This is a genomic window from Gilliamella sp. Choc6-1, assembly GCF_001690385.1.
Taxonomy (GTDB): Bacteria; Pseudomonadota; Gammaproteobacteria; order Enterobacterales; family Orbaceae; genus Gilliamella; species Gilliamella apicola_A.
Window position 1 is genome coordinate 1 of record NZ_LZHI01000046.1, and the last position, 105607, is coordinate 105607.

The following is a 105607-nucleotide window of genomic DNA, read 5'->3' on the forward strand; positions in this document are numbered from 1 at the left end:
CCATGCCGAACTCAGAAGTGAAACGCCGTAGTGCCGATGGTAGTGTGGGTATTACCCATGTGAGAGTAGGGTGCCGCCAGACTTTTTAAATTATAGAGAGCCCAGCAGAGATGCTGGGCTTTTTTACGTCTATTAAATAAATTATATAAATGTATGTTAAATAGAATTTATTTAATGTGTAATATGATAAAATCAGTATAGGAATATAATGAAAACATTAATAGCTTTTAATAAACCGTTTAATGTTGTCACTCAATTTTCGCCTCATGAAAAATATCAGACACTAAAAGACTTTATTCCTTTACCACAAGTTTACCCGGCAGGTAGGTTGGACACCGATAGCGAAGGGCTACTTTTATTAACTAATGATGGTAAGTTACAAGCTAAAATCAGCTCACCAAAATTTAAGTTACCAAAAACTTATTGGGTTCAAGTAGATGGATTAATTAGTCAACAGGCTATAGATAAATTAAAGCAAGGAGTCCAACTAAAAGAATTTTATACAGCATCGGCGGCAGCGACTATTTTAGAAGAGCCTATAAATTTATGGCAAAGAATACCACCTATTAGGGAACGTAAAACTATTTTTACCTCATGGTTAAGCATCACTATAACTGAAGGGAAAAATCGTCAAGTACGAAGAATGTGTGCTGCTGTTGGCTTTCCATGCTTGCGTTTAATTAGAGTTCAAATTGGAGGATATAATTTATTTACTCATCACTTACCTTTAGGTCAATGGAAAATAATAAAATTAGATGAACTTTATTGATCATAAATACCAATATTTGTATAAGGGAAATGATTTTTTATTTTTTGCTGTTCTATTGTAGGGAATATTTATACTGCTGTATTTAGTTATTTTTATGGAGAAAAATCTAGGCAAATTTTCAAAAATTCATCCATTTTTCCACTTTTTTAGCAACTGAATAAGCAATATTTTTTATAGAAATATTGCTTATTAGCTTTATTATTAACCTAAAAGTAATGCATCATCAGAGACTTTCTCGCCACGAGTTTTTTCAAACATATCTAATAAATCAGTAACTGTTAATTTATTTCGTTGTTCTCCAGATACATCAAGTACAACTTGGCCTTGATGAAGCATAATTGTTCTATTACCGTATTCTAAAGCTTGTTTCATCGAATGAGTAACCATCATAGTCGTTAAATGATTTTGGGAAACGATATCATTAGTTAGATCTAGAATAAACTGTGCTGTTTTAGGATCAAGAGCGGCTGTGTGTTCATCCAGTAAAAGTATTTTTGAAGGCTGTAAGGTTGACATTAATAAACTTATAGCTTGTCTTTGTCCCCCAGAAAGTAATCCGATCATATCCGATAACCGATTTTCAAGCCCTAAATTTAAAGTCGCAAGCTTTTGTTCGAAAGTTTTTCTAAGTTTACGGTTGAGGGCTGGCAATAATGTAAAACGATGCCCGCGGTTATAAGCAATTGCTAGATTTTCTTCAATGGTTAAGTTTTTACAAGTACCAACCATTGGATCTTGAAATACCCTAGCAACCATACCAGATCTTTTCCATGCTGGATGGCAAGTTACATTTTTTCCATCAATGATTATATCTCCTGAATTGCCAAATAGATCTCCACTAATCACATTAAGTAAAGAGCTTTTTCCGGCTCCATTGCTACCAATAATAGTAACAAATTCTCCTTCATTAATATTCAAGTTAAGACCACGTAATACGTAATTTTCTATTGGTGTGCCTTGATTAAAGGTTAATTGCAATTGCTCAACTTTAAGCATATTTATTTCCTCTTTTTTTCGAGTATTTTTTAAGTTGCTTAGGTAGTACAAGTGCAAGTACAACCAATATTGCTGTAATAAGGTTTAGATCTTCTGTTCCAACCCCTATTTCTTGAAGAAATTCATTACTTAGTGCAAAAGCAATAAATAAGCGATAAAGGATTGAACCCAAAATAACGGCAAGCATAATAGCCCATATACGTTTAGTTGGAAATATACTTTCACCAATGATTATGGAGGCAAGACCAATAACAATTGTTCCAACACCAATAGTTATATCAGCACTACCTTGAGTTTGCACAAATAAAGAACCTCCAAGAGCTATTAAACCATTTGATATCGCCATTCCAAGAATGGTAATCCTACCAGTTGGAATGCCTTGAGATTTTGCCATTCTTTGATTGGTCCCAGTTGCTCTTAAAGCTAATCCTATTTGTGTATTAAGAAATAAATTTAGCAACATCCAAAATACAATAACAAATCCGAAAATCATAAGAGGTTGTACGATGTACTGATTGCTATAATCTTCTGTTATAAACGGTGAGAAAATCGTGTTGGCATCAAGTAATGATAAATTAGGCGAGCCGGCCATTTTGGGTGTTTCATCCATAATATAAGGAGCTAATCCTAATATTCTCAAATTGATAGAATAAAGCCCTATCATAACAATAATACTTGATAATAATTGTAATATATTCAGTTTAACATATAGTAATCCAGTCATTGCACCAGCAATACAACCCGCACACATACCAAGTAATGTGGCAATCCAAGGATCAATACCAATATATATACATAAACCACAGATTGCTCCACCAAGAGGGAAACTAGCATCAGCAGTTAAATCTGGGAAATCCAGTAAACGAAAGGAAATAAATACACCTAAACTAACTAGCGCATAAATGAGTCCAATCCCGATTGAGCCTAATAAAAATTCAAACGACATGAAAATATCCAATAATAGTTGTCGCCTAATAGGCGGTTTAGTTATAAAGAATAAAATTATTTTTCAATAATTTTTGTGGCTGATTTTAATACATCTTCAGATAAAGTAATATTTTGGCGCTCAGCTATTTTCTTGTTAATAGTTAACTGAACGACATTTCCTATCTGTGGCGGAATATTACCTGGCTTTTCACCATTAAGTATACGTATAACGATTTTACCAGCTTGGCGACCAAGATCATAATAGCTCATTCCTAAAGCTGCAATTGCGCCTCGTTCTGCTGAATCAGGATCGGAAGCGATAAGAGGAATTTTACTTTCATTAGCTACTTTAGCTAATGCTTCATAAGCAGAAATAACATTATTATCTGTTGTAGTATAAATTAAATCGACTTTACCTTTTAAGCTTCTTGCTGCTGTTGAAATGTCAGAAGTACGTTGAGCAGGAACAGCTATAATTTTCATATCGCGTTTTTCAAGCGAAACCTGTAGTTGTTTTAATATGATAGTTGAATTAATTTCACTTGGACTATAAACATAACCAATATTTTTAGCATCAGGCTTTATTTTTAATATCATATCAATTTGTGAATCTAATGATAAAGCATCAGAAACACCTGTGACGTTGGTTTTTGATGCTTCCCAACTTGGTGTTAATTTTGCTGCGACAGGATCTGTGACAGCAGTGAAAATAATAGGTATAATCTTTGTTGTTGCGACTAAAGCTTGCGAGCTTGGTGTTGCTATACCAATAATGACATCTGGTTTATTAGCGACAAATTGTTTAGCTATTTGAGCGGCATTAGCGCTGCTACCTTGTGCACTTGAAAATTGTAATTTCAAGTTTTTTCCAGCTATATAGCCATTATCTTTAAGTTCATCTTCAACTCCTTTACGAACATTATCTAATGCAGGATGTTCAACAATTGCAGTAATTGCAACATATTTTTGCTTTGTTTGAAAATCCGCTGATGATGAAAAGGCTATAATCGAGAAAAGCAGCATGATAAATTTCAGAATTGGATGGCGCATTTAGGTACCTATGTAATATTTATTTTACAGCAAAATTGAATATTCATTTAATATAAATCTAATTATAATATTTTTCTAGAGTGAAAAACAAGTTGATTGTAAATTTTTAATTACAACCTGTTAATTATACTTATATAAAGAAGATTAGTTTTATAAATTTTAATCTATTAGTTTACTGTTATATGAAATTATGAAGGAAAGAAAGCATAAAGGAATTTGAATTTTCTATTATAATTTATAATATGTTTTGCTATATCTAAATAGCGCACAAAGCGCCTTTAGATAAAAAGCCATTTACTTTTTGGGGAACAAATACAATAATTATTGACCAATAACCTTATAAGCTGAGCTGATAATTTGTGGTGATAAATTTATACCTTGCTTTTGTGCGGCATCAAGATTGATGACAAGGCGCAATGCTTGACCTATTTCTGGTGTAATGCTTCCTGTTTTTTCACCTTTCAATATTCGAACCACTAATTTTCCTGATTGCCGACCAACATCATAATAACTCATACCATAAGCCGCGACAGCTCCATGTTCAACGGCGTCTGGAAATGATGCTAAAAGTGGGATTTTATTTTCATTAGCAAATTTTACTAATGATTCATAAGCTGAAACCACGTTATTATCTGTTGTAGTATAGATTAAATCTACTTTACCTTTTAATGTATTTGTTGCTGTTGATATGTCAGCAGTTCGTTGTGCAGGGACGGCAACTAATAAAATATTTTGTTTACTTAAATAGGTTTTTAGATTTTTTAAAACCACTGTAGAGTTTATTTCGCTTGGACTGTAAATGTATCCAACTGATTTAACATTGGGTACGATTTTTTTCATAAATTCGATTTGTGGAATAATTTCTTGATAATCGGAAACACCAGTAATATTCGAACCTGTTGGTTTCCAGTCTTTAATTAACTTAGCTGCGATAGGATCAGTAATTCCAGCGAACACAATTGGGATTTTCCTAGTAGCTGCCGCGGTTGCTTGAGCACTAGGTGTGGCAATTGCTACGATAACATCAGGTTTAGCAGAGATAAATTGCCTTGCAATTTGAGCTGCTGTTGCACTACTTCCTTGTGCACTTTTATATTGTACATTTAGATTTTTATTTAATATAAAGCCATTTTCTACTAATTCATCTTTAACTCCATCACGAATTTGGTTTAAGGAGGGATGTTCAATAATTGCTGTAATGGCGACGTTTTTAACGATATCAGCAAAGCTAAAAGATGGCATTGCTAACAGTATAACTATCAATGATAAATAACGGTTCATTTAGATAAACTCATAAACTAGTACAGTGATTCATTTTAGCTTTATTAAGCAAAAATGTTAAGTTGTATTTGACTATTAAGCATGATCACTGTTTTAGTATAAATATGAACAAAGTATTGCAGTATATAGAAACTAGCGTGTTTTTATATGGATAAAAATATTTCTATCAAAGAAAATTTTATTTTAAAATTGATTAATATGACAGCTAGAATGAACTAATATTAGTTACTTTGGAAATACAAATGGATTGATCCCACTTTTTGCAAAGCCTTCTTCTTCTGTTTTTATATCTAACATAAGAGAACCAATATCATCTGCGACTACTTCAATATATGGGTCTTTATCTTGATCAAATATTTTTAAATAGCTTTGGCAAACACCACAACATTCTGTTTTGATCGCAGATAATTCGTTATTTAGCGAAAAATATTCAATATCTTTTAGATTATCACAGCATGTGCATTTAACACGTGGTACATACCATTCACTTTCACATAAACTACAATGTAAGTATCGCAGCCCATTATTACTGCCAAGCTGAATAACGCTAGCTACAGGCATACAATTACAAACAGGGCATAACCAGTGCTGGTGGCTATTTTCTGCTACAGCTTTACCTTTGATTTGACTAGCAAGTTGACTGTAATGAATTGATAATGCCGACCATATAAATACAGCTTCATTACCATCTACATGATTGTACTCTTTATTAAGTAAATGAAATGCTTTATGTTGTAATTGCTCAGTATCATTTTTTTTTAATTGTTGAATAACGAATGCAACTTGTTCTGTTGTATTAGAAAGTAAATGCAATAGCGTTTTTAAATAATCTTGCCAAACATAAGTAAGCGGCAAATTTTCTAAAGTTAATGGTGGTTTGTCATTGTTTAATAGATGAGATAGATCGGTATTAATGGGATTATTTTTAATTATTTCAGCTTGTTGTTCAACAATTGTGGAACAAAAAATCAAATAGCTAGACAGTGGACTTTCTTTAGCAAGCGCTTTCAAACGTTTTGCTCTACGCATATACAATGTATTCGGGGACGGATAAAAAAGTAATGGAATTTGTCTAATAACAGAATTTATATTATGTTGTTCAAGTTGCTCTTGTTGGATGATTTTAATGCTCATTATCGCTTACCATTCATGACTATTTTATCTAAAATTAAATTATTAATTTAGATAACTCCGCTGATTACTACCAGCGGATAATATCTATTAAAATTAATAATGATTATTAAGTGTTTTTTTGTTCTGCTTTTGCTTTTTGAATAATACTTGATTGTTCATTCGCTTGTAGTTCTTGTTGATAAATTTTTTTCATTTCTTCTTCATACCATAATGAGTGATTTTTATGCGCCCACGCACGTGAAACATAACCCGTAATCATTCCTTTTATTGAACCTTTGACCCAAAACGCCATATAAGCATGACCAATAGCAAGCAAAATTAGACAAATAGCAGCAAATGAATGGAAAAATATTGCAATGCGAACAATTTCAATTGAAAAGTAATCCGAAATGTATCTACGCCACATAATCATTCCTGTAACAAATAACACAGAAATTAAACCCATAATACACCAGAATAAAAATTTCTGACCGACATTGTATTTGCCAATAGGGATACCTTCTTCTTTACCCATAATGACGAATTTAAAGTTTTTTAACCACATAATATCATTTTTATTCGGGATATTGTGATGAGCAAGTTTTAAGAACATAAACATTAATAAAACAAATACAAAACAACCAATAATTGGGTGTAATACCCTAACTAATTGTGGTGTACCTAGTACTAATCCAAATAGTTTAATTGATGGAAAAAACAGCGATAAACCAGATAATGTAGTTAATATAAACAGGAAAACCATACACCAATGACAAAAACGAACTATAAGTGGTGTTCTTAATATCATTCCTTTCTTATTCATGATGATCCTCTTGATATAATGGATTATTCTTACTTCTAAAAGTAGGTAGTCCTAAACGCTTTCTTGCTTGTTTATCTGCTTCTTTCTCATGTTCTATATCTTCTTTATCGACTTCAATAGCTCCAACTCCCATGTAATGGAAAAGAAGTCCACTAAAAGTTGCAATAAACGCTGCAGCTGATAGCGGTTTCCAAGCTCCTTTCCAGAATTTAACTAGTTCGCTAATTTGCGGTTCATTTGGTAGGCCATGGTAAAGCTCCGGTTGATCAGAATGGTGCAAAACATACATAACGTGAGTACCACCGACAGCTTGAGGATTATAAAGCCCAGCATGTTCGAAACCACGTTTTTTTAGATCTTCAATGCGATGCTCAGCATGGCGAATCATATCTTGTTTTGTTCCAAAATGAATAGCACCAGTAGGGCAGGTTTTAACGCAAGCTGGCTCTTGTCCAACTGCCACCCGATCAACACATAAAGTACATTTATAAGAACGATTGTCTTCTTTGCTTACTCTTGGTATGTTGAATGGACACCCTACAACGCAGTAACCACAACCTATACAATGCTCTGATTGAAAATCTACAATACCATTAGCATATTGGATAATTGCACCTTCAGAAGGGCAGGATTTTAAACAACCAGGATCAGAACAGTGCATACAGCCATCTTTACGGATAAGCCATTCGAATTTTCCGTTAATTTCAACTTCTGAGTAACGCATAACTGTCCAAGCTTTAGGCTCTAAATCAGCTGGATTATCGTATACCCCAACAGTATTACCAATTTCTGCACGGAGATCATTCCACTCACTACAGGCAACTTGGCATGCTTTACAACCAATACAAGTGGTTACATCAATTAATTTTGCTACTTCTTGCTGATAATCTCTTGCTCGTGGAGCAGGGGTCAAATCATTAGTTGCTGAGCGGCGGATGATATCTTGAGTTTGTAATGACATATTTATTCTCCCATCTTATGCCACTGTGGTAACTTTTTCGATATTGACTAGGAATGACTTATATTCAGGTGTTTGTGAATTTGCATCTCCCCAATGTGGTGTCAATTCGTTGACTAGAAAACCTTTTTTAGTTTGCCCGGTGAAGCCCCAGACAATTGGTATTCCAATAGTTTCGATCTCTTTACCATCTACTGTCAAAGTTGGTAAGCGTTTTGTCACAACTGCTTTCGCTTTAATATAGCCGCGATTAGATGTTATCTTTACTGTATCACCAAGTTTTATTTCCTTTTTATTGGCAAGATTTTCACTTAATTCAATGAATTGCTCTGGTTGTGTAATTGACGCTAACCTTGTATGTTGTGTCCAAAAATGGAAGTGCTCAGTAATACTATAAGTTGTACCAACATAAGGGAATTCATTAGCATTACCTAATCTTTCTAAATCTTCTTTAAATGCTCGAACAACTGGGTTATTTATCTGATTTGGATGTAAAGGGTTATTTGAAATAGGCGTTTCAAATGGTTCATAATGCTCAGGAAAAGGACCATCAACCAATCTATTTAAGCAAAATAATCCACCCAAACCATCATTATTCATAATAAATGCGCCAGCACCAGAGCTTGGTGACAATGTTGTGGTGAAATCAGCCACATCATTACCATCCCAGCTTGAACCATTCCATTTTACTAATACTCGTTTAGGATCCCATGGCTTACCATTTTCATCAGCAGAAGCGCGATTATAAAGGATTCTTCGATTCATTGGCCAAGCCCATGCCCAACCGGCATGAATTCCTTTACCTGATGGATCACTTGGATCTCGTCTAGCCATTTGATTACCTTGCTCTGTCCATGAGCCACAGAAAATCCAAATACCTGATGACGTTGTGCCATCGGCTTTTAATTGTGAAAAGCCACTAAGTAACTGCCCTTTTTTGAGAATAAGGTTATCATTATCATCGATTAAATCAGCAAGTGCACGACCATTGCATTCTTTAGCTAACTCTTCCGCAGCAGGTCCTCTAGGATCTTGGTAATCCCATGTTAATTTATTAATAGGCTCATGATATGCACCACCTTCTTCGGCATAGAGTTCTTTAATTCTTAAAAAGATACGAGCGATGATTTCAGGATCATATAATGATTCATAAGGAGGTCTGGCTGCAGCCCAATGCCACTGTAATAAACGAGAAGAGTTAACAATGGTCCCGTTTTCTTCGGCAAAACAATTGGAGGGAAGTCTGAAAACTTCAGTTTGAATCTTACTTGGATCAACATCATTTGACTCGCCGTGGTTTTTCCAAAACTCGGCTGTTTCTGTTGGTAATGGATCAATATTAACTAAGAATTTTAAATTTGATAAACCTTCGCGAATACTATTTTTATCAGGTAGAGCAGCAAGAGGATTAAATCCTTGGCAAATAAATCCATTAGCCTCACCATCGCGCATCATTTTACTAAATCTTAAAATATCGTAAGTTTTATCCCATTTAGGTAGCCAATCAAATCCCCAATTATTGTCTTTAGTCGAATTATTTCCATACATAGACTTCATAAAACTAACAAAGAATTTAGAGTAATTACCCCAAAAATTAACCTCAGTTGGACCAAGTGGTTTTGGTGTTTTTTCTTCTAAATATTGCTCTAATGAAACTTGAGAATCTTTCGGTAACTCGAGATAAGCAGGTAATCGATTAGATAATAAACCCACATCGGTTAATCCTTGAATATTTGAATGTCCACGTAGCGCATTAATACCTCCTCCCATTATACCAATATTGCCAAGAATTAGTTGAATCATGGCGGCAGCACGAATAATCTGTGTGCCATAAGTATGTTGAGTCCAACCTAATGCATATAAAAAAGTAGCGGCTCTATCATTAGTTTTAGTGCTGGCTAGGGAACGACAAACATGTAAAAAGCTTTCAATAGGACTACCTGTTATCTGATTGACTATTTCGGGAGTGTAACGGCTAACGTGTTGCTTAAGTAGATTCCAAACACAGCGGGGATGCTTTAGCGTTTTATCTCGTAGGGCATAGCCATTTACATCTTTTTGATATGCCCAGCTGGTTTGATCATATTGTTTATTTGAGGCATCATAGCCACTAAAAAGCCCATTATTTACATTAAAATTAAAGTCATCTCGAATAATCAGAGCAGCATTACTATGGGTGATTAAATAATCGTAATTCACTTCATTATGGGTAATAAGGTAATTAACAATACCTAATAAAAATGCAATATCTGATCCTGCACGGATTGGTACGTAATGATCAGCAACAGATGCGGTTCGATGAAAACGTGGATCAATAGCAATTATTTCTGCTCCATTAGTAATCTTAGCTTCAATAGCCCATTTAAAGCCTACAGGATGAGCCTCGGCAGCATTTCCTCCCATTACGATGATTACATTAGCATTTTTTATATCATTCCAGTTGTTAGTCATTGCGCCTCGACCATAAGTTGCTGCTAAGCTTGATACTGATGGTCCATGGCAAACTCTTGCTTGTGTTTCAAGACTTAACATGCCTAATGATCGGGCTATTTTAAATGCTAACCAACCTGTTTCATTGCTTGCGGCTGAGGTGACAAGCCAACCAGTGGTTGTCCAACGGTTGACAGTTGTACCTTTTTTATTTTTTTCAATAAAATTTTTATCACGGTCATCTTTCATTAGGCGTGCAATACGATCAATGGCCTCATCCCAACTAATACGCTGCCATTTATCTGATCCTGGAGCTCGATATTCAGGGTATTTAATACGTTGTTCACTTTTGATATAGTCGAGCACGCCTGCACCTTTCGGACAAAGTGAACCGCGGCTAACAGGGTGATCAGGATCTCCTTCTACATGGAATATGGATGATTCGGCATTTTTTGCGCCATCTCCACGGCTATAAAGTAACATTCCACATCCTACAGAGCAATAGGTACAGTTGTTACGGGTTTCCTTTGATTTCAATAATTTAAATTGGCGAGTTTGTGCAAGTGCTACATTTGGAGCAAATCCCAATGTAGCTACCGTTGTTCCAGCCATACCACCAGCACAGATCTTGAAGAACTGTCTACGGTTAAATAGCATAAGGACTCCTTAAAAAGCTGACATTACATTATTTGGTTTATTATATTGAAGGTAATAAACATCCTTACTATTCGTAATGATAATATTTAATGAAATGGAAATAAAGGAAAAAACAGGAATGAATGCATTAAATTTGATGTGAGTCAAAAAATAGATAAAATAACAGTATTATTTTAAGTAATTACTATAAAAACCATAAAATTTATTTTGAGAAGATGGTAAGAAGAAATTGGTAATAATTTATGAGGCTAAAAAAATATAAATTGCATGTTTATCGTGGTACTTTTTCCTTCATTAAATTACAACTTAAGTATTGCTTGCCTATCAGCAAGGCAAGCATAAATAATTTATTTAGGATTAATTTCTTCAATTGTTTGCATCACTCGTGTTGTTATAAGCGGTTTGAGTATAGTATTCATTTGTTCAATCTTTAAGACGTTAGTCCCGTTTTGGTCATCTAAATAACCTTGTTCACGTAATGCAATAACCAAAGTTGAAAATACGCCTTTATCAAAAAATTCAGGGGCATTAATACCGTGTAATACTGATAATCTTTCAGCAATTAACCGAGCTTCTTTTTCTAAAGAAGATCGGCTGATAGTTGGATCTTTTTGTAATAATGAAAAAGCAATAGTATAACGTTGTAGCATATCTTTAGATGATGATGCAAGTAACTGCAAATCAGATATTTTAAGGTAATTTAAAGTTAGTTTATCTGGTGAATAATCAATTAGATTTAATTCAGCGTAAGTTGCGATGATTTGAGATACATATTTAGTTAGTTGCTCATCATTATGGTAAAGAAATAACTTTGATTTGATTAACGGGAATAGCAATTTTATCTGTTCAATAACTGCACCTGGTGAAATTCGGTTATATTTTAGTAAAATGCGAGCCACTATAGCAGGAATAATTAATAAATGCTGAATATTATTGCGATAATAAGTCATCAATACTGTTTGTTCTGCCGTTAAGCCTACAATTTCACCAACTTCATCTGTTGTGATAACAAATTTTCCCATTCCTTTAGCGTGTTTGAATAGCTCTTCTGCCGTTTGATCTGGAATGGTAATTAAATTCGAATAGGGAACATTTTTCATTAATTTTAAAAGATAATCAATGTGCTCTAAAAGTTTCGCTTTGGTTAATGCATGCTGATCGGCAGCTAATAATATTGAACTACACAGATTCATGGCGTTAATTGCTGCTGATGAATTAATACATTCCATTATTTGTTTGGCAAGCAAATTGGTTGTCGGTGTTAACCAGTTAGGGCGCTGTATGCCCATTGGTTCAATAGCATCTCGCCAATTAGAAACCTGTTGATTTAAAAATTGGTTAAGGGGTATTGGTTGTCCAAAATTAACATAGCCAAAGCCTAACCTTTTTAATTTAAAAAAAGCTTTAATTGTGCGCCACAAACTCTCTTTTTCTTTTTTAGCGCCACGTAGCTCATTTGCATAGGTTGCTACTTCTAATATATGCTCATAACCGATATAGACAGGTACTATAGTAATTGGTCTGGCATCGCCTCGTAATAGGGTTTGAATGGTCATCATCAGCATACCTGTTTTAGGGGCAAGAAGCCTACCAGTACGTGAACGCCCACCTTCAATAAAATATTCAACTGAATAACCTCGGATGAATAGCTCAGCTAGATATTCACGAAAGACGGCTGTATAGAGTTTATTTCCTCTAAATGAACGGCGAATAAAAAATGCACCTAATCGCCTAAAAATAGGACCTGCTGGCCAAAAGTTCAAATTAATGCCAGCAGCAATATGAGGAGGTACTAGCCCTTGGCGATAAAGAACATAAGATAATAGTAAATAGTCCATATGGCTGCGGTGACAAGGTGCATAAACAATTTCATGACCATTTTGCGCAAGCTCTCGAATTGGATCAGCATTTGTCACTTTAAGCCCTTGATAAAGCCGGTGCCAAGCCCAAGTTAAGGCAAAATCAGTAATTCTAAGCATACGATAAGAAAAATTAGCAGCAATTTCATTTAGCATTGCTAATGCATCTTGTTTAGCTTGATTAAGGCTAATATTTTTACTTTTTGCTTCTTCTTGGATTATTTCTGAAAGACTAGGATTATTTAATAATTTATTCAGCATTTCTTGGCGAATGGGTAGCTTTGGACCTACTGATGCTGTTCTTTGTTTAGCAAAATGAATACGTGCAACACGTGCTAATTTGTGCGCTAAAATAGAAACATCTTGATTATTATCATATTCGATGGCTTTTAATGAAACAGCTCTTGAAAAACGTGTATAACAGTCTCGTCCTGAAGTGATTATTTTATATAATTTATACGTTGCACCAAACACTTGAAGAGATGGTTTTTTTTTGCCTTCTTTATCTGGACTGCGTCCAAACATTACCGATACAGGTAACATTTGAATATCTAATTGTTGATTTTGTTGATGAGCTAAAAGATAATTTCTTAAAATTATTATAGATTTATACTGTTGTTTGTTTGATGCAAAAATACCTGGCCCTTTATCAATATAAATAAAAGCAGAAACCATTTTGCCATTAATATCAATACGTTTTAATGGATCTGGTAAATTATGATGCAGACAAAGGGAACGAACGACCATTAAGTCTATTTTCGAATGATATGGCAATACATAGAGGATTGGTCTGTTTGTATCAATATCTAATTCAGCAATGGGATCAGTAGGAATAGGTTTGCTTTTAACAAAAAGTTTAATTAGGAGTTGGATAAGTGAAAAATAAGCTTTAGTCCACCAAGAAAACATAAAAATAAACCTCATACTTTTGCGTAAATTATATACATTAAATCATGCCAGGTTGTTAACCAATCAACCAAACAAAAATTGAGTGTTTAGGTTGTAAAGCTAAATAATTCTTTTTTTTAATTAAAAAAAGAGGACTTGATTAAGTATATACTTGTTATCACTTAAAAGTTAGTAAAATTGCATAATCTTTTAGCTAATAACTATATTTGCTATTAATGGTTATAGTAATATATAAGCGTATTATAAAGGTTTATTAATATCAACTTCAACGAATCTCTTTGGATTATAAGGAATGATCTAAGTGCACCGGAATAATTTCTTTAATAAATTTATTAAACTAGTATATATAAAACCTGTTATAAAAGAAGTTAGTATCGTTATTTATATTTTTGTATGTAATTAACAAACCATATGATTTATCTATGCATTATTAAAAAATATAATAGTTAGCCTTTTAAAAAGGATAGGTCATTGGTTAAAATTGCTTTTTATTTAATTTATTTAATTTATTTAATTTATTTAATTAGGTTTTATTTAAAAACGTTTCGAACTTTAAAAATGAATAGTATATTTGTTATTGTTAAATCGTCGAGCTTTCGCTAAAAATAAATGTTTTAGGATTATTAATGTCTGCACTCAGATTATGATGAATACATCTTATTTTTTAATTGGCAAACAATACTTTTGGTATTCGCTCATAATTTCCGATTTTATATTATAAATTTTAATGATATTTGATTTATTTATTGTTGCTTCTAATGCTCTTTTCATTTATTTTTTTCTTTCGATTAAACTATAGTTTATCTTCAGGTTAAACTGAATTATAAGTAACTTGGAGAAAAATAGTATGTTGTTTAACCGAAAATTGATGTGGCTTCAGCTAGAAGTTGGTACTAAATCACTTAATATTACTTTGATACTATCAAACCCCAGTTTTGCCTCATTCGAATAATCATAATGTTTACCGACTAGATATGACACAAATATTTGCAATATAGATCGTTCCACTAATGTGGCGGTTTGCTATCATATGTGTATAGTATTATTCAATTTATTAATTTTAATATATTATTTGATAAAGATATTTTAAAATAGTGTAAACAAACAGTATCACTTAAACGTCCCCAATTTTGACTAATAAAAACTTCTATTAATTAAACTTTTCAACTTTATAATTTATACTTTTTGATATTTCCTTAATTAAATGTTTTAACGAAAATCAGCAATTAATTATTTTACTAAAAATAAGTTTTATTAAATTAATTTTTATTTCGATACAATATATCTAAAATATAACGTAACTCTTTAATCTCTAATTGACCGGGTGCCGAAGCGTTTTTGGCTGCACCAAAAGTCATTGCTGAACCAAACGTTGCACTAGCAATACGGCTCACGACGCCAAGCTCTGCCATAGACATGGTAATGATAGGTTTGGTTGCATATTTCTGGTTCATTTCAGTGGTGGCAGCAAGTAATGTTAATACATCATCTGTTGTTTGTGGCATAACAGCAATTTTGGGAATGTCTGCGCCAAGTTCTTGCATTTTTTTTAGTCGATAGATAATATCTCTTTTAGATGGCGTTTTTTCAAAATCATGATTTGATACCACAACAAATACCTGATGTTTGTGTGCAACATCAATAATATCTTTTACATAGTTATCACCAATAAACATCTCAACATCAATCAGATCGATAAACCCGCTACAAGCCATTTCTTTATTTAATTGAATATAAGATGTTAATGGCCATGGCTTAGCTCCACCTTCGTTTGCGGTTCTAAAAGTGAATAAAATAGGTTTATTTGGTAGTAAATCTGTTATTTTTTTAGCGACTAACTTTACAGTATTAAGATTATCAACGTGGATAAAGTGATCAACACGCCACTCTAAAACGTCAAAATCAATTGATTGTAAAAATTGTACTTCATCAATTAATTCTGCTTCAGTTTTACCGATAATTGGCACAATAATTTTGGGTGCGCCTGAACCGATTTCAAGTTTTTTGATGGTAAGTGTTTTCATTTTGTATCCTGTTAACTAAAAAATTCCGTTAATAGACCATAATTTTATCTGGTTTTAATTTTGTATTAAATAAAACAATAGAATGAAGTCATTAGCGTAAAAATTATTTATCAATCATTAAACCCCATTTGCTCTTTCACATATTCAATAGGGACATCTTCGCCTGTCCAAATTTTTATTTGAGCTGCACCTTGCCATAACATCATGCTAATACCATTTAATATTTTACAACCTTGTTGCTCAGCTATTTCAAGTAGTTTTGTTTTACGCGGACTATAAATACAATCTGTAACAACAAGATCGGGGGGTAACATTGTTGGATCTGTAATTAAGCTTTTTCCTTCTAACGGTTTCATTCCGACACCTGTTGCATTGCAAAGTACAACACTATCTGAAATTTCTTTGCGTAGCTTATCTTTATCGGCCAGATCGATAATGTGTACATGACATTGAGTATTTTGATTTAATTTTTTTGCAATGGCCTCTATTTTTGTATAGCACTCATCTTTTTGATTAAAGACAGTGATCTCTTTTACGCCATCAAGAGCAGCTTGTACAACAATGGCCGTTGCAGCCCCTCCAGCACCTAGAATGGTTATTTTTTTGCCTATCACATCAATGTTGGCTTCTTTGAGCATGCGCATATAGCCCATTCCATCTGTGTTATAGCCTGTTAAAACACCATTATCATTTGAAATAGTATTACACGCACCACTCATTTCCACAGCAGGTGTTAACTTATCAAGGTATTGGCAGACTAGTTGTTTGTTGGGCATAGACACGGCACTGCCACGTAATCCTAATGCTCGTATTCCTTTAATTGCGTCAGGGAGTTTTTTTTGGTCAACTTCAAATGCTAAATAAACATAAGGTACCTTTAGTTTAGAATAAATGGTATTTTGCATTTGAGGGGATAAGCTATGGCGAATAGGGTAAGCCATTAAACCAATCAGTAAAAAATGTCCGTCGATATTATTTCTCATTAACAACTCTCCACAATAGCCCTACATTTTAGTTAAAGGCTATTTTTAGAATTTTTTATTAACACATTTTTAATTTTATATATATTTATATATAGATGAAAGAGTGAGTATACACTATCGATTGCACTTTCAACATCTATGGCCTAGAATAATAAGTTTTCTTCTTAAATAAGAATTTATTTTATGAATACAGTGCTTGATTTGTTTTCTTCAATAAATGCGGTTGTCGTTGCGGTAATTTGCATGTTAATTTTATCTCTTTGCCGTGTTCATGTCGTTATTAGCTTAATAATTGGCGCATTTGTTGGTGGACTATTTAGCCATTTATCGTTAAAAGAAACTATTGATGCATTTAATACTGGGATCAGCAATGGAGCTAATATTGCGCTTTCTTATGCTATGTTAGGAGCGTTTGCAGTTGCAATATCAAAATCTGGCTTACCCGAATTATTGGCTGATAAAGCTATTAAGCAACTTACATCAAGCGATGCAAAAAAACGTATCAAGTGGATTTTGATTGTTATTATTGGGTTAGTAAGTATTTCATCGCAAAATGTTATTCCTATTCATATTGCTTTTATTCCGCTTTTAATTCCACCACTTTTATACGTAATGTCCCGTTTACAGCTTGATAGAAGAATGGTTGCTTGTATTATGACATTTGGATTAATTACGCCTTATATGTTTTTACCGGTAGGATTTGGAAATATCTTTTTGAATCAAATTTTATTAAAAAACATTACTGCATCAGGAATGGATGTTAGCCATGTAAATGTAATGCATGCAATGGCAATTCCTGCATTAGGTATGTTTGTTGGTTTATTATGGGCTATTTTTATCAGTTATCGTAAACCTAGAGAATATAAAATTATTCATAAAGAGGCGAATCAAGAAGCTTTAAAAGATGTGAATAAGCGTTCACTTATTGTTTCATTATTGGCGATTGTTCTATCTTTTACTATTCAACTTTATACTGGTTCAATGATTTTAGGTGCCTTAATTGGTTTTATTTGCTTTATTGTATCGGGTTCGATTAAATGGGGTGAAGCTGATGGCGTTTTTACGGACGGCATCAAAATGATGGCTATGATCGGGTTTGTGATGATTTCAGCACAAGGTTTTGCCGAAGTGTTAAAACAGACTCACGAAATAGAACCTTTGGTTATCAACAGTGCAGCATTATTTGCTGGTAATAAAGTGATTGCCGCTTTTGTGATGATGCTAATTGGTCTGGTTATTACATTAGGTATTGGATCTTCATTTTCGACAGTCCCTATCATTGCCGCAGTATATGTACCACTTTGTGTACAACTCGGTTTTTCACCAATTGCCACCGTATGCTTAATTGGTGCATCAGGTGCGATAGGTGATGCGGGATCGCCACCATCAGATACTATTTTAGCGACCTCTTCTGGGCTAAATAGTGATGGGCAACATGATCATATTCGTGATAGTGTTATTCCAACATTTACCCATTTTAATATTCCATTATTTATTGCTGGTTGGATTGGCTCGTTAATTTTATAAGTTAATCCAATTAAATGAATTAAGGTCGTTATTCATTATGAATAAAAAATCATCCCAAAATATTAGAGCCATTTGTGCGCAAGCTATTTTTAATGTGCTAGAAGAAGGACAGTCATTAAGCGCTACATTGACAACTTTAAACCACAAAATAGCCGATAAAGATAAGGCGTTAGTACAAGAAATCTGTTTTGGTGTGATGCGAGTGTTACCAGAACTCAACTTTTATATTCATACCTTGATGAGTAAAGTATTAACGGGTAAAAATAGAATTTTACATGACCTATTGTTAGTGGGTATTTACCAAATTCTCTATACCCGTATTCCAGCACATGCAGCAGTTGGTGAGACAGTTAATGCGGTCAATACTCTCAAAAAAACACAGCTTAAAGGGGTTGTAAATGGTGTATTGCGTGAGTTTTTGCGCCAACAAACATCATTACAACAACAATTTACACAAGACAGCAAGCAACAAAACCAGCAGACATTACACCCAAGTTGGTTGTTAACACGCCTTAAGCAAGCCTATCCAGAGCAGTGGCAAGCCATTGTTCATGCTAATAATCAAAAGCCACCAATGTGGTTGCGAGTTAATCTTAACCAATATTCAGTAAGTGATTACCAACAATTACTTGCTGAACAACAAATTGAGTCTGATAGCTTTCCAGAGTTACCTAGTGCTCTGCGATTATTGTCGCCTGTCAATGTAAATAAATTACCCTATTTTGATGAGGGTGCTGTTACGGTACAAGATCTGTCTGCGCAATATGCCGCTTATTTGTTAGCACCGCAAAATGGCGAGCTCATTTTGGATATGTGCGCAGCACCTGGTGGTAAAACCACACATATTTTAGAAGTTGCTCCAAAAGCACAAGTTTTAGCGGTGGATATTGAGCCTAACCGAGTGAAGCGCATTCACGAAAATTTAACTCGATTAAACTTATATGCCGAAGTTAAAGTTGGTGATGGATTAACCCCAGAACGATGGTGTAAAGGGCAACAATTTAATCGCATTTTACTTGATGCGCCTTGCTCAGCAACAGGCGTTATCCGCCGTCATCCAGATATAAAATGGTTACGCCGAGATAGTGACATCATGCAGTTGACTGAATTACAATACGCCATTTTAACTAAAATCTGGGCTTATTTAAAAACTGATGGTACTTTGGTTTATGCCACTTGTTCAATCCTACCAGACGAAAATAAATTACAAATTGAGCGTTTTTTACAAGAAAACACCAGCGCCAAATTACAAGGTGAACTTAAACAATTTTTACCTACTGAAAATGGTGGTGATGGTTTCTTTTATGCAGTATTAAAGAAAGTATAATTTGACTTTTTACTTTTATTAAAAACTTTCCGGTTACTATGTGTTTGAGTATAAAAAACTAAAAAAATCACACAATCCTGATTTGGACAATCTTTAGTAGTTGTGATAAATTTTGGAGTTATTTTATCTTATAAAGATGTTCAGATATGGCTTATACTCTCACCTACAATGATTTACCTGAAAATATCCAACATTGGCAAGGTTTACCGCTGTCATTAAATGGCTGTGAAGTGGTTCCTTTAGATTATAATGCAGGTAAAACAGGCTGGATTATTTATGGTAAAAAGTTAAATAAAACAGTCTTATCAAAATTCCAAGATCAACTTGCTATGCCAATGGTGATTGTTTCATCATGGAAAATCAAAACTTATCAGATTGTTCGTATTGCCGGGGTGATACCTAAAAAAGCCAAATCAATTTCATTAGCATTAGGTATTGATGTTGCCCCAATCGATAATTTACCCACGCTACGCTCCCCGGGGTTACTTGTTATGGACATGGATTCGACAGCGATTGGCATTGAATGTATTGATGAACTGGCCAAATTGCATGGTGTAGGGCAGCAAGTTGCAGCGGTAACTGAACAAGCGATGCGAGGTGAACTTGATTTTGCCACGAGTTTGCGAAAACGTGTGGCAACCTTAAAAGGCGCACATCAAGCTATTTTAGATCAAGTTAAAGATAATTTACCACTTACTCCTGGGCTTACTTATTTAGTAAAAGAACTGCATAAAAAAAATTGGCATGTTGCTATTGCCTCAGGCGGTTTTACCTATTTTGCTGATCATTTAAAGCAAAAGTTAAAATTAGTTGACGTTTATGCTAATGAATTAGAAATCAAACATGGTAAATTAACTGGTAAAGTTTCTGGTCAAATTGTTGATGCAAAATATAAAGCAAGGACATTACAACAACTAGCAGCATCGTTGGAAATTCCCATTGAACAAACTGTCGCAATTGGTGATGGAGCCAATGATTTGATGATGATTCGTATTGCTGGTCTAGGTGTTGCTTATCATGGTAAACCTAAAGTTGTCGAAAAAGCACGAATTAGTATTAATTATGCTGATTTAACGGGTTTATGGTGTATTTTATCCACTAGTTTATTAAGTGAAGGTTAGGAGATTAAATTGGCAAAAGCAGTAAAACGTGCTTATGTTTGTAATGATTGTGGAGCAGATTACCCACGTTGGCAAGGGCAATGTAGCTCATGCCATGCTTGGAACACCATTACCGAAGTTAGGCTTGCAAGCACCTCTTCACGTAACGACAGATTAACGGGTTATGCAGGTAGCGGGATTGGGCAAGCCAAAATTCAAAAATTGTCCGAAATCAGTTTAGAGGCACTGCCAAGATTTTCAACCGGTTTTTCAGAATTTGATCGTGTGCTTGGTGGTGGTGTTGTACCAGGGAGTGCCATTCTCATAGGAGGGAATCCCGGAGCAGGTAAAAGTACGTTATTACTGCAAACCATGAGTAAGCTCTCATCACAAATGAATACACTTTATGTTACTGGTGAAGAATCACTCCAACAAGTTGCAATGCGTGCCCATCGATTAGGTTTACCTGCGGATAATATTAATATGTTGTCCGAAACCAGTATTGAGCAAATCTGTTTATTGGCTGAGCAGTCCAAGCCTAAATTAATGGTGATTGACTCTATCCAAGTGATGCACCTTACTGATATCCAATCTTCGCCTGGTAGTGTTGCACAAGTACGCGAAACAGCTGCTTATTTAACTCGTTTTGCCAAAACAAAAGGCATTGCCATTATCATGGTGGGGCATGTTACTAAAGATGGCTCTCTTGCTGGTCCAAAAGTACTTGAGCACTGTATTGACTGCTCAATTTTATTAGATGGCGATGCCGACTCACGTTTTAGAACTCTACGTAGTCATAAAAACCGTTTTGGAGCAGTAAATGAGCTGGGTGTATTTGCTATGACCGAACAAGGTTTAAAAGAGGTTAGCAACCCATCAGCAATCTTTTTAAGCCGTGGAGATGAAATGCTACCGGGTAGTTCGGTAATGGTATTGTGGGAAGGTACTCGCCCATTATTGGTCGAAATCCAAGCGCTAGTCGATCACTCGATGTATGGTAATCCAAGACGTGTGACTGTAGGATTAGATCAAAATCGGCTTGCATTATTGCTTGCAGTATTGCATAGGCATGGGGGATTGCAAATGGCCGATCAAGATATTTTTGTTAATGTTGTTGGTGGTGTAAAAGTTACCGAAACAAGTGCGGATTTAGCATTGATTGCAGCACTTGTATCAAGTTTTCGCAATCGTCCGTTGCCACAAGATATCGTTATTTTTGGTGAAATTGGTCTTGGTGGCGAAATTCGACCAGTACCGAGCGGACAAGAACGTATCTCTGAAGCGGCTAAACATGGTTTTAAAAAAGCAATTGTACCTATTGCCAATATGCCGAAGAAGAAGCCCGAAAATATGCAGATTTTTGCAGTTAAAAAAGTGTCAGAAGCACTAGATATTTTAGGTGATTTTTAAAAACCATATAAAATAGTAATAGTTAAAATTAATCCGCCAATAAGATTATCGGCGGATTAAAGCTGGATTCAATTTTATTAAATGGGTTAATATTATTGTTTAATAACAAATTTCATAACAAGGTTGATAAGCGCTTCCTCCTGGCAATTTCATTCGGTTTTGTTTAACAAAACTACGCAATAAATTATCAAGTTGCTGCATAATTTCAATATCACCTTGTAATTTGTATCGACCATTTTCGGCAATTTGCTTCATACCAAATTCTTTAACATTTCCTGCAACAATACCAGAAAACGCACGACGCAAATCAGCGGCTAACAGCTCGACAGGTTGCTCACGATGAAGATTTAATGAGGCCATATTAGCGTGAGTAGGTTCGAAAGTATGTTGTAATGATTCATCGATTTTTAATAGCCAATTAAACCCATAAGCATCGCCTGTTTTTAAGCGTGAAGCTTTAACATGCTTAACACCCTCTTTCATAATACGAGCTACTTGTTCAGGTGAGTCGATAATAATTTGATAAAGTTTAGTTGCCTCATCGCCTAATGTGCTACGAATAAAGCTGTCGATAGAAGCAAAATAGGACTCGCACTCTTTAGGACCCGTTAAAATTAGAGGTAATGTTTGATGTTTATTTGCAGGGTTTAATAAAATACCCAGAATATAAAGCAATTCCTCGGCGGTTCCCGGTCCACCAGGGAAGATAATAATGCCATGAGCCATTCGTACAAATGCTTCAAGGCGTTTTTCGATATCGGGCATAATAATCAATTCATTGACTAATGCATTAGGTGGTTCAGCTGCAATAATTGATGGTTCTGTCATACCAATAAAACGGCTTTCTTTATAACGCTGTTGCGCATGACCAACAGCAGCGCCTTTCATTGGAGCTTCCATAACACCTGGACCACAACCAGTACAAATGTTAAGTTCGCGCAAACCAAGTTGCATACCTACTTGACGAGCATAATAGTATTCATTTTCGTTAATCGAATGTCCACCCCAGCAAACAACCAAATTTGGCTCTTCACCCACATGGAGCGCATTGGCATTGCGTAAAATAGAAAAAACAAGATTTGTAATATAAAACGATTGATCCCTTTCAAATTTGAAATCGGAAATAAGCTCTTTAACTGCACTGATTTGACTATTTAAAAAAAGGATATCGCGTAGTACAGCAAAAAGGTTAGCTTGAATTGAGCGAATAATTTTACCATCAACAAAAGCACTTTTTGGTGCATTAACCAATTCCAACTTGACACCACGCTCTTTGCTAATCACATTAATTTCGAAAGACTGGAATCTATCTAACAGATCTTTAGTATTATCAGTCTTACTGCCTGCATTTAGTGTCGCTAAAGAGCAATTTCTATATAATTTATAAAGCTCACTATTGGCGGATTTTTTTAAAATATCGACTTCTGCTTGAGCAAGTAAATCCATTGATCCTAATGGGCTAATATGGGTGATCATTGCAACCTCGATTTATCGGTTTCATCTAAAAAAGTTATTATATACCTAAACAGATGGAATAGATAACTTGGTAAAATAACATTTTATTTTGTTATACCTTTAAGAGTGAGGTCGCATTTTTTCGATAATTTGGTTACTGTACTGTTGAATTGCTAATAGTCAAAAAATAAAGTCTATGTTAGACTTAGTTAAACTCTGAAGCTCTTTTACTAAAGTGTTTTTTATTGATTTTATATGTTAGGTGAGCTGTGGTATAGCACAAAAATTGCTATGCTCTTGGATTTGGATAAGGTGTTTAAACTTATATGCAATTAGTTGATAATTATCAGCGTCGATTTCAATATCTGCGTTTGTCGATTACCGAGCTGTGTAATTTTCAGTGTCAGTACTGTTTACCACGTGGTTATCAGCCTAACAAGAAACATAAATTTTTGTCGCTCAATGAAATTAATCATGTTGTGGCAACATTTACTGATCTCGGTGTACGCAAAATTCGATTAACTGGTGGCGAGCCTACCTTGCGTCGCGATTTTATTGATATCTTATCGCTCATATCTTCCTATCCCAGCGTGAAGGAACTCGCTATTACGACCAATGGTTCACGTTTATTAAAAAATATTCACCATTGGCATCAAGCTGGTTTAAATGCGATTAATATTAGTATTGATAGTTTTTCTCCCCATTTATTTAAATTAATTACTGGTCAAAATAAGCTTAAAGAATTACTGCAGTGTGTTGATAAATCGTTAGAAGTAGGTATAAAAAAAGTCAAAATTAACACTGTTTTGATGAAAAACATGAATGATAATTTAAATGATTATTTGTTATGGATTAAAGATATTCCAGTAGAGTTGCGCTTTATTGAACTTATGGAAACAGGCGAAAGCAATGATGTATTTAATCGTTATCACTTGTCTGGTAGTTTTATTGAAACACAATTAATTGCGCAGGGGTGGGAGTTACAACCCAAAAAACCTTTATCAGGTCCTGCTAAGATTTATGTGCACAGCGACTATCAAGGAAAAATTGGTTTGATTATGCCCTATTCAAAAGATTTTTGTAAAAGTTGCAATCGATTACGTGTATCATCTATCGGTAAATTACATTACTGCCTATTTGGCGATGCGGCGGTTGATTTACGTGATTTGTTGGAAAGCTCAGAACAGAAACAACAATTAAAAGCAAGAATTCTTGCTTCATTAATGATTAAACCAGAAAAGCATTTGTTACATGATCATCATGTAGGACTCACCCCTAATTTATCTTATATCGGTGGATAATTGGCTGTTCTGTTTTGGAACTTTGTCAATTTGCCAATGTTGTATAGCCCAATCTAGTAACTGTTTTTGAGTGGCGTCTTGCCAATTTTCTGGCACACATTGCCCTAGAAACTGTAAAGCCTGGACGGTTAACGCTTTAAAATTGTTTAAATCAATCGGGCTAGCATGATTTTGTTTTGATAGTTTATTGCCATTTTTATCTAATACTAGTGGTAAATGGCAGTAACTTGGCACAGAAAAACCAAGCAGTTGATATAGTGAGATTTGTTTTGCAGTAACAGGTAAAAGATCTGCGCCACGAACAATTTCGGTAATTCCTTGTTCATGATCGTCTAATACTACCACTAAGTTATAGGCAAATAAGCCGCCTTTTCGGTGAATAATAAAATCTTCTTGCGCGCTTGCTTTTTCAACTGTTTGTAAGCCACGAATCTGATCTTTAAATTGAAAAATAGGATGATTTTGTTTTAAACGTATAGCAACTTGTTGTTTATTATTGATAGATAAATGTCGTTTACGACAAAAGTTATCGTAAATACCATTTGTTAGGTTTTGAATTCGTTGTCTAGTACAGTCACAATAATAAGCTTCTTGTTTGTCTATTAGTGTTTTTAAAATAGTGCGGTAACGCTCACAGCAAGATGATTGATACAAGACCGTATCATCCCAATATAGATTAAGTGCTTCAAGCGTTTTTAATATAAGTGATGATGCCCCTTTGACTTCTCGTGGTGGGTCGATATCTTCGATACGGACAAGCCATTTACCACGACAAGATTTAGCTTGGAGATAACTACCAAGAGCTGTTACCAACGAACCGAAATGTAACGGTCCTGATGGTGAAGGGGCAAAACGACCGATATAATACATAGGTCTTATTTAAGATTAATAGACAAAACTAGGATTACATTCCCATTTGTTTTTCACGAAGTTCAGCAAGAGTTTTACAATCGATACATAAATCGGCTGTAGGTCTTGCTTCTAAACGACGTATACCGATTTCAATACCACAAGATTCACAAAAACCAAAATCATCAGTTTCAATCTTTTTTAATGTTTTTTCAATTTTTTTAATAAGTTTACGTTCTCTATCACGTGCTCTTAATTCTAGGCTAAACTCCTCTTCTTGAGTTGCTCTATCAGCAGGATCTGGAAAATTTGCTGCTTCATCTTGCATATGTGAAACAGTTTTACCCATTTCTCCTTGTAGCTGAGTAAGCCATGCTTCCAAGATAAGCTTAAAATGTTTCAATTGCTTAGAATTCATATACTCCTCATCTTTTGCCTCTTTATAAGGTTCAAGCCCAGCAATTGAAAGCAGGCTAAGAGAAGATGTATTTAATTTTTGTTCCTTTTTCACTGCAATCCCCTTAGATACAGATTATTCGCAAGCGCTAAACTATAGCAATAAATTAGCTATTGGCAAAATTTTTTTATGTTTTTTTTTAAGTAAACTATGTAGATTAATATAACTGCGTGTTATAAATAAATTTTATTATCAATTCCACTGTTTCATGCCATTTATAGGGCATTTAACGACTAAGTCATGTAAGTTATCATTATCAGGTAATATCAATTCCGGAGCGATATCAAAAAGAGGGTAGAGTACAAATTCCCTATGTTTCATATGGTAATGTGGTATAGTAAGCCTTTCACTATTAATAATTAAATTATCATACAATAAAATATCTAAATCTAGGGTTCTAGCACTCCAACGGTTATCTTTGCGTACGCGTCCTTGTGCTTTTTCAATAGCTTGTAGTTCATCAAGCAATGCTATAGGCGATAAGCTTGTCGTCAGTTTAATTACTGCATTAAGATAATCATTTTGATCTTGTGGTCCTAAGGGCTTACTTCGGTAAAATGGTGAAATATCTACCACTTTTGTGCTAGGCAAACAGCGTAATGATTCAATAGCACGATTAGCTTGTGCAAACGGATCTTCAAGGTTGCTCCCTAAAGCAACATAACAAATTGACATAATTAGACTTATTTTTTGTGATATTAAATATAATTGAATGGCAATATCTTAGCACATAAAACAATTGCCAAGAATGATTATATAAATAGATTCATGCTTATGACTTTGTGTTATAAAAATATAACCATATAATCTTTAACTTTTTATCTATTTTTCATTATGTTACCTATGGTAAAGCAAATTACTTTATTAAATGGTTATTTTTATTAGTTATTGTATTTATTGAGAATATAAAATGAATTTAGGTCAACAATTAAGTTTTTTAATAAAAAATACTTCAATAATCAGTGATCCTCAAGTTATTGATTGTGCTATCAAGGGGATAATCGATTATTTTGCCTGTAGTTTACAAGCTTGTCAGGAAGATGATGTTCATAAATTACTAGCATGGATAGCAGATGAGGGTGGAAATACTAGAGCTTTGCTGATTGGTCAAAAAAAGTTAGCTACGGCAAGGCAAGCAGCACTTTTTAATGGCTTCCAAGCGCATTGTTTAGATTATGATGATGTACATTCAGATGTTAGAGGCCACCCCTCAGCCGTTATTTTATCCGCTCTTATTGCTAGTGTTCGATTAGATAGTATTGAACAAAAGATTGATAGTCGACGTTTTTTAACGGCTTATGTTATTGGTATTGAAGTGATGGCTTTGTTGGGTAAAAGTGTTAATCCACAGCATTATGAAAAAGGTTGGCATGCAACTATTACTTTGGGTGGAATTGCTGCCACTGCTGCTATTTGTTATCTCTATGATGAACCTTTTTTATCACAGGCATTAACATTAGCAGCTACACAAGCATCAGGAATGCGTTTGTTAATGGGTACTCCGATCAAATTTTTACATGCAGGATTAGCAGCACAGCATGCTGTACAATCCGTTGAATGGTTAAGAGCTGGTATACATGCCGATCAGGATTTTTTAGATGATAAATTAGGTTTTTTGGCTATTTATGGGCAAGGTAATACACATTTTGATTTAAGTCATTGGGGTAAAACTTGGAAGATTGTGGATCCCGGATTATGGTTTAAAAATTATTCTTATTGTTCAGCTGCTGCTTATATTGCTGATGCGGGTCAATTACTTTACCAAAATCTTAGCTTTGAATTTGATAATATTAATAATATTGTTATTTATTTTGCACCGCCAAATAGTGATGCTGCATTGATATATAAAACCCCTTCATTGGCGCAGCAAGGACGTTTTTCGGCTGAATATGTTTTAGCATTAACTCTTTTAGGATTGCCACTTGGTTTTGAGCAGTTTTCATCACAACCTATTTCAAATGCAATAAAACAATTAATGCAGAAGATGAAACGAAGTTATCAAACGCATCTTACGCCACATCCAGAAGCTTATAATGGGCGTTATGTAATTATTGATATTTTTCTTAAAAATGGTAAAAAGATAAGTCAGCGTATTGATATTCCCAAAGGTTCTCCTAAAAACCCATATAGCCAAACTGAAATGTCGTTAAAATTGCATTCAGCGATTAAAGATCAAGCTAAAACTAAAACAGAGCAATTATTAACAGATATTCATAAACTAGCAAAAGGTTTAGATATTCGTCAATTTCTATTATCTTATTTATTTACTCTTTAAATGTTAAATTATTATCATTAGTTAGTATATTTTTTAACTAAATTTCAAAATCAATTTCGTCAGTTAGCTGGCGTAAAAATCGTTGCGTAATTTCATTTTGAGGATTATCGATGACTGATTTTGCTGGTCCCTCTTCGATAATCATTCCTTCTGCCATAAAGATAATTCGATCTGCAACGTACTTAGCAAACTCCATTTCATGTGTTACTATAATCATAGTAATATGTTCTTTTGCTAGCTGTAGCATGACTTGCAATACTTCGTGTACTCGCTCAGGATCGAGTGCAGAAGTCGGTTCATCAAATAATAATACATTTGGTTTAACAGCTAAAGCTCTTGCAATTGCAACACGTTGTTGTTGACCACCCGATAAAGTGATGGGATATTGTGTTGCGTATGGCAACATACCGACTCGTTCTAATAATGATAATCCTTGTTGTTTTGCTTTGGTTTTATCCATTTTTTGACCAACAATTAATGGATAAGTTATATTTTCTAATGCTGTTTTATTTTTAAATAAATTATAGTGTTGGAAAACCATAGCGGACTGTTTTCGTAAGTTGCTTTCTTCTTTAATACTATAATGCTTACTATTAAGTGATACAGTTCCTATTTTGATAGTGCCTGTATTTGGTTTTTCTAGTAAATTTAAACAACGTAACAGAGTTGATTTTCCTGAGCCTGATGGGCCAATAATGGCAACAACTTCACCTTGTTTTATATTTAAGTTGATGTCCTTTAATACTTCATTATTTGCAAAACGTTTAGATAAATGCGAAACAGAAATCATAACCTTACTCCTTAACGATGATAAGGTACATTGAGCTTTCGCTCTAATTGTTTTTGTATCCAAGAATAGGCAACAACAGTTAGCCAGTAAACAATACCTACAGCTAGATAGGTTTCGAAGTAGAGAAATGAGTTAGCGGTTAACATTTTCCCCGATGCTAATAGTTCTTGTACGCCAACAAAAAAGGCAACAGACGAATCTTTAAGTAATGAAATGAACATATTACCAGCGTTTGGTAGGGCATTGACCATAGCTTGTGGTAGTATAATACCTCGATAAACTTGTATTTTACTTAAACCAACGGTTATTCCTGCCTCTTTCTGACCTTGATCAACGGACTTTAAACTTGCCCGGAAAATTTCAGCTAAATAGGACGAATATTTTAAACTGAAGCAGATAATAGCTGCTGTTGTAGCGCCCATTTGTTTTAGAACAGGAAAAATTTGTGGTAATCCGTAATAAATAATAAACAGTAATACAACAGAAGGTATTCCTCGAAACAGTGATATAAACAGTGCAAAAAACGAATCGATAATGATTATTTTATTGCTACGTAATAGTGCAATTGTTAGTCCAAATATAATGGCAAACATAATCGATATGATGGTAATAAAAAGTGTAACAGGCAGATAAGGTAATATCTGCGGAAATACACTTAAAAAATAGTTTACATTAAAATTCATAGGGTAATATCTTCACCAAAATATTTAATTGCAAGGTTTTTCAATGTGCCATTGGTGCGTAACTTTTCGATGGCTTGATTGAATTTTTTACGTAGTGCTTGGCCTTTTTCATCTTTACTAAATGGAAAAGCAACTTGCTCAATAGTAATTGGCTCACCCACTAATTTAAACGGTAGATTTTTACGCTTAATTTCAGCCAGTAATATTGGCTTAGAATTGACATAACCATCAACTCGTCTATACTCCGTGTCATACATTGCACCATCTCGTGTTTCATAGGTCTTGATTGTTATTTCGTTGTTAGGAAAGGCTTTTTTTAGATTATTTATATGATTTGAGCCTAGCACACCGGCAATGGTTTTACCTTTAAAATCAGATAATTGCTTGATATCGTTGTTATCTTTGTGGGTAACAACTTGGCTACCGTAAAGGCTATAGGTATTGGAAAAATCATATTTGGCTTGACGAGCATCTGTAACCGCAACTGCATTGGCAATAGTATCTAAACGCCCTGAATCAAATTGCCCCATTAAACCACCAAATTCAGCAATGATCCATTCGACTTTATAGCCTAATTCGTTAGCAATTGCTTCAGTAACTTCAACATCAAATCCGACTAAATTGCCATCTTGTTTATAACCGTTTGGATAGCTTTGTCCTGTGGAGCCCACTTTAATTACATTTTGCTCTGTTACTTGATGATTGGATTTATTATCACAACCAATTAAGGCTAGGCTAGTTAATAATAGAGCGGACAGTAACTTGCTTATTTTTTTCATAGTTTATTACTCCTTTTTTCCATTCGGTATAGTTTTTATGATTTAAGATTTTTTCAAAATAAAGGGTGGTATGATCGGGTGTTAAATTAGCTTGCCCTATTTTTTTATAGCCTCTATTAATATAAGTTTGGGCAAGCCATGGATGATTTGCAGCAGTGCCTAACGTGACTGCAGGTAATTTTAGTTGGTTAATTAGAATTTGCTGTTCAACAAAATTCCATAATGCATTACCATAACCTTTGCCTTTATATTGTGGCGCTGTTGCAAACCAACCTAAATGCGGTACCCCATAAGGTCCAGGGTTATTGCCCCACGGAAAGCGAATACTTAAGGTTGATAGTAGATCACCTTCTTTTTCAAATAGATACACGGCATTGGAATCAATATGGTCAGCAATTTGCGATTGCGTGATTGTTGCTGCGGCAAAATGAATGCCTAATTGAGTGGTGGATTGATAAGCATTATGCAATAGAGCCTGATAAGCAGGAATGTCTTTATGAGTGATTAAGCGAAAGCTCATGCTAATACTCCACACTGTTCAGCATATTGAATAACTTGTGCTACTTTTTCCGGTGCAGAGCCAATATAGCTAATTGGATCTAACCAAGCATCAAGTTCGGATTCGGTGAATTCTTTATTTAAACGTGGTTCTTCTAATAATATATCTTTAAATGGTCGATTTTGTTCAAATGCTTTCATGGCGCTTTGGTAAACTAAATTATGTGCAGTTTGTTTACCTAATCGTTTGCCGATTTCAAACATCACTTTTTCAGATAGTAGTAAACCATTTTGTAGTGATAAATTGGTCAACATTTTGTCAGCATTGACTTTAAGTCCTTTAAGTACGGTAAGTGCTGTCTGTAATTGCGCTGAAATATAGAGAGTAATTTCTGGTAGTGCGATCCATTCGGCTCGCCAACTCATGGCATCGCGCTCATGTTCAACTTTCATTGATTCGTGAATTAACGCGACGCTTTTTAAAAGTGGAGCTGTCAAACTGGCTAAACCTTCTAATGCCGCTGGGTTGCGTTTATGCGGCATGGTAGTTGAGCCTATTTTTCCTTCCGAGAACGGTTCTTCAACTTCGTTAATTTCGGTACGCATTAAGTTGTAAAATTCATTGCCCATTTTACCTAATGTGCCACTAATTAGCGCAATGACTGATGCATATTCAGAAAAACGGTCACGAGCTGCTTGCCAACCGATATTAGGGGTATTTAGTCCCAGTATTGTTAGAGCACGAGTTTCAACTTGTGGTCCTAACTTGCCCATTGAGGCATAAGTACAAATTGCACCACTAATATTACCGACTAATACTCGTTGTTTGATTTCACTTAAACGTTGTAAGTGCCGAATAAATTCATCTAACCATACGGCAAGTTTAAAACCAAAGGTTGTGGGGAGTGCTTGCATGCCATGGGTTCTTCCAACCATGGGTAAATACTGATACTTTTTAGCTAAACGTTTTAGTTCTAGTGCCACTAGTTTGCTATCGCGTTCAATTACAGTAAAAGATTGTTTTAATTGTAAAACAGTTGCAGTATCGACGATATCTTGTGTGGTTGCGCCGTAATGAATATATTGACCCGCATCACCGACTTGTTTTTGCAGTGCATTAATTGTTGACATTAACGAATGTTTGGCTTTAGCTGCTTCTTCGGCAATTTGTTCAATTGATAATTTAGATGCATCGGCTTTGGATATGATTGAATTGGCTGCTTCAATTGGAATAACGCCTAACTCGCCTTCCGCTTTAGCTAAAGCAACTTCGACATCCACCTGTTTTTGCAAGCGATTTGTCTCTGACCAAATTGCTCTCATTTCGTTAGTACCAAAGTTATTGCCCAAAATTAAAAAATCTAAAATATGTGACGCCATCAAACTATCCTCAATAATTGTTACTATCTTACTCAATAATTATTAGTAATTATTGGAGTATCGTCTAATTATCTGTTTTTCTATTGATATAACCAAATGGAATAAAATACTAATAAGAAGGAGGAGGTGTAAGTAATCATTAGAATAATTTTTGATTAATAAGGATATGTATGCCAAATCTAAACCTGTTTTTTATAGTAAAAAACATATTAATTTAAAGGGGGAAGTAAATAGAAACACCCTTTATTTGAGCGTTTCTATTGTTATGACTGTTTATTATTAAAATTTCTATAGTACTTCAACAATTGATTCGCAAAGTCTGGACATGTTATCTAATGTCATACCAGCCACGTTGATACGTCCTGAGTTTACGATGTAAATGCCATAATCATTACGTAATTTTAGTACTTGTTCTTCGTTCAAACCACTGAACGAAAACATGCCATTTTGTTTGACTATGAAACTGAAATCTTGATTTGCGCCTTTATCTTGTAGCGTTTTGACAAATAATTGGCGCATACGATGAATACGTTGCCGCATGTTGGTTAATTCATTAATCCATTCTTCTTTTAATTCCTTATTATTTAGAATATACGAAACAATTTTTGCTCCATGAGCTGGTGGGTTAGAGTAATTTGCACGAATAATGGTTTTTACTTGGCTAAAGGCGCGATCGGCAATTTCAGTACTTTTGGCAATTAAAGTAAAGGCACCAACACGTTCGTTATAAAGCCCAAAGTTTTTAGAATAGGAGCTAGCAATGAGTAGCTCTGGATGCATGTTAGCAAATAAGCGTAATCCGTAGGCATCTTCTTCAATTCCTTGCCCAAAGCCTTGATAAGCTAAGTCAAATAGTGGTAACCAACCATTTTTTAAAGCTAAACCAGAAATAGTTTGCCATTGTTCAGGTGTTGGATCAATACCCGTTGGGTTATGACAACAGCCATGGAATAAGACTGCATCTCCTTTTGTAACTAGGTTTAAACTGTTCATCATAGCATCAAAATCAAGGCTATGTGTTTGTGGGTTATAATAGTTGTATTCACGTGCTTCAAGCCCTGCTGTTTGAAAAATACTAAGATGATTTGGCCAAGACGGATTACTTAACCAAATACGTTTTACTTTGGTTCGATGAACTAGAAAATCTGCCATAATACGTAAGGCACCCGTGCCACCTGGTGTTTGTGCTGTTCTGGCTCGCTCACTTTCACTACCAAAAAGCAAGCTTTGTGTTGCAATATTGAATTCTGGAACGCCATCAATAGGTAAATAGCTTTTAGTCGCCTCCTTATCAAGTAAAATGTGTTCAGCTTTTTTTACACTATCTAAAATAGGTGTTAGGGTTGTTTCATCTTTATAAACACCAACGCTTAAATTAATTTTATTGATACGTTCATCTTTATTATAAAGATCGGCTAGACCGAGAATAGGATCTGCCGGGGCAGCATTTAAATTTTCAAACATAATTCACCTATTTCCTCTAAGTTACTTTCATCGCATTATATACACATTATTTTGTAACATACAATTTAGATAATTGAATTTTACCAAAAAGATTTAGCTGATAATTTAATCTTTTCACAGATCATTTTTTAGTTACGTACAATGAGTTTGTCTAAAAATGACATCAAATCATCAGCTAAAGTTATAATTTGCCCTGTTATTAAATCTTCTTTTACAATTTGATTTGTGAGGTTGTTTAATGCAATTATAGTTGTATCTTCATCGGTTGTTGCTATAAAAATAGTCGGGAAACGTTTTAATCTTTTTTGCTGAGATAAATGAGCAATTAAATGTTGTTCTAAATTTGAAAAATCATCGTCATTCCAAGCTTGTATTAGTGTTAAATTGATATCAGCAAACTTTGCTGACATATTGCCTGCGTACTGAGTTCCATAAAAAACGTGTGCGTTTGGTTGTAACGTGATACCAACAATTTTTTCAACGACTGTTAGATCTCTAGGCGGATTTAATAAGAAAGGTCTCCAAAACACAGTTAATTGATCGGTCTTTAAAATACAGGGTGAAGACATGGCATGGAGTTCTTCGCTTTGTGGTGCATACTCAAACTGACTCAGCCAACGAGCAGTGAAATCAATTAATGCATTTTTATCAACTGAATCCATAAAACTAATTTAATCTCTTAATTTTATAAAAATATTATCATATATCAATTATTATACTGGTTTAGCTAATATATGCACTATTGTTTTGATATATAATTTTTGTTAATTATTCTAATAATCAAATAAAAGTTTGTAGAGATATTTTTAGCTTTATCTGATGTTTTAGTTTAATGTTTCAAATAGATAAAATTTGTTTTTGATAATATAGCTAAATTAATTTTAATACTATAAAAAATCATTATCTAACTATTTATAAAATGGTAAGTTTAATTTTCTTGCTATCCTTAGCGGAAACGTGAATAATAAAGACGGGTAATTTTATCCTTGTAATGCAGCAATGGCGTTAGACATTACAATTTTTTAAAAAATAAATAGCGTATGTAGAATCGTTATAATTAGATAATATGTTTATTTTTAACAATCATATATAAAGTTAGAATGTTTGCGAAAATCAGTTAACTACAAGATTTTGCAAATTAATATGGAAATAATATCAATTAAATAGGTGCTTAGTATTGATTCGAAAAAACAGACAAATGTTTCGAATTTTACATAGTAACTGAATATGGGTTGATATTGTGTAAACGATATCGGATTCACATAAAATAATAACTAAAAAAACATAAATAAAATAATGAATACCGTTTAAAAATATCTTGTTTAGTATCGTTTGTTATTATTGTTAAAATAAACAGCCTACTAATAATAGAATTCTACCTACAGTTAATTAAGATTAATCAAGAGTGTAGAATAATGAAAAGAATGCTAATCAACGCAACCCAGCAAGAAGAACTCCGTGTTGCGCTTGTTGATGGTCAACGCTTATACGATTTAGATATAGAAAGCCTTGGGCATGAGCAAAAGAAAGCCAATATTTATAAAGGCAAAATTACCAAAATTAATCCAAGTTTAGAAGCTGCTTTTGTTTCTTATGGCGGAGAACGAGATGGTTTTTTACCTCTAAAAGAAATTGCTGATAACTACTTCCCATCTAATATGACAGGGCGTCGTACTATCAAACATCTACATGAAGGCCAAGAAGTACTTATTCAAATTGAAAAAGAAATTCGAGGAAAAAAAGGTGCGGCGTTAACTACTTATATCAGTTTGGCAGGTAGCTATTTAGTATTGATGCCCAATGATCCTCGTGCTGGCGGTGTTTCTCGCCGGATTGAAGGCGAAGATCGTGCAGATTTAAAGCGAATTATTGATGCTATTGAAAAACCAAAGGGCATGGGAGTTATAGCTAGAACAGCGGGGGTTGGTAAAACCCAAGAAGAACTACAACAGGATTTAAATGCTTTAGTAAACTATTGGACAGCAATTCAAAATGAAGCAAAAAATCATTCAGCTCCAAGCTTGATTCATAAAGAAAGTGATATTATTACTCGAGCTTTCCGTGATTATTTACGTGATGATGTTGGTGATATTTTAATCGACAATCCAAAGGTATTAGAAATAGCTAAAAAACGCTTAGCTGATTTAGGAAGGGTTGAATACGTCAATCGCCTTAAACTTTATGAGGGTGATGTGCCGTTATTTAATCATTTTCAAATCGAAGGTCAAATTGAATCAGCATTCCAACGTGAAGTACGTTTACCATCAGGAGGTTCAATTGTTATTGATGCGACCGAAGCATTAACTGCGATTGATATTAATTCAGCAAAATCTATCCGTGGTAGTGATATAGAGGAAACTGCCTTTAACACTAATCTCGAAGCTGCAGAAGAAATTGCTCGGCAATTACGCTTACGCGACTTAGGTGGTTTAATTGTTATCGATTTTATTGATATGACGCCAATTCGCAATCAGCGAGAAGTAGAAAATCGCTTAAAAGAAGCAATGAAAACAGACCGCGCACGAATTCAAACAACGAGAATTTCACGATTCGGCTTGCTTGAAATGTCTCGCCAGCGTTTAAGTCCTTCACTACGTGAAGCAACGCATCATATTTGTCCTCGTTGTCAAGGAACAGGTACGGTTCGCGATAATAATTCATTATCGCTTTCTATCTTGCGGTTAATTCAAGAAGAAGCGATGAAAGACAATACAGTTCAGATTGATGTTATCGTTCCTGTACCAATAGCGAGTTACTTACTTAATGAAAAACGTCGTGCAATTACCAATATTGAAAGAATGCACCCTGATGTCAAAATTGTGATAGCTGGCGATGAAGAAATGGAAACACCACTTTATAAAGTGATTCGTAAACGAGCAGGTGAAGAAACAGACGTATTAAGTTATAATCTTCCAAAGTTGATTCGCGAACTTGAAGAACAGGAAGAAGATCAAGTTGCAGAAGTGGTTGTTGAACAAGCGGTATTGTCAGGACCAAAAGTTGAAGCTTGCACCATACAAAAAGAAAAGATTGAGGTAAAAGCCGAAAAGTCAGGAAGTTTATTTGGTGAGTTATTTAGCAAGATTCGTAAACTGTTTGTATCCGAAAAATATGAGCCTGAGCCAGAAATTAAACCATTGCCAAGTAAAAGACGCGATAATCAACGTTCAAATAATCGACGACAACGTAATAATAGAAATAGCAATGCTGCGGCGACTAACAGTCATAATGTGATAACTGATGATATAAAAGAGCCAACTCGAAATAATAGTCGTCGAGCTAAACAAAATAATAGCGCTACTTCATCAATTGGCGTAAATAATGTTAAAGCAGAAAAATCCGTTATTGAAATGACACAATCGAAGCAACGAGAGGTCAAACCAAGACGTCAACAACGTACTTTAACAAAAAGTATACGTGTTAAAAATCTCGAAGCAGCCATGACAAAAAATGACAAACAGCGGGTTATTATTCCGTCATTGTTATTGCCAGTTATTGTTTCTGAGCAAACTGAATGTGATGTTATTCCAGAGTCACAACCAAAACGCCAACGACGAACTTCTAGACATTTAAGAATGAATGGTCCGCGCAGCAAACGGCGTGTACGAAATACATCTCTTAAACAATCGCCAATGCCGTTATCATTTGCGGCGGCATCATTAGAATTGGCTTTAGGAAGAGTAGCCATTGACTACAGTCATGTTAATCATGATATGCCAAATGACGTTGTACCTATTATTCCTTCGCTTTTATTGCCAGTTATTATTAAAGATGAAGTGATAACCTATAATGCGGATATAACAAAACAAACATCGGTTATTGATGAAGTTTTACATGAGCATTCATCTACTAATACCGTATTTACGATGAGTGATAATATTCTCAATGAAAACAATAGTGATATAGCAACAAAGGTCGAGCAACCAGTAGGTTACTCTTCTTCTGTTATGAAAAAGGCACCAGCACCACAATCAGTTACCGAGAAGATTGGTATAAAGTTACGCGAAGAGTCGGATTATCAATTTGAAGGTAAAGGGAATGCAGGTGGCTTAAATGCAGAGAATCATGCCTATGCAAAGGCAAGTAAGCCGTCATACCCTTCAGAATAAAATTGATATAGAACTGCAGTAGTGGCTATTAGGTCACTACTGTTTATATTTGAGTTGATGACAACGATAAAAATAAACAATGATTATCTATATTTTCAAAAAAATAGTAGCTTTTTTATTTATTATCTGCGTGCTAGCTCAGATTAGTTTTTGTCTTGTTTATTTTTCTCCCCATTCATTATTTAATGATTTAAGTTTTGTTGAAGCTTATAGAAACTTTTTTAAACAACTATTTCAGGGACAATTTACTTTATTATCTGGTGAAACAGTCCCTTTTTTTCATACTTTAGCTGCCACATTTGAGCTTTGTATTTTAGCTTTAATGGTTACACTAATTGTTGGGCTACCTTTGGGAATTTTTTTAGGGTTAAGTAGAATTAATTGGTTAAATAATGTTATTAGATTAATATGCCTTTTGCTTTACTCATGCCCCATAGTATTACTTGTTGTTATGGTAATGTTTTTATTATCACCAACTTGGTCAGTATTAATCAATTTTAATGTATCATCATTAGTTTCTGTATCAGGTTCATCATTGTTGAAAATTTTACTCTCATCAAGAGTAGATAAAATAGCTGTATTGTTAGCGCAGTTGCATTATCTATTATTACCAATATTTATTTTGTCTATTCAACCAAGTATTATGACTATTCAACTGGTTAGTCAAAATGTGCAGAATACTTCGCAGCAAAATTTTATAAAAATGGCAATAATTCGAGAAAGATCGCCATTTAGAATTTTACGACGTCACCTATTGCCTAATACTATTCCAGCTACGATTCCACAACTAACTTATAATACAACAACACTCTTGTTTTCAACCATGGTAGTAGAGATTTTATTTAACCGAGTAGGTTTAGGGCAATGGATAATGAGTGCTTATTATCACCATAATTATTTTATTATTTCAATTGCCATTCTGGCATGTGGAACAGTAATAAGTTTATTAACTTTATTAGGTGAAATTACAGCTGTGATGATTTATCCATTACGCCATAAGGAAAATCATGTATAAGATAAATAAGTTATTCAATTGGTTAACATTTAGCTTTAATAAACTACATGGCAACATTTATTCCCTCGTTGGATTTTATGGTATTGTCGCAATAACATTTGTTGCTTTATCGACAAAATGGTTTTTCCATGCACACCTTGAGCCTATTTTTGCAGCTTCTTTACCACCGGCTTGGTGGGCTAAGGGTGATATTAATCATATATTGGGTACCAATGCTCAAGGACAAGATATTTTTGATTATTTGTTAATTGGCTATCGATCTACCATATCAATGACACTTAAAACTGTATTTTATGTAATAGTAATTGGTGGACTAATTAATTATTTAATGTTTTTTATTCCTTTTTTGCGAGCTTTTATTCTTTTAAGTTTTCGGTTTTTTATGGTTGTTCCTCCTTTACTCGGTGTTATTACGATTAGCCTATTATTAGAAGATAATATAACTAATATGTTGCTTGTCATTGGATTATCTTATACACCACGTTTTATTTATAATATTCACCAGAAAGTGAGTCGAGAATGGAATAAAACCTATATTACTGCTTATCGATTGGATGGTTTATCGCCATTTTCTATATTAAATCATTATATTTTATATAATATTTTACCTATTTATTTGACTGAAATTATCTCATTATTTAGCTCCATTATTTTAGCAATTACCACAATCACTTTTTTAGGTTTTGCTAATGATGTCTCTCGACCTGATTTAGGTATGATGATGTTTAGAATGAAAGATATCATTGATACTAATTATTTGGCCTTTTTATCTCCTGGAATCGCTATTTCAGCTACCATTATATTCGTTCACCTATTGAATTTTGGATTAAATGGTCGACAAGAAGGATATTAATTATGGCATTGCTAGATATTCGAAATTTAACTATTGAGTTTATTACTCCTGATGGTCTTTTACGCGCAATTGATCGAGTTAATCTTAAATTATCAGAAGGTGAAATTCGTGGTTTGGTCGGGGAGTCTGGTTCTGGAAAAAGTTTAATCGCTAAAGCGATTTTGGGAGCAACTAATAATAACTGGAAAATTTCAGCAGATCGTTTCCATTTTAATAATATTGATTTTCTAAAATTGACACCTAAACAGCGTCGTAAAGTTATTAGTGATAATATATCAATGATTTTCCAAGAACCACAATCATGTTTAGACCCTTCTATGAGAATTGGGCAACAGTTAATTGAAGCTATTCCAAGAAGAGCATTTAAAGGTCATTGGTGGCAAAGATTTTTTTGGCGTAAATATCGTGCTATAGAGTTACTGCATCGAGTTGGAATTAAAGAACATAAGGAAATTTTAAAGTCCTATCCATTTGAATTGACAGAAGGAGAATGTCAAAAAGTAATGATAGCAATTGCATTGGCAAATCAACCTAAACTTCTTATTGCTGATGAGCCAACTAACGCTATGGAAGCAACAACAGAAGCACAAATTTTTAGACTGCTAGCTAGCATGAACCAAAATATGGGTACAACTATTTTACTCATTAGTCATGATTTACAGATGGTAACAAGATGGACAGATCGTATTAATGTGCTTTATTGTGGGCAAACAGTTGAAATTGCTGATAGTGAAGATTTAATTAAGTCACCATATCATCCTTATACACAAGCATTAATTTATGCTATTCCCGACTTTGGTAAAGCCATGCCGCATAAGAGCCCATTAAATACTTTGCCAGGCGTGATCCCTTCACTAGAACATTTGCCGATTGGTTGTCGATTAGGCCCTCGCTGTCCATATGCGCAAAAAAAATGTATTTTAGCGCCTGAACTGAATCAGATAAAAGGCCACTCTGTTGCCTGCCATTTTCCTTTAAATACTGATGAGCAATACAGATAACAATAGGAATACACCATGAACCCCATTCTAAAAGTACGTAATTTATCTAAACAATTTAGTGTTCCTAAAGGATTCTTTGGGCATTTACGTATTGATGCGGTTAAATCTTTATCCTTTTCACTTAATGAAGGTAAAACATTAGCGATTATTGGTCAAAATGGTTCAGGAAAATCCACATTAGCAAAAATGTTAGTTGGCATGGTGAAACCAGATAGTGGCGATATTTGGATTGATGGATCTAAAGTAGAATATGGCGATTATAGCCATCGCTGTCAGCTTATTCGAATGATTTTTCAACATGTTGAAAGTTCATTTGATCCAAGGCTTCGTATCGGTCAATTACTTGAAATCCCATTAAAGCATAATACACGTTATAATGCATTTGAACGTGAAAAATTGATTAGTGATGTTTTAAAACAAGTTGGTTTATTGCCAGAACATGCTTTTTATTATCCTTCTGTTATGGCTTCAGGACAAAAACAACGTGTGGCATTGGCTAGAGCATTAATTTTAAAGCCTAAAGTTATTATTCTTGATGAGGCATTAGCTGCATTAGATATTTCGATGCGATCTCAAATTGTGAATTTGATGTTGAAATTGCAAGCTCAGCAAAACATTTCTTATGTTTATGTGACGCAAGATATTGGTATGATGAAACATATTAGTGACGAGATTTTGGTTATGCATAAAGGTGAGCTTGTTGAATATGGTAATACAGCAGAAGTGTTGGCTTCGCCATTAAGCGAGATTACTCAAAAACTAATCAATAGCTATTTTGGTGAAGCTCTTACTGCTGATACTTGGCGTACTGATACTAGGTTCTTTTAATATTTTTGATAGCTTTTTCTAAGTCTAATTGATCATTCTCATGATGCCATCTTGAACTATTTTGTATAATTATTGAATAAAAAACTCGACAAATAATCTAGAACTCTCTATATTTAGCTATATGGATTTCTAGACGTCTATTTGTTTTTTTTAAAGCTTATTGATTATTAGGAGTTTTTATGCCTATCTGTATTCCTGATTCATTGCCTGCTGTTGATGTGCTTCGTAAAGAAAATGTTTTTATTATGACTTCATCTCGTGCAAATATGCAAGAAATTCGTCCACTTAAGCTTCTTTTTTTGAATTTAATGCCTAAAAAAATAGAAACAGAAAACCAATTTTTACGGTTGCTTTCTAACTCTCCTTTACAAATCAATATTCAGTTATTACGAATAGACCAACGCGAATCTAAAAATACTCCTGTCGAGCATTTAAATAGCTTTTATTGTGATTTTGAAGATATTTGCGAACAAAATTTTGATGGTTTAATCATTACAGGCGCTCCATTGGGTAAAGTCGCATTTTCAGATGTGGTTTATTGGTCTAAATTAACCGAAATTATCAAATGGGCGAAAGAACATGTAACTTCAACCATGTTTATTTGTTGGGCGGTGCAAGCGGCATTGAATATATTATATGATTTACCAAAATTCACGCGCTCAAATAAATTATCTGGCGTTTATCAGCATCAATTAGCACAACCCAATGCTATATTAACTCGTGGCTTTGATGATTTATTTTTAGCACCTCATTCTCGTTATGCTGATTTCCCAATAGATAAAATCAAAAGTTATACTGATTTGACAATTTTAGCTGAATCAGATGTCACTGGTCCTTATCTAATGACAACGGCTAATAAGCGCATGGCATTTGTGACAGGTCATCCTGAATACGATTCTTTCACTTTAGCAAAGGAATATTTTCGTGATTTCAAAGCAGGTATTCAACCAGATATCCCTGAAAATTATTTCCCGAATAATAATCCTAGTTTGTCGCCTAAAGCGTCATGGCGTAGTCACGCTTATTTATTATTTAGTAATTGGCTCAATTACTATGTTTATCAATTAACACCATTTGATTTGACTACCCGTAATTTAACAATCGATGATTAAAATAAATCATTATGATAATTATTTGCTTTAATTGTGCATGATGGTGAATAATTTTTCAATTGAAAAAGTAAATAACAAAAACTTTCAAGATATTAATAAGATATTTCCAAAATAAGAAACATTTGAGATTAAAGAAAAAATAAGCCCTATTATAAATATCATTTAATATAAAACCATACAATGTATAAATTTAATCCTAAAATATTGTAATTAATTTTATGCATTGCTTATTAGAATATAAAGAATAAGTTAAACAAACACAATGGCCAAGATCTGCAATAATCAACGCACGAAAGCTCATTAATTAAATATGGTTTTGTTGAATTTCCTAAAACATTATTATAAGAATCAGCGTTAAGAAAACATTTTTATTATAATAAAGATTAAGATGAATCGATTTAATATTGTGTTAGTTAATCAGAAAAATGTCAGCAGCTATACTCAATACTTGAAAAATTTTTTATATCATAATATTAATTGTTTATGGTCATGATAACCACAAAGTTATAAATGAACTTAAAATAGCCTTAACTACGGAGTATGCTTTTTTATTACAAAATCAGCTTGAGTTTGATTCATGGCTATTACCAAATTCAAAAAATGATTTATTTCAGTTAAATAAAAAGATTCGACACAAATTGATATCTAAAGAAATCTTTGATCGAGAATAGTTTCTTATAATAAAGAAAACTTACCGAATGAATTCTTTACGTTATTTAATAATATAACTAGCAAGTTGTGTATCAAGGCAAATTTGATTGTAAATGGCTGTTTGTGTCAAATTCTCCCTCAAATATTAAATTAGTCGATGAGGTGTTGGATTATCAAACGAAACATTATTCTTAGTATGCGATAGTTCTTTTACTATTATTGTAAGGTGTCAGTGATGCAGTGCAAAATGCATTATATTTTATATGGCAATTTAATACTGCCGGCAATGTTAGGGATTTTTTTGTATTCAATCTGCATGAAGAACATTAGTTAAACTTAGTACAAGAGTTTCCCCCTTTCTTCGTACTAAATATCTACAAGCCAAACCATAAGACAATTTGACATAGGAACGGCTAAAAAATAAATTAAAAGTTTGTTGCTTAGTAGGCTAGTTAAGCTATTAACCCTATCATTTCAGTAAGAACAGATAAAAGATCCTTATCTTGCATCCTTTTAGGCATAGTTATATTATGGATACAGTGCGTTATTATTTAAGGAATTAGTTATGTTAAAATCCATCGATCCAATTAACACTTCATCTTGGAAATCCCTTCAAGTAAGTTACCAAAAGCATCATAATAAAACCATTGCTCAAATTTTAGAAGAAGAGCCAAAACGAATTGAGAAACTCAGTATCCTTTTTGAGGATGAATTTTTGGTTGATCTTTCCAAAAATCGTATCACGCAAGAAACGTTAGAAATACTTTATAAACTTGCTGATGAATGTGATCTAAGTGATGCAATTACAGCCATGTATAGTGGTGAGAAAATTAATCGTACTGAAGATCGTGCTGTTTTGCATGTTGCTTTACGTAATGTATCAAATACACCAATTTATGTTGATGGTAAGAATGTGATGGATGATGTTAACGCTGTCTTAGCTAAGATGGAATCATTCAGTAAAAAAATCATTAATGGTGAATGGAAAGGATACACTGGTAAAGCCATTACTGATGTGGTCAATATTGGTATTGGTGGTTCAGATCTAGGGCCAGTAATGATTACCGAAGCGCTACGACCTTACAAAAACCACTTGAACATGCATTTTGTATCAAATGTAGATGGCACACATATCGTTGAAGCGTTAAAAGGCTTAAATCCTGAAACCACTTTATTTTTGGTTGCATCCAAAACTTTCACCACTCAAGAAACTATGACAAATGCACAAACAGCACGAGCATGGTTACTTGATGCTGCTAAAGATGATAAAGCAGTTGCTTTGCACTTTGTTGCTCTTTCAACTAATGCTAAAGAAGTTGAAAAATTTGGTATTGATACAGCTAATATGTTTGAATTTTGGGATTGGGTTGGTGGACGTTATTCATCTTGGTCGGCAATTGGCTTATCGATTGTTTTATCAATTGGTTTTGATAACTTCAAACAATTTTTAGCCGGTGGTCATGCGATGGATAAGCACTTCCAAAGCGCACCAATTGATAAAAATATCCCAACGTTACTGGCATTAATTGGTATTTGGTACAACAATTTTTGTGGTGCCGAAACCGAAGCTATTTTACCATATGATCAGTATATGCACCGTTTTGCAGCTTATTTCCAACAGGGAAATATGGAGTCAAATGGTAAAAGTATCGATCGCAACGGTAATAAAATACCTTACACAACAGGCCCAATTATTTGGGGCGAACCAGGAACCAATGGTCAACATGCATTTTATCAATTAATTCACCAAGGTACTAAACTCATTCCTTGTGATTTTATTGCACCAGCAATAAGCCATAATCCAGTTGGAGATCATCACCCAAAATTATTATCTAACTTTTTTGCTCAAACTGAAGCTTTAGCTTTTGGTAAAACAAAAGAACAGGTTGAGCAAGAGTTCATAGCTGCAGGAAAAAATCTTGATGAAGTGAAGTCTGTTGTACCATTTAAAGTATTTGAAGGTAATAGACCAACTAATTCAATATTAGTGAAAAAAATTACTCCTTATGCCCTTGGTGCCTTAGTTGCGATGTATGAGCATAAAATTTTTACTCAAGGAGTTATTCTTAATATATTTAGTTTTGATCAATGGGGTGTTGAACTTGGCAAACAACTGGCTGGGCGTATTTTACCCGAATTAGCAGATGATGAACCTGTAAACTCACATGATGTTTCAACTAATAATTTGATTAATCAATATAAAAAATGGCGTTAGTGAATTTTCTTAGTCAGGTAATGTTGATTTTTATATGAAAAAGCCCTTCAGTTGATACTGAAGGGCTTTTAGTTCAATAGATAATTATTTTTTAATGCGCATAACAGGCGTTTTACCTGCTTCAACGGTACCAGTAAGCTTGGTTAACTCCAAAATGCTATCCATATTTGAAATAACAACAGGTGTTAATACTGATTTTGCTCTACTTTCTAATAAAGGTAAATCAAATTCAATAATAGTATCTCCAATTTTAACTTGTTGACCTTCTTCTGCAATACGCGTAAAGCCTTCACCTTTTAATTCTACTGTATCAATTCCGAAGTGGACAAAAAGTTCAATACCTTCATCTGATTCGATTGCAAATGCGTGGTTCGTTTCAAAAATTTTACCTATTTTACCATTTAATGGTGCTACAATTTTATTACCCGTAGGCTTAATTGCAATACCATCACCCACGATTTTTTCAGCAAAAACCACATCAGGTACATCTTCAATTTTGACAATCTCACCACTTAATGGTGCGATTACTTCGATTCTATTTTTATTGTCATCGGATAGGTACTGCTTGATTTTATCGAATAATCCCATCATTGTCTCCTAACAAATTTGCTTTTCAGCAGTATAATTATCTATTAAATCAATAACTTCTTTAGCTGTTGCTTTTTCTAATGCAGTATTGGCTAGTTTTTTAGCTTCTTCAAAGTTAGTATTGCGAATCAATTTCTTAATTTTAGGAATTGAGACTGCACTCATACTAAATTCATCAAGCCCCATGCCAAGTAATAAGATTGTCGCCCTTTCATCCCCTGCAAGCTCGCCACACATACCTGTCCATTTACCCTCTTTATGGGAAGCATCTATAACTTTTTTGATCATTGCTAGTACAGAAGGCGAAAGAGGGTTATATAGGTGAGAAATTAGTTCATTACCACGGTCAACAGCAAGCGTGTATTGTGTTAGATCATTGGTTCCAATACTAAAGAAATCCACTTCTTTAGCTAAATGATGAGCAATTACGGCTGCAGCAGGTGTCTCAATCATTACACCGATTTCGATATTTTTATCAAACGCTTTACCTTCGGCATTTAACTGTTCTTTAAGAATATTAATTTCAGCTTTTAATATGCGAATTTCTTCAACCGAAATAATCATTGGGAACATGATACGTAATTTGCCAAATGCAGAGGCACGTAAAATCGCTTTTAATTGTGCATGAAGCACTTCTTTACGATCCATACAGATACGAATTGCTCGCCAACCTAAGAATGGATTTTCTTCTTTTGGTAAATGCATATACGGTACATCTTTATCACCACCAATATCCATTGTACGTACAATAACTGATAAACCATTAGTTGATTCAGCTACTTCTTTATAAGCTTTAAACTGTTCTTCTTCATCTGGGTAAGCATCACGATCCATAAACAAGAATTCAGTACGGTAAAGACCAATACCCTCATAACCATTGCGTTCAGCACCGGCAATATCACGCACGGTTCCAATGTTTGCACAAATTTCAACTTGGTGTCCATCAAGAGTTACAGCTGGCAAATCTTTTAATTTTGCTAATTCTTCTTTGTCTGAAATAAATTTAACTTGGACTTGTTTTAGCTTTTCTTGTGTGGTGTGATCTGGATTAATATAAATAGCATTATTTATTGCATCCAAAATAATAAAATCACCTTGTTTGATCGCTTGAGTTGCATTAGATGCCCCAACAATTGCTGGAATTTCTAATGAACGGGCCATGATTGATGTGTGTGAGGTACGACCACCAGCATCAGTGATAAAACCTAAAACCATATCTAAATTTAATTGTGCAGTTTCTGACGGTGTAAGATCGGTCGCAACCAAAATACAAGGCTGGCTAATGGCACTTAAATCCACAATCTCAATACCTAAAATATTTTTGAGAAGTCTTTTGCCTATATCACGAATATCAGCTGCGCGCTCTTTTAAATATTCGTCTTCTAAATTTTCAAGCTCTTTTGCTTGAGTTTCAAATACAGATTGTACTGCGGCATCAGCGGTAGAATGCTTGCTTTTAATACGCGAAATAACTTCTAATTCAAGATCCTCATCTTCAAGTAGCATGATATGCCCTTCAAAAATAGCGGCTTTATCTTCGCCTAATGTGGATTTTGCGCGTTCCATGATCGCATTCAATTGCTCGCTTGATTTTTGGCGGGCTTCTTTAAAACGCTCAATTTCAGCATCAATTTTGTTATCAAGAATTTGCCTATTATTAATAACAATAGGTTCTTCTTTTAATAATAGCGCTTTTGCGAAAGCAATACCCGGGGAAACAAGTATACCTGATACCATAACATTTGATCCTTATTCAATTTTAAATCTGTTCTTTATTGCATTTTGGATATTATTCCAACTCTGGAAGTAGTTTAACTAAGTGATTGACTGCTTCTTTTTCATCTTCGCCTTCAGCAGAAATAGTAATGGTTGTGCCTTGTGTCAAACCTAGTGTTTGTAATTTAAATAAGCTTTTGGCGCTAGCGCTTTTATCATTTGATGTGACAGTAATTTCTGCATTAAAGTTTTTAGCTTCTTTTACGAATTGTGCCGCAGGGCGAGTATGGAGACCATTTGGTGCAGTAATGGTTACATCTTGTTTATACATAATTGTTTTACTCCAAAAATATTTTCATTAGCCTGATCAATATAAATAAAAACATCTTGAATGGCTAGTAAGATTTTATAGATATTTTACAATCTGTTAATCTTATTCGTTTTAAAATATAAAGATAGTTTTTTTTTATCAATATTGGTAAATTCGAGTGACTTTGTCACTGCAGTTTTTAAATTCAATTTGTCCATGAATGCCATGTTTGATATTTTCAAAAACAGTTTCTTCGCTGCCATCAAGCTGTGATACTTGAATTTCTTCAGAACAGAAGGTTTCGAAGCGTTGAAGTTCTTGTTCACTATTTCCTAATTTGTAGTGGCTTGGGAGGTCTTGACCGGTTACATACGTTTGTGTTTTATCCTTTACATCAAGGATGATGGTGCCCTTGTTAGGCGAGCAGGTGCCACATGCAGTTAACGATATTGCAAATATCAAAAGAAGTATGGGCGATTTCAAGATAAATCTTACAATATTCAAAATAATTCCTTTATAAAGCTTAGTAACATGTTTATTATTTATAGCCAATTATGAATTATATACTAATAATCAATTAAAGTGCAGGGGGTGCATTTTTGTTGATTTAACAAAATCAAGGTGAAGTTAATGACAGATACCACTAATTATGATGAATTTAATCGACAATTAATCCTATATAAAATAGGTATTACAGCTGCTGAATTACATGGTTTTATCTCAGGTCTTTTAGCTGGCGGAAATCATGATGAAAGTTGGCGACCATTAGTTGAAGACATGTTAAATAATGGACAAAAAATGCCAGAATATTTAGAGCAACAAATTAGTCAGCTTTATAATATAACTAAGCAGCAATTTTTTGATGAGCATTTTGAATTTCAACTATTTCTTAGCAATAAAGAACTTTATTCTCAGATTAATGATTTAGTAGGTTGGGTAAATCATTTTTTACTTGGTATTGGGCTTGTTCAACCTAAAATTAATCACCTTAAAGGCGAAGTTGGTGAAGCAATTTATGATTTACGTCAAATTGTACAATTAGGATATGATGAAAATGAAGATCAGCAAGAGCTTGGTTTCGCATTTGAAGAAATTAAAGAGTATGTTCGTATTACATCCATATTATGTTTTGACGAATTTAATGAGCCCGATATAACGCCAACAATTCATTAAGACTAATCTGTTAAACATTAATTTTAATTGAGGTCATAATGACGATACCAATAGATATCAAATCAGAAATCGTTTCTCGCCGTGAAAAACTTTTTTCACAAATGGAAACTAATAGTGTGGCACTTTTTTTTGCTTCTCCTGAAGTGACACGAAGTAATGATACTTATTATCCTTATCGACAAAATAGTGATTTTTGGTATTTTACATTTTTTTCAGAACCAGAAGCTTTATTTTTGATCATTAAACAAAATGATAACATCCCTAAATGTGTATTGTTTAATCGTAAGAAAGATCCTTTGGCGGAAATATGGACTGGCTATCGTTTAGGTCAGAAAGCTGCTTTTGATACCATTTTGGTAAATGAAGCTTATCTTTTTGATGAAATTGATAAGATATTACCAGATATATTAAATGGTAAAACGAGTATTTATCATGCAGACCAGCAGTATGAATATGCCGATAGGATCGTTAAGCGAGCACTAACAACACTACGGCAAGATGCAAAATTAATAGGACCTAATAAATTAATAGATTGGCGGCCTATTGTGCATGAAATGCGCATGTTCAAATCTGATTTTGAAATAGCAATGTTACGTAAAGCTTGTGAGATTAGTGCTCAAGCTCACGTACGTGCCATGAAAATATGTCAGCCAAAATTATACGAGTATCAATTAGAGGCTGAAATTTTACATGAATTTGCTTGGCATGGTGCTCGATCATCATCTTACAATACTATTGTTGGAGGAGGAAATAATAGTTGTATATTACATTACGAGAACAACGGTGATTCATTAAAAGACGGTGATTTGGTATTGATTGACGCGGGTTGTGAATATCAATATTATGCTGGAGATATTACTCGTACATTTCCGATTAATGGCAAATTTAATCAAGCTCAACGTGCAATTTATGACATTGTTTTAGCATCCCAATATCAAGCTATTAAACTTTTCAAACCAGGTACATCCATTATGGAAGTAAATAATCATGTGATTAGAACAATGGTTACAGGTTTAGTTAACTTAGGGATTATGAAAGGTGATGTAGAATCTTTGATTACTAATAAAGCTTATACTGCATTTTATATGCATGGTTTAGGGCACTGGCTTGGTATGGATGTTCATGATGTTGGTAGTGGAAGAGATCGTATCTTAGAGCCGGGTATGGTATTGACAGTCGAGCCCGGTTTATATATAAGTCAAGGTGCTAAAGCACCAGAGTGTTATAAAGGAATAGGAGTTCGAATTGAAGATAATATTTTAATTACAGAATCAGGAAACGAAGTTTTAACGTTGGGAGTGCCAAAAGATCCAGAAAAAATTGAAAGCTTAATGAGGCGATGATTTTGTGAATTTAATATTGTTTATCTAACATGGTTTAACTTTAACCAATTAATATTTGATTATGGTAAAATCTAGCTATTATCCAGTTGAATTGATTTATCTCGATTAAAAATAATTTTTGTTTTTAAATCTTTTGTAATAATAGGTTGGTATTTCCATGTTTTCATAGCATTAATAACAGAACGATTAAAGATATTGTTTGGTTTTGCTTTAAGAATCCGAATATTTTCAACTCGGCCATTGCTATTAACATCAAACATTACAATTACATATCCTTCTAAACGCAAATCAAGTGCACGACGTGGATATTCAGGCTGATTTCGGATAATAGCTGAAGGTGTCTTCGAATATTGGTGGTTATTACCAATAGAAGGGGCTACAGAAAGGTTTTCTTTAATTTTATTACTAATTATTTCTTGCTTTACTTGAGGCAAAGACTCTTTTTGAGATAATTTCTGTTTTGGATTCGGTTTGGGTTTGGTTTCTTGTTTTATTGTCACTTCTTTTTTTAAAATGTCCACCAATTTTTCAGGTTTTTTTTCTGTAATAGGTTCTAGATTTTTTTCTTTGACGATTTCAGTTTCGATTATTGGTTTTTCAATTAGTTTGTTGTCTATTCTCTCGCTGTCTTTTGCCCCTTTGATTTCAGGTATATTTTCTACTAATAATTGTTTAGGTGCTGTCAGCTGGGATAAGTCGATCATAATGGCCTTAATGGAATTGTCCCCATTATCAATCATAATGTTTTTGGAAAAAAATGCAGAGCTAAATAATAATACTATTAGACATAAATGTAAAAATACAGAAAGCAAAGTAAATAGGTAGCTATTTTTTTGCTTTATTTGAACTGGTAATTGGGGTACTTTATCATTACCGATATCTATATCAAAGTTAATCTTCATCACTAATATCATTTTTAACTTAAGACTTGTATTTTAAATGAAAATGCTTATCATTTGTAGTCTTTTTTAAAAGAAGATAAAGTTAACCTTGTGACATAATAATATTTATCAGATAATATTTAATAATATACCTGTTATTTTTTTAAGCGGTTAGTCTGATGAATAATCCATCAATGAATCAAATATTCGATCTTGTTAAACATGATTTAGTTAAAGTAAATGAGGCAATACAGGCAGAACTAACTTCTGATGTGGCTTTAATTAATCAATTAGGCAATTACATCATTAGTAGTGGTGGTAAACGTATACGTCCTGTTATCGCATTATTAATAGCCAAAGCACTCAACTACCAAGGTGATAAACATATTATTACTGCTGCTTTTATCGAATTTATTCATACCGCCACCTTATTGCATGATGATGTTGTTGATGAATCAGATTTACGCCGAGGCAAATCAACCGCTAATGCACTTTTTGGCAATGCCGCTAGTGTATTAGTTGGCGATTATATTTACACACGCTCTTTTCAAATGATGGTACGTACAGGATCGTTCAAAGTATTGACGATCATGTCGGCTGCAACCAATGTAATAGCTGAAGGCGAAGTACAACAGTTGATTAATTGTAACGATCCAGATATCACAAAAGAACAATATTTAGATGTAATTTATCGAAAAACGGCACGCCTATTTGAAGCAACATCACATTCTGCTGCTGTCCTAGCTGGAGCTAGTGAGGAGCAAGAGCTTGCCCTACAAGAATATGGAAAATATCTAGGTACAGCCTTTCAAATCATTGATGATCTACTCGATTATAGCGCTGATAGCAATCAAAAATTAGGTAAAAATTTAGGGGATGATCTTAACGAAGGCAAACCTACTCTACCGCTTTTACATGCTATGCACCACACAAAAAACGCCCAAGATGCGGCATTAATACGCCAAGCAATAGAGCAAGGTAATGGTCGACAATTATTAGATCGTATTTTAAACATCATGGACGAATGTGGTTCACTAGATTTTACGTTACAAACCGCTCAAAAAGAAGCGCAAAAAGCGTTTGACGTTATCGCAATTTTACCTGATACGCCTTATAAACAAGCGTTACAAGATCTTGCCTTATTGTCAGTAAAAAGGGAAAACTAATTAATCAATATTGCAAATAAATCTGTTGAACAGATATTTTTATACTGAAACACATAAGTTTCCTGAAACTTCTTGTCATCAGTTTTATATACAATAACTTTAATTAAGGTAATTATTTATGTTTAAAAGGACTTTGCCTGTTTTATTAATTTTTATTTCGATGATTTCAGTACAAGGCAGTGCATCAATTGCTAAATATCTGTTTCCTGTATTAGGGCCTGAAGGGATGACGGCTTGGCGATTGTTTTTTTCATCCATTATGTTGATTCTTATATTTAAACCATGGCGTAAAACAATGACAAAACAGGCATTGAAATATGTTTTTTTGTATGGTACTTCAATTGGTGGTATGAATTTAGCGTTTTATAACGCAATTGCACGAGTGCCACTGGGGGTCGCTGTCGCTATTGAACTTACAGGACCCATTATGGTGGCAATGTGCTCATCTCGAAAACTACTTGATTTTATTTGGCTAAGTATTGCTATTATTGGTCTGTCTATGCTTTTACCACTTTATCAAGTTTCAGATAATTTAGATCCTATAGGGATTTTCTTTGCGTTGTTAGCGGGAAGTGGGTGGGCATGTTACATTTTATTTGGACGCAAAGCCTGCACTATTTATGGGACATCAAGTGTAGCAGTTGGATCGGTTATTGCTGCCTGTTTTTTATTTCCTATTGGTATTTGGCAAAGTGGTAGTACAATGTTTTCGTTGGAATTGCTTCCGCTTATTTTTGTTGTTTCGTTATTGGCATCGGCAATCCCTTATGGCTTAGATATGATTGCACTACCAAGGTTACCTGCGCAAACATTTAGTACATTAATGAGCTTGTCTCCTGTCTTTGCAGCGTTTTCTGGGTTAGTGGTTTTGCACGAGCAGTTAACTAGTAATCAATGGTTAGCCATTGCCTTTATTATCATGTCATCCATAGGCACAGTACTTACGATGAGCTATCCAGTAAAGATTAAACCGATTAAATCAAATAGTGAAACGAAGCAAAAAAATTAACCGATTAAAAGCAATATCGCACTGTTTATCAGTGCGATATTGTTTGGAAAGTTGATATGAAGCTTGTGATAGTTATATTACCCCTATTGAAGATTTGAATTTATGATACTTTAACGAGGAGGCAATCCCATACTTCCACCCATTAATCCTTTCATTTGGCGCATCATCTTCATCATGCCACCACCTTTCATTTTTTTCATCATCTTTTGCATATCTTCAAACTGTTTTAATAGCTTGTTAACATCTTGAACTTGAGTTCCCGAACCGTTGGCAATACGGCGTTTACGAGAACCTTTAATGATTTCAGGATTAGCACGCTCTTTTAATGTCATCGAACCAATGATTGCTTCCATTTTTATGGTAATTTTATCATCCATTTGTGCTTTAATATGATCTGGAAGTTGGCCAACACCGGGTAATTTAGCTAGCAAAGCCCCCATTCCTCCCATATTACGCATCTGCTTGAGTTGGTCTTGAAAGTCATTAAAATCGAACTTATCGCCTTTTTTTAATTTTTTAGCAATTTTCTCGGCTTTTTCGCGATCAACGTTACTTTGTAATTCTTCAATTAAAGATAGTACATCGCCCATACCTAAAATACGTGAAGCAATGCGATCAGGATAAAACGGCTCTAAAGCATCGGTTTTTTCTCCCATTCCAAGGAATTTAATTGGTTTACCGGTAATATGACGAATTGATAACGCAGCTCCACCACGTGCATCGCCATCGACTTTAGTTAAAATTACCCCAGTAAGAGGTAATGCATCATTAAACGCTTTAGCTGTATTGGCAGCATCTTGTCCTGTCATCGCATCAACCACAAATAATGTTTCGATTGGATTAATGGCTTGATGAAGAGCTTTGATCTCATTCATCATGTCGCTATCGACATGCAAACGACCTGCGGTATCGACAATAAGCACATCAAAGAATTGCAATTTTGCATGAGAAATAGCTTTATTTACGATACTGATCGGTTTTTCAGTAACATCAGATGGAAAGAACTCAACATCAATTGCTTTAGCCAAAGTTTCTAACTGTTTAATTGCAGCGGGTCGATAAACATCGGCAGACACCACTAGAACTTTCTTTTTCTGTTTTTCTTTGAGGAATTTAGCCAGTTTAGCAACGCTAGTTGTTTTACCAGCACCTTGTAACCCAGCCATTAACATAACAGCAGGTGGTTGGGTTGCCAAATTGAGCGAACTGTTGACTTCACCCATTGCGCTAGTGAGTTCATTTTGAACTATTTTGATAAATTCTTGCCCTGGAGTTAGACTCTTGCTGACGTCTAATCCAACGGCTTTTTCTTTAACTTGATTAATAAATTGACGAACCACTGGCAGGGCAACATCAGCTTCGAGCAATGCCATACGCACATCGCGCAACGCATCTTTAATATTGTCTTCAGATAGTCGTCCACGACCACTAATATTGCGAAATGTCTGTGATAAACGGTTGGTTAAATTCTCGAACATATTAACTCTCGTAAAAAATAAAAAATTTTGGTTATCATAGCAGAAAATTATCGGAAGTCCCATGATCATAATTTTGTTCTACCTTGACACTAAATTATGATCCTGTTCAAATGGTTACAAGATAATTATTAATAAATTTTACCTATTTTATTTTCTAAAGCTAGCGTAAAGCAATAAAAGGAGGAATTGATATGATAAACATCATTAATACTGATAAAGCACCTGCAGCTATTGGTCCTTATGTACAGGCTATAAATTTAGGGAATATGTTATTTGTTTCAGGACAAATACCTTTAGATCCGATTACCGGTGAAATGCCAAGTTGTGTGAAAGAACAAGCAAAACAAAGTTTAGCAAATGTTAAAGCGATTATTACCACTGCTGGTTATCAAGTGAATAATATTGTCAAAGCAACTATTTTTCTAGCCGATATGAATGATTTTACTTCGGTAAATGCGGTATACGAAGCCTTTTTTATTGAAAATAATGCCCCTTTCCCTGCTCGTTCTTGCGTACAAGTTGCTCGAATTCCTAAAGATGCTAAAGTTGAAATAGAAGTGATTGCTGCTAAATAAATTTATTTACCTAATTAGCACCAAAAGGTGCTAATTTTTGTCAAAAAGTTTCAGAAAAACCCTATGTTTTAGTATAAAGAGGCGAGTTAAAACACGTTACATTTTTAGTTATCCTATCTATTACTTTTTATTATCAAAAATATAGCCATTTTCTTAACCAAAAATGAAATTAATTATTTATTGTTAAGCTGTTATTTAATGATTGATTGCCAATAAAGTTGGTGCAATAATCTACAATTATTTATCATTATTTTTGTTTTAACTGGATTGTGAATATGTTTGAAAAAGTAGAACCGTACGCAGGGGACCCGATTTTATCGTTAGTTTCTGAATTTATTAATGATAATCGCATTAATAAGACTAATTTAAGCATTGGTTATTATTATAATGAAAACAACGTAGTTCCTCAATTAGAATGCATAAAAATGGCTCGCGATTATATTTATCATCACAATCAAGAAGCACAGCTTTATTTGCCTATGAGTGGATTACCATCTTATTGCCAAGCTATTGGCTCTTTGTTATTTGGCGAACAACACCCAGCTTATAAAGATAAACGTATCGCAACAATACAAACACTAGGCGGATCGGGGGCTCTTAAAATAGGTGCTGATTTTTTATTTCGCTATTTCCCAAACTCACAAGTATGGGTCAGCGATCCAACTTGGGAAAATCACATCGCCATTTTTAATGGTGCAGGTTTTAAAGTAAACAAATATCCTTACTTTGATGAACAAACGTGTGGCGTAAAATTTGAAGCAATGCTTGAAACATTAAGCCAATTACCTACTAAAAGCATTGTCTTACTACATCCTTGTTGCCATAACCCAACTGGCGCCGATCTAACCCAATCACAGTGGGATAAAGTGATAACAATTTTACAAGAACGAGATCTTATTCCATTTATGGATATTGCTTATCAAGGTTTTGGCAAAGGTATTGAAGAAGACGCTTATGCGATTCGAAAAATGGCAAATGCAGGATTGTGTGGATTTGTCAGTAACTCATTTTCAAAAACATTTTCACTTTATGGTGAACGAGTTGGAGGTTTATCAGTTTTATGTGATAACAGCAAAGCCGCACGCTGTGTATTAGGGCAGCTGCAAGCACTAGTTCGCCAAAATTATTCTACCCCAGCGGCATATGGTGTACAGTTAGTAAGTTATGTTTTAAATAATCCAGGAGTTAAAGCGAAATGGTTAAAAGAAGTCGACTCCATGAGAACTCGCATTGTAACCATGCGATCAACTCTGGTGGAATTATTAAAACAAGCAGCACCTGATTGTCATTTTGATTATTTAGTAAAACAGCAGGGCATGTTCAGTTATACCGGTTTTAGTAAAGAGCAAGTTACACAATTGAAAGATAATTTTGCTATTTATTTGGTGGATAGCGGAAGAATGTGTGTAGCAGGTTTAAATCACCATAATATCGAGCGTGTGGCAGAAGCATTTGCTGCATTAAAATAATCATATTAATAAAGGAGTGTATTTTATGTTCCATAAAATGTTAATGTTAATATTAGGGATAGCAATGACGACTCTTGTTGTTGGATGTAATACAGTAAAAGGTGTTGGCGAAGATGTCGAATCGGGTGGAAAAGCCATTTCACATACAGCCGAAAAAGTGAGCGACAAAATGTAACTAACGTTATAGATTATTTACAAATATTTTAACGTCTTAAATATATTTAGTTAAATGTTACGTATTTTATTTATAGTTACATTATTTTTACTTGTTGGGTGCAGCTTATTAAATTTTCGAACTGCACCTTTAACTATAGAAAATTGACAATATTCAAATCTATCAGGTATTGAATTTTTATTAAATCCACTACCTTCATACAAGTCAAGTTATCATCATGTTTATATTACCCAAAGTCAAGAAGGCAAACATTTTCCTAGTAGTTATACTGGAATAAAAGGAAAATTAACCGATTAAATTCTTGTTTGTAATTACCTCAAATAGGAATTTTTGCGTACACCAAATTTATTCGAAAGTGCCTCTTTATATGATGATCTTTACACCATCAAAGTACAAAAAGAAGCACGTGATCGAAAAGGACAATTTGTAGTAAAGCAAGCCGTGTTACAAAATTGCCAAATTGTTTATATCACTATTGATTCTTTAGCTAAAGACAGAGATAATCCTTTGCTAATTGAATCTAACTATTTAACAATTATTAGATATGCACAAAAATGACCAAAGGAAAGGAGCTGAAAGGATTAGGCGGTTGGTTAATTTTAGTCGGTATTGGTTTAATTATGAGTTTTATTGGTTTTGCTTATACTCTTTTTTGTACACTAGGTATGATTATATTTAGTGGCATATGACCACTATTAACGGATCCTGAATCTGAAAATTACATCGCTAATTTTAGTTGGTTTTTTTATTAGAAATAGGAATAACTAGTTTAATTTTTCTTTTAAATGGCTATATCATATATTTGTTTTTTGCTAAAAATTATAAGTTTCCTATTTTTTTATTGTATTTAGACTTGGTTATGCCGTTTTAATGCCATTAAGTATATATTTAAGCTTTTTAATATTACAATCTAATTTCAATTTTTATGATATAAAAAATACTGTTAGAGTAATTATTTATGCCTGTATTTTTATAACTTATATATTAAAGTCAGAACGAGTCAAAAATACATTTGTTAATGGTCGCCGTAGTGAAATTACTCATAGCGACATAATTAGTTAATTTATTTTAAGGAAATAAAATGACACCAAATTTAGACAATTTAGTGAATGGAAAAGTAACAAAAGCGGTTATCCCTGTTGCCGGTTTGGGTACTCGCATGTTACCAGCAACTAAAGCCATTCCCAAAGAGATGCTCCCCGTTGTTGACAAGCCACTTATTCAATATGTAGTTAAAGAATGTATTGCTGCAGGTATAACTGAAATTATATTTGTTACGCACTCATCAAAAAACTCAATTGAAAACCACTTCGATACCAGTTTTGAATTAGAAGCCATGTTAGAAGCGCGTGTTAAACGCCAATTATTGCAAGAAGTACAAGGCATTTTACCTAAAAATGTCACTATAACTAGCGTCCGCCAAGGTTTGGCTAAAGGGCTTGGTCATGCGGTATTATGTGCTTATCCTTTAGTTGGTGATGAACCATTTGCTGTTGTTTTACCGGATGTGATTATTGATGAATACGAAAGTAACCTAGCCAGCGATAATTTAGCCGCAATGATCAAAAATTATCATGAAACCAAACACAGCCAAATCATGGTAGAGCCAGTACCAAAAGAATTAGTTTCTTCTTATGGTATTGTTGACTGTCGTGGTGAAGTGTTATCTGCTGGCAATGTTGCACAAATGTATAGCGTTGTTGAAAAACCATCCGTTGACGAAGCACCATCAAATCAATCTGTAGTTGGGCGCTATGTTTTATCAGAAAAAATTTGGCCTTTACTTGCTAAAACGCCATTAGGAGCAGGTGGTGAAATTCAATTAACTGATGCCATTGCAATGCTACTTGAAGAAGATTCCGTTGATGCTTATTGCATAAAAGGCCGTAGCCATGACTGTGGTAATAAGTTGGGTTATGTACAAACTTTTGTTCAATATGCAATGCGCCATAAAATACTTGGTAAGGATGTGACAGCTTGGTTAAAAAATATTTAATGTTTTGAAATTTATGTTTAATTATAAAAGAGGACGCATGATAGCGCCCTTTTTTATATAATTTTTTAAGTTTTGGTATTTCCATTATCCAAAGTTATATTAGGATCGTTATAAATGTTCATATCCATTAATCCTATCTCCCGATCGGTAGCAATGGCTGCAGCCATGGTACCTGAAACATTGGCCAAAGTCCGAGCCATATCAATAATTGGATCAATAGCTAAAACCATACCAATTAATGGGAAGTATTCTGCCATGCCCATACCTGACAAAACAACGGTTGCCGCAACCGTTGCTGTGCCGGGAATACCTGCGATGCCAATTGAACCAATAACCACGACAATGACAAGCATAATATAAAATTGGATATTAGTATCAATGCCAACCATATGAGCTACCATAACTGCAAGTAAAGCTGGGAAGAAACCAGCACATCCATTCATTCCTATGGTACTACCTAGTGAGCCAACTAAATTTGCTGTACCTGTATTAACACCCATTCGCACGGTTAAGGTTGAGATAGTCATTGGTAATGAACCGACAGATGAGCGACTTGTAAAGGCTAATAACCATGTTCCTAGCGCTTTTTTTATAAACATGGTTGGTGAAATACCATGAATCACAACAATGGCAACATGTACAATCAACATAATCAATGTGGCGACGTAAATTGCAGCAACAAAACTTGAAACCTGAATAATTGCGGGTATTCCGTTAGAAATAATGGTGCGAGCGAGTAAAGCAATTACTGCATAGGGCATGTATTTTATGACTGTCATCGCAATCGACATGATGATCTTATAAATTGCTTCGATAAACGTTTTAAATAAGGCAATCGGTTGTGAGTTTTTCTTTTCCATTCTGTTGGCAGCAATCCCCATTAAGGCTGAGAAGATGACCAATCCAACAATATTTTCGTTTACCATTGATGCAATAATATTGCTTGGAATTAGATTTATGAAGGTATCAATAATATTAGTGTATTGTTTTGCCTGAGCTTGATTTACAGAACTTGGGCTTATTTCACCTAATGTAAATAGATTAGCTAATAAAATACCAACAATACAAGCAATTGCTGTTGTAAAAAGTAACCAAAAAATTCCTCTGAATGCGATTTGGGGTAGATTTTTTTTACCCGAGAAATCGATAATTACTTTAACAATGGATACAAATATGAGTGGTATTACTAACATTCGGATAAAAGCGATAAATGCTCGACCAAATAGTCCATACCAAGTTGCAGTTTCTTGCATCCAGATTGTTGATGAGTCAGGAAATTCTGCTATGGCTTGAATGCCTAAACCAAGCACAGCACCAAGTATTAACCCAACTAACATACGTATTGAAAAATTAACTTTTCTCTTTTGTAATGGTCTCATTACTGCAAAAAAACAGATGAGCAATAGCCCAATACCAATTAGTGTTTGATAATGAGTAATAGATAAGAACTTTTCAAAAAAGATTCCTTGAAAAATGGCATCTGGCATATTTAACCCTCACCCCTTAGTAATAAATTTAATTATCTAGTAAAATGTTTATTGATAGATTTATTAATATCTATCTTAATCAGTTAAATCATGTAATGAATGTTATTTCACGTTATCTACCTATTTGCATTATCCAAAATATATTTAAGTAATATGAGTGTGTCTTTATATTGCTCATAATACCTTTATCTATTTTGCGATTGAGCCTGCAATATTTAAAATATCCCACGGTCTGGAAAATGGTGGTGCATAAAGAAAATCTATCATGGCTAATTCATCAATTTTCAAATTCGTCCATATTGCGGTTGCAAGAGTGTTGAGCCTTAATGCCGCACCTTGCCCTCCAGCTATTTGACCACCTAAAATCACTCGAGTGTCGGCATGATAGATAAGTTTTGCTGTTACACTTGTTTGACCGGCAACATAGTTGCTGTGATTTTTATCTTTAACTATGACTGTTTTATAAGGAATTCCAGCTTTTTCGGCTTCGCTTTCAGTTAAACCTGTTCGTCCTGCTTCAATATCAAAGACTTTTAAGGCTGAGGTGCCAATAGTGCCGGGATATTCACAATTTCCGCCACCTAAATTTTCGCCTACAATTTTGCCTAGTTTGTTTGCCCCTGTAGCGAGTGGAATATATACCATTGAATGACTAACTCTATGGTGAAGGGCAACACAATCTCCAGCAGCATAAATATCTGCCATATTAGTTTGTCCAAAGCTGTTGGTGATTATGGCACCATTTGCAAGTGTCTTGATACCAAGGTTTTTATAGATATCATTTTTTGGCTTAACACCGGTTGCAATAATAACAACATCAGCAGGGTATCGTGATTTATCAGTAATTACATGTGTGACATTGTGCGATCCTTCAAAGCCAAGTACTCGCTCTTGCAAATGTAGATCACAATGTTGTTTAATATTTTCTTCAATTAGTTTAGTAATTTGTCTATCAAATGCATCGATAAGAATTCTGTCATCCAATTGAATCAATTTGACGTTTTTTTGTAAAGCAACAAGCGATTCAGCTATTTCAAGCCCAATATATCCAGCACCTATAACAATCAAATTTTTGATATTTGAGTTGGATAATGTCTGTTTGATAGCTAACCCATCATGCAGGTTGCGTAATGTGAAGATATTTTTTAGTTGACTATTTTTAAAAGGGGGAATAATGGGACTTGCACCAACTGCAAGTAGTAACTTGTCATAGCTATCATCAAAGCAATTGCCAGTATTGAGATCTTTAACAGTTAATTTTTTTTGATTAGTATCAATAGCAATGACTTCATGTAAAGTTTTTATTTCAATACCATCTTTTTGAAATTGCTCGGGCGTTCGGGATATCATTTCGTTGGCGTCAGTAAAATGGTTACCAATAAAATAAGGTAAACCGCAAGCTCCAAACGAAACAATATCTGATTTTTCATAAATACGGATGGTTGCCTCAGGGTTCATTCTTTTAGCCTTTGCCGCAGCACTTGCGCCTGCGGCTTGAGCGCCAATGATGATTATTTTCACTTAATTTTCTCCTCAGTGCTCAGATACTGAATTATAAAATAATACCTTATCATACGCCATAGATTACCTTGGTGATAGATAGTTAGCATTAATATTCGTTAATTTAAAATTTTATTTGTTTGAAAATCAACAATTACTTGTTAGTGTAATTTTTTTAGTCGTATTATTTTTGTTAGAAAGTTTTCGGTAACTATGTGTTTCAGTATAAATTATTAAGTATAGGTGGCTGAGTTTGGTTGATTAATGCCATGATTAAATTAATCTGTAAGTCAGTGTCATTTAATGTGGGAATATAATAAAATGATTTTCCACCTGCATTTAAAAAGATTTCTCGATTTTCTTCGTCAATTTCGTAAATAGTTTCAATACAATCTACCGAAAATCCGGGACAGATGACGTGCGCATTGTTAACACCACTTTTTGCTAATGTTTGTAGTGTATCGCTGGTACTTGGTGTAACCCATTTGCCTTTTCCAAATTTCGATTGATAAGCCATTTGAATTGGTATATTTATGTTATTTGTTCGGCATTTTTCGATTAATAACTGTGTGGTCATTTCACAACGTTGAATATAATCCTCTTTTCGTTTGTAAATATAACGCTCAGGAATACCATGATAAGAAAGTATAAGCACTTCAGGCTCGCCTTGGCATTGAAATGCTTTCTTAATTTGTAAATAAAGTGCATTGATATAGCTTGGATGATCGGCATAATCACGAATATAGTCAATACTATTTATGATTTTGTCGGTTGCTATAATTTGTTTAAGTTTATCAAGTACAGCGAGTGTTGTGGTTGTTGAGTATTGTGGAAAAAGTGGCAATACCGTAATTTTTGAACATGATTGAAGCTTGTTCAATGCAGATTGAATATTGGGTTCACCATAGGTCATGGCTAATTCACATTGAATATTTGGTAAGTGGTGTTGTAATTTATCACATAATAATTGGCTGTAATGAAGTAAAGGTGATGAGCCATTTATCCAAATTTTTTGGTAATGATGAATAATGTAAGGCACTCGTTTAGGTATTACAAGGTACTTTAAAATCGGATACCAAAATAGTTTCGGTAAATCAACGACATGGCGATCGAGTAAGAACTCGGTTAAGTACCGTTTTATTGCATCTGGTGTTGCCGCGTTTGGTGTACCTAGATTAATCAGCAATAACCCTTGTTTTTTATTCACAAGTAATCCTTATTTTGAGCAAAGATAATAGTTGATAATGTTAAAAAGCCTATGTAGTGCGCCTTGATTTTGTTTTAATACTTGATACGCTTGTTCGCCAATTTGTTGACTACGCGTTTTATTTTCTAAAAGCCCATTAATCGCTGAATAAAGGGAATCGGCTGTGCTAGCACAAATGATCATGCCATCAGCTGAAATAAGTTGCTCACAAATCACTTTAAAATTGAAAAAATGTTCGCCACTAATGATTGGGATATGGTGAAGTGCGGGTTCTAATGGATTATGCCCTCCATGTTTCACTAAACTGCCACCAACAAAGGCAATATCTGCAATACCATAAAGTTCTATTAATTCTCCCATCGTATCACCCAAAATGACTTGGGTTTGTTTAGCAGGAATTTGACCGCTACTGCGGTTTATATAATTTAATCCGCAATCATTAATTAATTTTTCGACGGTTTTAAAGCGTTCTGGGTGGCGGGGGACAATAATCAATAACAAATTGGGATATTTTTGTAATAACCGTTTAAAGGCAGATAAGATGATTTCATCTTCTCCATTATGTGTACTTGCGGCAATAAAAATAGGGCGATCTAATTGCCACTGCTGTTTTAGCGTTGTTATTTTTTGCTGTTGTTGATCTGTTATATCAATATCGAATTTAATACTACCGGTTATTGTTAAGTGATCACGGGGTAAACCCAGCGAAATAAAACGTTCTCCATCTTGCTTATTTTGTGCGGCAATTGCACTAATTTTTGATAGTAAATTGCTAATGGATCGCCCTAGTTTACTGTATCGATTAGCTGAACGTTCTGATAATCTGGCATTGGCAATAATTAGCTGAATATTTCGTTTATAACACTGACAGATAAAATTAGGCCAAAGCTCAGTTTCCATAATGATCACTAATTTAGGATTGACCGTATTTAAAAAACGATTTATTGCGCAGGGCAAATCATAAGGTAAATATACATGGCTGACGCTATCACCGAGTAATAATTTAACTTGCTCTGAACCTGTTGGCGTCATGGTGGTAACTGTGATAGGTAAACTAGGATATTGTTGCTTAAGTACTTTGATTAGTGGGATGGCTGCTATCGTTTCACCCACCGATACGGCATGCACTAAAATACCGTTAGAGTTAACTTTATTTTTGCAAAAACCATAGCGTTCAAGCCAACGCTTTCGATAAGCTGGTGCTTTACGACTACGCCAAAGCAGTCTTAGCCAAACTAGTGGTTGAATCAAATACAATAAAAGAGTATATAAAATTTGCATACTAATTTAGTTGATTAGATCAAAAAAGTGTTCTCGGTAATAAACAAGTTCAGCAATTGAGTCACGAATATCATCAAGCGCTTGGTGTGAACTTTGTTTGCTAATCCCTTTTAGTATTTCAGGTTTCCAACGTTTAGCTAATTCTTTAATTGTGCTGACATCTAAATAGCGATAATGAAAATAACTTTCTAAATTAGGCATGTAGTTAAATAAAAAACGACGATCTTGCCCAATAGTATTACCGCAAATTGGAGAGCTGTTTTCTGGTACCCATTGTTTTAAAAATTCGATGGTTTGTTGTTCGGCCTGTTGTTCAGTAATAGTACTTTTGCGAACTCGCTCAATAAGTCCTGATTTGCCATGGGTGTTTTGGTTCCATTCATCCATTAATGCTAATTGCTCATCAGATTGATGAACTGCAATCACAGGACCTTCAGCAAGGATATTTAAGTTAGAATCGGTAACAATGGTTGCGAGCTCAATAATACGATCAGTTATTGGATTGAGTCCAGTCATTTCAAGGTCTATCCAAATTAGATTGTTACTATTAATTTGAGATTGTTTGTTCATAATTTGCTATAGAGATTTTCTTTTTGATACTGAGTAGTGTAGCATAACTGACAATCTGTTTTAGTAAAAAAATGAGTACTATGGCAAAAAATAAACTATCCAATAATCAAAAAAGACGTGTAGCAGCAAAACATCAGCAACGATTAGCAATAAAGAAAGATGAGAGTCTGGCAAATTTTTCATCACCTCGTGACGGTGTAGTAATAAGTCGTTTTGGTAAGTCTGCTGATGTTGAAGATAGTGCAGGTCTTATTTATCGTTGTAGTATTCGTCGCACGTTACCTTCGATAGTCACTGGTGATAAAGTAGTATGGCGCGAAAGTTTAGAGCCAAACACCAATGGTATTATTGAAGCAGTTCACCCAAGACATTCTGAACTTGTCCGACCTGATTTTTATGATGGCGTTAAACCCGTTGCGGCAAATGTAGATCAAATTGTGATTATATCGGCTGTATTGCCAGAGCTGTCTCTTAATATTATTGACCGCTATTTAGTCGCTTGTGAAGCGGTTGATATAAAACCGATTATTATTTTAAATAAAATTGATTTATTAAACGATGCTGAGCGTGAAAATATTGATAACCAATTGGCTATTTATACTAAAATTGGTTATCAAGTGTTGTATGTTTCATGCCAACATCAACAAGGCATTGCTTTGTTACAAGATATTTTACAAGATAAGGTTTCCATTTTAGTAGGACAGTCAGGTGTGGGAAAATCAAGTATTATTAATTTATTGTTACCTTATCAATCACAATCAGTTATAACTGGAGGTATTTCAGAAATATCCGGACTGGGTCAACATACAACCACTTCCTCTCGGCTTTATCACTTACCAAATGGTGGAGATATTATTGACTCACCAGGGATCCGCGAATTCGGTTTATGGCACTTAGAGCCAGAACAAGTAATTAGTGGTTTTAAAGAATTTGATAATTATTTAGGCGGTTGCCACTTTCGCGATTGTAATCACTTTGATACGCCAGGTTGTTTACTACAAAAAGCGGTACAAGATGGTAAAATTGCACCATCAAGGCTTGATAACTATCATCGAATTTTGCAAACAATGCAAGAAGTTAAGGCAAAAACTAACAAAATCTATAAATAATCAGCTTGATTCATTTATAATAAAATTAACTTAAATAAGTTGTATTTGTGTTTGAGTCATTACTGTAATTACTTGCTGCTCACAATTAGAGGTAACCTTTTGAAAGTCATTACTAGATTGTGAGCAATGAATATAATATTTAACATCTATTTTTTTAATGCAAAACCAATAGCTACATATGCCCAACCTTGGAAAATAAGGTCAATACCTAAAAACATACCTAATACCCAAAGACTGTCATATGGCCAACCTGCAATAATCATAAATCCTAAAATTAATGTAATAATCCCTGAGGTTAAAATCCATCCCCAACGAGGTAAATTGCGGTTATTCATAGCAGCAAATATTTGTGTAAAGCCGCTCATAATTAGCAAGAATGAAATCACCAATGTTAAGGCTGATGAAATAGCAACAGGTTGGAAAAATGACATTAGACCAATAAAAATGTATAAAATCCCCATTACTGCCCATAATGCTGACTGACCAAAACCTTTAATGCGAAATGAATGTAGTGCTTGGGCAATACCTGCAATTAAAATTAATGAACCAATAAAATAGACAGAAAAGACGGTTGCCATGAACTGATAGCCTAATGCTAAGCTTCCCAATATAATTAAAATAACACCAACTAAAATAAACCAGTTTGATCTTTCTTTAAGATTGTAGACATTGTTTTCGTTAGATATCATGTTATTTACCTATTTTTATAAGTTAATTTTGGATTTCAAATTAAAACCACTTTTAAGACTCATAGTTTGTCAATGGTGATTTAGTAAATGAAAAGAAAGGTAGTGAAGGTACAATTTATTGCACAGTAATTATGTTTATCCCAACTTTTACCGTGCATATAAAATAGTTAATATAATAAAACTAATTTTAGAATTAATCTTTATCTTTCAGTGCTTCGTCTAGCGTTGAGTAGAACATTAATTTGTTAGAAATTGGAGCAATTTTTGCGCGAGCTAATGTTTTTAATGGCTGAAACTGTAACTCACAAATTGATAGGTCAACATGTTCAGGTAATTCATCTATAAAATGTATTAAAGCATTGAGCCCACCTGCATCAAGAATAGGTACTGCATCCCATTGCAGTACTATGTGTTCATATCCATTAATCTTTTGATAAATTTCTAAAAATGTGCGTTCGGCCGCAGCAAAAAACAGTGGTCCATTAATGCGTAGTGCTAAGGTTCTATCGTTACTGCGATTGAGTTCAACTAAGCGAGTCATGCGTGCGATACGGCGCATAAATAAAATTGAGGCAAGTACAATTCCAAGTGTAATTGCAATCACCATATCAAATAGTACTGTTAGCGACATGCAAATTAGCATAATTAAAATATCATCTTTAGGAGCGCATTTGATAATATAAATGACGCGTTGAACAGCACTCATATTCCATGCCACAATAAGCAACAGTGCAGCCATAGCAGAAAGCGGAATAAATGATAATGCTGGTGCAAAGCAAATCAGCGCAAGTAAAACAACTAAAGAATGCAAAACAGCAGCAATAGGCGAAGTCGCCCCAGCTTTGACATTTGCCGCCGACCGTGCAATCGCTGCTGTTGCTGAAATTCCGCCAAAAAATGGTGCAATAATATTTCCTAAACCTTGACCAATAAGTTCGCTATTTGAGTGATGTTTAGTGTGTGTCATTTCATCTAATACCACAGCACAAAGTAACGACTCAATAGCACATAACATTGCCATAGTTAGCGAAATTGGTAATAAGGCGGTGATTGTTGACCAATCCCAGTTAAATTCAGTATGAAGCCACGGTAAAGAAAATTCTGGTAGCATTGATGGGATACCATGCCTTATGGTATTATCAGATAGTGTATAGATAAATCGTGAACCAATCGTTTCAATTTGATAGCCAAATTGATTAAAAATAAACATGACAGCAATGCCTGCAACCAGTGCCGGTAGATGACCGGATATTTTAAGATTAAGTTTTGGCCATACAATTAATACAATCAGTGTTATTACACCGACTATAGTGTCAGCAATATTAATAGTTGGTAGTGTTTTAGCTAGTTCCATAACTTTACCAATATAACTTTCTGGCATGTGCTCAAGTGTTAAACCAAAAAAATCTTTAATTTGCATGGTTGCGATAGTGATGGCAATGCCTGAAGTAAAACCTAATACAACGGGTAATGGAATATATTCAATTAATCTACCTAATCGTATCAATCCCATTAATACAAGGAATATGCCAGACAGTAATGTTGCAATAAGTAACCCTGATAACCCATATTGTAATGATACAGGGTATAAAATAACCACAAAGGCTGCAGTAGGACCAGAAACACTAAACTTCGAACCTCCCGTTAATGCAATTATGAAGCCCGATATAATTGCAGTATATAGGCCATGCTGTGGGGGGACGCCACTAGCGATTGCTAATGCCATTGCTAATGGTATAGCTATAATACCTACGGTTATGCCTGCAATTAAATCTTTAAGAAAACGTGATGTATTGTAAGGGTTAATTAGGCAAGAAGATATAAATGCACAACTAATTTTAGTGCCAGAAAGACCATATAATTTCATTATTTTAATTAACAGAGGTTATTTGAAATACTTAATAAGATAATCTTTTTTGCGGAAATTGAAAACGAGTTTTTAAGGTAATTCTTTTTTCACAAAAAGAAAAATATTTTTTGCCAAATTGTGATGTTGTCAATTTAATGATGAGACCTTTATATTTTTGAGTTGTATTTAGTTTTACATTCTTACCATTGCTTAAATTAGAGCATGAAGATATTACTTATAATATTTTGTGATTAGCAAATAAATAAAATCAATTAATCGATGTAGGAAAAATTATGTTGATAAACTAAATGGGTTGGGATTTAGATTCATAATCAATCTACTGTGGAGATGTTTAAAATTTCGTAATTGGATAAATGAGGAATGAATACTTATTTACTTAACTTTAATAACCTACTCAGTTGGTATTAATTATTTTAATTAGCAGGCTGTTTTAGTTATTTTTAAACTTGCAACCAAAAAGTGACTGGGCCGTCATTTATCAATGATACTTGCATATTGGCAGCAAATTGTCCTGTTGCTGTTTTGATTTGTTTTTCACATAGCTCGGAAAAAATTTGATAAAGTTTATTGGCTTCATCGGGTTTGGCTCCTTTTGTAAAGCTAGGACGCATACCTTTTTGGGTATCTGCTGCTAGCGTAAATTGGGATACGATTAATACTTCGCCGTTTGCTTGTTTTACATTCAAATTCATTTTTCCGTTATTGTCGTTAAAAATACGATAACCAAGTACTTTTTCACATAATCTGATTGCCTTTTGTTGATTATCATCTTGTTCTATGCCAAGTAAGATCAATAAACCATGATTAATACGTCCAATAACCTGATTATCGACCGATACAGAAGCTTGTTTAACACGTTGAATTAAGGCAATCATAAAATAGTTACTCCAATAGAGATTGATTATTAGACATTTGTTTTTTTTGGCGATTATAATCTGTTAAGGTTGCAGCAAATTCAGCGCCAAATAATACAATACACCAAGAGCAGTAGATCCATGCTAACATAATGGGAATTGTTGATACGACACCATAGATAAGTTGATAAGTTGGAAATGAACTTACATAAAGCGCAAATGCTCGTTTACCTAACTCAAATAATATTGCTGCGACTATTGCTCCAATGAGCGATTCTTTAAGAGGTACTGATTCAGTGGGTATAATGCTATACAATAGCCAAAATCCAATTATTGATATTATAAATGGTAAAGCGCTAAGCATTATATTCCCTGTGGCAGCTGTTGAAATCCATTGCGGAGAAAATATATAGGAACTTACCACCACACTTGATCCAGCTAAAATAGGTCCTAAGGTCAATATTGTCCAGTACATTGTTAGATTATACATAAATGAGCGTTTGCGTTTAGTTTTCCAAATATGATTTAGAGTGGTATTTATTGAGTTGATGAGTAATAATGACGTGATAATCAACCCTATAATACCGAAAAAGGTCATTTTTTTTGTATTAGCAATGAATTGTTCGAGATAATTTTGAATGATATCGCTTGCTGTAGGTACTAGATTACTATAAATTACTCGCTTTAATGATAAGCTAATTTCATCAAACATTGGAAAGGCAGATAACAAGGAAAAAATAACGGTGATAAGTGGAACCAATGCTAGTATTGTAGTATAAGCGAGGCTAGCTGAAGAAGTAGTTAAACGATCTTGATTGATTCGCAACCACAACATTTTTGAGAAGATTTTTATCAGCTTAAATATTTTCATGGTTTTTTATTGGTTAGCAATGATACAATTAGTGGTTATATTATTTTTTAATAAAATCAGTGCATTATTTGCATCATCCCTGCTTGTGTACGGTCCTGCAGTGACGCGATATAATTTTTCTGAAGAGATATTACTATTTATACCAGCCATAGCAAGCCGTGCTCTTAATGTATCAGCATTTGATTTTTCTTTAAATGCACCACATTGTAGTATCCATTTTGATGCCATTTGGGAATTTGTAGATGATGTTGACTTTGTTAGATTTGTTCTTTCTGGCAATAAAGTATTAGATGGTGATTCTGTAGTTATTTTTGAGTTATTGGCAAAACTTTTCAAAATTTGTTGTCGTTCATTAGCAGTAGAATTGGCAAATTGTCCAGAGCTTGCATTTGGTGTTTCTAATGCTTTGAGATATGCCCAACGCTCTTGAGGTTGTTCTGGAAGAGTTATTGCTGGTGGGTTGGTTTTGCTTATGGATTGTGCAATTGCTTTATTAGGTTTATTGTTAGAAACAAAGTAAAGGATAGCAGAAAATAAAGTAATAAGAATAATTGTCATAAATACCATAAGTTTAGGCATGAGCTGTGATTTATTTTTTTTAGGTTGGCTCTTTTTTCTAACATAGTCACGCTGCGCCACAATCTACTCTCTTTTTTATTAGTATTGAATTACAGTTCAGTATACAAATAAAAAAAGTGGCTTTCACCACTTTTTTTATTTTATTAGAAATACAACAATTAACAGAATAAAGTATTAAGCTAATGCTTTAATCTGTTTTATTAAATTCGCTTTATGGCGTGCAGCTTTATTTTTGTGAATTAAGCCACGAGCCGCTTGACGGTCAACAACTGCTTGCATGTCTTTGAATGCTACTTCAGCTGTTTGTTTATCACCAGCTGCAACAGCCGCGTAAACTTTTTTAACATAAGTACGCATCATTGAACGGTTACTAGCATTATGTTTACGGCGCTTTTCAGATTGAACCGCACGTTTCTTAGCTGATTTGATATTAGCCAAAGTCAACTCCCAAGATTAAATAAAATTACATATTAATAAGGCGGCAAAATATGCCTGATTTTCTGCCAATTGTCAATGCTGTTAAATAAAAAATTGCGATTTATAAATTTTATATGCATAACAAGTGTTTACTATTTGAACAATAATGACTATAACTTAGAAAGAATTTTTATGTTAAAATAGTTTAAATTTTATTTTATTTATATTTTATAAGAGGAAGTCTCATGTCTATTATTAGAATGCAAGATCTAGATCTAAAAGGAAAACGCTTATTTATTCGCTCAGATCTTAATGTGCCAGTCAAAAATGGTAAGGTAACTTCCGATGCGCGTATTAAAGCATCATTGCCAACTATAGAAGAGGCCATTAGAAAAGGTGCTAAAGTAATGGTTACTTCTCATATTGGTCGCCCGACAGAAGGAGAGTATAATCCAGAGTTTTCTTTACAGCCTGTTGTTGATTATTTAAAAGAACATGTATCATTCCCTGTTCGTTTAGTAAAAGATTATCTTAATGGCGTAGATGTTAAAGAAGGCGAATTAGTGGTTCTTGAAAATGTTCGTTTTAATATTGGTGAAGGTAAAGATGATGAATCTTTGTCTAAAAAATACGCAGCACTTTGTGATATTTATGTGATGGATGCGTTTGGTACAGCTCACCGAGCTCAAGCTTCCACTCATGGCGCTGGTAAATTTGCTCCAATTGCTTGTGCTGGTCCATTATTAGCAGCTGAACTTGATGCGTTAGGTAAAGCTTTAGATAACCCAGCAAGACCAATGGTTGCTATCGTTGCAGGTTCTAAAGTATCAACAAAATTAACTGTACTTGATTCTTTATCAAAGATTGCTGATCAAATTATTGTCGGTGGTGGTATTGCGAATACTTTTATTGCTGCTGAAGGTTATAATGTAGGTAAATCTCTTTATGAAGCAGATTTAATTCCAGAAGCTAAAAAATTAATGAGTAGTTGTGAAATACCCGTTCCAACCGATGTTCGTGTTGCCACTGAATTTAGTGAAGCAGCAACAGCGACCGAGAAATCAGTTAAAGAAGTTAAAGAAAATGAACAAATCCTTGATTTAGGTGATAAATCAGCAGAAGTATTAGCAAATATGATCAAAAATGCTAAAACCATTTTATGGAATGGCCCAGTGGGTGTTTTTGAATTCCCTAATTTCCGTCGTGGTACTGAAATTGTAGCTAAAGCAATTGCCGATAGCGAAGGTTTTTCAATCGCAGGTGGAGGTGATACATTAGCAGCAATTGATCTATTTGATATTGAGGATAAAATCTCTTATATTTCAACTGGTGGGGGAGCCTTCCTTGAGTTCGTTGAAGGTAAAAAGCTCCCCGCTGTTGCGATGTTAGAAGCTAGAGCAAAAGCGTAGTATTTGAGTTTAGTAAAAGGATGAGGCAACTACTCATCCTTTAATTTTTATAAATAAATTTATAGGTAATAAAATGGTTACTAAGATTTCTGATGTTGTTAAACCTGGTGTTGTCACTGGTGATGATGTTCAAAAAGTATTTCAAATCGCTCGCGAAAATAATTTTGCATTACCTGCGGTTAACTGTGTTGATACGAATACTATTAATGCTGTTATTGAAACAGCAGCAAAAGTAGGTTCTCCTGTTATTGTTCAATTCTCTAATGGTGGATCTCAATTTATTGCTGGCAAAGGTTTAAAATTAGAAGGTCAAGAATGTGCTGTATTGGGTGCTATTTCTGGTGCAAAGCATGTTCATCTTATGGCTGAAAAATATGGTGTTCCAGTTATTGTTCATACTGATCATTGTGCTAAAAAATTACTTCCATGGGTTGATGGATTACTTGATGCTGGCGAAACTCATTTTGCAAAAACAGGTAAACCTTTATTTTCTTCTCATATGATTGACCTTTCAGAAGAATCATTAAAAGATAATATTGATATTTGTTGCCAATATCTTGCTCGTATGTCAGCAATGAAAATGACTTTAGAGTTAGAGTTAGGATGTACAGGTGGTGAAGAAGATGGTGTTGACAATAGCCATATGGATAGTTCAGCACTTTATACGCAACCAGAAGATGTGGCTTATGCTTATGAACGTTTAAGTGCTATCAGTCCTAGGTTTACTATTGCAGCTTCATTTGGTAATGTGCATGGAGTTTATAAACCAGGTAATGTAAAATTGACCCCCAAAATTTTAGATAACTCACAAAAATATGTATCTGAAAAATATAATTTACCAGCCAAATCATTAAACTTTGTATTTCATGGTGGATCAGGTTCTACGTCAGAAGAAATTGCTGAAGCAGTAAGTTATGGTGTAATTAAAATGAATATTGATACAGATACCCAATGGGCTAACTGGTCTGGTATTTTAAATTACTACAAAGCAAATGAAGCTTACTTACAGGGTCAATTAGGTAACCCAGAAGGTGTTGATGCCCCAAATAAAAAATATTACGATCCACGAGTATGGTTACGCAAAGGGCAAGATTCATTAGTTGCTCGTTTAGAACTTGCATTTAAAGAACTTAATGCTATTGATGTGCTTTAACCATTATTTAATTTTTTTAATATAAGCAGGGCAATTTTTCCTGCTTATATTTTTGATTGCTAATAAATAGGGCTTGCATTTATTTATTAGTTGTAGGATAATTTCGCCCTCATTTAACTTAGGGGAGCTGTCTGTTTATTAGTAATTTATTAATAGAAGAGGCGTTTGTACCCGAGAAAAGGAAACTAAAATGGCAAAAAAAGTACAAGCTTACATCAAGTTGCAAGTAGCAGCTGGTGCAGCTAATCCAAGTCCACCAGTTGGTCCGGCACTTGGTCAACATGGTGTAAATATCATGGAATTCTGTAAAGCGTTTAATGCTAAAACAGAAAGTATGGAAAAAGGTTTACCTATACCAGTAGTAATTTCTGTGTATTCTGACCGTTCATTTACATTTGTAACTAAAACTCCTCCTGCAGCTGTTTTATTAAAGAAAGCTGCTAAAATTAAGTCAGGTTCTGGTGAGCCTAATAAGAAAAAAGTAGGTAAAGTTACAAGCACTCAAATTCGTGAAATTGCTGAATTAAAGGCTGCAGATATGAATGGTTCTACCATTGAAACGATGATGCGTTCTATCGAAGGAACAGCGCGTTCAATGGGTCTGGAAGTGGAGGGTTAATTCATGGCTAAATTATCTAAAAAAGCTAAACTTATCCGCGAAAAAGTGAATGCAACCAAACAATATGAAATTAATGAAGCGATTGCTTTGTTAAAAGAGTTGGCTACAGCTAAATTTACCGAAAGCGTCGATGTTGCGGTTAATTTGGGTATTGATTCACGTAAATCAGATCAAAATGTTCGTGGTGCTATAGTGTTGCCTCATGGGACAGGGCGTAGTGTTCGAGTTGCTGTATTTACTCAAGGGGCAAACGCTGAAGCAGCTAGAGAAGCCGGTGCTGAATTAGTAGGCATGGATGATCTTGCAGATCAAATTAAAAAAGGCGAAATGAACTTTGATGTGGTTATTGCTTCACCAGATGCTATGCGAGTTGTTGGTCAGTTAGGTCAAATTTTAGGACCACGTGGTTTAATGCCAAACCCTAAAGTCGGCACTGTAACACCTAACGTTGCAGAAGCTGTTAAAAATGCTAAAGCTGGTCAAATTCGTTACCGTAATGATAAAAATGGTATTATTCACACTACAATTGGTAAAGCTGATTTTGATGCAGATAAACTTAAAGAAAATTTAGAAGCAATACTTGTTGCCTTAAAACGTGCAAAACCGGCATCTTCTAAAGGTGTGTTTGTGAAAAAAGTTAGTCTTTCTACTACAATGGGTGCTGGTGTTACCATAGATCAAACAACATTGAGTACAACTGTTTAATTATCTTTTTGATTAGATAGTGAAAAATCGGTTGGTGTCTGGCCTTAACCAGACCCCGTCCAAGACCGTAGGTGTAATTGATATCTAATTGCTTAATTTTCCTACGTAGACGGTGACAGAACCTGATAGATATAATAGAAGGATTCTGCTCATCGTGGTTGTGCTAACTACATGTGTAGTTAGTTTAAATAAGTCTAGGCTTTGCCTAGTTTTAATCCAGGAGCAAAACCAATGGCACTAAATCTTCAAAATAAACAAGAGATTGTTGCTGAAGTTAATGAAATCGCCAAAGGTGCGCTATCTGCAGTTATTGCTGATTCTCGTGGCGTAACTGTAGAAAAAATGACTGCATTACGTAAATCTGCTCGTGAAGCTGGTGTCTATATGCGTGTTGTTCGTAATACGCTATTACGCCGTGTTGTTGAGGGCACTCAATATGAGTGCTTAAAAGATACGTTTGTTGGTCCTACTCTAATTGCATTTTCAAATGAGCACCCAGGTGCTGCAGCACGTATTTTTAAAGCGTTTGCTAAGGAAAATGATAAATTTGAGATTAAAGCCGCAGCCTTTGAAGGTGAGTTAATTACTGCAGCGAACATTGATCGCTTAGCAACATTACCTACCTATGAAGAAGCATTAGCTCGCTTGATGTCAACCATGAAAGAAGCCGCAGCTGGCAAATTGGTTCGTACTCTTGCAGCAGTTCGCGATCAAAAAGAAGCAGCTTAATTGCATTATGATTGTGAATTTTATTAATTAAAATTGTAAATTTGGGAAACTATATTATGTCTATCACTAAAGAACAAATTTTAGATGCAGTCGCAGAAATGTCTGTAATGGACGTTGTTGAACTTGTATCAATGATGGAAGAAAAGTTTGGCGTTTCTGCAGCAGCAGCTGTTGCCGTTGCTGCCGCAGGTCCAGCTGAAGCAGCAGAAGAAAAAACCGAGTTTGATGTAATCTTAAAAGATGTTGGTGCAAACAAAGTAGCTGTTATCAAAGCAGTTCGTGGTGCAACAGGCTTAGGCTTAAAAGAAGCTAAAGATCTTGTTGAATCAGCTCCAGCTACAGTTAAAGAAGGTATTAGTAAAGCTGATGCTGAAGAGCTTAAAAAGTCACTTGAAGAATCTGGTGCAGTTGTCGAACTTAAGTAAATTAATCGATGGCAAGCTAAATGGCTGGGGGTTTTTACCTCCAGCCTTTTTGCGCTGTAACAATCTGAAGAATTTTATTTGAAGACTATCAGTAAAAAGCAATAAAGAAATAGTATATCTAATAAGCCTAATCAATTGATATTTATAGATATTTCGATGAGGTGTCAGGCGTTATTATTTAATAGTAGTACCCTGATGAATATTTAATCATGCTAAAAAAATAGCAGATAAGCAAGTTGAGGAACTAATGGTTTACTCTTATACCGAGAAAAAACGAATTCGTAAGAATTTTGGTAAGCGTCCACAAGTCTTGGATATACCGTATCTTCTTTCTATTCAACTTGATTCGTTCCAGAAATTTATTGAGCAAGACCCTGAAGGCCAATACGGTTTAGAAGCCGCTTTTCGTTCAATATTTCCGATAAAAAGTTATAGTGGTAACGCTGAGTTACAATACGTGAGCTTTAAAATGGGCGAACCTGTGTTTGATGTTAAAGAATGTCAAATTAGAGGGATCACTTACTCAGCACCATTGCGCGTAAAATTACGTTTAGTTATTTATGATAAAGATGCACCAGAAGGAACAGTAAAAGATATTAAAGAACAAGACGTCTATATGGGTGAAATTCCTTTAATGACAGACAATGGTACATTTGTGATCAATGGTACTGAACGCGTTATTGTTTCACAGTTACATCGTAGTCCTGGTGTGTTCTTTGATAGTGATAAAGGTAAAACGCACTCTTCTGGGAAAGTTTTATATAATGCTCGGATTATTCCTTATCGTGGCTCTTGGCTTGATTTTGAATTTGATCCAAAAGATAATCTTTTTGCTCGTATTGACCGTCGTCGTAAACTTCCAGCGACAATAATTTTGCGTGCGCTAGGTTATGAAACAGAAGAAATTTTAGATATCTTCTTCGAAAAAACGTTTTTTGAAGTAGGCAAATCCAAACTAAAAATGGATCTTGTGCCTGAGCGTTTACGTGGGGAAACTGCACTTTTTGATATTGAAGCAAAAGGTAAAACTTATGTAGAAAAAGGGCGCCGTATTACAGCTCGTCACATTCGTGAATTAGAAAAAGATAAAGTTAGCAAAATTGATGTGCCAGTTGAATATATCGTTAACAAAGTACTTGCAAAAAATTATGTTAATGAAGCGACAGGTGAAGTTATTGCCTTTGCCAATACACCAATTTCATTAGAATTATTACTAGAATTAACTAATGCTGGTCACAAAAAAATTGAAACATTATTTACTAATGACCTTGATCATGGTTCATTTATTTCTGAAACACTGAATGTTGATTCAACTCGTGACCGTCTAGGTGCGCTAGTTGAAATTTATCGTATGATGCGCCCTGGTGAACCACCAACAAAAGAAGCTGCTGAAGCGCTATTCGATAATTTATTCTTCTCTGATGAACGTTATGATTTATCAGCTGTTGGCAGGATGAAATTTAACCGTTCTTTAGGCCGTGACGATATTGAAGGTGAAAGCGTTTTAACAAAAGATGATATCATCGATGTTATGAAAAAGCTTATTAGTATCCGTAATGGTCATGGTGACGTGGATGATATTGATCATTTGGGCAACCGCCGTATACGTAGTGTGGGTGAAATGGCTGAAAACCAATTCCGTATTGGTCTAGTTCGTGTAGAACGAGCAGTTAAAGAACGTTTATCATTAGGCGATCTTGATTCACTAATGCCACAAGATATGATTAATGCTAAACCAATTTCAGCAGCGATTCGTGAGTTCTTTGGATCAAGCCAGTTATCACAATTCATGGATCAAAATAATCCATTGTCGGAAATTACACACAAACGCCGTATTTCTGCATTAGGTCCTGGTGGCTTAACTCGTGAGCGCGCAGGATTCGAAGTTCGTGACGTACATCCTACTCACTATGGTCGGGTTTGTCCGATTGAGACACCTGAAGGTCCAAATATCGGTTTGATTAACTCGCTAGCAGTTTATTCTCGGACTAATGAGTATGGCTTCTTAGAAACACCGTATCGCCGTGTGATTGATGGTGTTGTAACTGATGAAATTAACTATTTATCAGCGATTGATGAGAGTGAGTTTGTTATTGCTCAGGCTAACTCCAATCTAGATGATGCAGGCCGTTTTAAAGAAGAATTAGTGACTTGTCGTTTAAATGGTGAATCTGGATTATATACCCCGGATCAAGTTCACTATATGGATGTATCAACTCAACAAATTGTATCGGTTGGTGCTTCATTAATTCCATTCTTAGAGCATGATGATGCGAACCGTGCTTTAATGGGGGCAAACATGCAACGTCAAGCTGTGCCAACGTTAAAAGCTGAAAAGCCGTTTGTTGGGACTGGTATGGAACGTGCAGTAGCTGTTGACTCAGGTGTAACAGCGGTTGCTCGTCGTGGTGGTACAGTTCAATATGTTGATGCTTCTCGTATTGTTGTTAATGTTAATGTTGATGAAATATATGCTGGTGAAACAGGTATTGATATTTATAACTTAACTAAATATACCCGTTCTAACCAAAATACGTGCATCAACCAAATTCCATGTGTGGAACTGGGTGAAAAAGTTGAACGTGGCGATGTACTTGCAGACGGCCCATCGACAGACTTAGGTGAATTAGCATTAGGTCAAAATATGCGAGTGGCATTTATGCCATGGAATGGTTATAACTTCGAGGATTCTATTTTAGTTTCTGAAAAAGTGGTACAAGATGACCGTTTTACTTCAATTCATATTCAAGAATTATCTTGTATCTCTCGAGACACCAAATTAGGTGCTGAAGAAATTACTGCTGATATTCCAAATGTAGGCGAAGCAGCATTATCTAAACTTGATGAATCAGGGATTGTATATATTGGTGCTGAGGTTAAAGGTGGTGATATTCTTGTTGGTAAAGTAACACCAAAAGGCGAAACACAATTAACCCCAGAAGAAAAACTACTTCGTGCGATTTTTGGTGAAAAAGCTTCTGACGTTAAAGATACTTCTTTACGTGTTCCAAATGGAGTTTCAGGTACAGTAATTGATGTTCAAGTCTTTACTCGAGATGGCGTACAAAAAGATAAACGTGCGCTTGAAATTGAAGAGATGCAACTTAAGCAGGCAAGAAAAGATTTAACTGAAGAACTTAAAATCTTAGAGGCTGCATTGTTTGCTCGCATTCGTGAGGTACTAATTTCAGGCGGGATCAAAGCTGATAAATTGGATACTTTACCACATGAAAAATGGTTAACAATTGGTATTGCAGACGAAGATAAACAAGCCCAATTAGAACAGTTGGCTGAACAGTACGATGAAATCAAAACAGAGTTTAACAAAAAACTTGAAGCAAAACGCATGAAGATCACTCAAGGTGATGATTTACAGCCTGGTGTTCTTAAAATCGTTAAAGTTTACTTGGCAGTTAAACGTCAAATTCAGCCGGGTGATAAGATGGCTGGTCGTCATGGTAACAAAGGGGTTATTTCAAAAATTAACCCAATTGAAGATATGCCATATGATGAAAAAGGTCGTCCAGTTGATATCGTATTGAATCCGCTAGGTGTTCCGTCCCGTATGAATATTGGACAGATCTTAGAAACTCATTTGGGTATGGCCGCTAAAGGTATTGGTCAGAAGATTGATGCTATGCTAAAAGAACAGCAGGAATTAGCTAAATTACGTGAATTTATTCAAAAAGCGTATGATCTTGGTTTAGGTGCTGCGCAAAAAGTTAATGTTGCAGAATTTACTGATCAAGAAGTGATGACTTTAGCACAAAATTTACGTAATGGTATGCCATTAGCAACACCTGTATTTGATGGTGCTAAAGAGCAAGAAATTAAGGCATTACTAGAGCTGGGTGACTTACCAACTTCTGGTCAAATTACTTTGTATGATGGTCGTACGGGTGAAAAATTTGAACGTCCAGTTACTGTAGGTTATATGTATATGCTCAAATTGAATCACTTAGTTGATGACAAAATGCATGCTCGTTCTACTGGTTCATACAGTCTGGTTACTCAACAGCCATTGGGTGGTAAAGCTCAATTTGGTGGTCAACGTTTTGGTGAGATGGAAGTGTGGGCACTTGAAGCATATGGTGCAGCTTATACATTACAAGAAATGTTAACTGTTAAATCAGATGACGTAAACGGTCGAACTAAAATGTATAAAAATATTGTAGATGGTGATCATCGTATGGAACCTGCGATCCCAGAATCATTTAATGTACTATTAAAAGAGATTCGTTCGCTAGGTATAAATATAGAGTTAGATGAAGAGTAATTTTTGCTAACTTAAATGATTTCTATTTATAGGGATAACTTATTAGTAATAATAAGTTATCTAATTGGTTTAACTCCATAGGAGTCAATTGTGAAAGACTTATTAAAGTTTCTAAAAGCACAAACAAAAACTGAAGACTTTGATGCTATCAAGATAGGCCTTGCTTCTCCTGATATGATTCGCTCATGGTCTTTTGGTGAAGTCAAAAAACCTGAAACAATCAATTATCGTACGTTCAAACCTGAACGTGATGGATTGTTTTGTGCACGTATTTTCGGACCAGTAAAAGATTATGAATGTTTATGTGGAAAATATAAACGTCTAAAACACCGTGGTGTTATTTGTGAAAAATGTGGAGTTGAAGTAACTCAAGCTAAAGTACGTCGTGAACGTATGGGACATATTGAACTTGCGTCACCTACAGCTCATATTTGGTTTTTAAAATCATTACCATCTCGTATTGGTTTATTACTTGATATGCCACTTCGTGATATTGAACGTGTCCTTTATTTTGAATCATTTATGGTTCTTGATGGAGGAATGACAAATCTTGAACGTGGTCAGATCTTAACTGAAGAACAATATTTAGATGCGTTAGAAGAATTTGGTGACGAATTTGATGCTCGCATGGGCGCAGAAGCTATTCAAGAGCTACTACGAAATATTGATGTTCAAGCAGAATGTGAAGCTTTACGTGATGAATTAGCAACGACTAATTCAGAAACTAAACGCAAAAAAATAACTAAACGAATTAAAATTATTGAAGCATTTATTCAGTCTGAAAATAAACCTGAATGGATGATTCTAAATGTATTACCTGTATTGCCGCCGGATTTACGTCCATTAGTGCCACTTGATGGTGGTCGTTTTGCAACGTCAGATCTTAATGACCTTTATCGTCGAGTGATTAATCGTAATAACCGTTTAAAACGTTTATTGGATTTAGCTGCACCAGATATCATTGTACGTAATGAAAAACGGATGTTACAAGAATCTGTTGATGCATTATTAGACAATGGTCGCCGTGGACGAGCTATTACTGGTTCCAACAAACGTCCATTAAAATCACTTGCTGATATGATCAAAGGTAAGCAAGGTCGTTTCCGTCAAAATCTGTTAGGTAAACGTGTTGATTATTCTGGTCGTTCTGTAATTACTGTTGGTCCATACTTGCATTTGCATCAGTGTGGTTTACCGAAGAAAATGGCACTTGAATTATTCAAACCATTTATTTACGGGAAACTAGAACGTCGCGGTTATGCAACAACCATTAAAGCAGCAAAGAAAATGGTTGAGCGTGAAGATGCAGTTGTTTGGGATATTTTAGATGAAGTTATTCGTGAACACCCAGTATTATTAAATCGTGCACCAACATTGCATAGATTAGGTATTCAAGCATTTGAACCGATTTTAATTGAAGGTAAAGCAATTCAATTGCACCCATTGGTTTGTGCAGCATTTAATGCTGACTTTGATGGTGACCAAATGGCGGTTCACGTTCCATTAACGTTAGAAGCACAGTTAGAAGCACGTGCATTAATGATGTCAACCAACAATATCCTTTCACCTGCGAGTGGTGAGCCTATCATCGTTCCTTCACAGGATGTGGTTTTAGGTCTTTACTATATGACTCGTGATAAAGTTAATGCTAAAGGTGAGGGAATGGTATTAACTGGTCCTAAAGAAGCTGAAAAGTTATACCGTTTAGGTCTAGTTGAATTACATGCTAAGGTTAAGGTTCGTATTACTGAAAGTCAATGCAATAACGTTGGAGAATGGGAAGAAACGACTTCACTTATTGATACAACGGTCGGTCGAGCAATTTTGTGGTTAATCATGCCTAAAGGGATGAACTTCTCAGTTATCAATCAACCGCTTGGTAAAAAAGCAATCTCTAAGATTTTAAATATTTGCTATCGCCAATTAGGTATGAAAGAAACGGTAATTTTAGCAGATCAAATTATGTATACAGGATTTGCATATGCTGCGCGTTCAGGTGTGTCAGTTGGTATTGATGATATGGAAATCCCTGCCAAGAAAATACAAATCATCAATGAAGCCGAAATTGAAGTTGCTGAAATACAAGAGCAATTCCAATCAGGTTTAGTAACAGCCGGTGAACGTTATAACAAAGTTATTGATATTTGGGCAGCAGCTAATGAACGTGTTGCTAAAGCGATGATGGATAACTTATCAACTGAAAAAGTCATTAACCGTGAAGGTGAAGAAGAAGCTCAATCTTCTTTCAATAGTATCTATATGATGGCGGATTCAGGTGCGCGTGGTTCCGCAGCTCAAATTCGTCAGCTTGCAGGTATGCGTGGTTTGATGGCAAAACCAGATGGTTCGATTATCGAAACTCCTATCACTGCAAACTTCCGTGAAGGGTTAAACGTACTTCAATACTTTATTTCTACTCATGGAGCGCGTAAAGGTCTTGCTGATACTGCATTAAAAACAGCAAACTCAGGCTACTTAACTCGACGTCTAGTTGATGTTGCACAAGATTTAGTGGTAATTGAAGACGATTGTGGTACCTTAGAAGGTGTGGTTATGACACCAGTTATCGAAGGTGGTGATGTTAAAGAGCCACTTCGTGAGCGTGTATTAGGTCGAGTTACAGCTGAAGATGTATTAAAACCAGGTAGTGCAGATATCTTAATTCCACGTAATACATTACTTGATGAAAGTAAGTGTGACTTACTGGAAGCTGAATCGATTGATAGTGTAAAAGTGCGTTCTGTGGTTTCGTGTGATACTGATTTCGGTGTTTGTGCAAAATGTTATGGTCGTGACTTAGCTCGAGGTCACTTAGTGAACAAAGGTGAAGCCATCGGCGTTATTGCTGCGCAGTCAATTGGCGAACCAGGTACTCAGTTAACCATGCGTACGTTCCATATTGGTGGAGCGGCATCGCGAGCAGCTGCTGAATCAAGTGTACAAGTTAAAAACAAAGGTAGTATTAAATTAACTAATGCTAAATTTGTAACTAATCCAGATAAGAAATTGGTTATAACTTCACGTAATGCTGAATTAACCATTATTGATGACTTAGGTCGAATGAAAGAAACCTATAAAGTTCCTTACGGTTCGATTTTAAGCAAAGGTAATGGTGTAGCAGTTGATGCAGGTGAAACTGTTGCTAACTGGGATCCACATACAATGCCAGTTATTTCTGAAGCAAAAGGTTTTGTTCGTTTTGTTGATATGGTTGATGGGCAAACTATTACTCGCCAAACTGATGAATTAACTGGTTTATCATCTATTGTGATATTAGATGTGGCAGAACGTACTGGTGTGGGTAAAGATTTACGTCCAGCAATTAAAATTGTTGATGCTAAAGGTAAAGATATCTATCTTGCTGGTACAGAAATGCTTGCACAATACTTTTTACCAGGTAAAGCGTTAGTACAGCTAGAGGATGGTGCAGAAATCAATATTGGTGACACTCTTGCTCGTATTCCACAAGCATCTGTCGGAACCAAAGATATTACCGGTGGTTTACCACGTGTTGCAGACTTATTTGAAGCACGTAAGCCAAAAGAACCAGCTATTTTGGCTGAAATTGATGGTATTATTTCATTTGGTAAAGAAACGAAAGGTAAACGTCGCTTAATTATTACTCCGTTAGATGGTAGTGAACCATATGAAGAAATGATTCCAAAATGGCGTCAACTTAACGTTTTTGAAGGCGAACAAGTTGGTCGTGGAGATGTAATTTCTGATGGACCTGAATCAGCTCATGATATTTTACGTCTACGTGGTGTTAATGCGGTAACTCGTTATATTGTAAACGAAGTTCAAGAAGTTTATCGTTTGCAAGGTGTAAAAATTAACGATAAACATATTGAAGTTATCGTACGTCAAATGTTACGTAAAGCAACAGTTATTCGTCCAGGTGGTTCTCGCTTGCTTGAAGGTGAACAACTTGAAGTTTCACGCTTGAAGATTATCAACCGTGAACTTGAAGCACAAGGTAAAGAGCCAATTGTTTACTTACACGACTTACTAGGTATTACTAAAGCCTCGTTAACGACTGAATCGTTTATTTCTGCGGCTTCGTTCCAAGAAACAACTCGCGTCTTAACTGAAGCTGCGGTAGCTGGTAAAAATGATGAATTACGTGGCTTAAAAGAAAACGTAATTGTTGGCCGATTAATTCCAGCAGGTACAGGTTATGCTTACCATAAGGAACGTTTACGTAAACGAGCAATGCCATCAACTGATGAGATTCAAACAACAATTTCAGCAGAGGAAGCAACAGCTAACTTAGCTGAACTACTTAATTCTGCAGAAGAAAATCAATAGTCAGTAATACTAATTTATTAAAATAGCACGCAATCATACGTGCTATTTTTTTTATGTAATAATATAGTTTTAAAATTAAATCAGATAGTGAAGATATCTTCATTGAGGTATGGCGTAATCGGTGACAGTGATTTAAATGTGAGATAAAAGGTTTTAATCATTTTTGCTTTTTAACAGGAAAAATAGAAGATAATTATATGTTATTTTCAACATTTGTTTAGTGGAAAACAAAAACTGATTCTGAAGCTTGAGTCAATTCAGGCAATTTCAAAAATACTCATAGTAATACCAACAGTAGACTAATCCACCAAGATATTTATTGAGAACTAGCAAAATTAGAATGTTTAGAAAGTATTTTATAATTATAAAATATTAACCAATAACAATAATGTCATATTAAAATAACAGTGCCATGAGCAATAATTAATCAATAAATTTGATAATAATAAGTATCTTTTACTAAAAAAGCTATTACATAAGACAACGCTATATATAAAATAAGAACTAGCAAGCCTTAGAACAACCGACATAATCGTAAAATCATTTTTATGTTCTATAAGAACTCTATTATTGTTGATACATGTAACACTAGTCTGTTTATAGATTAAAATATAAATTATCATAAATATAGAATTGGTAGCTAACTTATATTATTATATTATTTTTATGAATCTTGAACACATTGAACTATCCATAATTTCAACTGGTTATAAGGGTTTACGATGAAATCAAAATCATTAATCATTATTATTGCGCTGCTTATTATTAGTGGATTTGTCTTTTTTACAAATTATAACAAAATACAAATGCAAGATGAAAAAGTAGCAGCAACTTGGTCGGAAGTCGTCAACCAATATAAGCGCCGAGCTGATTTAGTTCCTAACTTAACTAATACAGTTAAAGGATATACTACTCATGAAAAAGACGTTTTTACTCAAGTTACTGAGGCTAGAGCAAAAGTAGGCGCTATCCAAATAACAGCAGATCAGTTGGCAGATCCAGCTTTATTTTCAAAATTCCAACAAGCTCAATCTGACTTGAGCTCAGCGTTAAGTAGACTTATTGCCGTAAGTGAAAATTACCCAGAGCTTAAAGCTAATACTCTTTACCAAAATTTAATGGATCAACTAGAAGGAACAGAAAATCGCATAACAGTTGCAAGGGGGCGCTATATTGAAGCAGTTAAGAATTTTAATATTCTAATCCGTCAATTACCAACTAAATGGATTGCAGATATGGTAGGACAACATTCTAAACAACAGTTTATGGCAGAAAACGAAAAACAAATTTCTGACCCGCCTGCTGTCAATTTTGGACAATAAAACGAATGAAAAAATATCTCATAATTAGTCTATTATTGATTTTTAATTGTTCTAGTTTTGCGCTAACAACTATTCCTATTTTTAATCAGCGTGTAGTTGATATAACCAATACATTAACCAAATCACAACTTAATGAGCTAGAATCGAGTTTGATTGAATTTGAACAATCAAGGACCGATGGCGCACAAATTGCAGTGCTCATGATTGCTAAACTTAGTAATGAAACTGTTGAACAGTATGCAGATAGAGTTTTTATCAATTGGAAAATTGGAAAAAAAGATGCTGATAACGGCATACTTCTTTTAATTGTTAAAGAAGATAGGTTAATGCGTATTGAAGTTGGCTATGGCCTAGAAGGCACTATAACTGACTTAATAGCGAGTCATATTATTCAGGAACAATTAGCACCGAAATTTAAACAGAATAACTATTATCAAGGAATTAGTGATGCTATTACTGTGATAAAAAATAAATTAACTGTTTTCAATAGCCACTTTAATAAGTCACAACAATTAACTGATACTCAATCAAATGCCAATAAAGGCAATGATTTAATTAGCATAAGCAATAAAGTTATTGGATGGGCAATAGCTTCTTTTTTTATTTGCTTTGTCTTTTCTCGTTTAGTTTTTTCAACTTTAGGCAAACGAGTTTTTTTAACTGCAATATTAAATACTCTATCTACTAGCGGCTTTGTTTTATGGAATGATTGTTCTATTTCTTTTGTATTAGTATTAGCTTGTTTTTTTATAAGTATTTATTTTTCTCTTCACTTTTCTGGTGCTATTAATGGTCATTCTGGCGGAGGTTTTAGAGGAAACTTAGGTGGTGGTATTGGTACTAGTCGCAGTTCTAGCCGTAGTTTCGGTAAATTTGGCGGTGGCGGCGGTGGTCGTAGTGGTGGTGGTGGGGCTTCGGGGCGTTGGTAATATAGCTCATGTTAAGTTTGAATTCTCAAATACAAGCTAATATTACCTGGGTAAGAAAACTTATAAAAAGCATTTAGATATCATTTTAATTAATTTATTTTAATGATTTGGGCACTTTAATAAATCTGAGAATTAATCTGTAAAACTTTTGAATTAATAATAAGCTAAGCATAAAAAGTAATCTTAAACATCATCTGCGAATGAAGCTATTGGGTCGGCTGGTAATTAGTGATATAGCGGCATCTTATTGTATTATAAATATTTTTGTATTGATGTACCAGCTTTTCTAGAGTTTTTATGAAAATTAAATAATAAAAATGGAATAAATATTAATGTAATAATCAATAACTAAAGTAAATTATCTTGTGTGTGCCCATTGACGAAAACATGATTTAAAGGTAATATGCGCGCCTTACGGCATTGTGTTGTTTTTGATAGCACATAATAATATTTAGGTAGATATGCATTGGTTATGCAAAATAAATTGCCATTAACAATTAACCCGATTAAAGCAGCACAGAAAAGGCTTGATTATATTGGATATTATCCGAATGAAGCAATAACTAGGGTTGAAAATCCGAAAAGTAATATTGAGTGTAGTTTATCTTTTGATTTTGATGAGCAACGAATTTGTGTTATTAATATTGATGCAAAAATAACGTTAGAACAAATTTGCCAACGTTGTTTTAGACCTTTTGTCACAGAAGTTCATGTGATGAATAAATTTAGTCCTGTTAAGAGTGATACTCATGCAGAGACACTGCCGGAACACTATGAACCCGTTTTGATGAACGAGTTTGGCGAAGTAGATATATTAGCGTTACTAGAGGACGAAATTATTCTCTCGTTGCCAATTGTGCCGGTACATAATAGTAAACACTGCGAAGTGTCAGAGGCAGATATGGTTTTTGGCGACATTCCAATTGAAAATGAAAAACCAAATCCATTTGCAATTTTAGTTAGTTTAAAGAATAAGGGGTAAATCCATGGCTGTTCAACAGAATCGTAAAACTCGTGCAAAACGTGGTATGCGTCGTTCTCATGATGCATTAACTGTTGCTAATATCTCAGTTGATGAATCAGGAAAAACACATTTACGTCATCACGTGACCGCTGATGGTTATTATCGTGGTCGTAAAGTGATTTCTAAATAATTACTCATTAATTAGAAACCCTCAGGTGATATTTTGGATAATCTAACCATTGCGTTAGATGCTATGAGCGGGGACTTAGGTCCTCGTGTTGTTGTTCCAGCTGCAATAGAAGCGCTAAATTATTATCCAAACCTTTCTATTTTTCTGGTGGGTAATCCAGCAGAAGTTAGTCTATTTCTATCAAAAGAAAATACAAAGCTTGTCACCCAATATCAATTGGAGCGGCGGTTAATTTTGATTGAATCAACTACGATTATTGCTAATGATATGAAGCCTGCTTATGCTATTCGCCATAGCCAAAGTTCATCAATGAGAATGGCTCTTGAACTAGTAAAAGATAATAAAGCTCAAGCATGCGTCAGCGCAGGTAATACAGGAGCATTAATGGGGCTATCAAAGTTATTGTTACATTCTTTAACTGGTATTGATCGTCCCGCTTTAGTTGCAATTATTCCCACATTAAATAATCAAAATACAGTCGTCTTAGATTTAGGTGCTAATGCTGAATGTGATAGTGATATGTTAGTTCAATTTGCAACAATGGGAGAGATCTTAGCTAAAACAGTGCTTAAGATTGAACGTCCTAGGGTTGCATTACTTAATATTGGGGAAGAAGAGGTTAAAGGCTTGGATAAAATTAGAGCTGCAGCTTCTATATTGAAATCAAATAATCAAATTAATTATATTGGCTATTTAGAAGGTAATGAGCTTTTAACTGGTAGAACAGATGTATTAGTATGTGACGGTTTTGTAGGTAATGTGACATTAAAAACGGTTGAAGGTTTAATTAAAATTCTTATGTCATCTTTTAAGTTATCGCTTAACCGTCATTCATTATTAACGAATTTATTCAGTAAGTGGCTACAAAGAAAGATCGCAAAAAATTTTGGTTATTTAGATCCGGGACGATATAATGGAGCTTGCTTGCTTGGACTTCGGAGTATTGTGATTAAAAGTCACGGTAGTGCCAATCAAAAATCATTTTATGCAGCAATAGAACAAGCTATTTTGGCTATACAAACAAATATACCTGAGAAGATTGCAACTAGCCTTTCTTCTGCACTACCCAAGAGTGAATAATTAGATGTATACAAAAATATTAGGAACAGGGAGTTATCTTCCAAAACAGATAAGAACTAATGCAGATCTTGAAAAAATGGTCGATACCAGCGATGAGTGGATCACTACGCGTACTGGTATTAAAGAAAGACGTATCGCAGGCCCAGATGAAACTGTAGTAAGCATGGCTTATGAAGCTGCTATAAATGCAATTGAAATGGCTAATATCGATAAAGAAGAAATCGATATGATTATTGTTGCAACGGCAACTTCAGTCAATGCATTTCCAAGTTCTGCAACCGAATTACAAGCCAAATTAGGCATTGGTGATGTTGTTGCATTTGATGTGTCTGCCGCTTGCTCGGGATTTGTTTATGCACTTGATATTGCCGATAAATATGTCAAAAGTGGTGCAATTAAATATGCTTTAGTTGTTGGTTCTGATATGTTAACTCGAGGTGTTAATCTAAACGATCGAAGCACCATTATCATTTTTGGAGATGGGGCGGGTGCGGTTGTTGTTGGCGCATCAGAAGAGCCCGGCATTATTGCTTCTCATCTTCATGCTGATGGTCGTTATGGAGATTTATTAAAATACCCATATGTTGATCGTCGTAATATGAATGATCCTGCTTATATGACAATGCATGGTAATGAAGTATTTAAAATAGCGGTTAAAGAATTGTCAAATTTAGTTGACGAGCTTTTAGCTGAGAATACGTTTAATAAGGAAGATTTAGATTGGTTAGTGCCGCACCAAGCTAATTTAAGAATTATTTCTGCAACCGCAAAACGCTTAGATATGGATATGAATAAGGTTATTGTCACATTAGATAAGCAGGGCAATACTTCTGCTGCTTCTGTGCCTTGTGCTTTAGATGTTGGTGTAAGAGACGGACGAATTCAACGAGGTCATCTAATTTTATTAGAAGCATTTGGTGGTGGATTCGTTTGGGGATCTGCGCTAGTTAGATTTTAGTTTATGAAGTATTTTTAATGATCAAGGATTTAAGAATGACCAAATTTGCAATGGTATTTCCAGGACAAGGCTCTCAAACTGTTGGTATGTTAAAAGATCTTGCAGATGATTTCCCGATTGTCAAATCAACATTTGATGAAGCTTCAGAAGTGCTTGGATATGGTTTATGGGATTTAATACAAAAAGGTCCAGTAGAAGAACTAAATAAAACATGGCAAACACAACCAGCGCTACTTGCTTCATCTGTTGCAATATTTAGGGTATGGGAAAGTGTTAATGGTTCTCAACCTGATTTTATGGCTGGTCATAGTTTAGGTGAATATTCTGCATTAGTGTGTGCAGGCGTAGTTGACTTTAAAGATGCAATTAAATTAGTCGAATTACGTGGAAAATTAATGCAAGAAGCGGTACCAAGTGGTACAGGGGCTATGTATGCTATCATTGGACTTGATAATGATTCTATTCGCAGCGCATGTGAGCAAGCAGCTCAAGGTCAAATTGTTGCTCCTGTAAATTTTAATTCACCAGGTCAAGTTGTTATCGCAGGTAATAAAGAAGCCGTTGAACGTGCTAGTACATTATGCAAAGAAGCAGGTGCTAAGCGCACATTACCACTTCCAGTGAGTGTACCGTCTCATTGTGTATTGATGAAACCTGCTGCCGATAAATTAGCTAACACATTAAGTGGCATTAAATTTAATACGCCAAAATTTAAAGTGGTTAACAATGTTGATGTGAAAGTTGAATCATCATCTGACAAAATTAAAACTGCATTAATTGCTCAACTTTATAGTCCTGTACGTTGGACAGAAACTGTGGAATATATAGCAAAACAAAATGTAATGCTTTTAGTTGAAATGGGACCTGGTAAAGTTTTAACTGGCTTAACTAAACGTATCGTAAGTGCACTTTCAGCTTGTGCAGTTAATGATAAAGTTTCATTAGAAGTTGCAATAGAAAATACTAAATAAAAAGAGGTAGTTATGAACCTATCAGGAAAAATTGCTTTAGTCACTGGTGCTAGCCGTGGAATTGGTAAAGCAATTGCCGAAAAATTAGCAGCCTGTGGCGCTACTGTTATTGGTACAGCCACAACGGAAAAAGGTGCTGAGGCTATTAGCCAATATTTAGGCTCACATGGTAAAGGTTTTGCTTTAAATGTGACTAAAGGACAATCAATTGAGTCTGTTATTGAGGCAATTAAAACAGAATTTGGCGATATTAATATTTTAATTAATAATGCAGGGATTACTCGTGATAATTTATTAATACGAATGAAAGAAGACGAGTGGCAAGATATTTTAGATACTAATCTAACTTCTGTTTTTCGGTTATCTAAAGCATTAATGCCAACAATGATGAAAAAACGCTATGGCAGAATTATAACCATAGGATCGGTTATTGGAGCTATGGGTAATGCAGGACAAGCCAATTATGCAGCAGCTAAAGCTGGATTGATTGGTTTTAGTAAATCATTAGCACGTGAAGTTGCATCACGAGGTATTACTGTAAACGTGGTTGCACCTGGCTTTATTGCAACCGATATGACAGAGACTTTAACTGAAGATCAAAAAGCTTTAATATTAGCACAAGTACCAGCAGGTCGTTTAGGTGAACCTGTTGAAATTGCGAATGCTGTTGCTTTTTTAGCATCCGATGAAGCATCTTATATCACAGGCGAAACTTTACATGTCAATGGGGGCATGTATATGGTGTAATTGGCTAGAATAGTGTAAAATAAGCCAATATTTTGACGTTAGAACAAAAAATAAACAATTGGGTTGAAAAATGGTTGGCATCTTTTTCAACATTTTATAAACTTACATTCACCGCCACTTTCGGCGATTTTTTATAGGAAAAAATAGAGTATGAGCACTATTGAAGAGCGAGTTAAGAAAATTATTGTTGAGCAACTTGGTGTGAAAGAAGAAGAAGTCAAAAATGAATCTTCTTTCGTTGAAGATCTTGGCGCTGACTCTCTTGATACAGTTGAACTTGTTATGGCTTTAGAGGAAGAATTTGATACTGAAATTCCAGACGAAGAAGCTGAAAAAATTACAACTGTACAATCAGCAATTGATTATATTACTGCAAATCAATAAGGTTAGCAGAGTTTTCATGATAGGCGGTCAACTGATCGCCTAGTTTGTATTTATCAGATTAATTTTTTAAAGATAAATTTAAATTAAGCATAAATTATAAGAAAACTCAAAGATAGTATTTTCATTGATTCAAATTTCATTTCAATCCTTTCCTGGAGGACAATGTGTCTAAACGCAGAGTTGTTGTTACTGGAATGGGCATGATATCTCCTGTAGGTAATACAGTTGAGTCCACTTGGCAAGCCTTATTAGCAGGTCAAAGTGGTATTGAACTCATAGAACATTTTGATACAGCCCCTTTCGCAACGCACTTCGCAGCGATGGTTAAAAACTTTAATGGCGAAGATTATAATATTTCACGCAAAGATGCGCGCAAAATGGATTATTTTATCCAATACGGTATTGCTGCTGGTATGCAAGCAATGCAAGATGCTGGTATTGAGATTACGGAAGAAAATGCAGAACGAATTGGTTGTGCTATAGGTTCAGGTATTGGTGGGCTTGGGTTGATTGAAGAAAACCACAGTGCATTAGTAAATGGTGGACCACGCAAAATTAGCCCTTTTTTTGTACCATCAACAATTGTTAATATGATTGCGGGACACTTATCTATTATTTATGGATTAAAAGGACCGAGTATTACTATTGCAACAGCTTGTTCTTCAGGTGTTCATAATATTGGTCATGCTGCACGCATGATTGCTTATGGTGATGCAGATGCGATGTTAGCGGGTGGTGGCGAAAAAGCTAGCACTCCATTGGGTATAGGTGGTTTTGGTGCAGCTCGTGCTTTATCAACTAACAACGACAATCCTAAAGCAGCAAGCCGACCTTGGGATAAAGATCGTGATGGTTTTGTGTTGGGTGATGGTGCAGGAATCATGTTCTTAGAAGAATATGAACACGCCAAAAAACGTGGAGCTAAGATTTACGCTGAACTAGTTGGATTTGGTATGAGTGGCGATGCTTATCATATGACTTCACCTCCAGCCGATGGTAGTGGTGCGGCTTTAGCAATGAGATGTGCACTTCGCGATGCAGGTATTACGCCTGAACAAGTGGGTTATATTAATGCTCATGGTACGTCGACACCAGCTGGGGATAGAGCTGAAACTCAAGCAGTAAAAAGTATTTTTAAAGAAAATGCTAATAAGGTAATGGTTAGTTCAACTAAATCAATGATTGGTCATTTACTCGGAGCAGCGGGTGCTGTTGAGTCAATTTTTACTGTGCTTGCCTTATGTGATCAAGCTGTTCCACCAACAATTAATTTGGATAATCCTGATGAAGGTTGTGATCTTGACTATGTTCCACATACAGCTCGTCAAGTTAAGAATTTAGAATATGCATTATGTAATTCTTTTGGTTTCGGTGGAACCAACGGTTCAGTATTGTTTAAAAAAATCTAATTTCTTCTCTTATTCGCCGATAATTTAGTATCGGCGTAATATTTTATCAAGCTTTTATTGCTTCTATGAATTAGACCCATTTTTATTTGTGCAATTCATATTCCTATTTTAAAGAGATTAAGAATATTTACATTGCTTGTGTTATAATCTTAAATAATTTTTTATAGCTTTATTATTTTGATAATTATGGCAGAACCTAAATTTATTCATCTTCACTTACATAGCGATTTTTCTATGATCGATGGAATTGCTAAAGTTAGTACATTAGTAAATGAAGTGAGTAAGCTGCAGATGCCGGCATTTGCAATCACTGATTTTACCAATCTTTGTGGGCTAGTGAAATTTTACGGTTCAGCAATGTCAAAAGGTATTAAACCGATTATTGGTGCAGATCTCGCTATTAGAAGTTCTCAATTGCCTGATGATATTTACCGCCTAACCCTGTTAGCGGCTAATAATCAGGGGTATCAAAACCTTACGTTATTAATTTCTCAAGCTTATCAACGAGGTTATATTGGCGATATACCTGTTGTTGATTTGGAATGGTTGGTTATGCATCGCACTGGGTTAATTGTATTAGCTGGGCGAGAAAGTGATATTGGTATAGGTATTGTTCGTAATAATCAAACTATTATTGATCATGCTATTAATTTTTACCTTGAAAATTTTAATGATCATTTTTATTTTGAGTTAGTACGTACTAAGCGAGTCAATGAAGATGTGTTTATTCATCGTGCTATAAAGTTAGCTGAGCAATATTTATTACCAGTTGTTGCAACTAACGATGTTCGGTTTTTAAAGCCCTCTGATTTTGAAGCTCATGAGATTCGAGTTGCGATTCATGATGGAAATACTCTTGAAGATCCTTCCAGACCTAAGAATTACTCAGCAGATCAATATTTACGTTCTGAACAGGAAATGTGTGAGCTATTTTCTGATATTCCTGAAGCGCTTGAAAACAGTGTTGAAATAGCAAAACGCTGTAATGTGTCTATCCGTCTAGGTGAGTATTTTTTACCTAAATTTCCGACTGGTGACATGACTACTGAAGACTTTTTAGTGTATAAATCACGTGAAGGTTTAGAAGAAAGGTTAGTATTTTTATTCCCCGATCCAGAAGTTAGAAAACAAAGAAGGCCTGAATATGATGAACGTTTAGAAACAGAATTGACTGTTATTAATCAAATGGGCTTTCCGGGTTACTTTCTAATCGTGATGGAGTTTATTCAATGGTCAAAAGATAATGATATTCCTGTTGGACCAGGGCGAGGTTCTGGAGCTGGTTCTCTAGTTGCTTACGCATTGAAAATTACCGATTTAGATCCACTAGCATTTGATTTACTTTTTGAACGTTTTTTGAATCCTGAGCGCGTTTCTATGCCCGATTTTGACGTCGATTTTTGTATGGAGAAACGCGATCTGGTTATTGAGCATGTCGCAGATATGTATGGACGGGATGCTGTATCTCAAATTATTACTTTCGGAACTATGGCTGCCAAAGCAGTAATACGTGATGTTGGTCGAGTCCTTGGACATCCTTATGGGTTTGTTGATCGTATTGCGAAATTAATACCACCAGATCCTGGTATGACTTTAGCTAAAGCTTTTGAAGTTGAACCTCAACTTCAAGATTTATATGATAATAATGAAGAAATTAAATCATTAATTGATATTGCTCGGCAATTAGAAGGCGTAACTCGAAATGCTGGTAAGCATGCAGGGGGAGTTGTAATTTCACCAACTAAGATTACAGATTTTTCGCCAATTTATTGTGATTCAGAAGGTCATCATCCTGTTACTCAATTTGATAAAAATGATGTTGAATATGCCGGTCTTGTTAAATTTGACTTTTTAGGATTAAGAACATTAACCATTATTGATTGGGCAATCAAAATGATTAATGAACGCCGACTACGTGAAGGTAAGGAAAAAGTCGATATAACCCGAATCCCCTTAGATGATGAAAAATCCTTCGAATTATTATTAAAAGCAGAAACTACAGCAGTATTCCAGCTTGAATCTCGGGGAATGAAAGATTTAATAAGGCGTTTAAAACCTGACTGCTTTGAGGATATGATTGCTTTAGTGGCATTATTTCGTCCAGGTCCTTTACAATCAGGTATGGTGGATAACTTTATTGACCGAAAACATGGTCGAGAAGAAGTTTCATATCCCGATATTAAATATCAACATGAGTCATTAAAACCTATTTTAGAATCTACCTACGGTATTATTCTATATCAAGAACAAGTTATGCAAATTGCACAGACTCTATCTGGTTATACATTAGGTGGTGCAGATTTATTACGCCGCGCCATGGGTAAGAAAAAACCCGAAGAGATGGCAAATCAGCGTTCCATATTTAAAGAAGGAGCGGAAAAACAAGGCATTGATGGAGAACTATCAATGCGAATATTTGATCTGGTTGAAAAATTTGCTGGATATGGATTTAATAAATCTCATTCAGCAGCTTATGCGCTTGTTTCTTACCAAACGTTATGGTTAAAAACGCACTATCCTGCCGAGTTTATGTCTGCAGTTATGACTGCTGATATGGATAACACCGATAAAATTGTTGGCCTTGTTGATGAATGTCTACGCATGGGATTAAAAATTAACCCACCAGATATTAACAGTGGATTGTATCATTTTCATGTTAATGAAAAGGGCGAAATTATATATGGTATCGGTGCTATAAAGGGGGTTGGAGAAGGTCCAATTGAAGCTATTGTTGAAGCTCGTAATAGCGGTGGGTATTTCAAAAATATATTCGAACTTTGTGCTCGAACTGATATGAAAAAAATTAATCGTAGAGTACTTGAAAAACTTACTATGGCAGGTGCTTTTGATAAATTGGGTCCTCATCGAGCTGCTATTTTACATAGTATTAATGATGCGATACAAGCAGCTGAACAATATGCTAAAGCTCAAAATATCGGACAAGAAGATATGTTTGGTGTTTTAGCTGAAGAACCAGAGCAAGTTGAACATGCTTATGCAGCTGTCCCCGAATTGCCGGAGAAAGTCTTACTTGATGGTGAACGCGATACTTTAGGACTCTACCTAACGGGACACCCAGTTACTCAATATTTAAAAGAATTGAGTCGTTATGCTGGAGGGTTACGAATTAATGAAGCTTCACCAACTGGTTGGGGAAAAATAGCTACTTTTGCAGGTATTGTTGTTGATGCTAAAGTTAGAATCACTAAAAAAGGTAATAAAATCGGTTTATTTACTTTAGATGATCGTTCTGGCCGTATTGATGGTATGCTGTTTGCAGATTCTTTAGAAAAGTTTGGGCATTTATTAATTAAAGATAAGATTTTAATAGTCATGGGGCAAGTTAGCTATGATGATTTTAATGGAGGATTCAAATTGACAGCGCGAGAAATTGTTGATTTAAAAGATGCTCGAGCTAAATATGTTAAAGGATTGGCTATTACTTTAACTGAAAATGAAGCCGAACGTGCAATGTTGCAGCGTTTGCAACAAATATTTGAACCTTATCGTCATGGGAATGTGCCTGTAAATTTATATTATCATCGAGATGATTCTGTTGTGCGTATTGAGTTTGGTGCTACATGGAAAATTGTCCCAGAAGATGCATTAATTCTTGAATTAAAAACAATACTTGGCAATGACCGAATTGAATTTGAGTTTTAGTATAACGTGATACAAAATTATTCGTATTTTAATGTTTTCGTTTATAAAACGAATAACGCAATAATGAATATACTGTAATATATATAGAAGTAGCGCTATCTTGAAGTGCCAAAATTAATAAGTGATAAATCTAGGTGACTTTGATAAGTATTACATAGTAGAATTGTCTTAATTTTATCTTAAGAATTAGCCAGTATACTGTATTAGATAGCGTATTTTAGGAAAATACAAAATAATTAAGAGGCAATCATAATCGTTATGAGTAATTTTTTTGAGTTTGAAAAGCCGATAGCGGAATTAGAAGCAAAAATTAATTCCTTAAAGAATATTGATTCACAACAAGTTGAATTAGATATTAATTTAGATAAAGAAATTAAACAATTGAATCAAAAAAGCCGTGAGTTAACAAGAAAAATATTTGCGAACTTATCACCGTGGGAAGTTGCACAATTAGCCAGACATCCAAATAGGCCCTATACATTAGATTATATTAAAGAAATTTTTACTGATTTCGATGAATTAGCTGGAGATAGAGCTTATGCTGATGACAAAGCGATTGTTGGTGGAGTTGCACGTATTGATGAACGTCCTGTGATTGTTATTGGTCATCAAAAGGGTCGTGAAATAAAGCAGAAAATTTATCGTAATTTTGGTATGCCAGCACCAGAAGGTTATCGTAAAGCATTAAGACTAATGGAGTTAGCAGAACGTTTTAAATTACCGATAATTACATTTATCGATACCCCAGGAGCTTATCCAGGGATTGGTGCTGAAGAACGAGGTCAGGCTGAAGCAATTGCTCGGAACTTGCGGGAAATGTCACGACTAAAAGTTCCAACAATTTGTACTGTTATTGGTGAGGGTGGCTCAGGGGGGGCACTTGCCATTGGAGTTGCTGACAAAGTGAATATGCTTCAATATAGTACTTATTCTGTTATTTCTCCTGAAGGTTGTGCTTCTATCTTATGGAAAAGTGCTGATAAAGCACCAGTCGCAGCTGAAGCAATGAATATGACAGCAGATAAATTATTGAAATTAAATCTTATTGATTCAGTGATACCCGAACCACTTGGTGGTGCTCATCGTGATTATGTGGCAGTATCAGATTCACTAAAAAAACAGCTGATAAGTGATCTTGATGAACTTGGAAATATCGAATTATCAGTGCTGCTTGAAAGAAGATTTCAACGTCTAATGAATTATGGTTATGTAAGATAATCTTACTTTGGAATATCATTATGGAAAAAGCAACGGGGTTGCAACGTTTGATTAATGCAACCAAATATTCTCTGAAAGGCTTTAAATCAGCGATTAAGTATGAGATAGCTTTTCGACAAGAATTAATTCTGTTGGTTATAGCTTATATAATTGTAATGTTAATAGATTTTTCAATTTATGAACGAATTTTATTACTAGGTTCTATCGGTGTTGTGATGATTATAGAACTCCTTAACAGTGCAATTGAGTGTGTTGTAGATCGAATTGGTAGTGAAAGACACGAATTATCGGGAAGAGCTAAAGATTATGGTTCTGCTGCAGTTTTCTTATCTCTATTATTAACTGTTATTTTATGGATTTATATATTTTCTTGTCATTTTTTTTCTTAGAGATTTACTAATAAAAATTATTGATTTAAAAGCTTTATGATTAAACATTTGATAACGACTAATTTAGTTTATTTAAAAGTGCGAGATCGGCTCGCATTTTTAAATAGTAAAAGTTATTCTGAAGTTAATTGTTTTATTGAGAAATTACCTGTTTTTTCTATATCTAAAATATTTTTTAACCATGGCATAATTTTTTGCATCTGGTCATATAATTTCCATGGCGGATTTATAACTATCATTCCAGATGCTGTCATGCCTTTTTGATCATTATCTGGTTTTATAGCAAGTTCGAATTGTGAAATTCGTTTAATACCTAAATCAATAATGCCATTAATCATCTTTTCCGTTTGTGTGCGAGATACCACAGGATACCAAATTAAGTAAACACCTGTTGCAAAACGTTTATATGCTTCAAATAATGCTGCAGGGATTTTTTGATAATCGTCTTTAATTTCATAAGAAGGATCAATCAATATTATTCCACGACGAGATAGTGGAGGTAACTTTGATTTTAATTGGGAAAATCCATCTTCACGTAAAACTTTTGTTCGTTTATCTTTACTAAATTCTTGTTTTAATAAAGGGTAATCAGTTGGGTGTAACTCTGTAAGGTTGAGCTTGTCTTGTTCACGTAATAATTGCTTCGCAATTAATGGTGAACCAGGATAATATTTTATTTCCTCAAAAGGATTATAGCGTCTTAGTACCGATATGTATGTATTAAGCAATTCAGGAATATTAGATTGTTGCCATAGTAAATTAATTCCTGATAAATATTCACCCGTTTTTTCTGCATGCTCACTTCTTAATAGATATCGTCCAGCCCCCGAGTGTGTATCTAAATATAAAAAAGGCTTTTCTTTTTCCTTTAATGATTCAATACATAATGTTAAAACAATATGTTTTAATACATCTGCATGATTTCCTGCATGGTAACTGTGGCGGTAGCTTAGCATAGGGAATCTACTCTCTTTTTTTCATTTTTTTGCATATAAAAGGTTATTAAGGATAAACAAAGAAGACAAGGAATTTCCATTAATTCTTCAATGAGATCTTTTCGCTCTTTTGTTATAACTAAAAATTCATGTCCAATACGGCGATGTTCAGCAATATCAGCTATACCTAAGAATAAAAAAGCAAAGAATATATGCCAAAATGGTATTTTTTCGTATTTGTAGCGACGAGCAATTTCTGGGCGAATGGTGGGTAAAAATATACTTAGTATTGGGATCGCTATTAATATACTCGCAATGATTTTATAATAGAAACGAGGTACCTCAGGGAAAAAGTCTCTTCCCCAACTAATTCCTCGACCAAAAAGCATAAACCACCAGAAAATTGTCCAAATCCAAAATCTATAAAGCTCAGAATGTTCAGATACTCGTTTTGCATAATAATAGGTATAACAGCACATAAATAATAAGAAGAGAGATTGAATATGTTCAATCACTACAACCGTCATTCCATTGTATAAAGGTATGAACCAATTTCCCGTAATATATAGGATAATGCCAAGAGTGAGAATTAATAACGAACTTTTGTAAAAATGAAAATCTAACTTACACATATAATATCTTAGTACTAAATGGCACTTTTAAGTTTGAGTATAGTACCGCATTTACGACATAAATAACTAGTTTTATTATTTTGAATTTTGTTGTGTCTTATTGAGGTTAATTGATGTTGTTGACAACTGCAGTAGTATAAATAAGTATTGCGTTGAATAGGAAAACGGTGAGTTGTTGCAGGGATTTTTCCTAATATTTCTGACATAATATATTGCCATTCTTTACCATGTGGTTTTACTTTGCCAAACTCTTTAAAGGCAATGAGATGTGCTAATTCGTGAGGCACAACTTCCTCAATAAATTGAGTACCATTATCTAGCAACATAATCGAATTAAGTTGAATTTCCCAACGTGTTAAAAAGGCACTACCAGCAATACTGCCTTTGGGTTTATAAATGATCTTGGGCTCTTTATATTGGGAATGTAGACGTTGATTGGCTTGTATTAAATGAGTTCTTAAACAAGCCATAGTTTGATTATGTAAATAAATTGGTATGCGTTTATAATCCTGCTGCATCACGTAATAGTGCCGCTTTATCAGTTTTTTCCCAAGGAAATATATCTCGACCAAAATGACCGTAACTTGCAGTTTGTTGATAGATTGGTTGAATTAGATCAAGCATTTGAATCAATCCATAAGGTCTTAAATCAAAAAATTCTTTAATAAGTGATACGATTTTATCGTGATGTGTTTTTTCTGTGCCGAAAGTATTGACATAGATTGATGTAGGATTGGCAATACCAATTGCATAAGATATTTGTAATTCACATCTGTCAGCGAGTCCTGCCGCAACAATATTTTTTGCAACATAACGTGCGGCATAAGCTGCTGAGCGGTCAACTTTTGAAGGATCTTTTCCAGAAAAAGCGCCTCCACCGTGATGAGCTGCTCCGCCGTATGTATCTACAATGATTTTGCGTCCAGTTAGTCCACAGTCACCCATTGGGCCACCAATAACAAAACGTCCAGTTGGATTAATAAAGTATTTTGTTCTAGGTGTTAGCCATTCGGCGGGCAATGTTGGTTTAATGATTTCTTCCATGACGGCTTCATGTAATGCTGTTTGCTCAATGTCTTCTGAATGCTGAGTTGATAAAACGATTGTATCAACACCTTTTATCTGACCATCTTGGTAAATTAATGTGACTTGGCTTTTTGCATCAGGTCTTAACCAAGGAAGTGTACCATTTTTTCTAACTTTTGCTTGGCGGCGCATTAAGTCATGAGCATAGCTTATAGCTGCAGGCATTAAATTTGGCATTTCATTTGTAGCATAACCAAACATAATACCTTGGTCTCCAGCACCTTGTTCTAGAGGATTATTTCGATCAACCCCTTGATTAATATCAGGAGATTGTTTGCCAATGGCATTGAGTACCGCACATGAATTTGCATCAAATCCCATTTCTGAACTGGTATATCCAATGTCATTAATTGTTTTTCGAGTTAATTCTTCAATGTCTACCCAAGCTGAAGTAGTGATTTCTCCACCAACTAAAGCCATACCGGTTTTTACATATGTTTCACAAGCAACACGAGCCTTTGGATCTTGTTTTAAAATTGCATCAAGTACAGCATCAGATATCTGATCGGCAATTTTATCTGGATGACCTTCTGAAACAGATTCTGAAGTAAATAGAAATTCTGACATAGAATACCTTCTTAATTTAATTCCTGCATAATGCTTAAAATATAATATTTAGCCTTAATATATTTATTTTAGCAGTTTTACCGTCTAGACGTCTAGTTTATAATTTTCAGAACTAAATACCATATCAGCTTGAGTAAAATACTTGCATTAATTTTTAATCAATTTACGATATGAAGCGTTTCTAATTTATTATTTAATTTCCTATAGCTAAAATGAATATCGTAAAACAATCGCCTTCAGTGTTAATATTTGATTCAGGTATTGGTGGTTTATCTGTTTATAATGAAATTTACAATAAAATACCTAATGCACATTATATCTACATGTTTGATAATGAAATGTTTCCTTATGGAGATAAATCATCAGATTTTTTAATTAATAGGGTAAACTCTGTCATTGAGGCTGTTACTAAATTTTATCCAATTGATTTAGCAGTTATCGCTTGTAATACAGCTAGTACTATTTGTTTGCCTAGTTTGCGCGCTAAATTTTCTTTTCCTATTATTGGAGTTGTACCAGCTGTTAAACCTGCTAGCTTACTTACTAAAAATAAATGTATAGGATTATTAGCAACAAAAGCAACCGTTGAAAGAACTTACATAACCAATTTAATACAGCAATTTGCTGCGCATTGTACTGTTAAATTATTAGGATTATCAGAATTAGCGCTTATAGCCGAAAATAAATTACAGGGCATTATTGTAAATATGGAGCGGCTGAAAGAACTAATGCAACCTTGGCTTGGCCTACAAACAATCCCTGATACAATAGTATTAGGTTGTACCCATTATCCTTTTATTAAAACAGAACTACAGATGCTTTTTCCTCAGGCGAACTTAATAGATTCGGGATATGCGATTGCAACAAGGGTCTATAATTTGCTAAATGATAAATATAAACTAAACCAAATAATTCTTTCTACGTCAGAAAATATTGTATTAAGCACAGCTTATACTCAGTCTGTAGAAAAGTTGATTAAAAAACTATCTGATTATCATCTTAATAAATATCATACTATTAAAGTTTAATGAGATTAAAAATTACACGACTAAATAAATATTTTATCTTTTTTGCTTGCTAAAAAAAAAGAAGTCCCTATAATGCGCACCCACTGACACGACGTCATCGAAATTGGACGGGAATAGAGTTGGTGAACAAGGTCAAAAATTTTAAAAAAAGATCTTGACGAATAAAAAGGTGTAGCGTAACATACGCAGCCCTTGAGACAGCAAAGATGATTAACGAAAAGTTGATTGAGAATTGGAAGCTGTTAGCTCTTTAAAAAGAAGAAACAGACAATCTGTGTGGGCACTTGCGAGACGAAGAATTAAAGTCTACGGACTAAAAAGATTAAGAAGTCTTGATAAGTGACACTGAAGATTCATTTGAATATGTCAGAGACAGTTATTGAGCATCAAACTTTAAATTGAAGAGTTTGATCATGGCTCAGATTGAACGCTGGCGGCAGGCTTAACACATGCAAGTCGAACGGTAACATAAGTGCTTGCACTTGATGACGAGTGGCGGACGGGGGAGTAATGTATGGGGATCTGCCAGATGGAGGGGGACAACAGTTGGAAACGACTGCTAATACCGCATAAAGTTGAGAGACCAAAGTACGGTTCCGCGAGGACGTGCGCCATTTGATGAACCCATATGGGATTAGCTAGTTGGTGGGGTAAAGGCTTACCAAGGCGACGATCTCTAGCTGGTCTGAGAGGATGACCAGCCACACTGGAACTGAGACACGGTCCAGACTCCTACGGGAGGCAGCAGTGGGGAATATTGCACAATGGGGGGAACCCTGATGCAGCCATGCCGCGTGTATGAAGAAGGCCTTCGGGTTGTAAAGTACTTTCGGTAGTGAGGAAGTTTTGGGTATGAAAAGTGCCTAGAATTGACGTTAGTTACAGAAGAAGCACCGGCTAACTCCGTGCCAGCAGCCGCGGTAATACGGAGGGTGCGAGCGTTAATCGGAATGACTGGGCGTAAAGGGCATGTAGGCGGATAATTAAGTTAGGTGTGAAATCCCTGGGCTCAACCTAGGAATTGCATTTAAAACTGGTTATCTGGAGTATTGTAGAGGAAGGTAGAATTCCACGTGTAGCGGTGAAATGCGTAGAGATGTGGAGGAATACCGGTGGCGAAGGCGGCCTTCTGGACAGATACTGACGCTGAGATGCGAAAGCGTGGGGAGCAAACAGGATTAGATACCCTGGTAGTCCACGCTGTAAACGATGTCGATTTGGAGTTTGTTGCCTAGAGTGATGGGCTCCGAAGCTAACGCGATAAATCGACCGCCTGGGGAGTACGGCCGCAAGGTTAAAACTCAAATGAATTGACGGGGGCCCGCACAAGCGGTGGAGCA

General features: G+C 34.7%; 91 protein-coding genes and 2 rRNA genes. 50 read left to right on the forward strand and 43 right to left on the reverse strand.

What is annotated here, in order from left to right; translation table 11 throughout:
• Positions 1–82, forward strand: a 5S ribosomal RNA gene (rrf, locus tag A9G36_RS10510); the annotation flags it as partial.
• A gap of 126 nt (positions 83–208) precedes the next feature.
• Positions 209–769, forward strand: coding sequence for a pseudouridine synthase (locus A9G36_RS06630; protein WP_065585540.1), 561 nt, complete (start codon positions 209–211; stop codon positions 767–769).
• A 201-nt stretch (positions 770–970) separates the two neighbouring features.
• On the opposite strand, the gene A9G36_RS06635 is transcribed toward A9G36_RS06630, so the two are convergent.
• The 11 genes from A9G36_RS06635 to A9G36_RS06685 all read right to left on the reverse strand — a co-directional run bounded on the left by A9G36_RS06635 (position 971) and on the right by A9G36_RS06685 (position 16779).
• Positions 971–1765 carry an ABC transporter ATP-binding protein gene (locus tag A9G36_RS06635; RefSeq protein WP_065568704.1) on the reverse strand — a complete coding sequence of 265 codons (795 nt, stop codon included), beginning with the start codon at positions 1763–1765 and terminating at the stop codon, positions 971–973.
• Positions 1758–2711, reverse strand: coding sequence for an ABC transporter permease (locus A9G36_RS06640; protein ID WP_034948368.1), 954 nt, complete (start codon positions 2709–2711; stop codon positions 1758–1760). Before A9G36_RS06640 ends, A9G36_RS06635 begins: the two co-directional genes overlap by 8 nt.
• A 56-nt stretch (positions 2712–2767) precedes the next feature.
• Positions 2768–3742: an ABC transporter substrate-binding protein gene (locus A9G36_RS06645; RefSeq protein ID WP_080715942.1), complete on the reverse strand. Its 975-nt coding sequence runs from the start codon at positions 3740–3742 to the stop codon at positions 2768–2770.
• A 321-nt stretch (positions 3743–4063) separates the two neighbouring features.
• Positions 4064–5023 carry an ABC transporter substrate-binding protein gene (locus A9G36_RS06650; protein WP_034948365.1) on the reverse strand — a complete coding sequence of 320 codons (960 nt, stop codon included), beginning with the start codon at positions 5021–5023 and terminating at the stop codon, positions 4064–4066.
• Positions 5024–5248: 225 nt separating this feature from the next.
• Positions 5249–6157, reverse strand: coding sequence for a formate dehydrogenase accessory protein FdhE (gene fdhE / locus A9G36_RS06655; RefSeq protein ID WP_034948363.1), 909 nt, complete (start codon positions 6155–6157; stop codon positions 5249–5251).
• A 106-nt stretch (positions 6158–6263) separates the two neighbouring features.
• Positions 6264–6959 carry a formate dehydrogenase subunit gamma gene (locus A9G36_RS06660; RefSeq protein WP_051825461.1) on the reverse strand — a complete coding sequence of 232 codons (696 nt, stop codon included), beginning with the start codon at positions 6957–6959 and terminating at the stop codon, positions 6264–6266.
• A complete protein-coding gene (fdxH, locus tag A9G36_RS06665) occupies positions 6952–7920 on the reverse strand; it encodes a formate dehydrogenase subunit beta (protein ID WP_080715941.1) in 969 nt (322 codons plus the stop codon). The genes A9G36_RS06660 and fdxH overlap by 8 nt, the downstream gene beginning before the upstream one ends.
• Before the next feature lie 15 nt (positions 7921–7935).
• Complete coding sequence (gene fdnG, locus A9G36_RS06670; RefSeq protein WP_081296678.1) at positions 7936–11004, reverse strand: formate dehydrogenase-N subunit alpha; 3069 nt, start codon at positions 11002–11004, stop codon at positions 7936–7938.
• Between the two features lie 347 nt (positions 11005–11351).
• Positions 11352–13772 (reverse strand): glycerol-3-phosphate 1-O-acyltransferase PlsB, encoded by a 2421-nt coding sequence (plsB, locus tag A9G36_RS06675; RefSeq protein ID WP_065585541.1) that lies wholly within the window; start codon positions 13770–13772, stop codon positions 11352–11354.
• A gap of 1259 nt (positions 13773–15031) precedes the next feature.
• Entirely contained in the window at positions 15032–15796 is a 765-nt protein-coding gene (gene aroD / locus A9G36_RS06680; RefSeq protein WP_034948360.1) for a type I 3-dehydroquinate dehydratase, read from the reverse strand.
• Positions 15797–15906: 110 nt separating this feature from the next.
• The gene (locus A9G36_RS06685; protein ID WP_065585542.1) at positions 15907–16779 is read right to left on the reverse strand and encodes a shikimate dehydrogenase; all 873 of its coding nucleotides are present in this window, start codon (positions 16777–16779) and stop codon (positions 15907–15909) included.
• A gap of 183 nt (positions 16780–16962) precedes the next feature.
• Between A9G36_RS06685 and A9G36_RS06690 the strand changes: the two genes are divergently transcribed.
• The 4 genes from A9G36_RS06690 to radA all read left to right on the forward strand — a co-directional run bounded on the left by A9G36_RS06690 (position 16963) and on the right by radA (position 22143).
• Entirely contained in the window at positions 16963–18306 is a 1344-nt protein-coding gene (locus tag A9G36_RS06690; protein ID WP_065568701.1) for a Na+/H+ antiporter family protein, read from the forward strand.
• 37 nt (positions 18307–18343) lie between these two features.
• Entirely contained in the window at positions 18344–19633 is a 1290-nt protein-coding gene (rsmB, locus tag A9G36_RS06695; protein WP_065585543.1) for a 16S rRNA (cytosine(967)-C(5))-methyltransferase RsmB, read from the forward strand.
• Positions 19634–19779: 146 nt separating this feature from the next.
• Positions 19780–20754, forward strand: coding sequence for a phosphoserine phosphatase (serB, locus tag A9G36_RS06700; protein WP_065560868.1), 975 nt, complete (start codon positions 19780–19782; stop codon positions 20752–20754).
• A 9-nt stretch (positions 20755–20763) separates the two neighbouring features.
• Positions 20764–22143, forward strand: a complete 1380-nt coding sequence (radA, locus tag A9G36_RS06705) for a DNA repair protein RadA (protein WP_065575362.1) — start codon at positions 20764–20766, stop codon at positions 22141–22143.
• Positions 22144–22242: 99 nt separating this feature from the next.
• Here the strand turns inward: radA and ppnN are convergent, their stop codons facing one another.
• A complete protein-coding gene (gene ppnN, locus A9G36_RS06710) occupies positions 22243–23619 on the reverse strand; it encodes a nucleotide 5'-monophosphate nucleosidase PpnN (RefSeq protein ID WP_034948351.1) in 1377 nt (458 codons plus the stop codon).
• 305 nt (positions 23620–23924) lie between these two features.
• Here ppnN and moaA point away from each other — a divergent pair, with 305 nt between their 5' ends.
• Positions 23925–24899 carry a GTP 3',8-cyclase MoaA gene (moaA, locus tag A9G36_RS06715; protein WP_065585544.1) on the forward strand — a complete coding sequence of 325 codons (975 nt, stop codon included), beginning with the start codon at positions 23925–23927 and terminating at the stop codon, positions 24897–24899.
• On the opposite strand, the gene gluQRS is transcribed toward moaA, so the two are convergent.
• The 3 genes from gluQRS to folK form a co-directional block, all read right to left on the reverse strand.
• Positions 24879–25769, reverse strand: coding sequence for a tRNA glutamyl-Q(34) synthetase GluQRS (gluQRS, locus tag A9G36_RS06720; RefSeq protein ID WP_065568697.1), 891 nt, complete (start codon positions 25767–25769; stop codon positions 24879–24881). The genes moaA and gluQRS overlap by 21 nt on opposite strands.
• Positions 25770–25803: 34 nt before the next feature.
• Positions 25804–26259 (reverse strand): RNA polymerase-binding protein DksA, encoded by a 456-nt coding sequence (gene dksA, locus A9G36_RS06725; protein ID WP_034948343.1) that lies wholly within the window; start codon positions 26257–26259, stop codon positions 25804–25806.
• Positions 26260–26397: 138 nt separating this feature from the next.
• The gene (gene folK, locus A9G36_RS06730) at positions 26398–26880 is read right to left on the reverse strand and encodes a 2-amino-4-hydroxy-6-hydroxymethyldihydropteridine diphosphokinase (RefSeq protein ID WP_065574137.1); all 483 of its coding nucleotides are present in this window, start codon (positions 26878–26880) and stop codon (positions 26398–26400) included.
• A 235-nt stretch (positions 26881–27115) separates the two neighbouring features.
• On the opposite strand from folK, the gene A9G36_RS06735 reads away from it, so the two are divergent.
• Positions 27116–28480, forward strand: a complete 1365-nt coding sequence (locus tag A9G36_RS06735) for an MmgE/PrpD family protein (RefSeq protein WP_065585545.1) — start codon at positions 27116–27118, stop codon at positions 28478–28480.
• A gap of 37 nt (positions 28481–28517) precedes the next feature.
• Here the strand turns inward: A9G36_RS06735 and A9G36_RS06740 are convergent, their stop codons facing one another.
• The 7 genes from A9G36_RS06740 to syd all read right to left on the reverse strand — a co-directional run bounded on the left by A9G36_RS06740 (position 28518) and on the right by syd (position 34736).
• Complete coding sequence (locus A9G36_RS06740; RefSeq protein WP_065568694.1) at positions 28518–29270, reverse strand: amino acid ABC transporter ATP-binding protein; 753 nt, start codon at positions 29268–29270, stop codon at positions 28518–28520.
• Positions 29271–29281: 11 nt separating this feature from the next.
• Positions 29282–29953, reverse strand: coding sequence for an amino acid ABC transporter permease (locus A9G36_RS06745; RefSeq protein ID WP_065568693.1), 672 nt, complete (start codon positions 29951–29953; stop codon positions 29282–29284).
• Entirely contained in the window at positions 29950–30732 is a 783-nt protein-coding gene (locus tag A9G36_RS06750; protein WP_065568692.1) for an amino acid ABC transporter substrate-binding protein, read from the reverse strand. Before A9G36_RS06750 ends, A9G36_RS06745 begins: the two co-directional genes overlap by 4 nt.
• A complete protein-coding gene (locus A9G36_RS06755) occupies positions 30689–31252 on the reverse strand; it encodes a GNAT family N-acetyltransferase (protein WP_081295234.1) in 564 nt (187 codons plus the stop codon). The genes A9G36_RS06750 and A9G36_RS06755 overlap by 44 nt, the downstream gene beginning before the upstream one ends.
• Positions 31249–32610, reverse strand: a complete 1362-nt coding sequence (purB, locus tag A9G36_RS06760) for an adenylosuccinate lyase (RefSeq protein ID WP_065568691.1) — start codon at positions 32608–32610, stop codon at positions 31249–31251. Before purB ends, A9G36_RS06755 begins: the two co-directional genes overlap by 4 nt.
• A 288-nt stretch (positions 32611–32898) precedes the next feature.
• On the reverse strand, positions 32899–34074 hold the full coding sequence (locus tag A9G36_RS06765) for an amino acid aminotransferase (protein WP_065568690.1): 1176 nt from the start codon (positions 34072–34074) through the stop codon (positions 32899–32901).
• Positions 34075–34202: 128 nt separating this feature from the next.
• Positions 34203–34736 carry a SecY-interacting protein gene (gene syd, locus A9G36_RS06770; RefSeq protein WP_065568689.1) on the reverse strand — a complete coding sequence of 178 codons (534 nt, stop codon included), beginning with the start codon at positions 34734–34736 and terminating at the stop codon, positions 34203–34205.
• Positions 34737–35489: 753 nt separating this feature from the next.
• Here syd and rne point away from each other — a divergent pair.
• The 7 genes from rne (at position 35490) to pgi (ending at position 45858) form a co-directional block, all read left to right on the forward strand.
• Positions 35490–38183: a ribonuclease E gene (gene rne, locus A9G36_RS06775; protein ID WP_065585546.1), complete on the forward strand. Its 2694-nt coding sequence runs from the start codon at positions 35490–35492 to the stop codon at positions 38181–38183.
• 79 nt (positions 38184–38262) lie between these two features.
• Complete coding sequence (locus A9G36_RS06780; RefSeq protein WP_065568687.1) at positions 38263–39198, forward strand: ABC transporter permease subunit; 936 nt, start codon at positions 38263–38265, stop codon at positions 39196–39198.
• On the forward strand, positions 39191–40051 hold the full coding sequence (locus A9G36_RS06785) for an ABC transporter permease subunit (protein WP_065568686.1): 861 nt from the start codon (positions 39191–39193) through the stop codon (positions 40049–40051). Before A9G36_RS06780 ends, A9G36_RS06785 begins: the two co-directional genes overlap by 8 nt.
• A 2-nt stretch (positions 40052–40053) precedes the next feature.
• Positions 40054–41052, forward strand: a complete 999-nt coding sequence (locus tag A9G36_RS06790; RefSeq protein ID WP_034948323.1) for a peptide ABC transporter ATP-binding protein — start codon at positions 40054–40056, stop codon at positions 41050–41052.
• Positions 41053–41067: 15 nt separating this feature from the next.
• Positions 41068–41880 carry a peptide ABC transporter ATP-binding protein gene (locus A9G36_RS06795; protein WP_034948320.1) on the forward strand — a complete coding sequence of 271 codons (813 nt, stop codon included), beginning with the start codon at positions 41068–41070 and terminating at the stop codon, positions 41878–41880.
• Between the two features lie 179 nt (positions 41881–42059).
• Positions 42060–42992 (forward strand): homoserine O-acetyltransferase MetA, encoded by a 933-nt coding sequence (metA, locus tag A9G36_RS06800; RefSeq protein WP_065585547.1) that lies wholly within the window; start codon positions 42060–42062, stop codon positions 42990–42992.
• Positions 42993–44208: 1216 nt separating this feature from the next.
• Positions 44209–45858, forward strand: a complete 1650-nt coding sequence (pgi, locus tag A9G36_RS06805) for a glucose-6-phosphate isomerase (RefSeq protein ID WP_065568683.1) — start codon at positions 44209–44211, stop codon at positions 45856–45858.
• An 84-nt stretch (positions 45859–45942) separates the two neighbouring features.
• Here the strand turns inward: pgi and crr are convergent, their stop codons facing one another.
• The 4 genes from crr to A9G36_RS06825 all read right to left on the reverse strand — a co-directional run bounded on the left by crr (position 45943) and on the right by A9G36_RS06825 (position 48976).
• Complete coding sequence (gene crr / locus A9G36_RS06810) at positions 45943–46446, reverse strand: PTS glucose transporter subunit IIA (RefSeq protein WP_034948309.1); 504 nt, start codon at positions 46444–46446, stop codon at positions 45943–45945.
• Between the two features lie 9 nt (positions 46447–46455).
• Positions 46456–48183 (reverse strand): phosphoenolpyruvate-protein phosphotransferase PtsI, encoded by a 1728-nt coding sequence (ptsI, locus tag A9G36_RS06815; protein WP_034948306.1) that lies wholly within the window; start codon positions 48181–48183, stop codon positions 46456–46458.
• Positions 48184–48235: 52 nt separating this feature from the next.
• A complete protein-coding gene (gene ptsH, locus A9G36_RS06820) occupies positions 48236–48493 on the reverse strand; it encodes a phosphocarrier protein Hpr (RefSeq protein WP_034948302.1) in 258 nt (85 codons plus the stop codon).
• A 138-nt stretch (positions 48494–48631) separates the two neighbouring features.
• A complete protein-coding gene (locus tag A9G36_RS06825) occupies positions 48632–48976 on the reverse strand; it encodes a hypothetical protein (protein WP_034948299.1) in 345 nt (114 codons plus the stop codon).
• A 126-nt stretch (positions 48977–49102) separates the two neighbouring features.
• Between A9G36_RS06825 and A9G36_RS06830 the strand changes: the two genes are divergently transcribed.
• Both A9G36_RS06830 and pepP read left to right on the forward strand, forming a co-directional pair.
• Positions 49103–49645 (forward strand): UPF0149 family protein, encoded by a 543-nt coding sequence (locus A9G36_RS06830; protein WP_065568682.1) that lies wholly within the window; start codon positions 49103–49105, stop codon positions 49643–49645.
• Positions 49646–49683: 38 nt separating this feature from the next.
• Positions 49684–50988, forward strand: coding sequence for a Xaa-Pro aminopeptidase (pepP, locus tag A9G36_RS06835; RefSeq protein ID WP_065568681.1), 1305 nt, complete (start codon positions 49684–49686; stop codon positions 50986–50988).
• Positions 50989–51059: 71 nt separating this feature from the next.
• Here the strand turns inward: pepP and A9G36_RS06840 are convergent, their stop codons facing one another.
• Positions 51060–51890: a TonB family protein gene (locus A9G36_RS06840; protein ID WP_065568680.1), complete on the reverse strand. Its 831-nt coding sequence runs from the start codon at positions 51888–51890 to the stop codon at positions 51060–51062.
• A gap of 158 nt (positions 51891–52048) precedes the next feature.
• Between A9G36_RS06840 and ispB the strand changes: the two genes are divergently transcribed.
• Together ispB and A9G36_RS06850 are read left to right on the forward strand one after the other, a co-directional pair.
• Entirely contained in the window at positions 52049–53035 is a 987-nt protein-coding gene (gene ispB, locus A9G36_RS06845) for an octaprenyl diphosphate synthase (RefSeq protein ID WP_065568679.1), read from the forward strand.
• 118 nt (positions 53036–53153) lie between these two features.
• Entirely contained in the window at positions 53154–54044 is an 891-nt protein-coding gene (locus A9G36_RS06850; RefSeq protein ID WP_065568678.1) for an EamA family transporter, read from the forward strand.
• A 110-nt stretch (positions 54045–54154) separates the two neighbouring features.
• Here A9G36_RS06850 and ffh read toward each other — a convergent pair whose 3' ends face one another.
• Positions 54155–55522, reverse strand: a complete 1368-nt coding sequence (gene ffh / locus A9G36_RS06855; RefSeq protein ID WP_065568707.1) for a signal recognition particle protein — start codon at positions 55520–55522, stop codon at positions 54155–54157.
• Between the two features lie 191 nt (positions 55523–55713).
• Here ffh and A9G36_RS06860 point away from each other — a divergent pair, with 191 nt between their 5' ends.
• From A9G36_RS06860 to galU, 7 genes are all read left to right on the forward strand, one after another.
• Positions 55714–56097, forward strand: a complete 384-nt coding sequence (locus A9G36_RS06860) for a RidA family protein (RefSeq protein WP_034948279.1) — start codon at positions 55714–55716, stop codon at positions 56095–56097.
• 275 nt (positions 56098–56372) lie between these two features.
• The gene (locus A9G36_RS06865) at positions 56373–57566 is read left to right on the forward strand and encodes an amino acid aminotransferase (RefSeq protein ID WP_034948277.1); all 1194 of its coding nucleotides are present in this window, start codon (positions 56373–56375) and stop codon (positions 57564–57566) included.
• Between the two features lie 43 nt (positions 57567–57609).
• Positions 57610–57741 (forward strand): entericidin A/B family lipoprotein, encoded by a 132-nt coding sequence (locus A9G36_RS06870; RefSeq protein WP_442902656.1) that lies wholly within the window; start codon positions 57610–57612, stop codon positions 57739–57741.
• A 330-nt stretch (positions 57742–58071) separates the two neighbouring features.
• Complete coding sequence (locus A9G36_RS06875; RefSeq protein ID WP_065585548.1) at positions 58072–58299, forward strand: hypothetical protein; 228 nt, start codon at positions 58072–58074, stop codon at positions 58297–58299.
• Positions 58296–58430, forward strand: a complete 135-nt coding sequence (locus A9G36_RS10375; RefSeq protein ID WP_255305674.1) for a hypothetical protein — start codon at positions 58296–58298, stop codon at positions 58428–58430. The genes A9G36_RS06875 and A9G36_RS10375 overlap by 4 nt, the downstream gene beginning before the upstream one ends.
• A gap of 151 nt (positions 58431–58581) precedes the next feature.
• Complete coding sequence (locus A9G36_RS10515) at positions 58582–58803, forward strand: DUF2569 family protein (protein WP_442902657.1); 222 nt, start codon at positions 58582–58584, stop codon at positions 58801–58803.
• Between the two features lie 19 nt (positions 58804–58822).
• Positions 58823–59737, forward strand: a complete 915-nt coding sequence (galU, locus tag A9G36_RS06880) for a UTP--glucose-1-phosphate uridylyltransferase GalU (RefSeq protein WP_034948266.1) — start codon at positions 58823–58825, stop codon at positions 59735–59737.
• 65 nt (positions 59738–59802) lie between these two features.
• Here the strand turns inward: galU and A9G36_RS06885 are convergent, their stop codons facing one another.
• From A9G36_RS06885 to orn, 5 genes are all read right to left on the reverse strand, one after another.
• The gene (locus tag A9G36_RS06885; RefSeq protein WP_051825450.1) at positions 59803–61224 is read right to left on the reverse strand and encodes a cation:dicarboxylate symporter family transporter; all 1422 of its coding nucleotides are present in this window, start codon (positions 61222–61224) and stop codon (positions 59803–59805) included.
• Positions 61225–61413: 189 nt separating this feature from the next.
• Complete coding sequence (locus A9G36_RS06890; protein WP_065585549.1) at positions 61414–62745, reverse strand: CoA-disulfide reductase; 1332 nt, start codon at positions 62743–62745, stop codon at positions 61414–61416.
• A 199-nt stretch (positions 62746–62944) separates the two neighbouring features.
• Positions 62945–63931: a ferrochelatase gene (gene hemH, locus A9G36_RS06895; protein WP_065568676.1), complete on the reverse strand. Its 987-nt coding sequence runs from the start codon at positions 63929–63931 to the stop codon at positions 62945–62947.
• Positions 63932–63940: 9 nt separating this feature from the next.
• Entirely contained in the window at positions 63941–65212 is a 1272-nt protein-coding gene (waaA, locus tag A9G36_RS06900) for a lipid IV(A) 3-deoxy-D-manno-octulosonic acid transferase (protein WP_065585550.1), read from the reverse strand.
• A 6-nt stretch (positions 65213–65218) separates the two neighbouring features.
• The gene (gene orn, locus A9G36_RS06905; RefSeq protein ID WP_065568674.1) at positions 65219–65782 is read right to left on the reverse strand and encodes an oligoribonuclease; all 564 of its coding nucleotides are present in this window, start codon (positions 65780–65782) and stop codon (positions 65219–65221) included.
• A gap of 80 nt (positions 65783–65862) precedes the next feature.
• On the opposite strand from orn, the gene rsgA reads away from it, so the two are divergent.
• Entirely contained in the window at positions 65863–66891 is a 1029-nt protein-coding gene (gene rsgA / locus A9G36_RS06910; protein WP_065568673.1) for a small ribosomal subunit biogenesis GTPase RsgA, read from the forward strand.
• Positions 66892–67037: 146 nt separating this feature from the next.
• On the opposite strand, the gene A9G36_RS06915 is transcribed toward rsgA, so the two are convergent.
• The 6 genes from A9G36_RS06915 to rpsT all read right to left on the reverse strand — a co-directional run bounded on the left by A9G36_RS06915 (position 67038) and on the right by rpsT (position 72192).
• Positions 67038–67580, reverse strand: a complete 543-nt coding sequence (locus A9G36_RS06915; RefSeq protein WP_065568672.1) for an HdeD family acid-resistance protein — start codon at positions 67578–67580, stop codon at positions 67038–67040.
• 193 nt (positions 67581–67773) lie between these two features.
• Complete coding sequence (gene dauA / locus A9G36_RS06920; RefSeq protein WP_065585551.1) at positions 67774–69447, reverse strand: C4-dicarboxylic acid transporter DauA; 1674 nt, start codon at positions 69445–69447, stop codon at positions 67774–67776.
• Between the two features lie 443 nt (positions 69448–69890).
• On the reverse strand, positions 69891–70325 hold the full coding sequence (dtd, locus tag A9G36_RS06925; RefSeq protein WP_034948234.1) for a D-aminoacyl-tRNA deacylase: 435 nt from the start codon (positions 70323–70325) through the stop codon (positions 69891–69893).
• Between the two features lie 7 nt (positions 70326–70332).
• Positions 70333–71175, reverse strand: a complete 843-nt coding sequence (locus tag A9G36_RS06930) for a virulence factor BrkB family protein (RefSeq protein WP_034948232.1) — start codon at positions 71173–71175, stop codon at positions 70333–70335.
• Positions 71176–71181: 6 nt separating this feature from the next.
• Positions 71182–71814 (reverse strand): SPOR domain-containing protein, encoded by a 633-nt coding sequence (locus A9G36_RS06935; RefSeq protein ID WP_034948230.1) that lies wholly within the window; start codon positions 71812–71814, stop codon positions 71182–71184.
• Positions 71815–71928: 114 nt separating this feature from the next.
• Positions 71929–72192 (reverse strand): 30S ribosomal protein S20, encoded by a 264-nt coding sequence (gene rpsT / locus A9G36_RS06940; protein WP_034948227.1) that lies wholly within the window; start codon positions 72190–72192, stop codon positions 71929–71931.
• 224 nt (positions 72193–72416) lie between these two features.
• On the opposite strand from rpsT, the gene pgk reads away from it, so the two are divergent.
• From pgk to A9G36_RS07045, 21 genes are all read left to right on the forward strand, one after another.
• Complete coding sequence (pgk, locus tag A9G36_RS06945) at positions 72417–73580, forward strand: phosphoglycerate kinase (protein ID WP_034948222.1); 1164 nt, start codon at positions 72417–72419, stop codon at positions 73578–73580.
• Positions 73581–73653: 73 nt separating this feature from the next.
• On the forward strand, positions 73654–74733 hold the full coding sequence (gene fbaA, locus A9G36_RS06950; protein ID WP_034948216.1) for a class II fructose-bisphosphate aldolase: 1080 nt from the start codon (positions 73654–73656) through the stop codon (positions 74731–74733).
• Between the two features lie 190 nt (positions 74734–74923).
• Positions 74924–75352 carry a 50S ribosomal protein L11 gene (gene rplK / locus A9G36_RS06955; RefSeq protein ID WP_034948212.1) on the forward strand — a complete coding sequence of 143 codons (429 nt, stop codon included), beginning with the start codon at positions 74924–74926 and terminating at the stop codon, positions 75350–75352.
• A 3-nt stretch (positions 75353–75355) separates the two neighbouring features.
• On the forward strand, positions 75356–76057 hold the full coding sequence (gene rplA, locus A9G36_RS06960) for a 50S ribosomal protein L1 (RefSeq protein WP_034948207.1): 702 nt from the start codon (positions 75356–75358) through the stop codon (positions 76055–76057).
• A gap of 231 nt (positions 76058–76288) precedes the next feature.
• On the forward strand, positions 76289–76786 hold the full coding sequence (gene rplJ, locus A9G36_RS06965; protein ID WP_065585552.1) for a 50S ribosomal protein L10: 498 nt from the start codon (positions 76289–76291) through the stop codon (positions 76784–76786).
• Between the two features lie 56 nt (positions 76787–76842).
• Positions 76843–77211 carry a 50S ribosomal protein L7/L12 gene (gene rplL, locus A9G36_RS06970; protein ID WP_034948204.1) on the forward strand — a complete coding sequence of 123 codons (369 nt, stop codon included), beginning with the start codon at positions 76843–76845 and terminating at the stop codon, positions 77209–77211.
• A gap of 247 nt (positions 77212–77458) precedes the next feature.
• A complete protein-coding gene (gene rpoB / locus A9G36_RS06975) occupies positions 77459–81487 on the forward strand; it encodes a DNA-directed RNA polymerase subunit beta (RefSeq protein WP_065585553.1) in 4029 nt (1342 codons plus the stop codon).
• Positions 81488–81577: 90 nt separating this feature from the next.
• Positions 81578–85795, forward strand: a complete 4218-nt coding sequence (rpoC, locus tag A9G36_RS06980; RefSeq protein ID WP_065574141.1) for a DNA-directed RNA polymerase subunit beta' — start codon at positions 81578–81580, stop codon at positions 85793–85795.
• A 722-nt stretch (positions 85796–86517) separates the two neighbouring features.
• The gene (locus A9G36_RS06985; protein ID WP_065568669.1) at positions 86518–87117 is read left to right on the forward strand and encodes a LemA family protein; all 600 of its coding nucleotides are present in this window, start codon (positions 86518–86520) and stop codon (positions 87115–87117) included.
• 5 nt (positions 87118–87122) lie between these two features.
• Positions 87123–88046, forward strand: a complete 924-nt coding sequence (locus A9G36_RS06990; RefSeq protein WP_065568668.1) for a TPM domain-containing protein — start codon at positions 87123–87125, stop codon at positions 88044–88046.
• A 472-nt stretch (positions 88047–88518) separates the two neighbouring features.
• Positions 88519–89028: a 23S rRNA accumulation protein YceD gene (gene yceD / locus A9G36_RS06995; RefSeq protein ID WP_034948192.1), complete on the forward strand. Its 510-nt coding sequence runs from the start codon at positions 88519–88521 to the stop codon at positions 89026–89028.
• A 4-nt stretch (positions 89029–89032) separates the two neighbouring features.
• The gene (gene rpmF / locus A9G36_RS07000; RefSeq protein ID WP_025316508.1) at positions 89033–89200 is read left to right on the forward strand and encodes a 50S ribosomal protein L32; all 168 of its coding nucleotides are present in this window, start codon (positions 89033–89035) and stop codon (positions 89198–89200) included.
• Between the two features lie 33 nt (positions 89201–89233).
• A complete protein-coding gene (gene plsX / locus A9G36_RS07005) occupies positions 89234–90280 on the forward strand; it encodes a phosphate acyltransferase PlsX (protein WP_080715938.1) in 1047 nt (348 codons plus the stop codon).
• Between the two features lie 4 nt (positions 90281–90284).
• Positions 90285–91238 carry a beta-ketoacyl-ACP synthase III gene (locus tag A9G36_RS07010; protein WP_034948189.1) on the forward strand — a complete coding sequence of 318 codons (954 nt, stop codon included), beginning with the start codon at positions 90285–90287 and terminating at the stop codon, positions 91236–91238.
• A gap of 35 nt (positions 91239–91273) precedes the next feature.
• Positions 91274–92209 (forward strand): ACP S-malonyltransferase, encoded by a 936-nt coding sequence (gene fabD / locus A9G36_RS07015; RefSeq protein WP_065585554.1) that lies wholly within the window; start codon positions 91274–91276, stop codon positions 92207–92209.
• 12 nt (positions 92210–92221) lie between these two features.
• The gene (fabG, locus tag A9G36_RS07020) at positions 92222–92956 is read left to right on the forward strand and encodes a 3-oxoacyl-ACP reductase FabG (protein WP_065568665.1); all 735 of its coding nucleotides are present in this window, start codon (positions 92222–92224) and stop codon (positions 92954–92956) included.
• A gap of 150 nt (positions 92957–93106) precedes the next feature.
• Positions 93107–93340 (forward strand): acyl carrier protein, encoded by a 234-nt coding sequence (gene acpP, locus A9G36_RS07025; RefSeq protein WP_034948180.1) that lies wholly within the window; start codon positions 93107–93109, stop codon positions 93338–93340.
• Between the two features lie 164 nt (positions 93341–93504).
• The gene (fabF, locus tag A9G36_RS07030) at positions 93505–94749 is read left to right on the forward strand and encodes a beta-ketoacyl-ACP synthase II (RefSeq protein ID WP_034948177.1); all 1245 of its coding nucleotides are present in this window, start codon (positions 93505–93507) and stop codon (positions 94747–94749) included.
• Between the two features lie 186 nt (positions 94750–94935).
• Positions 94936–98412: a DNA polymerase III subunit alpha gene (gene dnaE, locus A9G36_RS07035; protein ID WP_065585555.1), complete on the forward strand. Its 3477-nt coding sequence runs from the start codon at positions 94936–94938 to the stop codon at positions 98410–98412.
• A 258-nt stretch (positions 98413–98670) separates the two neighbouring features.
• Positions 98671–99630 carry an acetyl-CoA carboxylase carboxyl transferase subunit alpha gene (gene accA / locus A9G36_RS07040; protein WP_065585556.1) on the forward strand — a complete coding sequence of 320 codons (960 nt, stop codon included), beginning with the start codon at positions 98671–98673 and terminating at the stop codon, positions 99628–99630.
• A 20-nt stretch (positions 99631–99650) separates the two neighbouring features.
• Positions 99651–100019, forward strand: a complete 369-nt coding sequence (locus A9G36_RS07045) for a diacylglycerol kinase (RefSeq protein WP_034948162.1) — start codon at positions 99651–99653, stop codon at positions 100017–100019.
• Positions 100020–100132: 113 nt separating this feature from the next.
• Here the strand turns inward: A9G36_RS07045 and A9G36_RS07050 are convergent, their stop codons facing one another.
• The 4 genes from A9G36_RS07050 to metK all read right to left on the reverse strand — a co-directional run bounded on the left by A9G36_RS07050 (position 100133) and on the right by metK (position 103239).
• Positions 100133–100975: a 23S rRNA (adenine(2030)-N(6))-methyltransferase RlmJ gene (locus tag A9G36_RS07050; protein ID WP_065568662.1), complete on the reverse strand. Its 843-nt coding sequence runs from the start codon at positions 100973–100975 to the stop codon at positions 100133–100135.
• Entirely contained in the window at positions 100969–101343 is a 375-nt protein-coding gene (locus tag A9G36_RS10015) for a hypothetical protein (protein WP_141670307.1), read from the reverse strand. Before A9G36_RS10015 ends, A9G36_RS07050 begins: the two co-directional genes overlap by 7 nt.
• 257 nt (positions 101344–101600) lie before the next feature.
• On the reverse strand, positions 101601–102104 hold the full coding sequence (locus A9G36_RS07060) for a SprT family zinc-dependent metalloprotease (RefSeq protein ID WP_065568660.1): 504 nt from the start codon (positions 102102–102104) through the stop codon (positions 101601–101603).
• Positions 102088–103239: a methionine adenosyltransferase gene (gene metK / locus A9G36_RS07065; RefSeq protein ID WP_065568659.1), complete on the reverse strand. Its 1152-nt coding sequence runs from the start codon at positions 103237–103239 to the stop codon at positions 102088–102090. The genes A9G36_RS07060 and metK overlap by 17 nt, the downstream gene beginning before the upstream one ends.
• Before the next feature lie 212 nt (positions 103240–103451).
• On the opposite strand from metK, the gene murI reads away from it, so the two are divergent.
• Together murI and A9G36_RS07075 are read left to right on the forward strand one after the other, a co-directional pair.
• Positions 103452–104267, forward strand: coding sequence for a glutamate racemase (gene murI, locus A9G36_RS07070; RefSeq protein WP_065568658.1), 816 nt, complete (start codon positions 103452–103454; stop codon positions 104265–104267).
• A gap of 395 nt (positions 104268–104662) precedes the next feature.
• Positions 104663–105607: ribosomal RNA gene (locus A9G36_RS07075) — 16S ribosomal RNA — on the forward strand; the annotation flags it as partial.

Bases quoted from the DNA above. Each gene is read 5' to 3' on its own strand.
- A9G36_RS07045 (WP_034948162.1), top strand. From the start codon at position 99,651: ATGGAAAAAGCAACGGGGTTGCAACGTTTGATTAATGCAACCAAATAT.
- A9G36_RS06915 (WP_065568672.1), bottom strand. From the start codon at position 67,580: ATGATATCTAACGAAAACAATGTCTACAATCTTAAAGAAAGATCAAAC.
- serB (WP_065560868.1), top strand. From the start codon at position 19,780: ATGGCTTATACTCTCACCTACAATGATTTACCTGAAAATATCCAACAT.
- A9G36_RS06650 (WP_034948365.1), bottom strand. From the start codon at position 5,023: ATGAACCGTTATTTATCATTGATAGTTATACTGTTAGCAATGCCATCT.
- folK (WP_065574137.1), bottom strand. From the start codon at position 26,880: ATGTCAATTTGTTATGTTGCTTTAGGGAGCAACCTTGAAGATCCGTTT.
- purB (WP_065568691.1), bottom strand. From the start codon at position 32,610: ATGGCGTCACATATTTTAGATTTTTTAATTTTGGGCAATAACTTTGGT.
- acpP (WP_034948180.1), top strand. From the start codon at position 93,107: ATGAGCACTATTGAAGAGCGAGTTAAGAAAATTATTGTTGAGCAACTT.
- A9G36_RS10375 (WP_255305674.1), top strand. From the start codon at position 58,296: ATGACCAAAGGAAAGGAGCTGAAAGGATTAGGCGGTTGGTTAATTTTA.
- fdhE (WP_034948363.1), bottom strand. From the start codon at position 6,157: ATGAGCATTAAAATCATCCAACAAGAGCAACTTGAACAACATAATATA.
- pgk (WP_034948222.1), top strand. From the start codon at position 72,417: ATGTCTATTATTAGAATGCAAGATCTAGATCTAAAAGGAAAACGCTTA.
- yceD (WP_034948192.1), top strand. From the start codon at position 88,519: ATGCAAAATAAATTGCCATTAACAATTAACCCGATTAAAGCAGCACAG.
- gluQRS (WP_065568697.1), bottom strand. From the start codon at position 25,769: ATGTATTATATCGGTCGTTTTGCCCCTTCACCATCAGGACCGTTACAT.
- metA (WP_065585547.1), top strand. From the start codon at position 42,060: ATGCCTATCTGTATTCCTGATTCATTGCCTGCTGTTGATGTGCTTCGT.
- A9G36_RS07050 (WP_065568662.1), bottom strand. From the start codon at position 100,975: ATGCTAAGCTACCGCCACAGTTACCATGCAGGAAATCATGCAGATGTA.
- A9G36_RS06840 (WP_065568680.1), bottom strand. From the start codon at position 51,890: ATGAAGATTAACTTTGATATAGATATCGGTAATGATAAAGTACCCCAA.
- A9G36_RS06690 (WP_065568701.1), top strand. From the start codon at position 16,963: ATGAATACAGTGCTTGATTTGTTTTCTTCAATAAATGCGGTTGTCGTT.
- A9G36_RS06785 (WP_065568686.1), top strand. From the start codon at position 39,191: ATGTATAAGATAAATAAGTTATTCAATTGGTTAACATTTAGCTTTAAT.
- waaA (WP_065585550.1), bottom strand. From the start codon at position 65,212: ATGCAAATTTTATATACTCTTTTATTGTATTTGATTCAACCACTAGTT.
- ffh (WP_065568707.1), bottom strand. From the start codon at position 55,522: ATGTTCGAGAATTTAACCAACCGTTTATCACAGACATTTCGCAATATT.
- aroD (WP_034948360.1), bottom strand. From the start codon at position 15,796: ATGAAAACACTTACCATCAAAAAACTTGAAATCGGTTCAGGCGCACCC.
- A9G36_RS10015 (WP_141670307.1), bottom strand. From the start codon at position 101,343: ATGCTTTTTGGTCGAGGAATTAGTTGGGGAAGAGACTTTTTCCCTGAG.
- A9G36_RS06635 (WP_065568704.1), bottom strand. From the start codon at position 1,765: ATGCTTAAAGTTGAGCAATTGCAATTAACCTTTAATCAAGGCACACCA.
- murI (WP_065568658.1), top strand. From the start codon at position 103,452: ATGAATATCGTAAAACAATCGCCTTCAGTGTTAATATTTGATTCAGGT.
- A9G36_RS06745 (WP_065568693.1), bottom strand. From the start codon at position 29,953: ATGAATTTTAATGTAAACTATTTTTTAAGTGTATTTCCGCAGATATTA.
- ptsH (WP_034948302.1), bottom strand. From the start codon at position 48,493: ATGTATAAACAAGATGTAACCATTACTGCACCAAATGGTCTCCATACT.
- rne (WP_065585546.1), top strand. From the start codon at position 35,490: ATGAAAAGAATGCTAATCAACGCAACCCAGCAAGAAGAACTCCGTGTT.
- syd (WP_065568689.1), bottom strand. From the start codon at position 34,736: ATGGATTCAGTTGATAAAAATGCATTAATTGATTTCACTGCTCGTTGG.
- accA (WP_065585556.1), top strand. From the start codon at position 98,671: ATGAGTAATTTTTTTGAGTTTGAAAAGCCGATAGCGGAATTAGAAGCA.
- A9G36_RS06640 (WP_034948368.1), bottom strand. From the start codon at position 2,711: ATGTCGTTTGAATTTTTATTAGGCTCAATCGGGATTGGACTCATTTAT.
- A9G36_RS06750 (WP_065568692.1), bottom strand. From the start codon at position 30,732: ATGAAAAAAATAAGCAAGTTACTGTCCGCTCTATTATTAACTAGCCTA.
- ispB (WP_065568679.1), top strand. From the start codon at position 52,049: ATGAATAATCCATCAATGAATCAAATATTCGATCTTGTTAAACATGAT.
- fabG (WP_065568665.1), top strand. From the start codon at position 92,222: ATGAACCTATCAGGAAAAATTGCTTTAGTCACTGGTGCTAGCCGTGGA.
- moaA (WP_065585544.1), top strand. From the start codon at position 23,925: ATGCAATTAGTTGATAATTATCAGCGTCGATTTCAATATCTGCGTTTG.
- fbaA (WP_034948216.1), top strand. From the start codon at position 73,654: ATGGTTACTAAGATTTCTGATGTTGTTAAACCTGGTGTTGTCACTGGT.
- A9G36_RS06865 (WP_034948277.1), top strand. From the start codon at position 56,373: ATGTTTGAAAAAGTAGAACCGTACGCAGGGGACCCGATTTTATCGTTA.
- A9G36_RS06860 (WP_034948279.1), top strand. From the start codon at position 55,714: ATGATAAACATCATTAATACTGATAAAGCACCTGCAGCTATTGGTCCT.
- dnaE (WP_065585555.1), top strand. From the start codon at position 94,936: ATGGCAGAACCTAAATTTATTCATCTTCACTTACATAGCGATTTTTCT.
- A9G36_RS06735 (WP_065585545.1), top strand. From the start codon at position 27,116: ATGAATTTAGGTCAACAATTAAGTTTTTTAATAAAAAATACTTCAATA.
- fdxH (WP_080715941.1), bottom strand. From the start codon at position 7,920: ATGTCATTACAAACTCAAGATATCATCCGCCGCTCAGCAACTAATGAT.
- A9G36_RS06830 (WP_065568682.1), top strand. From the start codon at position 49,103: ATGACAGATACCACTAATTATGATGAATTTAATCGACAATTAATCCTA.
- rsmB (WP_065585543.1), top strand. From the start codon at position 18,344: ATGAATAAAAAATCATCCCAAAATATTAGAGCCATTTGTGCGCAAGCT.
- A9G36_RS06685 (WP_065585542.1), bottom strand. From the start codon at position 16,779: ATGAGAAATAATATCGACGGACATTTTTTACTGATTGGTTTAATGGCT.
- rsgA (WP_065568673.1), top strand. From the start codon at position 65,863: ATGGCAAAAAATAAACTATCCAATAATCAAAAAAGACGTGTAGCAGCA.
- A9G36_RS06930 (WP_034948232.1), bottom strand. From the start codon at position 71,175: ATGAAAATATTTAAGCTGATAAAAATCTTCTCAAAAATGTTGTGGTTG.
- ppnN (WP_034948351.1), bottom strand. From the start codon at position 23,619: ATGATCACCCATATTAGCCCATTAGGATCAATGGATTTACTTGCTCAA.
- A9G36_RS06985 (WP_065568669.1), top strand. From the start codon at position 86,518: ATGAAATCAAAATCATTAATCATTATTATTGCGCTGCTTATTATTAGT.
- galU (WP_034948266.1), top strand. From the start codon at position 58,823: ATGACACCAAATTTAGACAATTTAGTGAATGGAAAAGTAACAAAAGCG.
- pepP (WP_065568681.1), top strand. From the start codon at position 49,684: ATGACGATACCAATAGATATCAAATCAGAAATCGTTTCTCGCCGTGAA.
- A9G36_RS06790 (WP_034948323.1), top strand. From the start codon at position 40,054: ATGGCATTGCTAGATATTCGAAATTTAACTATTGAGTTTATTACTCCT.
- A9G36_RS07010 (WP_034948189.1), top strand. From the start codon at position 90,285: ATGTATACAAAAATATTAGGAACAGGGAGTTATCTTCCAAAACAGATA.
- A9G36_RS06780 (WP_065568687.1), top strand. From the start codon at position 38,263: ATGATTATCTATATTTTCAAAAAAATAGTAGCTTTTTTATTTATTATC.
- A9G36_RS06755 (WP_081295234.1), bottom strand. From the start codon at position 31,252: ATGAGCTTTCGCTTAATCACTCATAAAGACATTCCTGCTTATCAGGCT.
- fdnG (WP_081296678.1), bottom strand. From the start codon at position 11,004: ATGCTATTTAACCGTAGACAGTTCTTCAAGATCTGTGCTGGTGGTATG.
- A9G36_RS06765 (WP_065568690.1), bottom strand. From the start codon at position 34,074: ATGTTTGAAAATTTAAATGCTGCCCCGGCAGATCCTATTCTCGGTCTA.
- A9G36_RS07060 (WP_065568660.1), bottom strand. From the start codon at position 102,104: ATGCAGCAGGATTATAAACGCATACCAATTTATTTACATAATCAAACT.
- plsB (WP_065585541.1), bottom strand. From the start codon at position 13,772: ATGTTTTCTTGGTGGACTAAAGCTTATTTTTCACTTATCCAACTCCTA.
- A9G36_RS06740 (WP_065568694.1), bottom strand. From the start codon at position 29,270: ATGATTTCTGTTTCGCATTTATCTAAACGTTTTGCAAATAATGAAGTA.
- A9G36_RS06870 (WP_442902656.1), top strand. From the start codon at position 57,610: ATGTTAATATTAGGGATAGCAATGACGACTCTTGTTGTTGGATGTAAT.
- rplJ (WP_065585552.1), top strand. From the start codon at position 76,289: ATGGCACTAAATCTTCAAAATAAACAAGAGATTGTTGCTGAAGTTAAT.
- A9G36_RS06885 (WP_051825450.1), bottom strand. From the start codon at position 61,224: ATGCCAGATGCCATTTTTCAAGGAATCTTTTTTGAAAAGTTCTTATCT.
- metK (WP_065568659.1), bottom strand. From the start codon at position 103,239: ATGTCAGAATTTCTATTTACTTCAGAATCTGTTTCAGAAGGTCATCCA.
- A9G36_RS06630 (WP_065585540.1), top strand. From the start codon at position 209: ATGAAAACATTAATAGCTTTTAATAAACCGTTTAATGTTGTCACTCAA.
- fabD (WP_065585554.1), top strand. From the start codon at position 91,274: ATGACCAAATTTGCAATGGTATTTCCAGGACAAGGCTCTCAAACTGTT.
- orn (WP_065568674.1), bottom strand. From the start codon at position 65,782: ATGAACAAACAATCTCAAATTAATAGTAACAATCTAATTTGGATAGAC.
- dtd (WP_034948234.1), bottom strand. From the start codon at position 70,325: ATGATTGCCTTAATTCAACGTGTTAAACAAGCTTCTGTATCGGTCGAT.
- ptsI (WP_034948306.1), bottom strand. From the start codon at position 48,183: ATGGTATCAGGTATACTTGTTTCCCCGGGTATTGCTTTCGCAAAAGCG.
- A9G36_RS06660 (WP_051825461.1), bottom strand. From the start codon at position 6,959: ATGAATAAGAAAGGAATGATATTAAGAACACCACTTATAGTTCGTTTT.
- rpmF (WP_025316508.1), top strand. From the start codon at position 89,033: ATGGCTGTTCAACAGAATCGTAAAACTCGTGCAAAACGTGGTATGCGT.
- A9G36_RS06850 (WP_065568678.1), top strand. From the start codon at position 53,154: ATGTTTAAAAGGACTTTGCCTGTTTTATTAATTTTTATTTCGATGATT.
- A9G36_RS06795 (WP_034948320.1), top strand. From the start codon at position 41,068: ATGAACCCCATTCTAAAAGTACGTAATTTATCTAAACAATTTAGTGTT.
- rplL (WP_034948204.1), top strand. From the start codon at position 76,843: ATGTCTATCACTAAAGAACAAATTTTAGATGCAGTCGCAGAAATGTCT.
- dauA (WP_065585551.1), bottom strand. From the start codon at position 69,447: ATGAAATTATATGGTCTTTCTGGCACTAAAATTAGTTGTGCATTTATA.
- A9G36_RS06645 (WP_080715942.1), bottom strand. From the start codon at position 3,742: ATGCGCCATCCAATTCTGAAATTTATCATGCTGCTTTTCTCGATTATA.
- rplK (WP_034948212.1), top strand. From the start codon at position 74,924: ATGGCAAAAAAAGTACAAGCTTACATCAAGTTGCAAGTAGCAGCTGGT.
- crr (WP_034948309.1), bottom strand. From the start codon at position 46,446: ATGGGATTATTCGATAAAATCAAGCAGTACCTATCCGATGACAATAAA.
- A9G36_RS06990 (WP_065568668.1), top strand. From the start codon at position 87,123: ATGAAAAAATATCTCATAATTAGTCTATTATTGATTTTTAATTGTTCT.
- pgi (WP_065568683.1), top strand. From the start codon at position 44,209: ATGTTAAAATCCATCGATCCAATTAACACTTCATCTTGGAAATCCCTT.
- rpoB (WP_065585553.1), top strand. From the start codon at position 77,459: ATGGTTTACTCTTATACCGAGAAAAAACGAATTCGTAAGAATTTTGGT.
- rplA (WP_034948207.1), top strand. From the start codon at position 75,356: ATGGCTAAATTATCTAAAAAAGCTAAACTTATCCGCGAAAAAGTGAAT.